The sequence below is a fragment of the Paenibacillus tepidiphilus genome (genome assembly GCF_008635795.1).
GTDB classification, from domain to species: Bacteria; Bacillota; Bacilli; order Paenibacillales; family Paenibacillaceae; genus Paenibacillus_AQ; species Paenibacillus_AQ tepidiphilus.
In genome coordinates, this window is record NZ_VWRQ01000001.1 from 1 (window position 1) to 115343 (window position 115343).

The 115343-nt window shown below is 55.5% G+C and carries 96 protein-coding genes, 13 tRNA genes, 1 rRNA gene and 1 other annotated feature; of the genes, 74 read left to right on the forward strand and 36 right to left on the reverse strand.

The window, feature by feature from the left end:
- Positions 1-8 precede the first annotated feature (8 nt).
- The 16 genes from rrf (at position 9) to F1379_RS00080 (ending at position 5818) form a co-directional block, all read left to right on the forward strand.
- Positions 9-125 (forward strand): 5S ribosomal RNA (rrf, locus tag F1379_RS00005).
- Between the two features lie 63 nt (positions 126-188).
- Positions 189-265: transfer RNA gene (locus tag F1379_RS00010), tRNA-Ile, on the forward strand.
- 3 nt (positions 266-268) lie between these two features.
- Positions 269-344 (forward strand) — tRNA-Asn (locus F1379_RS00015).
- 3 nt (positions 345-347) lie between these two features.
- A tRNA-Ser gene (locus F1379_RS00020) sits at positions 348-437 on the forward strand.
- A 141-nt stretch (positions 438-578) separates the two neighbouring features.
- Positions 579-650, forward strand: a tRNA-Glu gene (locus tag F1379_RS00025).
- A gap of 5 nt (positions 651-655) precedes the next feature.
- Positions 656-731, forward strand: a tRNA-Val gene (locus F1379_RS00030).
- A gap of 89 nt (positions 732-820) precedes the next feature.
- Positions 821-894: transfer RNA gene (locus F1379_RS00035), tRNA-Met, on the forward strand.
- Between the two features lie 36 nt (positions 895-930).
- Positions 931-1007, forward strand: a tRNA-Asp gene (locus F1379_RS00040).
- A 179-nt stretch (positions 1008-1186) separates the two neighbouring features.
- Positions 1187-1261 (forward strand) — tRNA-Gln (locus F1379_RS00045).
- A gap of 27 nt (positions 1262-1288) precedes the next feature.
- Positions 1289-1364: transfer RNA gene (locus F1379_RS00050), tRNA-Lys, on the forward strand.
- An 80-nt stretch (positions 1365-1444) separates the two neighbouring features.
- A tRNA-Gly gene (locus F1379_RS00055) sits at positions 1445-1519 on the forward strand.
- A 10-nt stretch (positions 1520-1529) separates the two neighbouring features.
- Positions 1530-1606 (forward strand) — tRNA-Arg (locus F1379_RS00060).
- A gap of 140 nt (positions 1607-1746) precedes the next feature.
- Positions 1747-1820, forward strand: a tRNA-Pro gene (locus F1379_RS00065).
- Between the two features lie 10 nt (positions 1821-1830).
- Positions 1831-1901: transfer RNA gene (locus F1379_RS00070), tRNA-Gly, on the forward strand.
- 176 nt (positions 1902-2077) lie between these two features.
- Positions 2078-4663, forward strand: coding sequence for a glycosyl hydrolase (locus F1379_RS00075; RefSeq protein WP_150265035.1), 2586 nt, complete (start codon positions 2078-2080; stop codon positions 4661-4663).
- Between the two features lie 192 nt (positions 4664-4855).
- Positions 4856-5818 (forward strand): helix-turn-helix transcriptional regulator, encoded by a 963-nt coding sequence (locus F1379_RS00080; protein ID WP_150265037.1) that lies wholly within the window; start codon positions 4856-4858, stop codon positions 5816-5818.
- Positions 5819-5897: 79 nt separating this feature from the next.
- Here the strand turns inward: F1379_RS00080 and katA are convergent, their stop codons facing one another.
- Together katA and glgP are read right to left on the reverse strand one after the other, a co-directional pair.
- The gene (katA, locus tag F1379_RS00085) at positions 5898-7352 is read right to left on the reverse strand and encodes a catalase KatA (protein ID WP_150265039.1); all 1455 of its coding nucleotides are present in this window, start codon (positions 7350-7352) and stop codon (positions 5898-5900) included.
- Between the two features lie 184 nt (positions 7353-7536).
- A complete protein-coding gene (gene glgP / locus F1379_RS00090; RefSeq protein WP_150265042.1) occupies positions 7537-9153 on the reverse strand; it encodes an alpha-glucan family phosphorylase in 1617 nt (538 codons plus the stop codon).
- 366 nt (positions 9154-9519) lie between these two features.
- On the opposite strand from glgP, the gene rbsK reads away from it, so the two are divergent.
- From rbsK to F1379_RS00120, 6 genes are all read left to right on the forward strand, one after another.
- Complete coding sequence (rbsK, locus tag F1379_RS00095) at positions 9520-10458, forward strand: ribokinase (RefSeq protein ID WP_338046052.1); 939 nt, start codon at positions 9520-9522, stop codon at positions 10456-10458.
- Between the two features lie 29 nt (positions 10459-10487).
- Positions 10488-11252: a type I 3-dehydroquinate dehydratase gene (aroD, locus tag F1379_RS00100; protein ID WP_150265046.1), complete on the forward strand. Its 765-nt coding sequence runs from the start codon at positions 10488-10490 to the stop codon at positions 11250-11252.
- 227 nt (positions 11253-11479) lie between these two features.
- On the forward strand, positions 11480-12172 hold the full coding sequence (locus F1379_RS00105) for a response regulator transcription factor (RefSeq protein ID WP_150265048.1): 693 nt from the start codon (positions 11480-11482) through the stop codon (positions 12170-12172).
- The gene (locus F1379_RS00110; protein ID WP_150265050.1) at positions 12169-13533 is read left to right on the forward strand and encodes a sensor histidine kinase; all 1365 of its coding nucleotides are present in this window, start codon (positions 12169-12171) and stop codon (positions 13531-13533) included. The genes F1379_RS00105 and F1379_RS00110 overlap by 4 nt, the downstream gene beginning before the upstream one ends.
- Positions 13530-14123 carry a PepSY domain-containing protein gene (locus F1379_RS00115; RefSeq protein ID WP_150265052.1) on the forward strand — a complete coding sequence of 198 codons (594 nt, stop codon included), beginning with the start codon at positions 13530-13532 and terminating at the stop codon, positions 14121-14123. The genes F1379_RS00110 and F1379_RS00115 overlap by 4 nt, the downstream gene beginning before the upstream one ends.
- A gap of 106 nt (positions 14124-14229) precedes the next feature.
- Positions 14230-14793 (forward strand): PepSY domain-containing protein, encoded by a 564-nt coding sequence (locus tag F1379_RS00120; RefSeq protein WP_162551034.1) that lies wholly within the window; start codon positions 14230-14232, stop codon positions 14791-14793.
- Positions 14794-14954: 161 nt separating this feature from the next.
- On the opposite strand, the gene F1379_RS00125 is transcribed toward F1379_RS00120, so the two are convergent.
- Entirely contained in the window at positions 14955-15719 is a 765-nt protein-coding gene (locus F1379_RS00125; protein WP_150265056.1) for a MerR family transcriptional regulator, read from the reverse strand.
- Positions 15720-16376: 657 nt separating this feature from the next.
- The gene (locus tag F1379_RS00130; protein ID WP_150265058.1) at positions 16377-17129 is read right to left on the reverse strand and encodes a 3'-5' exonuclease; all 753 of its coding nucleotides are present in this window, start codon (positions 17127-17129) and stop codon (positions 16377-16379) included.
- 201 nt (positions 17130-17330) lie between these two features.
- Between F1379_RS00130 and F1379_RS00135 the strand changes: the two genes are divergently transcribed.
- Positions 17331-17954 (forward strand): hypothetical protein, encoded by a 624-nt coding sequence (locus F1379_RS00135; protein ID WP_150265060.1) that lies wholly within the window; start codon positions 17331-17333, stop codon positions 17952-17954.
- Between the two features lie 19 nt (positions 17955-17973).
- Positions 17974-18348 (forward strand): nuclear transport factor 2 family protein, encoded by a 375-nt coding sequence (locus F1379_RS00140; protein ID WP_150265062.1) that lies wholly within the window; start codon positions 17974-17976, stop codon positions 18346-18348.
- Here the strand turns inward: F1379_RS00140 and F1379_RS00145 are convergent.
- From F1379_RS00145 to F1379_RS00170, 6 genes are all read right to left on the reverse strand, one after another.
- Positions 18345-19037, reverse strand: a complete 693-nt coding sequence (locus F1379_RS00145; protein ID WP_239004494.1) for a spermidine synthase — start codon at positions 19035-19037, stop codon at positions 18345-18347. The genes F1379_RS00140 and F1379_RS00145 overlap by 4 nt on opposite strands.
- A gap of 46 nt (positions 19038-19083) precedes the next feature.
- Positions 19084-20598 (reverse strand): response regulator, encoded by a 1515-nt coding sequence (locus tag F1379_RS00150; RefSeq protein ID WP_162551035.1) that lies wholly within the window; start codon positions 20596-20598, stop codon positions 19084-19086.
- Between the two features lie 22 nt (positions 20599-20620).
- Positions 20621-22474, reverse strand: a complete 1854-nt coding sequence (locus F1379_RS00155; RefSeq protein WP_150265066.1) for a cache domain-containing sensor histidine kinase — start codon at positions 22472-22474, stop codon at positions 20621-20623.
- Positions 22475-22500: 26 nt separating this feature from the next.
- Complete coding sequence (locus F1379_RS00160; protein WP_150265068.1) at positions 22501-23334, reverse strand: carbohydrate ABC transporter permease; 834 nt, start codon at positions 23332-23334, stop codon at positions 22501-22503.
- A 1-nt stretch (position 23335) separates the two neighbouring features.
- Positions 23336-24229 (reverse strand): carbohydrate ABC transporter permease, encoded by an 894-nt coding sequence (locus F1379_RS00165; RefSeq protein ID WP_150265833.1) that lies wholly within the window; start codon positions 24227-24229, stop codon positions 23336-23338.
- A gap of 144 nt (positions 24230-24373) precedes the next feature.
- Positions 24374-25726 carry an ABC transporter substrate-binding protein gene (locus tag F1379_RS00170; RefSeq protein ID WP_150265070.1) on the reverse strand — a complete coding sequence of 451 codons (1353 nt, stop codon included), beginning with the start codon at positions 25724-25726 and terminating at the stop codon, positions 24374-24376.
- 230 nt (positions 25727-25956) lie between these two features.
- Here F1379_RS00170 and F1379_RS00175 point away from each other — a divergent pair, with 230 nt between their 5' ends.
- The 19 genes from F1379_RS00175 to F1379_RS00265 all read left to right on the forward strand — a co-directional run bounded on the left by F1379_RS00175 (position 25957) and on the right by F1379_RS00265 (position 50456).
- Entirely contained in the window at positions 25957-28503 is a 2547-nt protein-coding gene (locus F1379_RS00175) for a beta-mannosidase (protein WP_150265072.1), read from the forward strand.
- A 634-nt stretch (positions 28504-29137) separates the two neighbouring features.
- Positions 29138-31294: an alpha-galactosidase gene (locus F1379_RS00180; RefSeq protein WP_150265074.1), complete on the forward strand. Its 2157-nt coding sequence runs from the start codon at positions 29138-29140 to the stop codon at positions 31292-31294.
- 91 nt (positions 31295-31385) lie between these two features.
- Complete coding sequence (locus F1379_RS30490; protein WP_275262003.1) at positions 31386-31508, forward strand: hypothetical protein; 123 nt, start codon at positions 31386-31388, stop codon at positions 31506-31508.
- Positions 31509-31633: 125 nt separating this feature from the next.
- On the forward strand, positions 31634-31978 hold the full coding sequence (locus tag F1379_RS00185) for a DUF2294 domain-containing protein (protein ID WP_150265076.1): 345 nt from the start codon (positions 31634-31636) through the stop codon (positions 31976-31978).
- Positions 31979-32295: 317 nt separating this feature from the next.
- Positions 32296-33366: an ABC transporter substrate-binding protein gene (locus F1379_RS00190; protein WP_150265078.1), complete on the forward strand. Its 1071-nt coding sequence runs from the start codon at positions 32296-32298 to the stop codon at positions 33364-33366.
- A 2-nt stretch (positions 33367-33368) separates the two neighbouring features.
- The gene (locus tag F1379_RS00195; RefSeq protein WP_150265080.1) at positions 33369-34331 is read left to right on the forward strand and encodes a nucleoside hydrolase; all 963 of its coding nucleotides are present in this window, start codon (positions 33369-33371) and stop codon (positions 34329-34331) included.
- A gap of 1 nt (position 34332) precedes the next feature.
- The gene (locus F1379_RS00200; protein ID WP_150265081.1) at positions 34333-35151 is read left to right on the forward strand and encodes an ABC transporter permease; all 819 of its coding nucleotides are present in this window, start codon (positions 34333-34335) and stop codon (positions 35149-35151) included.
- Positions 35152-35155: 4 nt separating this feature from the next.
- Positions 35156-35944 carry an ABC transporter permease gene (locus tag F1379_RS00205; RefSeq protein WP_150265082.1) on the forward strand — a complete coding sequence of 263 codons (789 nt, stop codon included), beginning with the start codon at positions 35156-35158 and terminating at the stop codon, positions 35942-35944.
- Positions 35945-35974: 30 nt separating this feature from the next.
- On the forward strand, positions 35975-37039 hold the full coding sequence (locus F1379_RS00210; RefSeq protein ID WP_150265083.1) for an ABC transporter ATP-binding protein: 1065 nt from the start codon (positions 35975-35977) through the stop codon (positions 37037-37039).
- A gap of 22 nt (positions 37040-37061) precedes the next feature.
- Positions 37062-38786 (forward strand): adenine deaminase, encoded by a 1725-nt coding sequence (locus tag F1379_RS00215; RefSeq protein WP_150265084.1) that lies wholly within the window; start codon positions 37062-37064, stop codon positions 38784-38786.
- Positions 38787-38961: 175 nt separating this feature from the next.
- A complete protein-coding gene (locus F1379_RS00220) occupies positions 38962-39456 on the forward strand; it encodes a CYTH domain-containing protein (RefSeq protein WP_150265085.1) in 495 nt (164 codons plus the stop codon).
- Positions 39457-39684: 228 nt separating this feature from the next.
- Complete coding sequence (gene thrC / locus F1379_RS00225; protein WP_150265087.1) at positions 39685-41067, forward strand: threonine synthase; 1383 nt, start codon at positions 39685-39687, stop codon at positions 41065-41067.
- A gap of 376 nt (positions 41068-41443) precedes the next feature.
- The gene (locus tag F1379_RS00230; protein ID WP_150265089.1) at positions 41444-42430 is read left to right on the forward strand and encodes a Gfo/Idh/MocA family protein; all 987 of its coding nucleotides are present in this window, start codon (positions 41444-41446) and stop codon (positions 42428-42430) included.
- Between the two features lie 23 nt (positions 42431-42453).
- Positions 42454-43329, forward strand: coding sequence for a radical SAM/SPASM domain-containing protein (locus F1379_RS00235; protein WP_150265091.1), 876 nt, complete (start codon positions 42454-42456; stop codon positions 43327-43329).
- A 489-nt stretch (positions 43330-43818) separates the two neighbouring features.
- On the forward strand, positions 43819-46377 hold the full coding sequence (locus F1379_RS30140; protein WP_239004495.1) for a methyltransferase: 2559 nt from the start codon (positions 43819-43821) through the stop codon (positions 46375-46377).
- 683 nt (positions 46378-47060) lie between these two features.
- Positions 47061-47753, forward strand: a complete 693-nt coding sequence (locus tag F1379_RS00250; protein ID WP_150265093.1) for a response regulator transcription factor — start codon at positions 47061-47063, stop codon at positions 47751-47753.
- 104 nt (positions 47754-47857) lie between these two features.
- The gene (locus F1379_RS00255) at positions 47858-48781 is read left to right on the forward strand and encodes an ABC transporter ATP-binding protein (RefSeq protein ID WP_150265095.1); all 924 of its coding nucleotides are present in this window, start codon (positions 47858-47860) and stop codon (positions 48779-48781) included.
- Positions 48774-49511: a hypothetical protein gene (locus F1379_RS00260; protein WP_150265098.1), complete on the forward strand. Its 738-nt coding sequence runs from the start codon at positions 48774-48776 to the stop codon at positions 49509-49511. The genes F1379_RS00255 and F1379_RS00260 overlap by 8 nt, the downstream gene beginning before the upstream one ends.
- 42 nt (positions 49512-49553) lie before the next feature.
- Positions 49554-50456 carry a sensor histidine kinase gene (locus F1379_RS00265; protein ID WP_150265100.1) on the forward strand — a complete coding sequence of 301 codons (903 nt, stop codon included), beginning with the start codon at positions 49554-49556 and terminating at the stop codon, positions 50454-50456.
- A gap of 855 nt (positions 50457-51311) precedes the next feature.
- On the opposite strand, the gene F1379_RS00270 is transcribed toward F1379_RS00265, so the two are convergent.
- Both F1379_RS00270 and F1379_RS00275 read right to left on the reverse strand, forming a co-directional pair.
- On the reverse strand, positions 51312-51662 hold the full coding sequence (locus tag F1379_RS00270; RefSeq protein ID WP_150265102.1) for a nuclear transport factor 2 family protein: 351 nt from the start codon (positions 51660-51662) through the stop codon (positions 51312-51314).
- Between the two features lie 104 nt (positions 51663-51766).
- Positions 51767-52687, reverse strand: a complete 921-nt coding sequence (locus F1379_RS00275; protein ID WP_150265104.1) for an AraC family transcriptional regulator — start codon at positions 52685-52687, stop codon at positions 51767-51769.
- A 129-nt stretch (positions 52688-52816) separates the two neighbouring features.
- On the opposite strand from F1379_RS00275, the gene yicI reads away from it, so the two are divergent.
- Together yicI and F1379_RS00285 are read left to right on the forward strand one after the other, a co-directional pair.
- The gene (gene yicI, locus F1379_RS00280) at positions 52817-55138 is read left to right on the forward strand and encodes an alpha-xylosidase (protein WP_150265106.1); all 2322 of its coding nucleotides are present in this window, start codon (positions 52817-52819) and stop codon (positions 55136-55138) included.
- Between the two features lie 205 nt (positions 55139-55343).
- Positions 55344-56576 (forward strand): SGNH/GDSL hydrolase family protein, encoded by a 1233-nt coding sequence (locus F1379_RS00285; RefSeq protein ID WP_239004496.1) that lies wholly within the window; start codon positions 55344-55346, stop codon positions 56574-56576.
- Positions 56577-57801: 1225 nt separating this feature from the next.
- On the opposite strand, the gene F1379_RS00290 is transcribed toward F1379_RS00285, so the two are convergent.
- Both F1379_RS00290 and F1379_RS00295 read right to left on the reverse strand, forming a co-directional pair.
- A complete protein-coding gene (locus F1379_RS00290) occupies positions 57802-59436 on the reverse strand; it encodes a helix-turn-helix domain-containing protein (RefSeq protein WP_150265108.1) in 1635 nt (544 codons plus the stop codon).
- Entirely contained in the window at positions 59433-61277 is a 1845-nt protein-coding gene (locus F1379_RS00295; protein ID WP_150265110.1) for a cache domain-containing sensor histidine kinase, read from the reverse strand. Before F1379_RS00295 ends, F1379_RS00290 begins: the two co-directional genes overlap by 4 nt.
- A 136-nt stretch (positions 61278-61413) precedes the next feature.
- On the opposite strand from F1379_RS00295, the gene F1379_RS00300 reads away from it, so the two are divergent.
- The 4 genes from F1379_RS00300 (at position 61414) to F1379_RS00320 (ending at position 67124) form a co-directional block, all read left to right on the forward strand.
- Positions 61414-62295, forward strand: coding sequence for a carbohydrate ABC transporter permease (locus F1379_RS00300; RefSeq protein ID WP_150265112.1), 882 nt, complete (start codon positions 61414-61416; stop codon positions 62293-62295).
- Positions 62295-63125 carry a carbohydrate ABC transporter permease gene (locus F1379_RS00305; RefSeq protein ID WP_150265114.1) on the forward strand — a complete coding sequence of 277 codons (831 nt, stop codon included), beginning with the start codon at positions 62295-62297 and terminating at the stop codon, positions 63123-63125. The genes F1379_RS00300 and F1379_RS00305 overlap by 1 nt, the downstream gene beginning before the upstream one ends.
- Before the next feature lie 61 nt (positions 63126-63186).
- Complete coding sequence (locus F1379_RS00310; protein ID WP_150265116.1) at positions 63187-64494, forward strand: ABC transporter substrate-binding protein; 1308 nt, start codon at positions 63187-63189, stop codon at positions 64492-64494.
- Between the two features lie 629 nt (positions 64495-65123).
- Positions 65124-67124, forward strand: a complete 2001-nt coding sequence (locus F1379_RS00320; protein ID WP_150265840.1) for a beta-galactosidase — start codon at positions 65124-65126, stop codon at positions 67122-67124.
- Positions 67125-67424: 300 nt separating this feature from the next.
- On the opposite strand, the gene F1379_RS00325 is transcribed toward F1379_RS00320, so the two are convergent.
- Together F1379_RS00325 and F1379_RS00330 are read right to left on the reverse strand one after the other, a co-directional pair.
- On the reverse strand, positions 67425-67613 hold the full coding sequence (locus F1379_RS00325; protein WP_150265120.1) for a hypothetical protein: 189 nt from the start codon (positions 67611-67613) through the stop codon (positions 67425-67427).
- Positions 67614-67769: 156 nt separating this feature from the next.
- Positions 67770-68606 (reverse strand): AraC family transcriptional regulator, encoded by an 837-nt coding sequence (locus tag F1379_RS00330; protein WP_150265122.1) that lies wholly within the window; start codon positions 68604-68606, stop codon positions 67770-67772.
- A 125-nt stretch (positions 68607-68731) separates the two neighbouring features.
- Here F1379_RS00330 and F1379_RS00335 point away from each other — a divergent pair, with 125 nt between their 5' ends.
- Positions 68732-70762, forward strand: coding sequence for a beta-galactosidase (locus tag F1379_RS00335; protein ID WP_150265124.1), 2031 nt, complete (start codon positions 68732-68734; stop codon positions 70760-70762).
- A 67-nt stretch (positions 70763-70829) separates the two neighbouring features.
- On the opposite strand, the gene F1379_RS00340 is transcribed toward F1379_RS00335, so the two are convergent.
- From F1379_RS00340 to F1379_RS00355, 4 genes are all read right to left on the reverse strand, one after another.
- The gene (locus F1379_RS00340; RefSeq protein WP_150265126.1) at positions 70830-72026 is read right to left on the reverse strand and encodes a Ger(x)C family spore germination protein; all 1197 of its coding nucleotides are present in this window, start codon (positions 72024-72026) and stop codon (positions 70830-70832) included.
- Positions 72019-73122: a GerAB/ArcD/ProY family transporter gene (locus F1379_RS00345; RefSeq protein ID WP_150265128.1), complete on the reverse strand. Its 1104-nt coding sequence runs from the start codon at positions 73120-73122 to the stop codon at positions 72019-72021. The genes F1379_RS00340 and F1379_RS00345 overlap by 8 nt, the downstream gene beginning before the upstream one ends.
- A 24-nt stretch (positions 73123-73146) precedes the next feature.
- Positions 73147-74823 (reverse strand): spore germination protein, encoded by a 1677-nt coding sequence (locus F1379_RS00350; RefSeq protein WP_150265131.1) that lies wholly within the window; start codon positions 74821-74823, stop codon positions 73147-73149.
- An 827-nt stretch (positions 74824-75650) separates the two neighbouring features.
- The gene (locus F1379_RS00355) at positions 75651-76454 is read right to left on the reverse strand and encodes a hypothetical protein (protein WP_150265133.1); all 804 of its coding nucleotides are present in this window, start codon (positions 76452-76454) and stop codon (positions 75651-75653) included.
- Between the two features lie 190 nt (positions 76455-76644).
- Between F1379_RS00355 and F1379_RS00360 the strand changes: the two genes are divergently transcribed.
- Positions 76645-77202: an SLOG family protein gene (locus tag F1379_RS00360; protein ID WP_150265135.1), complete on the forward strand. Its 558-nt coding sequence runs from the start codon at positions 76645-76647 to the stop codon at positions 77200-77202.
- Between the two features lie 22 nt (positions 77203-77224).
- Positions 77225-77542, forward strand: a complete 318-nt coding sequence (locus F1379_RS00365) for a YciI family protein (protein ID WP_203457000.1) — start codon at positions 77225-77227, stop codon at positions 77540-77542.
- Positions 77543-77561: 19 nt separating this feature from the next.
- On the opposite strand, the gene F1379_RS00370 is transcribed toward F1379_RS00365, so the two are convergent.
- Positions 77562-79019, reverse strand: a complete 1458-nt coding sequence (locus tag F1379_RS00370) for an amidase family protein (protein ID WP_150265137.1) — start codon at positions 79017-79019, stop codon at positions 77562-77564.
- A 224-nt stretch (positions 79020-79243) separates the two neighbouring features.
- Between F1379_RS00370 and F1379_RS00375 the strand changes: the two genes are divergently transcribed.
- Positions 79244-80191 (forward strand): DUF6612 family protein, encoded by a 948-nt coding sequence (locus tag F1379_RS00375; RefSeq protein WP_150265139.1) that lies wholly within the window; start codon positions 79244-79246, stop codon positions 80189-80191.
- Between the two features lie 156 nt (positions 80192-80347).
- Here F1379_RS00375 and F1379_RS00380 read toward each other — a convergent pair whose 3' ends face one another.
- The 3 genes from F1379_RS00380 to F1379_RS00390 all read right to left on the reverse strand — a co-directional run bounded on the left by F1379_RS00380 (position 80348) and on the right by F1379_RS00390 (position 83117).
- Positions 80348-80833 carry a hypothetical protein gene (locus F1379_RS00380; RefSeq protein WP_150265141.1) on the reverse strand — a complete coding sequence of 162 codons (486 nt, stop codon included), beginning with the start codon at positions 80831-80833 and terminating at the stop codon, positions 80348-80350.
- Positions 80834-81015: 182 nt separating this feature from the next.
- Complete coding sequence (locus F1379_RS00385) at positions 81016-82449, reverse strand: sensor histidine kinase (RefSeq protein WP_150265143.1); 1434 nt, start codon at positions 82447-82449, stop codon at positions 81016-81018.
- Positions 82437-83117 (reverse strand): response regulator transcription factor, encoded by a 681-nt coding sequence (locus tag F1379_RS00390; protein WP_150265145.1) that lies wholly within the window; start codon positions 83115-83117, stop codon positions 82437-82439. Before F1379_RS00390 ends, F1379_RS00385 begins: the two co-directional genes overlap by 13 nt.
- A gap of 201 nt (positions 83118-83318) precedes the next feature.
- Between F1379_RS00390 and F1379_RS00395 the strand changes: the two genes are divergently transcribed.
- On the forward strand, positions 83319-84047 hold the full coding sequence (locus F1379_RS00395; RefSeq protein ID WP_150265147.1) for a YceI family protein: 729 nt from the start codon (positions 83319-83321) through the stop codon (positions 84045-84047).
- Between the two features lie 75 nt (positions 84048-84122).
- On the opposite strand, the gene fosX is transcribed toward F1379_RS00395, so the two are convergent.
- Entirely contained in the window at positions 84123-84545 is a 423-nt protein-coding gene (fosX, locus tag F1379_RS00400; protein WP_150265149.1) for a FosX/FosE/FosI family fosfomycin resistance hydrolase, read from the reverse strand.
- A gap of 149 nt (positions 84546-84694) precedes the next feature.
- Here fosX and mutT point away from each other — a divergent pair, with 149 nt between their 5' ends.
- From mutT to F1379_RS00450, 11 genes are all read left to right on the forward strand, one after another.
- Positions 84695-85081, forward strand: coding sequence for an 8-oxo-dGTP diphosphatase MutT (gene mutT, locus F1379_RS00405; protein WP_150265152.1), 387 nt, complete (start codon positions 84695-84697; stop codon positions 85079-85081).
- Positions 85082-85115: 34 nt separating this feature from the next.
- Positions 85116-85439 carry a nucleoside triphosphate pyrophosphohydrolase gene (locus F1379_RS00410; protein WP_150265844.1) on the forward strand — a complete coding sequence of 108 codons (324 nt, stop codon included), beginning with the start codon at positions 85116-85118 and terminating at the stop codon, positions 85437-85439.
- Positions 85440-85518: 79 nt separating this feature from the next.
- Complete coding sequence (locus tag F1379_RS00415; protein ID WP_150265154.1) at positions 85519-86520, forward strand: Gfo/Idh/MocA family protein; 1002 nt, start codon at positions 85519-85521, stop codon at positions 86518-86520.
- A gap of 210 nt (positions 86521-86730) precedes the next feature.
- Entirely contained in the window at positions 86731-87657 is a 927-nt protein-coding gene (locus F1379_RS00420) for an ADP-ribosylglycohydrolase family protein (protein ID WP_150265156.1), read from the forward strand.
- Between the two features lie 328 nt (positions 87658-87985).
- Positions 87986-89194, forward strand: coding sequence for an ABC transporter transmembrane domain-containing protein (locus F1379_RS00425; RefSeq protein WP_239004497.1), 1209 nt, complete (start codon positions 87986-87988; stop codon positions 89192-89194).
- The gene (locus F1379_RS30145; protein ID WP_239004498.1) at positions 89097-89753 is read left to right on the forward strand and encodes an ATP-binding cassette domain-containing protein; all 657 of its coding nucleotides are present in this window, start codon (positions 89097-89099) and stop codon (positions 89751-89753) included. The genes F1379_RS00425 and F1379_RS30145 overlap by 98 nt, the downstream gene beginning before the upstream one ends.
- A gap of 51 nt (positions 89754-89804) precedes the next feature.
- Positions 89805-90722, forward strand: a complete 918-nt coding sequence (hprK, locus tag F1379_RS00430) for an HPr(Ser) kinase/phosphatase (RefSeq protein WP_150265158.1) — start codon at positions 89805-89807, stop codon at positions 90720-90722.
- Positions 90723-91077: 355 nt separating this feature from the next.
- Positions 91078-92376 carry a putative bifunctional diguanylate cyclase/phosphodiesterase gene (locus tag F1379_RS00435; protein ID WP_162551036.1) on the forward strand — a complete coding sequence of 433 codons (1299 nt, stop codon included), beginning with the start codon at positions 91078-91080 and terminating at the stop codon, positions 92374-92376.
- Positions 92377-92487: 111 nt separating this feature from the next.
- Positions 92488-95415: a glycoside hydrolase family 3 protein gene (locus tag F1379_RS00440; RefSeq protein ID WP_150265164.1), complete on the forward strand. Its 2928-nt coding sequence runs from the start codon at positions 92488-92490 to the stop codon at positions 95413-95415.
- 498 nt (positions 95416-95913) lie between these two features.
- The gene (locus F1379_RS00445) at positions 95914-96336 is read left to right on the forward strand and encodes a MarR family winged helix-turn-helix transcriptional regulator (protein ID WP_150265166.1); all 423 of its coding nucleotides are present in this window, start codon (positions 95914-95916) and stop codon (positions 96334-96336) included.
- 59 nt (positions 96337-96395) lie between these two features.
- Positions 96396-97289 carry an alpha/beta fold hydrolase gene (locus F1379_RS00450; RefSeq protein WP_150265169.1) on the forward strand — a complete coding sequence of 298 codons (894 nt, stop codon included), beginning with the start codon at positions 96396-96398 and terminating at the stop codon, positions 97287-97289.
- Here the strand turns inward: F1379_RS00450 and F1379_RS00455 are convergent.
- Positions 97286-98173 (reverse strand): GNAT family N-acetyltransferase, encoded by an 888-nt coding sequence (locus F1379_RS00455; RefSeq protein ID WP_150265171.1) that lies wholly within the window; start codon positions 98171-98173, stop codon positions 97286-97288. The two genes, F1379_RS00450 and F1379_RS00455, sit on opposite strands and share 4 nt — an antisense overlap.
- A 171-nt stretch (positions 98174-98344) precedes the next feature.
- Positions 98345-98584: a binding site (T-box leader), on the forward strand.
- A 61-nt stretch (positions 98585-98645) separates the two neighbouring features.
- Between F1379_RS00455 and F1379_RS00460 the strand changes: the two genes are divergently transcribed.
- On the forward strand, positions 98646-99470 hold the full coding sequence (locus F1379_RS00460) for a GNAT family N-acetyltransferase (RefSeq protein WP_150265173.1): 825 nt from the start codon (positions 98646-98648) through the stop codon (positions 99468-99470).
- An 85-nt stretch (positions 99471-99555) separates the two neighbouring features.
- Here F1379_RS00460 and F1379_RS00465 read toward each other — a convergent pair whose 3' ends face one another.
- On the reverse strand, positions 99556-99804 hold the full coding sequence (locus tag F1379_RS00465) for a hypothetical protein (protein ID WP_150265176.1): 249 nt from the start codon (positions 99802-99804) through the stop codon (positions 99556-99558).
- A gap of 307 nt (positions 99805-100111) precedes the next feature.
- Between F1379_RS00465 and F1379_RS00470 the strand changes: the two genes are divergently transcribed.
- The 5 genes from F1379_RS00470 (at position 100112) to F1379_RS00490 (ending at position 107126) form a co-directional block, all read left to right on the forward strand.
- Positions 100112-101854 carry a sensor histidine kinase gene (locus F1379_RS00470; protein WP_150265178.1) on the forward strand — a complete coding sequence of 581 codons (1743 nt, stop codon included), beginning with the start codon at positions 100112-100114 and terminating at the stop codon, positions 101852-101854.
- 2 nt (positions 101855-101856) lie between these two features.
- The gene (locus F1379_RS00475) at positions 101857-103437 is read left to right on the forward strand and encodes a response regulator (RefSeq protein ID WP_150265181.1); all 1581 of its coding nucleotides are present in this window, start codon (positions 101857-101859) and stop codon (positions 103435-103437) included.
- 191 nt (positions 103438-103628) lie between these two features.
- A complete protein-coding gene (locus tag F1379_RS00480; RefSeq protein WP_150265183.1) occupies positions 103629-104549 on the forward strand; it encodes an ABC transporter permease in 921 nt (306 codons plus the stop codon).
- 21 nt (positions 104550-104570) lie between these two features.
- The gene (locus F1379_RS00485) at positions 104571-105452 is read left to right on the forward strand and encodes a carbohydrate ABC transporter permease (RefSeq protein ID WP_150265185.1); all 882 of its coding nucleotides are present in this window, start codon (positions 104571-104573) and stop codon (positions 105450-105452) included.
- 78 nt (positions 105453-105530) lie between these two features.
- A complete protein-coding gene (locus F1379_RS00490; protein ID WP_150265187.1) occupies positions 105531-107126 on the forward strand; it encodes an ABC transporter substrate-binding protein in 1596 nt (531 codons plus the stop codon).
- A 461-nt stretch (positions 107127-107587) separates the two neighbouring features.
- On the opposite strand, the gene F1379_RS29645 is transcribed toward F1379_RS00490, so the two are convergent.
- The 3 genes from F1379_RS29645 to F1379_RS00500 all read right to left on the reverse strand — a co-directional run bounded on the left by F1379_RS29645 (position 107588) and on the right by F1379_RS00500 (position 109571).
- On the reverse strand, positions 107588-107737 hold the full coding sequence (locus F1379_RS29645) for a hypothetical protein (RefSeq protein ID WP_162551037.1): 150 nt from the start codon (positions 107735-107737) through the stop codon (positions 107588-107590).
- Between the two features lie 245 nt (positions 107738-107982).
- Positions 107983-109023 carry a DUF4367 domain-containing protein gene (locus tag F1379_RS00495; RefSeq protein ID WP_150265189.1) on the reverse strand — a complete coding sequence of 347 codons (1041 nt, stop codon included), beginning with the start codon at positions 109021-109023 and terminating at the stop codon, positions 107983-107985.
- On the reverse strand, positions 108984-109571 hold the full coding sequence (locus F1379_RS00500; protein WP_150265191.1) for an RNA polymerase sigma factor: 588 nt from the start codon (positions 109569-109571) through the stop codon (positions 108984-108986). The genes F1379_RS00495 and F1379_RS00500 overlap by 40 nt, the downstream gene beginning before the upstream one ends.
- A 242-nt stretch (positions 109572-109813) precedes the next feature.
- Between F1379_RS00500 and F1379_RS00505 the strand changes: the two genes are divergently transcribed.
- The 3 genes from F1379_RS00505 to F1379_RS00515 all read left to right on the forward strand — a co-directional run bounded on the left by F1379_RS00505 (position 109814) and on the right by F1379_RS00515 (position 111314).
- Positions 109814-110452 (forward strand): hypothetical protein, encoded by a 639-nt coding sequence (locus tag F1379_RS00505; protein ID WP_150265194.1) that lies wholly within the window; start codon positions 109814-109816, stop codon positions 110450-110452.
- A 226-nt stretch (positions 110453-110678) separates the two neighbouring features.
- Positions 110679-110981 carry a type II toxin-antitoxin system Phd/YefM family antitoxin gene (locus F1379_RS00510; protein ID WP_162551038.1) on the forward strand — a complete coding sequence of 101 codons (303 nt, stop codon included), beginning with the start codon at positions 110679-110681 and terminating at the stop codon, positions 110979-110981.
- Positions 110982-111314, forward strand: a complete 333-nt coding sequence (locus tag F1379_RS00515; RefSeq protein WP_150265198.1) for a hypothetical protein — start codon at positions 110982-110984, stop codon at positions 111312-111314.
- 82 nt (positions 111315-111396) lie between these two features.
- Here F1379_RS00515 and F1379_RS00520 read toward each other — a convergent pair whose 3' ends face one another.
- The 6 genes from F1379_RS00520 to F1379_RS00545 form a co-directional block, all read right to left on the reverse strand.
- Entirely contained in the window at positions 111397-111972 is a 576-nt protein-coding gene (locus tag F1379_RS00520; RefSeq protein ID WP_150265200.1) for a hypothetical protein, read from the reverse strand.
- A 134-nt stretch (positions 111973-112106) separates the two neighbouring features.
- A complete protein-coding gene (infC, locus tag F1379_RS00525; RefSeq protein ID WP_150265202.1) occupies positions 112107-112601 on the reverse strand; it encodes a translation initiation factor IF-3 in 495 nt (164 codons plus the stop codon).
- An 80-nt stretch (positions 112602-112681) separates the two neighbouring features.
- Entirely contained in the window at positions 112682-113398 is a 717-nt protein-coding gene (locus tag F1379_RS00530; protein ID WP_150265204.1) for a glycosyltransferase family 2 protein, read from the reverse strand.
- On the reverse strand, positions 113395-114135 hold the full coding sequence (locus tag F1379_RS00535) for a glycosyltransferase family 2 protein (RefSeq protein WP_150265206.1): 741 nt from the start codon (positions 114133-114135) through the stop codon (positions 113395-113397). Before F1379_RS00535 ends, F1379_RS00530 begins: the two co-directional genes overlap by 4 nt.
- Positions 114136-114164: 29 nt before the next feature.
- Positions 114165-114398 (reverse strand): response regulator, encoded by a 234-nt coding sequence (locus tag F1379_RS00540; protein WP_203457001.1) that lies wholly within the window; start codon positions 114396-114398, stop codon positions 114165-114167.
- A gap of 155 nt (positions 114399-114553) precedes the next feature.
- Positions 114554-115276, reverse strand: a complete 723-nt coding sequence (locus F1379_RS00545) for a class I SAM-dependent methyltransferase (RefSeq protein WP_150265846.1) — start codon at positions 115274-115276, stop codon at positions 114554-114556.
- Positions 115277-115343: the final 67 nt, after the last annotated feature.

The window sequence follows — 115343 nt, forward strand, 5'->3', positions numbered from 1 at the left end:
GCCTGCCGTTTGGTGGCGATGGCGGAGGGGTTCCACGCGTACCCATCCCGAACACGACCGTTAAGCCCTCCAGCGCCGATGGTACTTGGACCGAAGGGTCCTGGGAGAGTAGGACGCCGCCAAGCGGATATTCCCACACACTCTGTGGTATTTTTTTTGCCCTTATTAGTTGAATAGATGTAATGAAAGGGCCTTTAGCTCAGCTGGTTAGAGCGCACCTCTGATAAGGGTGAGGTCAGTGGTTCGAGTCCACTAAGGCCCACCATTTTCCCTGATAGCTCAGTTGGTAGAGCACTCGACTGTTAATCGAGTTGTCACAGGTTCGAGTCCTGTTCGGGGAGCCATTTGGAGAGGTGTCCGAGTTTGGCCGAAGGAGCACGATTGGAAATCGTGTAGGCGCCACAAGCGTCTCGAGGGTTCGAATCCCTCTCTCTCCGTAGCAATACCTTCCCTGAATGGGGATGAGAATCCTCAGTGGTTCGTTGGAGCATAAGCTTCGTTAGGAATTCTTCGCAATCTCGAACGAAGTGAGAGTATCCCTCTCTCTCCGTAGCAATACCTTTAGGAACTAAAAGCATGGCCCGTTGGTCAAGGGGTTAAGACACCTCCCTTTCACGGAGGTAACATGGGTTCGAATCCCATACGGGTCATATATGGAGGCTTAGCTCAGCTGGGAGAGCATCTGCCTTACAAGCAGAGGGTCGGGGGTTCGAACCCCTCAGCCTCCACCATAAATATCCCTATAAAGCAAAGCGTATGCTTTGCCGGTAATCCGATTATTTTTCGGAGAACCGGGGTATAAGAGAATATATTCTAATGACGCGGGGTGGAGCAGCCCGGTAGCTCGTCGGGCTCATAACCCGAAGGCCGCAGGTTCAAATCCTGCCCCCGCAATTATCTCCACTTGCTGGAGAGAGTATTTCTAAATGCGGAACCGTGGTGTAGAGGCCTAACATGCCTGCCTGTCACGCAGGAGACCGCGGGTTCGAATCCCGTCGGTTCCGCCATCTATTTAGCTTCGGGGATGAGAATCCAGAATTGGGTTCGTTGGAGCATAAGCTTCGTTAGGATGACATCGCAATCTCGTAACGAAGTGAAGAGTATCCCGCCCTGTTCCGCCATCTATTTAGCTTCAGGATTGAGAATCTGGATAAGATTCCGGACAATTGCCAACAATACTGATTATTGGGGATTAGCCAAGCGGTAAGGCAACGGACTTTGACTCCGTCACTCATAGGTTCGAATCCTATATCCCCAGCCATTTTACCTTGCAGGTAAAATTACTTGCGAGCCATTAGCTCAGTCGGTAGAGCACCTGACTTTTAATCAGGGTGTCGAAGGTTCGAGTCCTTCATGGCTCACCATTTTCTTTAGTAACACGAAGTGTGCGCGTGTAGCGTCAATGGCAGACGCTTTGAATTCTTGGCAAGCGCACCATGATTAAGCGGACGTGGCTCAGCGGTAGAGCATCGCCTTGCCAAGGCGAGGGTCGCGGGTTCGATTCCCGTCGTCCGCTCCATATAGATTTTGCGCCCTTAGCTCAGCTGGATAGAGCGTTTGACTACGAATCAAAAGGTCGGGAGTTCGAATCTCTCAGGGCGCGCCATCTTTACATCATTGAAATTTCAAAGTGACCTGTAAGATTCGAATGTAGGAGTTCGTTGAAGCATAAGCTTCGATAGCTGTTACTTCGCAACCGGACGCGTTAGCGGCCGCATCTCTCAGGGCGCGCCATTATCTTTTTAACGGGATGTAGCTCAGCTTGGTAGAGCACCTGGTTTGGGACCAGGGGGTCGCATGTTCAAATCGTGTCATCCCGATTGTATACTTGCGGGTGTAGTTCAATGGTAGAACTTTAGCCTTCCAAGCTAATAGCGTGGGTTCGATTCCCATCACCCGCTTCACACAAGCCCTTGTCGCCAAGACAAGGGTTTGTTTTTGTTTTGATGCTAACAAAAGATAATGTTAGTGGTTTACAAAATTTGGGTCATATGTTATGTTTGCTTTGAAAGCGCATCCATGATTTGATAGATTGAGCAATTATTTACCAAACTTTGCATGGGAGGGAAAGTTGGAAATGAAACATTTGCTCAAAAAGGTAAGCGCAATGATGCTGGCAGCGGCACTGCTGCTGGGAGGGGTGACTTTGCCCGCACATGATGTTGACGCGGCTCCGGCACTCTTTACCATTGAAGGGGAGAATGCTCAGCTCAGCTCCGATCTGCAAGTGGCAACACAAATTTACGGACAGCCTAAGCCCGGATTCACCGGCAGCGGATTTGTCTGGATGCAGAATTCCGGCACCATCACCTTTACAGTGACTGCTCCGGAAACCGGCATGTATTCGATCTCCACCCGCTATATGCAGGAGCTTAGTCCAGATGGCAGACAGCAGCATTTATCCGTTAACGGGGTTACCAAAGGCTCGTATATGCTGCCCTACACGACGACGTGGTCGGATTTTGATTTTGGCTATCATAAGCTGAATCAAGGCAGCAATACCATTCAGTTGAAGGCCGGTTGGGGTTTTGCTTATTTTGATTCCTTCACTGTGGATCATGCCGATCTGGACCCGCTGGTTGTGCAGCCTGTTCTCACCGATCCTGAAGCCACACCGGAAACGCAGCTGCTGATGAACTATCTGACGGAGGTTTACGGCAAGCATATCATTTCCGGGCAGCAGGAGATTTACGGGGGCGGAAATGACGGGAATTCCGAGCTTGAGTTTGACTGGATTTACAATTTAACCGGAAAATATCCCGCAATTCGCGGCTTCGATCTGATGAACTATAATCCGCTGTACGGCTGGGAGGACGGTACCACCGCCCGGATGATCGACTGGGTGAATAACCGGGGGGGAATTGCGACCAACAGCTGGCATATTACCGTGCCGCGAGATTTCACGGCCTATCAGCTCGGGGAGTTTGTGGATTGGAAGGAAGCCACCTACAAGCCGACCGAAACCAATTTCAAAACAGCCAATGCAGTAATTCCCGGCACCAAGGAATATCAATATGTGAAGATGGCTACTGAGGATCTGGCAGAGCAGCTGCTGATTCTGCAGGAGAATAATGTGCCGGTCATCTTCCGTCCTTACCATGAGGCCGAGGGCAATGGCGGGCTGAACGGTCAAGGCGCTTGGTTCTGGTGGGCCTCGGCAGGCGCGGAGGTGTACAAGCAGCTGTGGGATATGCTCTATACGGATCTTACGGAGACCTATGGTTTGCACAATTTGATCTGGACTTACAATAGCTATGTGTACGGCACTTCTCCGGCCTGGTATCCGGGTAATGATCAGGTGGATCTCGTTGGCTATGATAAATACAATACGATCTACAACCGCTATGACGGCCTGTCCGGCGTACCTAATGAGGATGCCATTACCTCGATTTTCTATCAGCTGGTGGATTTAACAGGCGGTACGAAGATGGTCGCCATGACGGAGAACGACACGGTACCGAGTGTAAAGAATCTTACCGAGGAAAAAGCAGGCTGGCTCTATTTCTGCCCATGGTACGGTGAGCATCTGATGAGCACCGCCTTTAACTTTCCGGCGACTCTGACAACGCTGTATCAAAGCAATTACGTAATCACACTTGATGAACTGCCCGACTTAACGGTGAACAATCCTATCCCGAACGCATCGGTCACGCCTGTAAACGTTGAATTCGACAAGTACACGCCTAATCAAAGCGACAAGACTATAACCGTAACTGCGAACGGCAATACGCTGACTGCTCTGCGTACAGGCGCCACAACGCTCGCTGCAGGTCAGGATTATACCTTGAGCGGAAGCACCTTGCTGCTGAAGAAAGCTTTCCTGGCCACTCTGCCGGTGGGTGAGCACTCCATCGTCTTTGATTTTAACCAGGGACAGGACCCGGTAGTCAAAGTCAAAGTGATAGATTCCACACCTTCAACGAACGCTGCGATTACGCCCGTAACGGCGGCATTTGATAAAGCGGCGAATCTGCAGCAGGATATTTCAGTGGCCCTTACATTAAACGGCCGCCAGCTGACCAGTATAACGAACGGCAGCTATACGCTTGTGTCAGGCCAGGATTATACGGCTTCAAGCACTAGCGTCGTTCTGCACAAAGCCTATCTGTCCACGCTGCCGCTGGGCTCGGGCGCGATAACCTTTCATTTTAACGGAGGAAATAATGCAGTTCTTACCCTAAATGTCGCGGACAGCACAGTGTCTGTACCTGCGGGGTTAACAGTCCAGGCCTTTAACGGCAATACGACTGCCTCCACCAACGGTATCTCGCCCAAATTCAAAATCATTAACAACGGTAATTCGGCGGTTCAGCTTAAGGATGTTAAACTCCGGTATTACTATACGATTGACGGGGACAACGCTCAGAGCTTCTGGTCCGACTGGGCCAGCATTGGCAGCGAGAATGTAACCGCCCAATTTATTAAACTGGCTACTCCGGTTACCGGTGCCGATTATGTTCTGGAGATTGGCTTCAAGGCTGCAGCGGGTGCACTTAATCCAGGCCAAAGCGCTGAAATTCAAGCCCGTTTCTCCAAAACAAACTGGTCAAACTATAACCAGGCCAACGATTATTCCTTCAAGGCAACCGGTACCCAGTTTGCTAACTATGAGAAGGTTACCGGTTATGTGAACGGCCAGCTGGTGTGGGGAGTGGAACCGTAAGAAGTGAAGTGCAAGGGTTGGACAGGGGATGACTCCTTGTTCCAGCCCTTTTTGCCGTATCCGCCAATCCACGCATATAAGCGGGCAATTTCTGTTCAAGGAAGGTGCACACAGCCAGTCATTCCTTATTGCTGTTATGATTATAGCCGGCAATCCGACTGCACATCATTATCAGTATTAAGGAGCAAAGGTATGACAGACAAAGTGATTCGTATTCTAAAAATGATTAACGCGATTCAATCCACTCCCGGAATTACGGCCTCAGAGCTGGCCTTCCGTTGTGAGGTGAGTGTGAGGACTGTTTACCGGGATCTGGAGCTCATGAGCCATTTTGCGCCGGTGACGAACCAGGGGAGGGGGACGGGCTACAGGTTCCTGGGGAAATTCTTTATGTACCCGCTGGATTTCACGGAACAGGAGGAGATGGCGTTCTCGCTGCTGCCCTCTATATTGAATCAGGAGAAAATCCCTCCGGGGTTTCATACCGCCTATGATAAAGTCATGGGAAAGCATCTGAATGAGAAATCCCGCCCGGGCGGGGTTCTGGAGAATATTGCGGATATTATTCAAATGGGCAAGCCGGCGTACCGGAAGGAAAGCCGGAATTTCCTGCAGCCGATCATTGCGGCAATTCTGGAGCAGCGCAGAATCCGGACCGTGTACCACTCGCAGTCCCGCAATGCCACTACCGAGCGGGAGATTGATCCGTATTACCTGATTCCGCGGGACCAGCGCTTCTACCTGATTGCGTACTGCCATCTGCAGCAGGATATCCGTACCTTTCGCATGAGCCGCTTTCAGCACATGGAGGTGATGGAAACAGTGTTCGACAAAGGGAAATTCAATATTAAGAGCTATCTGAAGAATACCTGGTCGATTGACCGCGGCTCGAAAAACACCAGGTTTAAAGTCCGTTTTCAGCCCGAGGTCGCGCGTTACATTAAAGAGGAGGAACTGTTTGTGCATCCGCGGATGACCGATGAGCCCGGCGGCAGTCTGCTCTTTGAAGTGACGGTCAATAACAGCAAGGAGTTTACCAAATGGCTGATGCAATACGGTCCGAATGCAGAGATTCTGGAGCCGGCATCGGCCAGAACGGAGCTGAAGGCCCAACTGGAGAGCTGGGTAGGCATTTACCATGAGCTGCTTAATTGAGTAGGCTTATAAAAATACATACATAACGCAAAGAAGCCCGCAGATTGGGGGCTTCTTTTGCTTAATTATATGCAGTTGCTTATATTTGCTCTGGAACCGGCAATCCAAGGCCTTCGGCAACACGGCGTCCATAATCCGGATCAGCCTTGAAGAAATGTCCGATCTGGCGGAGTTTGATCTCATCCTTCTCGACAGGCGTCATGGCAGCGACAATATTGCGGACCAGACGGGTGCGCTCCTCGTCAGACATCAGACGATAGAGGTCACCGGCTTGCGAGTAATGATCGTTGTGGTCATAAGGCACGCTTTCGGCCAGGCCGGAAACGGCGAACGGTGTTGTACGATGCTCGGGAGACTCTGTAGCGCCACCGAAGCTGTTAGGCTCGTAGTACATTGACGCGCCTCCGTTGTTGCCGTAGGCCATCGCGCCGTCGCGCTGATGGTTGTTCACTTCAGCATGCGGACGGTTGATCGGCAATTGGTTATGATTCGCGCCTACACGGTAACGGTGGGCATCGGCATAGGCGAACAGGCGACCCTGCAGCATTTTGTCGGGAGAGGCTTCAATGCCTGGAACGAAGGAGCCCGGGGAGAAGGTGGCCTGTTCCACTTCGGCGAAATAGTTCTCCGGATTGCGGTTCAGCACCATGCGGCCTACTTCCATGAGCGGATAATCCTTCTGCGACCAGACTTTAGTGACATCGAACGGATCGTAGCGGTACGAGTTCGCATCGGCTTCCGGCATGATCTGCACATACAGTGTCCAGGCCGGGAAGTCTCCCTTGTCAATGGCATTGAACAAATCCTCCGTATGGTAATCCGGGTTCTCGCCGGCCATTTGCAGCGCCAGATCGACATCAAGATTCTGAATGCCCTGCTCTGTCTTGAAGTGGTATTTCACCCAGACGGCCTGGCCTTCGGCATTCACCCATTTGAAGGTATGGCTGCCGAAGCCGTGCATATGACGATAAGTCGCCGGGATACCGCGGTCGGACATCAGGATGGTAACCTGGTGCAGCGACTCGGGCGAGAGGGACCAGAAATCCCAGACTGCATTCGGATTCTTCAGATGGGTCTGCGGATGGCGCTTCTGGGTATGGATGAAATCAGGGAATTTGATCGCGTCTCTAATGAAGAAGACCGGTGTATTGTTGCCGACCAGATCATAGTTGCCGTCTTCAGTATAGAATTTCACGGCGAAGCCGCGCGGGTCACGGACGGTATCGGATGAGCCCAATTCACCGGCTACAGTCGAGAAACGGATAAACATCGGTGTGCGTTTGCCCACTTCGGACAAGAAATCTGCTTTGGTATATTGGGAAACCTCCCGGGTGACTTCGAAATATCCATGAGCACCTGCTCCCTTGGCATGCACGACGCGCTCCGGCACACGCTCCCGGTTGAAATGCGCCAGCTTCTCCAGCAGATGAACGTCCTGCAGCAAGGTAGGTCCACGGTAACCGGCAGTCATGGAGTTCTGATTGTCGCCTACGGGTGAGCCCCAGCTCGTTGTAAGTTTATGATGTTGACTCATGAATACAATCACCTCGTGTTAGGATTTGAATTTAGAATTAGTATAAGTATTATAATAACGTATTTTATTTAAAAATCAATTCTTTTTTATAATTATTTTAGATTGAAAAATATGGACAAACTAAAAACCCCCGTCCTGCTCGGACGGGAGTTGGGATGACACAGCGCCTGAGTAAAGGCAGCTGTTAGTTTTTGATATACATTTTGTTGTAATACTCTTCCAGCATACGTTTGCTCGCGAACTCCTCACGGGTCGTTTCGATGCTCTTATGCATCATCTGCACCCATTTCTCCCGGTTCTCATAGTAAGTCGGGAGCACACGGTTCAGCAGGGTATCATACAAGGCGTCGCTGTCATGCTTGTCGAGCACGGCAAAATCCGTAGTCTCAAAGCCGTCGCCGATCTGCCAGCCGTTCTCGCCGTCGATGCAGGCTTCCGGCCACCAGCCGTCGAGGATGGAGCAGTTCAGCACACCGTTCATGGACGCCTTCATACCGGAGGTGCCGCTGGCTTCCAGCGGTCTGCGCGGGTTGTTAAGCCAGATATCCGAGCCGCGGGTCAACTTAGCGCCGATAGTCATATCGTAGTTCTCCAGGAATACGACGGCCTTCGGATATTTCTTCATCATCGCTACAAGGTTGCTGACGATTTTCTTGCCGGTGTCGTCGAGCGGATGGGCCTTGCCGGAGAAGACGATCTGGATTTTGCCGCTCTTCAGATATGGCTCGATAATTTCCGGCTGGGAGAAGATCAGGTCACTGCGCTTATAAGGTGCAGCCCGGCGGGAGAAGCCAATCAGAAGATTGTCCGGATTCAAGGCGATGCCGGAGCGTTCCTCGATGAACCCGATCAGCTCTTTCTTGATCTCCTGATGCGTCGCCCACAGGTCGCCGCCCTCTTCAAAAGCGCGGGTCATACGCTCATCCACCCAGGTAGGCGTATGGATAGCGTTGGTGATGCTGATGATTTCCGAACGTCCGGCGACTTCCTTCCACATCTTGTTGGAGGTATCCGCATGCAGCGCAGCCACGCCGTTAGAGATGCGGGAGAGGCGCAGGCCGGCAACCGTCATGTTGAACGGCTCGCCGCCGATGCGTTCCATCTGGTCGCGGGTCAGGCCATTGAAGGCGCCCATGTATTCCAGACGGTCGAGCGGGTGAGTCTCGTTGCCTTCTTTAATCGGTGTATGGGTAGTGAACACAACTTCTTCCCGGGTAGCTTTCCAGGCTTCTTCAAAAGTGCTGCCGCCGGACATCTTCTCACGGATCAGCTCTACGGCAGCGAGTGCGGCATGTCCTTCATTGAAGTGGTAGACATCAATCGGAATCTGCAGGGCGCGCATAGCCTTCACGCCGCCGATGCCGAGGACGATCTCCTGGGCGATCCGCTCTTCGCCGAACCAGCCGTACAGCTGGCCGGTAATCCAGGCGTCGCTGTTCTCAGGGATATCCGTATCCAGCAGGTACAATGGATTGTTGCCGAATTTATCGGTTTTCCAGACCTTACACACTACATCCGTCTTGCGGACCTTTACGGTAACCTTCACACCGGTGTCTTCGAGGAAATCATACACGTAGTTGTGGTAAGAATCGTAAGGATTGCCGTTCGCATCAATCTTCTGATCCGTGTACCCCTGTTTCCACTTCAGGCCGATCGGAATGATCGGAACGTCCAGGTCCTTGGCGCCTTTGATGTAGTCACCGGCCAGGATGCCCAGGCCTCCGGCATACATTTTGAAGTCGGAGTGAAGTCCGTACTCCATGCTGAAATAAGCTACTGACGGTAATTTGTTCTGGTTCACTTGATAAGCCTCCTATTAATTAAAAAATAAATGTGAAGCTGGCGGAGCTGCAGGCTCATTCTAAGGTGCAAACGTTTGCCCAAAATTGCGAAAAGGTCCTTGAAAACGATTGCACACCTATTCTAGCACATTTATCTCCAAAAAGCACAGCGAATTTCTGCGCCGGCAAAATTTTTTTGGGAGGGATGCGAAAGAAAGGGGATACATGCCTATAAATGCGGCGGCAAACGGGAATTCATATAACAGGTCTATCTGCGCGCAAACGGGGTCCAGGGTACGGAAAGGTTTGATTAAACAGCGATCAGGCCATAAGATAAAGAGGTGGACCAAGCCATTGAACGAAGAAACAATCTAAATGACGGTGGTGTGAAGCTTTTGAGCATAGTTGTAATCGGCAGCTTAAATATGGATATGGTGGTACGGACCGGCCGGTCCCCTGAAGCGGGAGAGACGATAATCGGACAGGAATTCGCGTTGTCCCCGGGCGGGAAGGGAGCCAATCAGGCGGTGGCGGCAGCGCGGCTGGGCGCCAAGGTGGCGATGATCGGAAGCGTAGGCCGGGACGGCTTCGGCGCCGAGCTTCTGGAGATTATGTGCCGGGAAGGAATTGATACCAGGCATATCGCCAAGAGTGCCGCGCGTGCAACCGGCGTTGCTTCCATTGTCGTGGACGGGGAAGGTGAGAACCGGATTATTGTCGTTCCGGGTGCCAATGCGGAGCTAAAGGCTGCGGATGTGGAGCGTCTGGAGGAGGTTATCCGCGAAGCCGAGATGATTGTGCTGCAGCTCGAGACGGATCTGGGCATGTGTGAGGCGGCGGCGGCTATTGCGCACCGCCACGGCGTACCCGTAATTCTAAATCCCGCTCCGGCACAGGAGCTCAAGAGTCAAATGTTAGGCGCTGTAACCTACCTGACCCCGAATGAAACGGAGGCGGGTATTCTCAGCGGCATTCCGGTGGACAGCATGGATTCTGCGGAAGCGGCAGGTCAGGCGCTGCTGGCCCAGGGCGTGCAGCATGTGATTATTACACTGGGTTCCAAGGGAGCGCTGATCGTCGATGCTGCCGGAAGCCGTCATGTGCCGGGATTCCCGGTCCAGGCTGTGGATACGGTCGCGGCCGGAGACTCGTTCAACGGCGCACTGGCCTGTAAACTGGCGCAGGGCAGCAGCCTGGAGGAGGCTGTACGTTTCGGCAATGCCGTAGGAGCGCTTGCGGTCGGCAAGCATGGGGCAATCCCTTCGCTGCCGCGTCTGGAAGAGGTTGAACATTTTCTGGAAGAAGCAGCAGAGAAGGGTAACTGAACGAACTTGTCACAAGGGGTGGAGGAGCAGTGAGCGGTATTATTACGGTTAAGCAGGTGGCTCTCGGGGAAGGGCTGCCGAAGATTTGTGTTTCGCTGGTCGGAACTACCCAGGACGAGCTGGAGCAGGAGGCCCGCGAGCTGGCACTGCTGGCTCCGGATCTGGTGGAGTGGCGGACGGATTTCTTCGCGGAAGTGGAGAACCGGGAGGCGGTACTGGAGACACTCCGCCGTATCCGTGGTATTCTACCGGAACTGCCGCTGATCTTCACCTTCCGCAGCGCGCGCGAGGGCGGGGAGAAGGACATTTCGCCTGACGCCTATTTGGCGCTGAATCTGGCTGCGGTTGAGAGCGGACTGGCTGACATCATTGATGTGGAGCTGTTCAGCGGGGAAGCTCTGGTCAGAGCGGCCGTTGATGCAGCACATGCCCGCGGGGTGCTGGTCATCCTGTCCAATCATGATTTTGCGGGAACGCCGCCGCAGGAGGAGATTGTGGCCCGGCTGCGCAGAGCGCAGGAGCTTGGCGGCGACCTGCCCAAGATCGCTGTCATGCCGCAGCGGCCGGAGGATGTGCTGACGCTGCTGGCAGCGACCTGTGAGATGCGGGAGCGGTATGGCGACCGCCCGATCATCACAATGTCCATGGCCGGGGCGGGAGTCATCAGCCGGCTGGCCGGTGAAATCTTCGGCTCGGCGGTCACTTTCGGCGCCGCCCGCAAGCCCTCCGCGCCGGGCCAGGTGGCCGTAGCGGAGCTGCGTCGGACGCTGGAGCTGCTGCACCGCAGCTTATAGCGGGTTGGCCTGCTGATGATGAAGCAGGGAAGATGAAGAATAAGGGATGTTCCGGGCCTTAGGGCCGGCGGAGCATCCTTTTTTGATGATTAAGAGAATTAAGATTTCAAGGTATGAATTATTTTCCGGGCCCGGCCGGATTGAACAGGCGCCCGTTTATGCCCTACAATGGAGGCAGAATAGTCAGCACCCGTTTCTTAGGGAAGGACAGGAAAGGAGAGACGCCAATGACGGAATCCATTCTGGTTGTGGAGGACGAAGAGAAGATCGCCCGCCTGCTGCAAATCGAGCTCGAATGCGAGGGCTATTGCGTGTTTACCGCCGGAAGCGGTCATGAAGGTCTTGAGCGGTATCAGGCGGAGCAGCCGGATCTCCTTCTGCTGGATGTAATGCTTCCCGGATTCAGCGGCATTGAGCTGCTGCGGCGCATCCGGGCCAATGATGCCCATACCCCTGTGCTGATGCTGACCGCCAAAGGGTCGGTGGAGGATAAGGTCTCCGGTCTTGATCTCGGCGCTAACGACTATATTACGAAGCCCTTTCAGATAGAGGAATTGCTGGCGCGAGTCCGCGCAGCACTGCGGCTCGCCTCGGCCCGGAGCCCGAAGGAGCCGGAACACTGGCTGAGAGCGGAGGATCTGGAGCTGAATGAAGCGACAAGAGAAGTGCTCCGCTCCGGAATAGCGGTCGAGCTGACCCCGCGGGAGTTCGATCTGCTGGTATATCTGCTGAAGAACAAGCGCCAGGTGCTGAACCGGGAGCAAATTATGACGGCAGTCTGGGGATACGATTATTACGGCGATACGAATGTCGTCGATGTCTATATCCGCTATGTCCGCAAAAAAATCGCCCCTTCAGGCCAAAGCGAGTTAATCCATACGGTACGGGGCGTCGGTTATGTCCTGAAGGACGCGCCATGAGACTGCGCACCAAAATCCATCTCTATTCCAGCGTGCTGTTCGCCGTGCTTCTGATCCTGCTGAACCTGGTCATTTATTTCATGTTCAGCAGGCTGCTGACCGGCAATGAGCTGGAGCAAGCTGCAGCCGAGACGGCGAAAGTCGCCGCAGGCATGCACAGAGCCGGAGGTGAGGTCGCCGCACCGGAGCTGCTGCGGGCCTACGTTCCGGTCGAGGGCATGCTCCGGCTGCTGGCGGCAGACGGAAGCGGGCCCTCGCCGGTCACTTCGGCCTCCGAACAGGAGATCAGCCGGCTGGAGCCGGCATATCATTCGGACAAGCAGAGCAGAATTATCAAGGTGGAGGGCCGGTCCTACGCCTTCGTCTCGGTTCCGGTCATTTGGGCCGACGGGAATGTCATGAACGTCCAGATGACCAAGAGCCTGGAGAGCATTATGAGCACACTGCGGGTATTACGGTTGGTGCTGGCGGGGGTCACCGTCCTTGCGCTGATTCCGCTGCTGCTCTCCAGCCGGTTCCTGTCGGGGTTAATCATGCGTCCCATTGTGCAGATGACCGCCACGATGCGGGAGATCCGCAGCAGCGGCAGGTTCAGCAGGCTTGAGCTGCAGGATTCGTCCCGGGATGAGCTGGCGGAAATGGGACGGACGTTCAATGAGATGATCGCCCTTCTGGAGAGCAATTATCAGAAGCAGGAGAAATTCGTCTCGGACGCTTCGCATGAGCTGCGCACGCCGCTTACGGTCATTGAAAGCTACGCCAGTCTGCTAAAGCGGCGTGGGCTTACGCATCCTGAGCTGTTCAATGAATCCGTGGAGGCGATCCATTCCGAGGCGATCCGGATGAAGGAGCTGACCGAGCAGCTGCTGCTGCTAGCGAAGCATCATGAGCATTGGAACGTCTCGCTGAAGAGCGTTGACCTCACGGGGCTGGCGGGCGCTTCAGCCAAAGTGTTCCGTGATGCTTACGGGCGGGAGGTCAAGGTTAACGCCAATGGGCCGGTCAGAGGATACAGCGATGAAGCCAAGCTGCGGCAGCTGCTGTTCATCTTTCTGGATAATGCCCGCAAATATAGTGATGAGACCATCACTATCACCCTTGAGACTTCCGGCCGGGAGAGCAGTATTGTGATTACCGACCGTGGAATTGGCATTCCGGGTGCAGAGCTGCCAAAGATATTCGACCGCTTCTATAGAGTGGATGAGGCGCGGGGCCGCAGGGGCGGCGGAGCGGGTCTGGGTCTGGCCCTTGCGGCCGAAATTGCCGAGGCCATCGGCGCCAGGCTGGCAATCGAAAGCGTAGAGGGCGCCGGAACCTCGGCCATCATCCGCGTTGCCGCAGAAAGCGGGGGAGGGGAATGAGGATCAACAAAGCTGGACGTTATAAGAACAGGTACACCGCACTCCTGATTCTTGCTGCTATTCTTTTGCTGGCCTATGCCGGATACCGTGTTCTCACCGATGAATCCGCCGGGGAGCTGACCCCGGAGCAGGCGAGCGCGGCTGTGCTGCAGGAGTATCCCGGCAGCATCGAGAAGCTCGTCCTGCAATCAGGGCAATATGTAGCGGAGCTGCAGACCGCACAGGGACGTTATCAGTTGAAGCTCGACGGTTCGACCGGCGAGATTGTATCCATTGTTCTGCTGGAGGCCGCGGCCACAGCCCGGCCTACGCCGCAGCCTTCTGCGCCGTCCGGCACGGCCGGCAGCGCTGCTCCCTCTGCATCGCCGACGCCCGGACGGATTGTGGGCGAAGCCGAAGCCGTGAGGCTGGCCCAGCAGGAGGTGCCGGGAGAAGTGGATGATGTAGATACGGAAATTGGCGAATTCGGGGTCTTTTATCTGGTCGAAATCAAAACGCCCGACGACCGTGAAGCCATAGTCCAGGTAGATGCTATAACGGGCAGCATTCTGTCCGTGACCTGGGAAGACGAGGACGATGACCCTTCCTGAGCCCCGTTCTCATCAAATTCTAATGTTGCTGTCCTCCTTCTCTCATTTTAGCCGTCTATAGTATAGACATGGGAAGCACGCAGAATGATAAAAGGAGGCAACAATGATGAAGATGCAGAGAAAAGTATGGGGCAGCCTGGCGGCAGCGGTAATTGTGCTCGGAGGCGGATATGGGATCAGTGAGGTGCAGGGTGCTGCGGCAGGGTCAACCGGCTCTGTGAGCCAGAGCAAGACACTGATTGGTGTAGCCAAGGCAGAGAAGAATGCACTGAAGGAAGCCCAGGGCGTAATCGTAAGTGTGGATCTGGAGAAGAAGTTCAGCGGAACGTATTATGATGTGGAAATCCGGAAGAGCAACCAGGAGATTGACGTACGGGTGGATGCCTACAACGGTAAAATCGTAAAAGTACGCAAGGAAACCGACAATGATGACGATGATTTCGACAAAGCAAAGCAGAACGGAACCATCATCGGTGCGGGTAAAGCGGCGGCAGTAGCGGCAGCTTCTGTAAAGGGGAATTTTGACGAGCTCGACCTTGACGAGGATGACGGAATTCTCTTCTATGAAGTGAAGTTCAGAAACGGCAACACGGAGACTGAGATCGGGGTCGATGCCTATAGCGGCAAGATTGTGTACACAGACGTCGATCATGACGACGATGAGGATTGATGGAGACGACGGTACGCTGGCAAAGACGAGCGGGAGTGAAAAATAAACGCATCTGAGTCCGTGAACGGGCTGAAGAGCAATAGCTATAAACAAAGGGACAGCCGGGTGATCCGGTTGTCCCTTTGCTGCGTTCTAGCTGTACGGTTGTATGATGCGGAACGCTACGCCTTCGTACCTGTGTAAACATGTACGGCATCCCGCAGGAACTCCGCCAGACCCGGGCGGCGCTTGTCGTAATAAGCGGTAAAGCGCTCATCGTCCACATACATTTGCGCGACCCCCGCGTGAGCCTCCTTGGTGTAAGTATCCCAATAAAACGTCAGCCACTGGCGGTGCAGGTCGGCGGCCTTCTGTGCCAGCTCGCTGGCGGAATCGCCTGCCTCCATCGCCTGCTCCAGCGCGGTGAACATTTCCCCTTCAATCCGCTGAATGTCGGCATACTGCTCCTCCGTCATATTTTTCAGCTTGGCATTGGACTTCTCTGCGGCTTCGTCTCCATACTTGCTCCGGACTTCTTCACCGTATTTCTGCTCATTATCATCAATCAGCTTCTGCTTAAAGCCTGCGAATTTCTCTTCATTGCTCATCGTTATTCTCCCTTCCAGTTCAGCGAGTGTAGTCTCGACGTTCACGATCAGAAGCTCCAGTTGCTCCCTGCGCTGAAGCAGCTTGTCATGGTGGTCACGCAGCGCCCGGGCTCCGTCGAAGGACGGTGAGGTGACAATTTCCTGGATTGCCTCCAGACTGAGGCCCAGTTCCCGGTAAAATAGAATCTGCTGCAGCCGGTTGACTTCAGCCTGCCCGTAGATCCGGTATCCCGAGGAGCTCTTTCTCGCCGGCTTGAGAAGTCCAACCTCGTCGTAATATCGCAGGGTCCGCGTGCTGACTCCCGCCAAAGCCCCCAGTTTCTGCACCGTGTATTCCATGCTGCGCTGCCTCCCTATTTAACCCTGCAGATTTAGCTTCCCATAAAGCTTCCCATAAAGTGAAGTCAAGCTCTGAAGCACATCCGAATACTGTGCGGGGCCCCAGAAATATAACCCCACAAAGTGAAGCTAAGCTCCGAAGCAGATTCCTAATACTTTGCGGGGACCCCGAAATATAGTACCTTGACCAAGCCGAATCTAAAGGACTCCGAGCGTGGATGCCCCCAGACATCCCTGTCCCACAGGATAGGTGGTGCATAGGCTGCGAGTGGATGCGGTCAAGGGACTAGTTGGATTTTCACCACTTATTATTCGTGTACAGTGACTTTTTTCGACTCTAGTTGGATTTCCGCCATCTATTTTGACCAAAATTCGCTCCAGTCATCATTTTCTTTAGGATTAAGTGGCGATTATCGAACTAGACTATCGTTAACCCGCACAAATGAGCCATTTAAGTGGCGGAAATCAAACTAACGGTTGAATTCCGGTGAAAGCTTACGCTTCAGTAGTGATCGTAAGGTGACGTCTCGCCTTACAACTCCACTCTACACCTTCACGTAACGGCAATGTCAAAGGTTTAATTGCAGCAAAAAACGGCAATCTCCTCCATAGTATATCCATAGAGTAGACTGCCGCTGCGCCGCTTCCGGCGAAAGATTATTTCTTGGCGAGCTCGGCTGCGAAATAGGCCTGCAGCTCTGCGACCTTGCGCGGGTCGGCCAGAGCGTCTTCGCCCGGGAAGTAGTGCTCCGCGACCAGCTCCCAGGTGGGCTCGACCTTTTGCGTACGCATCGCTTTGATCGCGATCTTGACGGTTTTGCGCTCGCGGGCATTGGAGAAGGTGTCCTTGTAATGCTGGGCGCGTTCAAGGTCGAGCTCGCTGAACAGGGCGCGGAAAATCTCCGCGGTCATCTTCGCATCGTCCAGCGCGCGGTGCGCCGAGCCGGCGAACTCCAGCTCCAGCAGGGCCAGTGCCCCTTCGACGCTGACATCATTCTTCAGCCCGCGGGCACGCAGAAGTCCCTTCAGCAGGTCGAAATAGTTGGCGGACATCCAGTAAGTCTCATCCAGCTTGTGCATGCGCAAATCCTGGATAATCCGTTTGAAATCTTCGCCGCCCCAGGTCAGGAACAGTACGTCCTCCGGACTCTGGTCAAGCCATTGCTGGAAGGCGCGGATCACTTTGGGGAAGCGGTCCGCAACGTCAATTTCCTCCTGGGGAATGCCGGTTTTCTTTTTGATGAAAGAGTTCAGGGTGGAGAAGTAGATCGGTCTGATCAGTGAGGTGAACTCATCCTTATATTGCAAGGAAGCGTCCAGACGGACAGCTCCAATCTCAATAACTTCCATCGGATGCTCGCTGGCGAATTTGCGGCCGTTGAACTCGATGTCGAGAATAATATATTCCACAGGTAATGCCTCCGTATTTAAGTGACTGGCGCGCTTTGCACACAGGGTGCCGCGCCGACTTCTTTATTCTAACAAAAAAGCGGGGGAAAGGGTAACCGAGACCGCAGCGGCATGGCATCGGCGAACTGAAAGCAGGGATAAGCACAGGTTGAAGCAGAATTTACTATATAAGAAGTTGCGAATGTGTTGAGGAGGGGGCTTATGATTCCAAAGCCTGTCTATTGGATTGGCGGTTCGGCCTGTGCGGGCAAGAGTACGCTGGCTAAACGGCTCGCTGCAAAATACGGGCTTAGAAGGTATGCCTGCGACGAGCATGCGGACCATCACCTGCGCGCTGTTTCACCGGAAAGCCAGCCTGTTATGACCCGGATCTCCGCCATGGACATGAACGAGGTTTTCTATAAGCGGGAAGTGGAAGAACAACTGGCTTCTTACGTTGAGTATTTAAACGAAGATTTTCAGCTGGTATTGCGGGATCTGGCACAAATGGCGGACGCACCCGTTGTGGTTGAAGGTAACCAGTTGCTGCCCTCAAGCGTTGCTCCGCTGCTGCGCGAAGAAGACCGGGCAATCTGGCTCATTCCGGGGGAAGCGTTCCAGCGGGAGCAGTACAGCAGACGGGAGTGGATTCACGGCATCCTGCAGGCTACCGAAGATCCGGAGGCTGCATTCGGAAACTGGATGCGCCGGGATGCATGGTTTGCGCGAAGAGTGAAGCAAGAGGCGGAGGACCGGAAATTGTCTGTCCTTGAAGTGGACGGCAGGTTGTCGCTGGAGCAGAATCTGGCGCTGCTGGAGCGGCATTTCGGATTATCGCCGGAATAGAATAGAAAGGGTGACAGACATGGAGAAACAAATCTGGCTCACAGAACATATCCGCTGCTTGGAAGAGCAGCTGCTGTCTGCGGAAGTAAGGGCGTCCGTTGACAGGCTGGAGGAGCTGCTGGACGAGCAGTTTTTTGAATATGGAAGCTCCGGGCGGGTATGGGTCCGGGAGGATCTGCTGGGTGAGGAGGGGGCCGGTACGGTCAGTATGACGATCAGCGGCTTCGAGCTGCATCCGCTGGCCGAAACCGCAGTGCTGGCGACTTACCGGACGTATAACCAAGAGACCGGGCGCAGAGTCCTGCGGAGCTCGGTCTGGAAGCTTAGCGGCGGGCGCTGGCGGATGTTCTTCCACCAGGGGACACCGGAGCCCATCAGCCCAGCCGGCGGTTAGTCCCTGAGCACATACCCTTGTGCGGGCGTAATCGGCAGGAATCCGGCCAGCTGGCGGGATTGGTAGGTGATGGGGCTTGTGCTGCCCATCATAAGGACATTGCGCATGTCGCCCGGTCCGTCTGCCGGAAGGGCGAAGGCCGCAACATAGGGGAAGACCTCGGACAGCGTCGTATGAATGGCGCCGATAAGCTTGTCCTGCTCGCCCCGGCCCATCAGATTGAGCAGCATGGCGCCGCGGGGATGCAGCTTGGCGCGGCTGAGGGCGAAGAACTCCAGCGAGATCAGATGCGGCGGGGTACCTGCCGCAGTGAAGGCGTCCAGCACAATATAATCGTAGCGCCGGTCCGGCTCGCCTTCCAGGATGGCCCGGCCGTCGCCGACCGCAACATTGTCCCGGGAGTAACCGAAATGGCTGCGGCTGATGGCCAGCACTTCGCTGCTTGCCTCGGCCACCTTGACCGTCCGGTCGGCGAAATAACCGGGAATCGTGCCGATGCCGTGGCCGACAATGAAGGCAGCGGCAAAAAGCGGCGCGTTATGCTCCATCAGATGGATGATCGCCCGCGGGTATTCAAAGACTACCCGCTGCGGGCGGTTCAGATCCAGCGCTCCCTGGACCGCGTCACCGGAGAACTGCAGCACGCGGAAGCGGCCTTTCTCGCCGTACAGCTCCGTCGTTTCGTACACCTCTAAATCTCCCTCTTTACCGTATAGCCTCAATTTTCCCTACTCCTTATACAAGCGTAATCCGTTTATATTCGCTGGGTGTAACCCCAACGACCTTCTTGAACAATTTGTTGAAATAAGCCGGATCGGGATAGCCGACCTCAGCGCCGATTTCATGCACCTTCAGATCCGGGGACTGCTTCAGCAGATGCTTGGCCTCACGGATACGGATGTCGGTGATGTAATCGGTCAGGGTCAGCCCGGTTTCCTGCTTGAACAGCTTGCTTAAGTAACTAGGCGTCAGGAAGACCATTCCGGCCAGCGTATTGAGGTCATAGTGCTGGCGGTAATTGGCGGCAATCCAGCGCTTCAGTGTTGCTACGGCTGTGCCGGACATTTCCAGCCGGTGGGTGCGGATCCGCTGCAGTGCGTCTGCCAGCGGCCGCAAGAACTGCTCCTTCATCCCGGAGAAGCTCATGCTGCTCTCCAGTTCCTCTTCCAGCGGCCGGCCGGGCTCTTGGCGGTAGAAGGACGTGAATTCCGGCAGCTCCTGGGCGGCCAGCTCCTCAACCCTCCGGCAGACGCGCAGAACGGCGTCAGGACCGGCAAGCCGGACCCGCAGCTCGTTAAAGATGCGCTGCACCGTATCCAGAGCGCCTTCGGCATTCAGGATCTGCAGATCCTGACTCAGCTTCTCCCGATAGAGGGAGAAGGGATCGGGGCCGGCGCCCTCCGTAGCCGGCAGGGGCCCGCCTCGGACCGCCACATGCTGCGGATCGGACTGATGGATGCCGGAATCGCAGGCTTGCCGCGCCTCCAGGTAAGCGGTGCGCAGCATGGCCGGCTCTGCAAAGCTGCGGCTTGCGCCCAGATGCAGGCTAAGACCGGCGCAGGCTGCAGCCAGGCGTTCGCCGAACGCGCGGATTTCCTCTACGGCAGGCAGGCAGGCGGAATAGCGGATCAGGATGCGTTGGCCCCTCTGGATACCGAGGTCATCCACCTGCCAATCCTCTCCGGGACGCTCCGGTGACTGAAGGAAGTCATCCAATTGCCTGCGGACCTCCTCCGCGGGACTTCCTTTCATAGCATATACGGTATAATAAGGCTGCGGCAAGCTCAGTCCGCCCAGCAGCACCGCCGAAGGCTCCTCCAGCTGCAGCAGCGGGAGCAGCAGGCCGGTCCGCTGACAGACGGCCTGCTTCAGCCGTTCCTGGAGTTCCCGCTCCAGCGTATAGAGCACTTCAAACAGCTGCTCCTTGTTGATGGGCTTGAGCAAATAGTCTACGGCGGAATTGCGGATGGCTTCGCGGGCATATTCGAACTCGACAAATCCGCTCATCAATAAGGAGCGGATTTGGGGATATGATGCCTTCAGTTCGCGGATCAGCTCCAGACCGTCGATATGCGGCATCCGGATATCCGTAATCACCACATCGGCCTGCAGGCGCGGAAGCTCCTCCAGCAGCTGCCTGCCATCCTGATACGTACCGATGACGCAGAAGGTGCTGCTCTCCTTGCCGATCATCCGCGCCATCCCCTCGCGGATCAACACCTCATCGTCCACAATTACAATGCGCAGCAAATTCCGGCATCCCCTTTCATGGTTACATTTCATCCTCTGCCCCGGTATGGAAGCCGGAGGCATAATCAATTCTTAGGGTAACGCATGTGCCTTGGCCGTATTCACTTTGTACCTGCAGACCGCAGGCGGGCCCGTAATGCAGGCGGAGCCGTTCATTGACATTGCGCAGCCCGATGCCGAACCGTTCTCCTCCGGTGTCCGGCCGCTCGCCGTCTTCACCGCTGCGCAGGATGTCGTTCAAGGCCTGCAGGGTTGCTTCTTCCATGCCGATGCCGTCATCCGCGATGGCGAACACGGCGTATCCTTCTTCCTCGCGGGCGCTGATGCAGATGGTGCCTGGTCCTTCGCTCGGCTCAAGGCCATGGAAGACGGCGTTTTCGACAATCGGCTGCAGGACCAGCTTAATGACCGGCAGCGGGAGGAACGGCTCCGGCACGTCGACTGCCAGCCGGAATTTGTCCGGGAAGCGGATATGCAGCAGATCAAGATAATTCCGCACATGCTCCAGCTCATGCCGGATCGTAACCGTTTCTTCGCCGCGCACAATGCCGTAGCGCATCTGCACGCCGAGCAGATAGGTCAGCTGCGCTACACGGGGATCATCCCCGCCCTCTGCGAGCATGCGGATCGACTCCAGCGTGTTATAGATGAAATGGGGGTTGATCTGATTCTGCAGCGCCCGCATATCGGCCTTCTGCTTGAGCTTCTCCGTAAGCGCAACCTCGCGCAGCAGGTCCTTGACACGGATAATCATCCGGTTAAAATGGCTGCCGATCATGCCGATTTCATCATTGTATTTCGGATGCAGCCACACGTCCAGGTTGCCGTGCTGTACCTGCTTCATCAGCCGGACCAGCGATTTCAGCGGCTTCGTCAGGGCATGGGAGATCACCGTGGCCACGACAAGCCCGAGAGCGATAATGGCCAGCGTGGTGATGATCAGCCGGTTGCGGGTCTTCGCCACCGGAGACAGAATGCGTTCCAGCGGAATGGATACCAGCGTAGTCCAGCCTGTATCCGGTGACACGGTATACACCGCCAAATAATCCTCGCCGTCCATGGTAATTTCAAAATGCCCTTTGGCTCCGGATATACGCTCCGTCAGCAGGCGGGTATTCTCTGCCTGCAGGGCAGGCTCCGGAGCTTCCGCCGTCTCGCCGCTGGCATAGACCAGCCTGCCCTCTCGGTCCATTATCATCGTACGGCCCTGGGTTACGGCATCTACAGGGTCCACCATCCCCTTAAAGAGGCCGATATCAATATCGAAGACGAGGATGCCGATCGGATTCAGCGTGCTGACCGAGCTTACCGTGCGCAGCACGGTGAAGACCTCGCGCTGTTCGCCCCCGTTGACCCGGATGGTGTGCCTTCCCTGAAGCACCGGAGCTACTCCCGCATTGGTTGTGAGGCTCCGCCACTCTGCCATCCGGTCTTCCGGGTACAGCCAGTTGATGCCAGGGTCCTTGTCATAATAGACACTGCCGAACTTATCGGCCAGATAAACGGCCACAATCTCATCCTTGGTATGGTTCAGATAGCTCAGGAACATGGACATGCCGGTATTTTTGTCCCAGTCGGTACTGCGCTGCTCCAGATAAAGCTGGACATCGGTATTATACAGCGGGAGTGATGTGTACCGTTTGAGGTCAGCCACATATCTGTCGATGGTATCCGAGGCGCTGTCGGCCATTTGTCCGGCACTGTCGGCTGAACCGGCGAGCACGGACTGAAAGGTGGAGCGGGAGGACATATAGCTGACATAAGTGATCGGCAGCGAAACCAGAAATACGAAGACCACAATCAGCTTCCGCTCCATGGGAAGATTGGCCAGGAACAGCCACAGCTTGCGCGCGATCCGCCTGATGTTAGAAAGCATGGGCCCATTCCTTTCCGCAGGATTCCCTATTTCACCGCGCCGCTGGCCACCCCTTCAAAGATATAACGCTGCAAAAAGAAGTACAGCACAACCGTAGGCAGCAGAATCAGCAGGATGGCGGCGCAGATCAGGTTCCAGTCGGCGGTATTGACGCCCTGGAACCGCATGAGAACCGTCGTGACAACGCCAAGGCTCTGCTTCGGCATGTAGAGATAAGGGATATACATGTCATTATATATGCTGATCGTCTTCAGAATGACAAGCGTCGCCGTAGCCGGCGTCAGCAGCGGGAAGATGATTGAACGGTAGATTTTGAACAGGGAGGCGCCTTCGACCATGGCATTCTCGTCCAGATCCACGGGAATGTTGCGGATGAACTGCAGATACAGGATGATCTGGATGACATCCGCGCCGATATACAGCACGATGGGTGCGCCGAGTGTGTTGTACAGGCCGAGATTCTTGATAATGCCGAAGGTGGCGACCTGGGTCGTAATGCTTGGAATGACCGTGGCGACCAGGTAAGCGCCGAACACGAGCGGCTTCAGCTTGAAGGAGAAGCGCCCCAGCACGTATGCCACCATTGTGCCAAACAGAATGTTCAGGGTCAATGTAATGATGATAATGATCAGGACGTTGGCAAAGCCGCTGACGAGACCGCCGCGCTGGAACACGGTGACGAAGTTGTCGAAGTTCAGAAAGCTGTCCGGCAGTGCCAGCGAGCTGCTGCGGTTGAATTCATCGGTCGATTTGAACGCGTTCACGATCACCACATAAGGGGGGAAGAGGACAACGAACACGCCGATCAGCAGTGTGAAATATTTGATAACATCCTTGACGCCAAATTTGAAGGTGCCCATCCTAGTTGTTCCCTCCCCGGCTTAACACAAATTGCTGCAGCAGCAGCACGAAGACCACGAAGAAGAGCAGAATAATGCTCATCGCCGAAGCAAGGCCGTAGTTATTGAAGGCAAACGCCGTCTCCACCACGCGCTGCACATAGGTCTGGCTGGCTCCGGCGGGACCGCCCTTGGTCAGTACGAACGGGAGGTCGAATACCTCCAGCGCCCCGGTCACGGTCAGGAACAGGTTGAGCTGAATGACGGGCTTCATATTCGGCAGCGTGATACGCCACAGGGTCTGCAGCGGACCGGCGCCGTCAATGGTGGCCGCTTCATACATGTCGCGCGGAATGGCTTGCAGCGAGGCAATATAAATGACCATGTTATAGCCCATGAACCGCCAGAAGCCGGTGGAAGCCAGTGAGTAGTTCACCAGCCCTTCGGTGCCGAGCCAGCTGGTCTGCCCGAGACCGGTAAGTCCGATGGAGTTCAGAAACACATTCAGCGAGCCGTTGGTCGTATCGAATACATAGCCGAACATGAAGGCGACGGCGACTCCGTTCATAATGTAGGGCAGGAATAACAGCATGCGGAAGGCGTTCTTGCCGCGCAGCCGGCTGTTCAGCACGACGGCGAAATAAATGGCGACAATATTCTGCACAATCCCCATGGCGAAGTAGGCGAAGTTATGGGTGAATACTTTGAAAATATCCGGATTGCCGAACACCTCACGGTAGTTGTCAAGACCCACCCAAGGCTTCTCGGGGCTGTAGCCGTCCCAATTGGTAAAGCTGTAATACACAAGCTTGATCGCCGGGAAATACGTGAATGTGGCGAGCAGCAGCAGCGGAATCAGCAGGAAGGACACAATAATGATCGTCTTCTGCTTGCTGTATGAAAGGGTTCCGAACACGGGCATAACCTTCTTTCCTTACAATCTGCAATCTGGATTATTGACGACAAAATGGATTATCCGGAGAAAGCGATAATCCATTTTGCGCGGATGGCTAACGGGGCGGTAGCGCCGGGAGCAGGGACCGGGTCAGCGGCGGAGGAATCAGTAGCCGAGATCCTTTTTCGCTTTGGACCAGGCTTTGTTCCATTTGTCAAACACGGTCTGCGGGTCCTTGGCGAGTACAAATTCCTGGGCCATGGCCGGCAGGTCAAGCTGCGCCTTGTTGGTGATTTCCGTTACCTTGGCATCGTCTACCGTGCCTTCCTGCAGTACCACGCCTGTGGACTGGAACTCCTTGAGCTGGGACAGGTTCGATTCCTTGCCCTTCAGCGGAGAGATAAATCCGGCGAAATCCTCGTATCCGGAATCCTCGATCATCCATTTTACAAAAGCCTTGGCGGCATCGACATTCTTGCTGTTCTTGGCAACCGCATAGAAGAAGTCCGGGCTGAGCGGTGCGGTCAGAGTGCCCGAATTGTCATAAGGCAGCGGGAAGAAGCCTACATTATCCGAGGTTGTGCCCGCGCCGATCACCTGATTGATGACCCAGTTGCCGAGATAGTACATGGCGAACTTGCCGGAGGCGATGTCTTTCTTTGATTGCTCCCAGTTGGTGGAGTTGATATCCTTCTCCAGATAGCCCTTCTCGTTCAATTCACGCAGCAGGCTGAGCGATTTGCCGTAGCCGTTGTCCATGGTGAACGGTGTGTCGGTGTTCAGCTTCTCGTTCGGGAAGTCCGGATTATTCTCGATGATGCGCGGCACCGAGTAGACCCAGTCGTTCAGCGGCCATTTGTCCTTGAAGTTGGAGGCCAGCGGAATAACGCCTTTTGCCTTCAGCTTCTCGCAGGCAGCGAGGAATTCATCCCAGGTCTTGGGAACTTCGGTGATGCCGGCGTCGGCGAACGCTTGCTTGTTATAGACGATGCCTGTGGTGGAGTTGCCGGTCGTAATGCCGTACAGCTGGCCGTCGAAGGATTTGAAATCTTTGAAGGTAAGCTGATCATTCAGGCCCAGATCGTCCAGCGGGGCAAAATACTTCGGCAAATCCGAGTTCGGAATCGTCGGAACGAACATGACGTCGGGCAGCTCGCCGCTGGCCATTCTGACCTTGGCTTGCTGGTTGTAGTCTGTTTGCGAGGCTTCAAATTCGACAGTAACGTTCGGATACTTCTCATTAAAGCGCTTTAAATAATCGTCGTACTCTTTGCCGATCATGTCGGTACGGTTGGTCAGGAAGGTGATTTTGCCGCTGATGTCCGAGGCGCCGCCGGCAGCCGGCTCCGTCGCCGGACTGTTTGTCTCTGCAGAGGCGTTGGCGGATGATGTGGCAGCGGGCTCATCGGTGGCAGGGCTTGCAGTATTGCCGTTGTTATTGTCTGATCCACAGCCTGACAGCGATAAAGCAGAGGTTATCATGATAACAAAACCTAACGAATATAACTTGTTTCTCATCGTACCGTCCCCTTTTTCAGAAAATTGGTAGCGTTTACATGAATTATTATAGCCTTTTTTCACGCCTCAATAAATGTATTGGTTTATTATTTATTGTCTTTATTTGTTCTCTTTCTAGGCTTATAATGAGCTGGAGACTAACAACAAAATAACAAAATATAATGATTCATCCCGAATAATCAGGTAAGCCGGGTGAAACAACGCCGAGTGGGGCGCAACTAGGAGGATGCATGGGACAGAAGCAATGGATTCTGACGGAGTGGGAATTTAGAGCCTGCGGCGACGAACAATGGCTGCCGGCGACGGTGCCGGGAACAGTGCATACGGATTTGCTGCGCAGCGGGCTCATTGAGCAGCCGTTCTACGGCATCAATGAACACGGACTGCAATGGATCGATAAGAAGGATTGGGAATACCGCACCTGTATCCGGCTGGAGGAAGACTGGAGTGAAGTGGAGGAAATTCAGCTCCATTTTGCCGGGCTGGATACGTATGCCGATGTGTACATCAATCAGATGCATGCGCTTTCTGCGGACAATATGTTCCGGGCTTGGGATATTCCGGCCAAGGAACTGCTGCGTGCCGGCGACAACGAGATATTGGTCCGTTTCCGCTCACCGGTGAAAGAGGATCTGCCGAAACTGAAAGCGCTTGGATATTCGCTGCCGGCTCCCAACGACCAGTCCGAGCTAGGCGGGCTGGAGGAGCAGCGGATCAGCGTCTTTGCACGTAAGGCGCCTTACCATTACGGCTGGGACTGGGGCCCGCGCTTTGTGACCAGCGGGATCTGGCGGGAAGTAAGGCTCACCGGCCGGAACGGTGTGAATATTGCCGACCTTTATATCCGGCAGGATGCGGTAAGCGAAGCGCAGGCCCGGCTGACAGCGGTCGTGGAAGTGGATGCACCGGCAGCGTGGGAAGGGACGCTGAAGATTGCGGCGGACGGACAGGAGTGGCGGCAGGAAGTTAAAGTGGAGGCCGGGAAGCAGACGCTCAAGGTGGAGCTGGTCATTGACCGTCCGCGCCTGTGGTGGTGTAACGGTCTCGGCAAGCCTGAATTGACGTCGTTTCAGGCGGAGCTGCTCTCGGACGGCTCTGTGTTGTCGGCGCAGGAGGTCACCACCGGACTGCGGGAAATCAAGCTGATTACCGGGCCGGATGAGCGGGGAGCCGCGTTTTATTTTGAGCTGAACGGGGTGAATGTGTTCGCCAAGGGCGCCAATCATATTCCGAACGACAGCTTCATTCCGGAAGTGGACGAAGAGCGTTACCGTCACGAGATTATCACAGCGGTGGAATCTCATATGAATATGCTGCGGGTGTGGGGCGGCGGCTTCTACGAGGAAGAGACGTTCTACCGGCTGTGTGACGAGCATGGGCTGCTGGTATGGCAGGACTTCATGTTCGCCTGCAGTATGTATCCCGGGGACGAGGCTTTCCTTGAGAGTGTGCGGGAGGAGGCGGCTTATAATATCCGCCGGCTGCGCAATCATCCAAGCATCGCCCTGTGGTGCGGCAACAACGAGATTGACTCCGCCTGGGCACATTATCAGGAGGATAAGGGCTGGGGCTGGAAAAAGGATTACGGCGCTGATCTCCGCGCACAGCTGTGGGCGGATTATGAAGCGGTGTTCCACCGCATCCTGCCGGAGGAAGTGGCAGCCCATCATCCGGGAATGGCTTACTGGCCGTCCTCACCGCTGCGGGCTTTGACCGGGGATGACAACCAGCATTCCACGCAGGTTACCGGCGAAGGCGACATTCATTACTGGGGCGTATGGCATGGGATCGAGCCGTTCGAGAATTATAACGTCAAGGTAGGCCGGTTTATGAGTGAATATGGCTTCCAGTCGTTCCCTGAGCTGAAATCCGTCATGAGCTACGCCACGGAGCAGGATCTGGAGCTGGAATCCGAGATCATGCTGGCCCACCAGAAGAACGGGCGGGGCAACCAGCTGATCAAGGAATATATGGACATGTACCTGCCGCAGCCGAAGGATTTCAAGGCGTTCCTGTACATGAGCCAGATTCTGCAGGCCGAGGCAATCCGCATGGCTATCGAGAGTCACAGAAGAAACAAGCCGTATTGCATGGGAACTTTATATTGGCAGATGAACGACTGCTGGCCGGTTGCCTCATGGGCTAGCATGGATTATTACGGCCGCTGGAAGGCGCTGCAGTATACGGTGCGCCGCAGCTTCGGGGATTTGCTGCTCTCCGCGGACGACACGGACGGCGAGAGCCTGCATATTCACGCGGTCTCCGATCTGCGCGAAGCGCTGGAGGGAGAGCTGGTTCTGCGCCTCCATGACTTCGGCGGTGCACTGCTGAAGGAAGAGCGCCGGCCGGTGACGCTTGCGGCCGATTCGGCAGCGGTTGTCCTGACACTGCCGCTGGCCGAGCTGCTTGACGGCCGAGCTGCTGGCGAGACGGTGCTGTCCTTGTCACTGCTGGCGGATGGCCGGGAGCCGGAGACGAAGCTGCACTTCTTCGCCCCGGCGAAGGAGATTGTCCTGAAGCAGCCTGAGCTTACGGTGACCGAGGTTGGCGGAAGCGGCGGCACCAGCTTCACGGTCAGCACGGATGTGCTGGCCCGCGGCGTGCACCTGACGGTAGAAGAGGAAGGCTACTTCAGCGACAACTTCTTCGATCTGCTGCCCGGCGAGCCGAAGACCGTCGAGTTCCGGCTGCGGACCGGCGGGGCAGACCATTTCCGTCCGGCTGCGCCGACGGGGCTTGAGGTTCATTCCATGGCGGATTATATAGTGGAAGGTTAAAGCCGGATAAGCTGAACTTAGGATTAGCTTGGCTAAGGCAGGATGGGGATTTCAGTAAAGTTATGGTTGAACACGGCTAATTGCTGCAGAATCCGCTGGCAGCCGGCTACGTATAGTTAGGATGAGCGAAAGGCTGCCCCTGTTCGCAGACTGTAGTTGGAAAATCGCCACTTAATTCTACCTATATGGAGGATAATCACAGACTTAGTTGGATATCCGCCACTTAATATGAGTGAAAATTAGATATTTCATCAATTTCGACCAAATTAAGTGGCGATAATCCAATTAGATTGCTGAACTCCGTGATTCAGGCTGAAATAGTGTGCGAAAATCGAACTAATGGCAGTGAACGATTGAGTTTGGCCTGAGGGTTGGCCTGAGGGCGGCCTTGACTACTGCGAGTGTTTGGGTATCCGGCCTTGTATTTCTTATTTGATCTGCTTATCAGCAGCTTACAACGGTGACAGCCGTGCCTCCCCTGATAGCTTTCCTGCGGAAAGCTATCGGGCAGGCACCGTAACTAACTAACTGTATAAATCAAGAAATCCGCGGCCCGGCGGCGGCCGGAAGTATCTGTGCTAAGAAGCTAGTATTGCATTAACTATATTTATCAGAGAGAAGGTTGTTATCAAGCATGGCGATTTGGATTCAGGAAGACAAGGGACTATTCCATCTGCAGAGCAAGGGCATGAGCTACATTATCACACTGCTGAACAATTATCCGGTGCACGCCTATTGGGGCAAAAAGCTGCGCCAGGACAGCAATCTGGACGGACTTCCTTATATGAACGGCTATTCGGCGCTCGACCGGCTGCCGCAGGAGTATCCGCAATACGGCACAGGCGATTTCCGGGTGCCGGCCTATCAGGCGAAGCTGGAAGACGGCACACGCATTACCGAGCTGCGTTATACCGGCTACCGCATCACGCCGGGCAAGCCGCAATTGGCGGGGCTGCCATCGGTATATGTGGAGTCTCCGGAGGAAGCGGACACGCTGGAGCTGCTGCTGCGCGACGATTATGCGTCGCTGAACGTGATTCTGCGCTATACCGTGTACCGCGACAGTGATGTGATCGCCCGTTCGGTGGAGTTCGTGAACGACGGCCCGGGTGTGCTGGAGCTGCAGCGCGCGCTGAGCGCCTCGGTCGATTTCCCGGAGAACAGCCAGTTCGACCTGATCTATCTGTCCGGCGGCTGGTCGCGCGAAGCGAACCTGACCCGCAGACGGCTGGAGCAGGGCGCGACGGCACTCTCGTCCCGCCGCGGTATGAGCAGCCATCAGCATAATCCGTTCGCCGCGCTCGTGACGCCGGATACGGACGAGAACCACGGCGAGGTATACGGCTTCTCGCTGGTGTACAGCGGCGGCTTCGAAGCCGAGGCCGAAGTGGACGGCTTCGGCACGACCCGGCTGTGCATCGGCGTTAACTCCTTCGACTTCTCCTGGCGCCTTGAAGCCGGCGAGTCGTTCCAGACACCGGAAGCGGTGCTGGTCTATTCCGCCGAAGGCCTGGGCGGCATGTCGCGGACGTATCACCGCCTGTACCGCACGCGCCTCGTGCGCGGCCAGTTCCGCGATAAGGAACGGCCGATTCTCGTCAATAACTGGGAAGCGACGTATTTCAACTTCAACGCCGACAAGCTGGTGGACATCGCCGCTGAAGGCGCGAAGCTGGGCATCGAGCTGTTCGTGCTCGACGACGGCTGGTTCGGCAAGCGCGACGCCGACAATTCCTCGCTCGGCGACTGGACCGAGGACCTGCGCAAGCTGCCGGGCGGCCTGGCCGACGTGGCGAAGCGCGTCAACGACCTGGGCCTGAAGTTCGGCCTGTGGGTCGAGCCGGAGATGATCTCGCCGGACAGCGAGCTGTACCGGGCGCATCCGGACTGGTGCCTGCATGTGCCGGGCCGCCGCCGCACCGAAGCCCGCTGGCAGCTGGTGCTGGACCTGACCCGCGCCGAGGTGCGCGATTACGTGTACGGCGCGCTGAGCAAGATTTTCTCCAGTGTGCCGGTTGCTTACGTCAAATGGGATATGAACCGCGCCCTGACCGAGATCGGCTCGGCCGAGCTGCCGCCGGAGCGCCAGGGCGAGACTGCCCACCGCTATGTGCTGGGGCTCTACGATCTGGTGGACCGTCTGACCTCGGACTTCCCGCACATTCTGTTCGAGAGCTGCTCCAGCGGCGGCGGCCGCTTCGATCCGGGCCTGCTCTACTACATGCCGCAGACCTGGACCAGCGACGACACGGATGCTGCCGAGCGCCTGAAGATCCAGTACGGCACCAGCCTCGTGTATCCGGTCAGCGCGATGGGCGCGCATGTCTCGGCGGTGCCGAATCATCAGGTCGGACGCGTAACGCCGCTCTCCTTCCGCGGAGATGTGGCGATGTCCGGCAACTTCGGCTATGAGCTGGACCTGACGAAGTTCACCGAGGAAGAGAAGGAGCTGGTGAAGGAGCAGGTAGCGAATTACAAGCAGATCCGCGGCCTGGTTCAGCAGGGCAACCTGTACCGGCTGCAGAGCCCGTTCGAGGGCAACGAGACAGCCTGGATGTTCGTCTCGGACGATCAGCGCGAGGCGCTGGTGTACTACTTCCGGGTGATGGCGGTACCTTATCCGCCGCGCCGGGTGCTGACGCTGCGCGGGCTGAATCCGGAGCTGGACTACACCGTGCTGGATAGCGGCGAGGTGTACGGCGGCGACCGGCTGATGCAGGCCGGTCTGGGCCTGCCGGACATCCAGCGCGACTATGTCAGCGGATGCTTCCATTTGAAGGCCCGGGCCTAATTGAAATTTGAAGAACAAGGGAAGTCAGGGGAACCTGGCTTCTTTTGTTTGCCACAAGCGCAATACGATGTAATCAGAGGTGAAGGTACGTATGAATGGGCTGAAAGCGGGGAATATGGTGAAGGAGAAGCAGATTCCCTGCTTTCAGGTGACCAAGGGACAGCTGGCGAAGAAGCAGTTTTTCCGGATTAACTCACGATTCCACAACCTCTAATGTTCGTGTTTGACGCTGTTTTAGTAAGAATTTTAGCTTTTTTATTGCCCGGAAAACTATAATTATGTATAATAACAATTGTGATCGGTTCGATTGTACGATATTCTGTTCTCGAAGGTGGTTTCATGGCAGAACTGGAAAACAGCGAGCAGAAGAAGAAGATGTGCCAGATCTACAATGAGATCTCCAAGGAATTGTTTGGTTTCGGGACGACCTTGCTCCGCGTTACTGTCGATCAGCGGGTCATTACCTTTCACGCCAAGCACCGCAGATCTCCCCGGTCGACTGCCCTGGAAGGCGAGGCGCCGGAGCTTAAGCAGGAAGTTGATTTCCGGATGTCCATGCTGTTCAAGAAGCGGTTCAAGGAACGGCTTGAAGCAGAAATGGATTTGACGATTGAGGTTTTGCTCAGGGATTACGATGCACCGACCCAATGGGCCTTTACGAATATGATATTGGCCGGAGAATGACAGCTTCAACTCATAGCTGCGGATTTTTGCTTTTGATCTATCTTAAGCGAAGACCGTCCTTTCAATAACGGGTAGCTCTTAACTTTGTTTACACAAAGGAAAGTGTTCTTGTTCCTACAAGAATGCTTTCCTTTTTTTATGGAAAATAAAGGGAATCAAGTGTTTATTATCAAGCGGAGGGGGAATGCTGAGCCGTTTTAAGCTGCCGATGGCTGAATCATAGACTGACAGAACCTGCCGGATTTGCCGGATGAACGCCGGACTTGCAACACATATTACTACTACATTTACTATGACTTCTGGGAGGTTATTTATTTATGAAAAAGATGATGACTGCCGGCCTTGCGCTGGCCCTGACTTCCATGCTTGCGGCTTGCGGCTCGAACAACGCCTCAACGGGCAACACGGATAACAACGGCGCGGCTTCCGGAGCACCGGCGGAGCTGGTGATTTCCACCTGGGGCTTCTCGGAGGACTTCTTCAAGGAATCGGTCTATGCCCCGTTTGAGAAAGAGCATAATGTCAAGATCGTCGTCGAAATCGGCAACAACGCCGAGCGCCTGAACAAAATCCGCCAGGGCAGCTCCGATGTGGATGTCGTATACCTGTCCGACTATTATGCACAGCAGGCGATTGATGAGGGCCTGTTCGAAACGATCGACAGCAGCAAGATTCCGAATCTGGAAAATATTTATGATATCGCCAAGGCACCGCTGGGTGCAGAATATGGCCCTGCCTACACGGTCGGCCGCCTGGGCATTGCCTATAATCCGGCGCTGGTCGAAGGGGATGTAACCGCCTGGAGCGACCTGTGGAGCAAGTTCGACAAGAATCTGGCCATGCCGGCAATTACGGCTACAGCAGGCCCGATGATTGTGGATGCAGCCTCTCTTGCCGCAGGCAACGCCGATTTCAACGAAGATACGGCATTTACGAAGCTGAAAGAGCTCGACAGCAATGTAGTCAAATACTACAGCCAGACCTCTGAATATGTGAACATGTTCGGCCAGGAGGAAATCGCCGGCGGTCCGATCATGGAAATGTACTTCAAGGATCTGCAGGCGGCTGTGCCGGATGCCAAATTCGTGGCCCCGTCCGAGGGCGCCTATGCCGTTATGAATACAGTCAATGTAGTTAAAGGCAGTGACAATAAGGAGCTGGCCGAAGCGTTCATCAACTGGCAGCTGAGCGAGGAAGTGCAGGCCGCATCCGCCAAAGCGAAGGTCGATTCCCCGGTCAACGTGAACGTAACCCTGACACCTGAAGAAGCGGTAGGCGTAACCTACGGCGCGGATGTTATCGGCAAGCTGCGCAAGCTGGATATGTCGTTCGTGAACGAGCACATCACCGAGTGGACCGACCGCTTCAACCGTGAGATTGGCGGCTAAGGATGACAGGGCGCAAGAAGGTCATTCTGGATGTAGATACAGGGGTCGATGATGCGCTGGCCATTATCCTGGCCGTAACCAGCGGACAGCTCGACATTCTCGGCATTACCACCGTCAGCGGCAATGTCTCGCTGGACCAGGCGACCCTGAATACCTGCAAAATACTGGAGCTGCTCGGCGTGTCCGGGCAGATTCCGGTCTGCCGCGGGGCAGATCAGCCGCTGCTCCGGGAGAGCGTATTCGAGCATCGTGTACATGGCAAGGACGGCATCGGCGGCGCACTGGCCGATATGGTGGTGACCCAGCAGGCGGAAGCGGAGCGTGCGGAGGACTTCATCATCCGCCAGGTGCTGGCGCAGCCCGGCGAGGTCACGCTGATTATGACCGCGCCGCTGACCAATCTGGCACGCGCGCTGCACAAATGCCCGGAGCTTACGCGGCATGCCGCCGAGGTTATCGTGATGGGCGGCGTGGTGCAGGGCTTCGGCAACATTACGCCGACGGCGGAATACAACATGTACGCCGATCCGGAGGCGGCCAAGCTGGTGCTGGCGGCCGGGTTCCCCCGGCTGACGCTGGTCGGGCTGGATGTGACCCGTAAGGCGCTGCTAAGCGCGGAGGATATAGCCAAGCTGCAGGTTCCCGCCATCCGCGAGTATGTGGAGAAGAGTACGGCGGATTACCGTACGCGCTATTACGAACGCAACGGAGTGCAGGCCTGTGCGCTGCATGATCCGCTGGCGGTCGGTGTGGCACTGAACCGTTCGTTCGTTACCGTGCACGATTTCTATGTGGATGTAGAGACCAGAAGTGATCTGTGTGACGGCCAGACCGTCTGCGATTTCCAGAACCGGCTGGGCAAGCCGGCCAATGCCGGGGTCTGCCTGGAGGTGGACGCGCCCGCTTTTCTGAAAGGCTTCATTAACAGCTTGAACCAAGGCAGAACGAAGGACGGGAGTCATTAGAATGAACAAAAGAGCAATGTATCTGCTGCTGCCGGGACTCCTGTTCCTGGCGGCCTTCATGCTGGTCCCGATCACGCTGACCATTGCCTCCACGTTTGTGCAGGACGGGAAGCTGACGCTGGAGGGGTACCTGCATTTTTTCCGGGACGGGTACTTTAACCGCATCCTGCTGACTACGCTCCGGGTGAGTGTGGTGACCACGCTGATCTGCATGCTGCTAGGGTATCCGGCGGCTTATTATATCTCACGGGCAAGTGCCCGCAAGAAGGGCATTCTGCTGGCACTGTCGATCTTCCCGCTGCTGACAAGTCCCGTGGTGCGCTCCTTCAGTTGGATGATTATTCTCGGCAAAAAAGGGCTGATTAACTCCTTCCTGGTCAATACCGGAATGGTCGCCAAGCCCCTCGACATTCTGTACACGCCGACGGCGATGATGATCGGGCTGGTGCATCTGTTCCTGCCGCTGATCATCATCACCCTGCTCGGAGTCATGGAGAACCTGGATCACGAGCTGGTACGGGCGGCGCGCAGTCTGGGTGCTTCCCCGTTTGCCGCGTTCCGTAAAATCACCTTCCCGCTGACGGTGCCTGGCCTGATTATCGGGGGGATTCTGGTCTTCGTCGGCAGCCTTACGGCTTACACGACACCGGCGCTGCTCGGCGGCAAGGAACGGGTAGTCTCGACCTTCCTGTACCAGAACGCCATGACGCTGAATGACTGGCAGGCGGCCTCGGTCATCGCGGTCATTATGATTGTCATTACATTTGTGGTGGTGGGGCTGATGAATGCCTGGGCCAACCGCTTAAATCCGAAGGGGTGAGAACATGAAGGAAGGCAACCGCGCGCTGTCCTTGTACACGCTGCTGGTCTTTATATTTTTGCTGGGTCCGCTCGTCATTATCTCCATTACTTCCTTTGAGCCGGGCACAGTCCTGAAATTCCCCCCTGAGGGCTTCTCGCTGAAATGGTACCGGAATATCTTTGAGGTCAGCGCCTTTATGGAGACCTTTAAGACTTCGATCCTCATTTCCCTGCTCGGCAATCTGCTGGCGCTTCTGCTGGGTGTGCCTGCGGCTTACGCTCTGAGTCGTTACCGGTTCCGCGGGCGGGATACGCTGAATGCGATCTTCCTGTCGCCGGTGCTGATTCCGGGGATTGTGCTGGGCTTCACGCTGCTGCGCTATCTGATTGTCGTCTACGGGCTGCCGATTGTCGCCGGACTGCTGATTGGCCATACCGTGATTATGCTGCCGTTTATTATCCGGGTCATTGCGTCCAGTCTGGAGAATTTCGATTTCGCGGTGGAAGAAGCGGCGCAGAGTCTGGGAGCTTCGCGGCTGTACACGTTCTTCAAAGTGGTGCTGCCCAATATCCGTTCGGGAATTCTCGCAGCGATTCTGATTGCTTTCCTGGAATCGTTCAACAATGTGGATATCTCCGTGTTCATGACCGGCCCTGGGATCAGTACCCTGCCGATTCAAATGCTGACCTATGTGCAGAATTACTTCGACCCTACGATTGCCGCGATTTCCGTCATTCTGATGGTGCTGACGGCAGCGCTGATGTTCGTCATCGAACGGCTGATGGGATTTGCTTATTTCACCAAAAGATAGTCTATTAAACGGAAGCGGAGGCATAACGCAATGTCACTTTTAAGTCTTGAGCAGGTATCGGTTGCGTATGACAACCGTCTGATTCTGGAGGATTTCAATCTGTCGCTGGCAAAGGGCCAGCTTCTCTCCCTGCTTGGCCCCAGCGGCTGCGGCAAAACCACGACCCTGCGCCTGATCGCCGGATTCCTGAATGCGGAAGCGGGAGCCTTCATGTTCGGCGGGAAGGATTACACCAAGGTTCCGGTCGAGAAGCGCAACTTCGGCTTTGTGTTCCAGAGCTATGCGCTGTTCCCGCATCTGTCGGTGTTTGACAATGTGGCGTTCGGCCTGCGGCTGCGCAAGCTGAAGGAAGCGGAAGTGAAGAAGCGGGTGAACCGGATGCTGGAAATCGTCAGTCTGGGCGGCTTTGAGAAGAGACTTCCCGCCGCCTTGTCCGGCGGACAGCGCCAGCGGGTAGCCATTGCGCGGGCCCTCGTCATTGAGCCGGATCTGCTGCTGTTCGACGAGCCGCTGAGCAACCTCGACGCCAACCTGCGGGTGAACATGCGCGTGGAAATCCGCCGGATTCAGCAGGAGCTGGGGATTACCACGGTCTATGTCTCCCACGACCAGGAGGAGTGCTTCTCGATCTCCGATCAGGTGGCTGTCATGAACAATGGTAAGATCGAGCAGCTCGACAAGCCGTCGGCGATCTTCAAATACCCGGCCAGTGAGTTTGTCGCCCGGTTTATTGGATTCGGGAACTTCATCGCTTTTGACGGACGGAAGGATGAAGGTACGGATATTGAACTCAGCCGCGGAGAGCTGAAATTCTTTGCAGCCAAACGGCCGGAGGGCCTCGGCAACACCGGATTGCTCGGAGCGATCCGCCCTGATGATTTACAGCTGTTTGCAGCTAGCCCGGAGCCTGGCACGGCCAGCAACATTTTGCCGGGAACCGTGCAGATCAGCACGTATCTCGGCCGCAGCTACCAGTATCAGGTGGAGACGGAGCTGGGTGTGTTCACGGTAAATCAGGAGATGGAGCAGCCATTCGTGCAGGGACAGCAGGTCACGGTTTATTTTCCAAAAGAGAAGCTGGTGCTGGTGCAGTAGCGCCTCATAAGGAGCAGACATGATGATTACAGATCAACTAATACTGAACGCTAAAGTGTACAACAGTTACTATAAACGGTTCGAGACGGCGAATGTTGCGGTAAAAGACGGGCGTTTTCTCTATGTCGGCCAGCTTGGTGCGGAAACGTTCGCAGCTAGAGAGATAATCGAGGCTGAGGGGCAGTATCTGGTGCCCGGGCTGATCGATATCCACCTGCATATTGAGAGCACGATGATTACGCCGGAGACGTTCTCCTACGGTATTCTGCAGCATGGGGTGACGACGATTGTTCCCGAGCCGCATGAGATGGCCAATGTGTTCGGCGTTGAAGGTGTGCATGAGATGATCCGGGCCAGCCAGGACTGCCAGGTGGACATGTTCTACGCGATTCCGAGCTCGGTGCCGGCGACTCCGCTGGAGACCACGGGGGGTTCGATTGAAATTGCCGATATCGACGAGCTGATGGCCACGGAGCAGATGATCTGTCTCGGAGAGGTGATGAATTTCGTCGATGTCATCCGTGATCCCGATTGTAAAAGCAACCAGATCCTCCGGCATGTCCGCAGCAAGTATCCCGGCCTTGTTATCGAGGGCCATACGCCGAAGCTGCTGGACCTGGACCTGCACCGGCTGATCTTTGCCGGGATTGATTCCGATCATACCCATCAGAGCATTGAGGGGATGACCGCGCGGATTGCCGCCGGCATGTTCATCGAAATTCAGGAGAAGTCGATGACCCCGGAGGTTGTCGACTATCTGATCCAGCACCCCGTCAGCGAGCATTTCTGCTTCGTGACCGATGACGTAATGACCGACTCGCTGGCGGCGACCGGGCATCTGGACCATCTGGTCCGCAAGGCCATCGCCATGGGCATGGCCCCGGAGGCCGCAATCTATGCGGCCACGTTCACGCCGGCCCGGCGGATGAAGCTGGGCGACCGCGGCGTGATTGCGCCGAACAAAACCGCCGATTATCTGCTGCTCTCGGACCTCAGCAGCTTCACGATTGAGGCGGTTTACAAGCGGGGTGCGCAGGTGTGGGACCGCAGCCTGCCGCAGGAACAAGCTGCGCCGCAGCCGCGCTTCCCGGCGCACTTCTACAAGAGCGTGCAGCTGGCACCGCTTAGCGCCTCGGACTTCGCAGCCGTGCCGTCGGAGCTGCCTGACGGCCGCTACGGCGCCCGCGTGATGACGGTCAACAACGTGTCCACGTTTACCGGGGAGAAGCATGTGGAGGCTGATGTGAAGGGCGGCCTGCTGCAGTGGCAGGACACCGGCTGCGGCCTGATCGCCACCTTTGAGCGCTACGGCAAGAACGGGAACCGCGCCTATGGGCTGATCGGCGGCGACACGATCAAGCGCGGCGCGGTGGCGACGACGTATTCGCACGACAACCACAATCTGCTTGTAGTCGGCCACAATCCCGAGGACATGGCGCTCGCCGCCAATACGGTCATTGCCGAGCAGGGCGGCTTCTGCGTCGTCTGTGACGGCGAGGTGCTGGCCCTGCTGGCGCTGCCGGTCGGCGGCATTCTGACCGAGGCGCCGCTGGCCGAGACGGCGGAGCGTGTGCTCGCGCTGCGCAAGGCGATGGAGTCGCTGGGCTACAATCACTACAACCCGATTATGTCGATCAGCACGCATTCGCTGCCGGTCAGCCCGGCGCTGAAGATCACGGACCACGGCCTGATCGATGTCAGCGCAGGCAAGGTAGTGCCGCTGCTGTTCCCGCTTGGGGAAGCATAGATATTTTGGTGTAACTGAAATGGTAAGAGAAAGGGCGCCCTGGCGGGCGCCTTTTCTAATTGAATGCGGAATGTGGGATGAGCTTCGGCTTTTGCGATTGACTTGCGAATGACCCGCCCCTATGATGATTAATAATATGTAACACAAGCGGTAGCATACAGAGGAGAGATGCAGCATGGGCATGGAGATTGAACTGAAATTTTTGTTGCCGGAGTATCCAGAGGCGCTGATAGAAGCTGGCGAGCTGAAGGTGATCACCCGGCACAGCATTGACCAGACGTATCTGGCAATTGAGGACGGGCAGGAGCTGCGGGTGCGCAAAGTCAGCGATCTGGATACCGGCGAAGTGACGTATACACATACCTTCAAGGACGGCAAAGGGATCAGCCGCCAGGAGATCGAATATGGTATCTCGGAAGGGATTTACAATCAGGTGATCGGGATGGCCAAGGCTATCCCCCTCGTCAAAACCCGGATTACCGGTGTCTGGAACGGCATCACGGTGGAGATTGATCTGTACACTCAGTTGGAGCTTTCCGTGCTTGAGGTAGAGTTCGATTCGCTGGAGGAAGCGCAGAGCTTCCAGGCGCCGGAATGGTTCGGGCAGGACATCAGCGAGGAGCGCAAGTACAGCAACAAGACCGTATGGCGGGAGCTGCAGAACAAGTAAAGAGAGCCATAAAGCAGGCGGTATAAGAAACCCTATAAGCAGCAGTAACAGGTTAGTGCTACAGTAACCCGCTGCGGGCCAATGCGGACGGCGATGCAAGTTTATCGACAGTAAGAGCAGCCGTGCCGGCAATTTTTCTGCAAAACTTGACACGGAAGTATCGTACTTTAGCGCTTAAACGTGTTACTATATAGGTTATATATGAGGGGCCAGGAGGATGAGAAAGATATGGAGTATATAAGCACCAGAGGCAATGTGGAAGCGCGGGGATTTATCGATACGGTACTGATGGGGCTGGCCGACGACGGCGGGCTGATGGTGCCGGTGCAGATTCCGCAGATTTCGGCGGAGACGCTGGCGGAGTGGAGAGGGCTCAGCTTCCAGGAGCTGTTCCTGGAGATTTTCTCCTATTATACGAACGATGAAATTCCCTACGACGATCTGAAAAAAATGGTCAACACCAGCTACGCCAATTTCCGCGCGCCGGAAGTGGCGCCTCTTCATAAAGTCAATGATTCCCTGTATGTACTGGAGCTGTTCCACGGACCGACCTTTGCCTTCAAGGATGTGGCTCTGCAGTTTATGGGCGAGCTGTATTCCTACATTGCCAAGGTGCGCGGCGAAATCATCCATATTCTCGGGGCCACCTCGGGGGATACCGGTGCTGCGGCGATTGCCGGGGTACGCGGCAAGGAGGGCATCAAGATCTGTATCCTGCATCCGCATAACAAGGTCAGCAAGGTGCAGGAGCTGCAGATGACGACGGTGGACGACGCCAACGTGCTCAATCTGTCCGTCAATGGAACCTTCGACGATTGCCAGCAGGCGATCAAGGAGCTGTTCGCAGATCTGGACTTCAAGGGCCGCTATCACCTGCGGGCGATCAACTCCATTAACTTCGTGCGCATTCTGGCGCAGACGGTCTATTATTTCCATGCGTATCTGCAGCTCCCGGCGGACATCGGGAAGATCAACATCAGTGTGCCGTCGGGGAATTTCGGCAATATTTTCTCCGGCTATCTCGCGCAGCGGATGGGGCTGCCCATCGGCAAGCTGATCATCGCCACCAACGAGAACAATATCCTCGAGCGCTTCGTGCTCACGGGCGAGTACAAGCCGGGTAATTTCGTAGGCACCCATAGCCCTTCAATGGATATTCAGGTCGCCAGCAACTTCGAGCGTTATCTGTACTATTTGCTCGGCGAAGATGCGGTGAAGCTGTCGGCGTATATGTCGCTCTTGAAGACGGACGGCAAGATTACGGTGGAGGGCGAATTGCTGGATCAGGTGCAGAAGGATTTCGGAGCACTTGGCGTGAAGAATCAGCAGTGCCTCGACATCATCGGTAAATATGAGCAGGAATACGGCTATTTGCTTGACCCGCATACCGCTTGCGGAATTGCGGCTTATGAAGCCTGCAGTACTCCGGAGGACATTACGGTAACGTTCGCTACCGCACATCCGGCCAAATTCGATGAGTCGATTGCCTTGACCGGCATCCAGCAGGAATTCCCTGAGCCGATCTCCCGCCTGTTCTCCCTGCCGCAGCATATGACTGTGGTGGAGAATGACCTGGAGCAGATTGTCGGCGAGCTTAAGGCGTTCTTTTAACAGCAGCTAACAAGAATTTGGGTCTACCGCAAAAGCGCCCTGCTTTCTTCTAAAGAGAAGGAAGCGGGGCGCTTTTGTGTGACAGGGAAAGGCAGTGAAGGCAAGGGAAGGCAAGCATTGGCAGGTAGGAAGGGCAGGGAAGTAACGACAGGAAGGTAACGCCTGGGTAAGATGTGCGGGCACTGTGGCAGGAGAGCGGTGGTAAGTGGGTAATGGCATAGGTACGGGTCCGGAGTGAATGCTTTGCACTTTTTTTCACAAAATGAAATTGCGGAATTTGTCGGCAAATTCCTGTCGAAAAGTAGACATAGCTGCCATGGAGTGAGAAAATAGCTTTTAGATATTAGCCAGAGACGAGAAAAGGACGGGATTTCACATGACCATTCGATTCGGGGTTGTAGGCACCAACTGGATTACGGACCGCTTTATTCAAGCCGGCCTGGAGAACGAGGAGTTTATCCTGACTGCGGTGTATTCGCGCACGGAGGAGAAGGGCAGGGCTTTTGCCGCTAAATATGCAGGCGCAGCCATTTATACCGATCTGGAGACGATGGCTTCAAGCGCAGATGTGGATGCAGTCTATATCGCCAGCCCGAACTCCATGCATGCCGAGCAGGCGATAGTCTGTATGAACTACGGCAAGCATGTTCTGGTGGAGAAGCCGGCGGCTTCCAACAGCCGGGAGCTGAAGAAGATGATTGAGGCGGCTGAGCGCAATGGGGTGCTGCTGATGGAGGCGATGAAGTCGACGTTTGCGCCGAATTTTGACGTGATTCGCGATAATCTGTACAAGCTGGGGCAGGTACGGCGGTATTTTGCAGGCTATTGCCAGTACTCTTCGCGCTACGATGCTTACCGGCAGGGGACGGTGCTGAACGCTTTTAACCCGGAATACTCCAATGGCTCACTGATGGACCTCGGCATATATTGTCTGTATCCGATGGTGGTGCTGTTCGGCAAGCCCGAAATGGTGAAGGCTACGGGTGTGATGCTGGCGTCCGGTGTGGACGGCGAAGGCAGTATAGTCATGAAGTATCCGGAGATGGATGCGGTGGTCATGTATTCCAAGATTACGGACTCCTATCTGCCGGCGGAAATTCAGGGCGAGAATGCCACGATGGTGATCGACAAGATCAACCAGCCGTATCAGGTGAAGATCCATTACCGCGACGGTGCGGTTGAAGAGCTGACGCTGCCGCAGGTGTACGAATCCATGTATTATGAAACGAAGGAATTCATCACCCTGCTGAAGAACGGGGAACGGGAGAGCAGGGTCAACAGCCATGCCAATTCGCTGGCGGTGGCCGAAGTGATGGAGGATGCACGGTTCCAGATCGGGCTGCGTTATCCGGCGGATCTGTAAGGAGAAGGGGGAGGAAGCGGAACTTGCGCACTTTTAAAAAGGTCTACATCGAGATAACAAGCGTCTGCAACCTCGCCTGCAGCTTTTGTCCGCCGACGGAGCGTACCAAGAACTTTATGAAGCCGGAGACCTTCAGCGGCATTCTGGATCAGGTCAAGCCGCATACGGATCACATCTATCTGCATGTAAAAGGTGAGCCGCTGCTGCACCCGCGGGTCTCCGAGCTGCTGGATATCGCCCACGACAAGGGCCTCAAGGTGAACATTACCACGAACGGAACACTGATCCATAAAGCCGGACCGAAGCTTCTCGGCAAGCCCGCGCTGCGGCAGATGAATTTCTCGCTGCACAGCTTCGACGGGCATGAGGGCTCGGAGAACCGCGAGGGATATCTGCGGGAGATTATCGCTTTTGCGCAGGAGGCTTCGGCGCAGGGTGTGCTGATCTCCTTCCGGCTGTGGAATCTGACGCAGGACAACATGACCAATCTGGAGCGGCAGCGCAACCGCGAGACGCTGGCGGTGCTGGAGGAAGCCTTCGGGCTCGATTACCGGATCGAGGAGAAGGTGGTTCCAGGCAGCGGGGTGCGCATCGCGCCGAAGATATACATTAACCAGGACCATGAGTTCAGATGGCCCGCGCTGAGCGAGCCGGAGGATGACGGCAAGGGCTTCTGCCACGCGCTGCGCAGCCAGGCTGCGGTGCTGGTGGACGGCACGGTTGTGCCGTGCTGCCTGGACGGCGAGGGGGTCATCGGCCTCGGCAATCTGCATGAGACGCCGTTCTCGCAGATCGTAGAGGGCGAGCGGGCGAACGCTTTGGTGTACGGCTTCTCCCGGAGGGAAGCCGTGGAAGAGCTGTGCCGCAAATGCGGGTACCGCCAGCGGTTCGGCGCGTGAAGACAGGGTGCGCTGGTGCGGAGCGGGAAGGGACGGTGCTGGTTCAGCGCGGGCAGGGAAGATATTTGTTGTTTGAACGTTGCCAGGCCGCTACTGGACTTTTGCAGGAGCGCTGCTGGAACACTGTAAAGAGCGCCGCAGGATCACTGTAAAGGCCATTGTAAGATCCTGTAAGACCACTGTAAGACCCTGTAAGACCACCGTCAGGGCCAATGTAAAGACCAATGTAAAGACCACTGCAAGATCGCTGTAGGACCGCTGTAAGACCGCTGTAAGACCGCTTTAAGACTACTGTAAAGACCAATGTAAGACCATTGCAAGACCACTGCAAGACCATTGCAGGGCCACCACAGACCACCGCAGGACCGTCATTAAGATAGCGCCGGTATTTCCGGACTTTGTATGATAGCAAGCATCCTTCCGGAGCTTGCTATTTGTTTCATATATAGGTGGATTATAGAGCAGATATTGTACCCGGGAGGCAGGTAAATGCTGAAATCGTTGCAGGTAATAGAAGCGTACCGGCGGAGAGAAGCGCGGGGAGAAACGCCTGGAGTGGCTGTACCTTGGCTGGCTTATATCGCGTCGGCTGAGCAGCCGGTCGTCAATCTGGAGCGGGTAGAGTCGCTGCGGGAGCTGGATACCCATAATCCGGTGCTCGATTATGTCGAGCGAAGTCTGCGGCTGCTGGATAGTCTGCCGCTGTCGTACTGGATTAAGGAGCTGGCCGAAGAGACGCTCGTCTGGTCAGAGACGGCCAAAGGCGGCAGTGCACGGCAGCGCCGAAGCTGGCAGCGGGAGGGCATCAACACCTTCGCCCACAATATCGGCTCGGCCGAGTTATATCGGCGGCATGTGCTGGGAGGACCGGCGCACGGGTCTGATGGCAGCGCAGGCGCGCCACATGGAGACCGTTCCGTCCGGCAGGAGCCAGTGGTAGAGCGGGACACGGGCCTTGGCGGTGCGCCACATGGAGACCGTTCTGTTAGGCAGGAGCCGGTGGTAAAGCGGGACACGGACCTTGGCGGTGCGCCAGCGGAGCCGCTTCGCGAACCGGCCGCCGAACTGGCCGGACGGGAGCGGATCATCCACCGGCTGATCGGAACGCACGGCCTGATCGGCCAGCAGATCCGCGGCGAGGTGCCGCCCGAGGTCAACCGCCCGCTGGCGGCGCTGGCAGAGGAGGGGCTGCTCACGCCGGAGGAGCTGGAGCGCCTGCTCATGGCGCTCAATCAGTGCATCATCGCCGCCGTCGCGCCGGAGCTGTGGCGGCAGGTTCAGCCGGAAGTGCAGCGGCTGATCGCGGCGGTAGCCGGCGGCGGCATCCAGCCGGTGCCGCTGCAGGAGCGGCTGCGCCGGATGCGCACCGGTCCGGCCGCGCGGGGCGAGGACTTCTCCGCCGAGTGGGTCCGGCTGGCAGTGGAGGGCTTCCGGCCCGATTGGCTTGAGCCGCTGTCGTCCGCAACCTTCTGGTATGCGGAGTCGGCGCTGCAGACCTTCTCGCTGGAGCAGTTCCTGAAGGTGATGCTGCTGATTGCCGGGGATTCAGAACATACCCCCGGCGAGGGGCCTAAGCATATCAGCTTCGCGGAAGTGATGAACTCCATCTATTATGACTATCGCGGCGTCAAGAAGATCAATGTCTATAAGAAGCGGATCATCGAAAAGTATTTGTCGGAGCTGAGCTGGGAGGAGCTGGGCCGGAGCAGACGGGACTCGCAAGGATCGTTGGCTGAGCCGGAATTGCCAGGAGCGGGGGAAGTGCAGGAATTGCAGGCCGCACAGCATAGGCAAGGCGCACTTGACGTGCAGGAAGTGCAGGGAGTGCAGGGTGTACAGGATGGGCAGATAGTGCAGGAAATGCACGTCCAAGCAGCACAGCATAGGCAAGGCGCACATAACGTGCATGAAGTGCAGGCTGCACAGCGCGGACAAGGTGCATATGAAGTACAGGAAATGCAGGCCGCACAGCACAGGCACACCATGCAGGCCGCACCGAACCCGCATCTGACGCACCGGCTGCAGCGGCAGCCGGAGCTGCCGGATACGCTCTTCTTCGATTTCGTGTTCTCGCCGGCGGCCGAGAAGCTGATTGAATTCTGCATCGAAGCCGAGAAGTCGCCACTGTACGAGCGGGCGGTACTGATGCTGTTCGATCTGTTCGGTCTGCGCCGCGATGCGTTCGACCGCTTCCACAACGAGGAGACTTACTTGAGCCAGATGAACGGGACAGCCGATTACAAAGCGGTTATTCTGGAGCATATCGCCGGAACGAAGGTGCTGGATATCGGTCCGGGCGGCGGAGTGCTGCTCGATCTGATCGAAGAGCGGCTGCCTGGTGTTCAGGCGGTGGGCATCGACATCTCCAGCAATGTCATTGAAGCGCTGCAGCAGCGGAAGGCCCGGGAGAAGCGGGGCTGGGAGGTGCTGCAGGGGGATGCGCTGAACCTGAAGGAGCTGGTAACGCCGGGTTCGGTGGATACAGTGGTATTCTCCTCCATTCTGCATGAGCTATATTCCTACGTGCCATTTAACGGCAGGAAATTCAATCATGAGACCGTGGCGGCGGCACTGGTGAGCGCTTATGAAGTGCTTGCGGACAGCGGTGTGATCATCATCCGCGACGGCATTATGACCGAGCCGGAGCATGAGCGGCGGCGTGTGCGGTTTCTGGAGGAAGACGGGCTCGCTTCACTGGCGCGGTACGCGGAGGATTTTGCCGGACGGCGGATACAGTATGAAGTGATCGGTGAGCAGGAAGTGCTGATGCCTGTCAACGACGCCATGGAGTTCCTCTATACCTACACTTGGGGAGAAGAAGCGTACGTGCATGAGGTGCAGGAGCAGTTTGGTTACTTCACGCCGGGCAGGTATAAGAAGTTCATCCAAAGCACGCTCGGTGAAACGGCACAAATCGAGGTATTCCGGCATTATTTGCAGGATGGCTATACCGAAGCGCTCAGGGAGCGGATCGTAATTATGGATGATCACGGTGCTGAGGTATCTTTGCCGGACAGCACCTGCTTCATTGTGATCCGCAAAGGCTAGGGTGGCAGGTGTGAGTCACGTCAGTGGGGTAACTCCGGCAAAACTATTGATTTGTCCAAAAAACTGATGACTATATACGTGTAACTCGATAATGACATCAGGTTGATCGGCTAATACTACGTCGCGCTTGATCTTTAATTGCACTTTGTACAGCTAAAACGCCTGAATTTCTGCAAGCAGCTGGTTTAAGTGTAGTTCGTACAATTATAAGGGCGCCTAAAGCCTGTTTTAGCCGATTCCGGCAGAAATAGATGTACAAAGTACAACTATAGGGTACAAACATGACTTTTCGCTGTTTTTAGTTGTACAGAATACAACTATCCTGTCCGGCGGGATCAAAGCGGCTTATTACTGGACTATCTAACAGCCTGAAGCTCCCTGCCTGAAGCTCCCTGCCTGAAGCTCCTGCCTGAAGCTTCCCGCCTTTGAGGCCGGGATGGCTTCAGGCTTGTTGTGTACCGATGCCCAAGCTGTGAAAGTGCATACCGTCTACCCGTTCAGCTCATCGTCTACCGCAGTGGTTACGCTGCATAACTCCGCCGGTAATGACACAGCAGCTATAATGGGCCGCTCTACCCGATCCTTTGATATTACGTTAAGATGAATAGAGCGTAGAAGCCAATGCAAAGGCCGTTCCGGCGGATAAGGGAATTGGCGATTATGGGAGCTGGAGGCAAACTGACGTGAAGGAGACACATTACAAAGTACTCGTAGTAGAAGATGATGGCGAGATTAACCGGCTGCTGTGCCGTATGCTTACGGCCGAAGGGTTAACGGCTGTTCCGGCCTTTTCGGGCAGTGAGGCTGAGCTGAGGCTGTCGCTTGAAGCCTATCAGCTGGTGCTGCTGGATCTGATGCTGCCGGGCATCGCCGGAGAGGCGCTGATAACACGAATCCGTGAGCAGTCCACCGTTCCAATCATTGTGATCTCTGCAAAAAGCACGCTCCAGGATAAAGTAAGCCTGCTGCGTCTGGGTGCGGATGACTATATCACGAAGCCTTTTGACCAGGAGGAGGTCATGGCCAGAGTGCAGGCACAGCTCCGCCGTCTTGAGTATGCGCCAGTGCCTGAACCTGATGAGGGGACCGTACGACTGCGCAATCTGGTGATGGACAAGAACCGGAGGGAAGTAACGCTGAATCAAGAGCAGCTGGCTTTGACGAAATATGAGTTTGAGATTCTGGCGCTGCTCCTGTCGAGGCCTGACCATATCTTTTCCAAAAGCGAGCTGTACCGGAAGATCTGGCAGGGAACCTACCTCGGCGACGATAACACCATTAATGTACATATCAGCAATCTGCGGGCCAAATTCGCTGCGGTAACGGAAGAGGAGTATATCCGCACCGTCTGGGGAATCGGGTTCAAGCTTGTATAAGTATATCCGCAAGCTTCTTTAAGGTTTCTTAAGGTTTCGCTTAAAGCTTATTAATAGCAGACTTTATACAATGGGATTATCACACGGCAAGGGAGTCTTAAGCGATGATGCATTGTATACTGGAGATTGAGGCACTTGGCAAAACCTACAAGAATGTCCATGCGCTTCAGGATATTCAGCTGAGTATTGCAGCAGGCGATATTGCTGCGGTCATCGGCAAGAATGGCGCGGGCAAAACCACCCTGTTCAAATGTGTAACCGAGCAGGTCTTCCCGACTTCGGGTACCATTAGGCTTTACGGAAAAAGCGATGCCGCCGGAATAAGAAGGCAGCGCAGTAAAATCGGGGCGATGATTGAAGAGCCGGCTTTCTTTCCGGATTTCACAGCCAGGCAGAACCTGGAGTATTTCCGCCAGCAGCGGGGGATTGCCGGTAAAGAGGCGGTGGACCGGGCCCTTAAGGATGTTAACCTGCTGGATACAGGAAGCAAGAAATTCAAAGACTTCTCGCTGGGGATGAAGCAGCGTCTGGGACTGGCGCTGGCCCTGATGTCGCATCCGGCCCTGCTGATTCTGGATGAGCCGACCAATGGACTTGATCCGGAAGGGAAAGCGGAGATCCGGGAGCTTCTGAAGACCTTGAACGTAGAGAAGAAGGTGACAATCCTGATCTCCAGCCATGTGCTGTCGGAGCTGCAGAGTGTGGCTACCCGTTATATTTTTATGGACCGGGGGCGGATCGTGGAGCAGCTGACGGCAGAGGAGCTGCTGAACAAGACCCGGAAAGCCGTTGAACTCGTTGTGGATGACAGCGGCAGAGCGGCGACGGTTCTCGAGCAGCATTTCCCGGATATCCCTTACCGGATTCTCCCGGGCAACCGTATCCGGCTGTCCGGCGGTACCGACAGGACGGAAGCATTGAACCGGACGCTATACAGCTGCGGAGTCGGCGTGCGTTCCATTGCTGTCACGGGAGAGGACCTGGAAGAGTACTATCTGGGTCTGCTGGGAGGTGAGCGGCATGCTTAATCTGATGAAGAGTGAGCAGTACCGTTTTGTCCGGACACGGAATTATTATTTCACCGCGCTGCTCTACACGCTGCTGATGGCCGGGGCGGCAGTTGTTCTGTATATCTTCCAGCAGTCGGAGCCCGGGTTCCGTTACGGCAATGAGCGTTTCTTTTATAACAATGTTCTGGCCATGATGCCGGTGGTATTTGTTCTGCTCTTTACCTTCCCGGTGATTCTGATGGGCGACCATAAGCAGGTGTTTAAAAATATAGCAGCATACGGCTACAGCAGACAGCGTATTTATACAGCCAAGCTGCTGGTTACACTGGCCGGGTTTCTGTTATTCGCGCTTGCCTTGACTGGGGTGTCGGTGCTGCTTGGAACGGGCTTGCTGATCCGCAGCCATGAGCACGCACTTGCGGATTACAGCAGGAGCCTGCTTGGCGTGCTGCCCGTAATGATTGCCGGAATCACAACCTACTATAGTCTGGCGGCGGTCATGAAGAAGAATACACAGATCATCACAGCCTATGTACTGATCTATTTCCTGCCCCATTACGTTCTGAATGCCCTGCAAGGCAGATTTGCCTGGGCAAAGTGGCTCTACAGCCATAATCCCGTCTATTATTTGTTCAATCTGTATAACGAACCGTCTTATCCTGCCTGGGAGCCTTGGGCGTCCGGTGCAGTGTACACGCTGTTCTTTTGCGGAATCGGACTTTATTTGTTCAACAAAGAAGAATTCTGATTACAGCTGCTGCAAAGCGGGTCTTTAGGAGGGAGGAGACGAATGCATCCGGCTATTTCAATTCTTACGATTCTGGCAGCCGTCTTCCTGCTGATTGCCTATCTGCTGCAGCGGCACAGCATCAATCAAGTAAGAAGGCAACTCGCGGATGCGGACGCTCTTCCTGTACAGCATCGCCATATCAAGCTGCCTTTGCCGGGGCGTGAAGTAGAGCAACTGGTGGTGGCCGTTAACAGGCAGCTTGAGCAGCGCAGGCAGGAGCAGGTGCTTCATGATGCGAGAGAGCTTGCCATCAAAGAGGAGATCGCGAACCTTTCACATGATCTGCGCACTCCGCTTACCTCGCTGCAGGGCTATGCCAATCTGCTGAAGAATCCGGCGGTTCCGGCAGCCGAGCGGGAGGAGTATCTGGACATTATTTTGCATAAGCTGGCCGTTATGAACAATATCGTGGAATCCTTTTACGAGCTGTCCAGTATGGATTCCGGGGATTACCCGCTGAACAGGCAGCCGCTTTATTTGTACAGTCTGCTGAGCGAGGTAATTCTCGCGTTCCATACGGATCTGGTGCAGAAGAACATTGAAGTCCGGCTCCATCTGGATGAGAGCGTGAAGATCACCCCGCTGGATGAAAAAGCGATGATCCGCATCTTCTCCAATGTGCTGCAGAATGTGCTCCGTTACGGTAAAAGCAGGCTGACCATCTCCTTGTTTACAGAAGCAGATAGGGTGAAGATCGTGTTCGCGAACGATACGGAGCAGATCCGCGCGCAGGATGTGCCCAGGCTGTTCGAGCGGACCTACACAAGCGATCCTTCGAGGTCAAGCGGCCAGCTGGGGCTGGGCCTCTCCATTGTGAAGCAGCTGGTGGAGAAGCAGGGAGGCAGCCTTGGCGCCGCATTTGTTGACGGGGAGTTTCAGATGGTCTTTACGTTCGGGGAATAGGGGGAGTTTGCAATTGTAGGAGTTATAGCGTCCCCCTTAAAGCTATCCGGTGGAAAGCTCGCATCGGAAGCATAAGCTGTGACCGGATGTTAACTGTTCAGGACTTCTCAGGACTTCGCCGTAACCAAGGCTAATCCTCATTTTAAACCTAAACGCTCATAACAAATAGTTCGATTATCGCACACTAATTTTGCCTTTTTCACGGGTTTCAGTAATCTTATTCGATTATCGCCACTTATTTTGGGCGATCTTGATGTATTTACTTGTTTTCACTCATAATAAGTGGCGGAAATCCAACTAGACTCGTGATCAACCCCGTTATAGGTAGAATTAAGTGGCGATTTTCCAATTAGTGCATTGACCAAATCAAATCTAAGGATGATATGCTCAGACATCTCCAGTCCTTATTCGCAAGTTAGATGGTGCATAGCTACAATTTTATGCGGTCAACGTACTAAGCTGCGAGCAGGGGCTGCTGTTTGCTCATCATAACTATAGGGCTGGCTGCCAGCGGATAACTCTTAAGTTCAACTTATATAGATTTGCATAAACAATAAGCCGGGGCAGCGATTCTCTCTTTATTGGAGGATCGCTGCCCCGGCATTTTTGGGTTCATTGCAGCTTACATGATAAAGTTGCGGGTAAGGGAAAGCCACTGGACCTCCAGAGTAACACCGAAACGGACGGAACGACCGCGAAAAAGGGGCAGCGTTCGCCTTTGTATCCGGATTTTCACCGCTAAGAGGAATGGAGAAATCTGGACTGGGGAGCAATTGGAGCAACAGTCCGTTTGCGGAGCGTCCACCTAATTGATAACCTTGATCCTAGCAAAAAACCAAGTCGGTGAGCATCTGTCTACTTGGGCGTGATAACAAGTGAACTGATTTTGCCGCCGTGCACCTTGAATTCGTGTCTGAACAGCTGCGGCGCAGGAACACGGTTCCGGTTAAATTCACCCTCCATCTCTGCGGTGACGGCAATCTGCCCTCCGGCTTCTTCAATTTCCATTATCGTATAACGGACCTTGGCGGAGAAGATTTCCGCTTCCCCCCAGGCCTGGATAGCATCTCTGCCCTGGATTGCCTTGCCGTTATCCTTCACACTGGCGCCGGGAGCGAACATTTCTGCAAAAGCCTCGGGCTGATACCGGTTAATGGCATTGAAATACTCCTGTACTTCACTCGGCATGGTGACATGTTGATTCATGGCTATCTGCCTCCTGTAAGTAGATTTTCCGGACAGGCGGACCCGTCCTTACAGGTAACTTAAACGCATCCGGGCAGCGGTAAGCAGAGATGGGAGGGTACGCCTCACGGATACAGCTGTGACTGCCCGGCGCCGGGGGCCTCACCCTTGCGGAATTCCGACGGGGAGCACTTCATGCCCTTGCGGAACACCTTGATGAAATAGCTGACGTTGTCGAAGCCGACCTCGAGGGCGATGTCGGAGATTTTGCGGTCGGTCTGCTGGAGCAGGTCGGCCGCCTGGCGGATGCGGTAGGAGTTGATGTAATCCACCGGCGTCTTGCGCGTCATGGCCTTGAAGAAGCGGGAGAACTGCCCTTCGCTCATCGGAATCAGCTCCGACAGGTCGCTTAAGCGGATCGGCTCGCGGTAGTTCTCCTGGATGTAGAGAATGACCGTCTTGAGCCGGTTGATCTTGGTGGTGTCGGCGCTGTCCGATTGGCTGTGGTTAACGGCCCGTCCGGGGGCGGCAACGATCTGTGACAGCATAATGAGCAAAGTTCCTTTCATAAAGGCTTCGAATCCGGGCATTTTAATAGCATATGCCTCCAGCATGCGTTCAAGTTGGGCAATCAGCTCCGCCTGCCACGGAATCTCCGGGGTCATATGGCGCGGAAAGCTTTGGCGCTTCTCCTGGAGCGGCAGAATCACCGATTGCTGGATGGCATCGTATTGGGCGCTGGCCAGAAGAGACTGGTGAAAGACCAATGCGCAGAAGCGGCAGGGCCCTTCCTTCAGCACATGGGCGGCGTGAATATCGCCGGACTCGATGAACACCGCTTCACCGGGCTTCAGCGGGAAATAGTCGGTGTCCACCTGGAATGTAATCTCGCCTTCCTGCAGCAGAAAGAACTCCGCTTCCTCATGCCAGTGGGTGTCCAGAATATGCGTTCCGGCCGGAAGCTCGATCCAGTAAGCGGCCAGCGGGAACATGACATCCCCGTGGACACGGTCTTCCTTAAGCAGCCTTTGGGACGTGCGGTCCATGATGAGCCTCCTTTTTGGCGATAAACATCAGAATAGTGTTATAAAAGAGCTATATTATAGTAGTTTTGTGCTTTTGTTGACGGTATAATGCAACTATAAACACCAAATTGAAGGGTGGCAAGCATTCACATGAAATTTACAGACGGCCTCTGGCTGGTTCGCGACGGAATCAACATCAACGGCGCTGTGCAGAACTATGTGGTAGAGAAAACTTCCGAAGGATTGACTGCGGTTACCCAAACAACCCCGATTACGGGACGTGCGGCAACGCTGAACTCAACCCTCCTTACCGTTAAATTCCATTCCCCGCTTCCGGGTGTGGTCGGCGTCAATATTGTTCATCACGACGGCGCCCAGGAACGCGGTCCAGTGTTTGAACTGGCCAAGGGTAACAGCGATCATGTGCAGATCGAAGAGAACGAAGCTCAGACCGTAATGATCACCGGCGGACTGCGCGTCGTCATCAACAAAGGCACCCACTGGTCCGTAGACTTCTACCGCGGCGAAGAGCGCATTACCGGCAGCGGTTACAAATCGATGGCCTGGATTACCGACCAGGACGGCAACACCTACATGCGCGAAGAGCTGGACCTCGGCGTTGGCGAGTATGTATACGGTCTGGGCGAACGCTTCACCGCTTTTGTCAAGAACGGACAGGTTGTCGACATCTGGAACAAGGACGGCGGTACCAGCTCCGAGCAGGCCTACAAGAACATTCCTTTCTATGTAACAAGCAAGGGCTACGGCGTGTTTGTTAACCATCCGGAACTGGTTTCGTACGAAATCGCTTCGGAAAAGGTGAAAAAAGCGCAGTTCAGCGTAACCGGCGAACGCCTGGAATACTACGTAATCGACGGACCTACCGTTAAGGATGTTATGAGCAACTACACGGCTCTGACCGGCAAACCGGCCCTTCCTCCGGCTTGGACCTTCGGCCTGTGGCTGACGACTTCATTCACCACCGACTACGATGAAGCAACTGTGAACTCCTTCGTAGAAGGCATGGCTGAGCGCGATCTGCCGCTGCATGTATTCCACTTCGACTGCTTCTGGATGCGCGAGTACCAATGGACCGACTTCCAGTGGGATGAGCGCGTCTTCCCGGACCCTAAGGGCATGCTGAAACGCCTGAAGGACAAAGGCCTGAAGATTTGCGTCTGGATCAACTCCTATATCGGACAGCGCTCGCGTCTGTTTGAAGAAGGCAAGAAGAACGGCTATCTGATCAAAAAAGCTAACGGCGACGTATACCAAACCGACCTGTGGCAGGCGGGCATGGGCCTGGTGGACTTCACCAACCCTGCGGCTTGCGAATGGTATGCCGGTTACCTGCGTGACCTGGTGGACATGGGCGTCGACAGCTTCAAGACCGACTTCGGCGAGCGTATTCCTACGGATGTCGTCTACTTCGACGGCTCCGACCCGATGAAGATGCATAACTACTACACTCAGCTCTATAATAAAGTGGTATTTGATGTCCTCGAAGAAAAGCTCGGCAAGAACGAAGCGGCCGTATTCGCCCGTTCGGCAACCGCCGGCGGCCAGCAGTTCCCGGTTCACTGGGGCGGCGACTGCTACGCGGACTACGAGTCGATGGCAGAAAGCCTGCGCGGCGGCCTGTCGCTCGGCCTCTCCGGCTTCGGCTTCTGGAGCCATGACATCGGCGGCTTCGAGAACACCGCTCCGGCGCATGTGTTCAAGCGCTGGCTGGCCTTTGGCCTGCTGTCCAGCCACAGCCGTCTGCACGGCAGCACCTCGTACCGTGTGCCTTGGGCTTACGACGACGAAGCGGTTGATGTTACACGCTTCTTCACCAAGCTCAAATGCAGCCTGATGCCTTACCTCTACGATGTAGCGGGACAGGCGCATGAGCATGGCTGGGCTTCGATGCGCGCCATGGTGATGGAATTCCCGGAAGATCCGACCTGCGAATTGCTGGACCGTCAATACATGCTGGGTGACACCCTGCTGGTTGCACCAATCCTGCAAGAGAACGGCGAAGTGAAATACTATCTGCCGGCCGGACGCTGGACACATCTGCTTAATGGCGAGACTGTTGTCGGCGGATCGTGGCGCAAGGAAACGTATGACTTCTTCAGCCTTCCGCTGTTCGTACGTCCGAACTCGCTCCTGGCAACAGGCAGCGTGGATAACCGTCCGGACTATGATTTTGCAGACGGCGTGAAATTCGGCCTGTACAGCCTGGAAGACGGCAAGACGGCAACAGCGACTGTGCGCGACATCAACGGTGCACCTGAGCTGAGCGTGAAGGCTGTGCGCAGCGGCAGCAGCGTGACTGTAACTGCCGAGGGCAGCGGCAAAGCATTCTCCCTGGCCCTGAACGACCTCGGAGCCATCGCTTCCGTAAACGGTGCAGAGCAAGCGGACGAAACCACAGTAACAGTGGCTGCAGGAGCGAAATCCGTCTCCTTCACTATCGAACTGAAATAGTGTATCACTGACACAAGCTCCCTGATGGGAGGGGACGCCTGGCGTTCCGGACCATCGGGGAGCTTTTTGAAGTGCGGAGAGTTTCGTGATATTGGCGGGCTCGTCCAATGGCGGACAGTGTCCGAAGATAGGGTGCAGAAAGCCATGCATATGCTTGGGTTTAGCAGGTAGAAAGCGGATAGAATGAGTGACGGGGGAGATTGCAGTGAGTTTTAGTGAGAACATCGAGAACATCGAGAAGAGTGTGAACATCGAGAACATAAAGAACAGTATAAACGGTGGCGGTGTATACAGCGAAACCGAATTTTCTTCGGTTACCGTGGTTTCGACGGCGGCCAATTTTATAATGAATGCGGCAGAGCCGTTTACCCATACCTACCGCACCTACTTCCGGGTGAGAGAAGGCGGCAGCCTGACGCTGAAGCTGTGGCACAGCAATGCCGTGGATTCGACCTGGGATCAGGGCCAAGAATCAAGAGCCAGCCGGCCCGGAGGGGAATGGAGCATTGCAGCGGCGTATGTCGCCGATGGCGGACTGCATCCGGATGGCAGCGTGGCGGCGGGAACGCAGGTACCGGTTATGTTTGGCGGCATTGCTTCGAAGGCGGTAGGCTCGGGTGAGACTTTCTGGAGCGATGAAGTTCGGCTTGATCTGCCGGAGGGGCATTACCTGGCGTTCACCTGGACGATAAAGACTGAAGCTGCAGGACCGAGCGTGCCGTTTAACGTAGAAGGCATGCTGGTCAGCGGCTACGATGCTGCAGGGGAGCTGGCGGACAGCGAAAGCGGCAAAGGCTTCGCACTATCAGATAAGCTGCTGGTGGCGCCGAGTTATATCGGGTACAAGAAGCAGGTGCAGAAGAAGCTGATCTTCCTGGGCGATTCGATCACGCAGGGCGTCAGAACGGCCAAAGACCAATATACCTATTGGGCGGCGCGCATTGCCGAGGGTCTGGGGACGGAGTACGGGCTGTGGAATCTCGGCTCCGGCTGGGGCCGGGGTTACGATGTGGCGACAGACGGACCGTGGCTGGAGAAGGCCAAGCAGGGCGACGAGGTGCTAATCGTGCTGGGCGTCAACGATCTGGATATCGGCAAACGCACAGCCGATGAGCTGCTCACCGATCTGGCGCATATTATTGCAGAGATTAAGGCGGCAAACCCGGCGGTGAAGGTCATCCTGAGCACCGTGCCGCCGTTCAACTTCGTGGAGGAGCGTGAGGCGTACTGGCGCACGGTAAACCGCACGATTCTGGAGAACCCGCCGGCCGGAGTGGACCGGGTGTTCGACATCGCCGCCGTCCTGTCGGAGCCTGCCCCGCAGGAGCACCGCATCCGCCGCGAATTCATGAGCGACGAGTACGACCCGCACCCGAACGGCGACGCCGGGAAGGCGGTCGCGGAGGCGTTTCTGGAGTGGTATGGGAGCGGGAAGTGAGCGGTGAGCAGATTAGAGGTGGAGTGAAGTAGAGTAGAGTAGAGTAGAGTAGAGTAGGGTAGAGAGTCAGGGCCGTATGACAAGAGGCTGATCGTAATAGGCAAGGAAGCGGCTAATGGCTGATGGTAACTCACTGCTCGCAACTGGCTGATTAATCTGGCTGGTCGTATCTGACCGCTCTTAACTGGCTGGTCGTATCTGACTAATCACAACAGGCTGATCGTAACCGAATGGCCGTAACTAGCTGATACAAATGATGATCGTAACCGACTAATTGTAATAGACTAATTGCAGCAGACTGATCGTAACTGACTAATTGTAGTTAATGAAACCCGCTGAGAGTATTTTAATTATGCCAACCGCGTCTTAAACTAACTGGCTATGATAAATTGCTGCCCGCGCTGTCGTAACTTCTATGAACAGTGGAATGTCAGTGCTCATTTGGACAAATTATATAGATTGAACTAAAGATTTTTATGTTGGGATTAGCCGTGACGCAAGGAGACATTTGGACTTCCGGTCGCTTCCCGCCCGTAGATTTCTTGATTTATACCGCTTGTTGCGGTTCCGGCCTCCGCCTGATGGCTTTCCGCAGTAAAGCTGATAGGCGAAGCACGGACTGTCATCGTTTTAAGCTGCTGAAATGTAGATCGTGATTATCCTCCACACAGGTCAAATCATGAGGAAGGCCAAGAGCACCCATGACTAAAGGCGACAGCAGCTATTGCTCTTCATGACCTCACTACCCGCTGCAAAGCTGTTAATTGCAGTTTGTACAACTATATCCATCTAAATAGGCCGTTTCCCGGCTATAGTTGCATTTCGTACATCTATCTTCTTGCTTTAGGGCAGTTTGATCCCAATATGCTGATTTTAGTTGTACAAAATACATCTATCCTTCAAAAATGGGTGCATACCTAACAAATAGTTGTACGAAATACATTTATCCTTGTTGAATAGGGGTTGCTTTTCGTTCTAGCGGTATTCATCTGGAGAACGGGAATGGGCAGCGTACGGAAGTCCATAACTTTAATTCACTTTCCGGCCTTATTCAGGCTAATCATAAGTTCAACTTATATAGATTACTTGCAAAACGCCCGGCTGATATCCAGCCAGGCGTTTTGCATACTACGCCCGAGCCCGTCGCGCAGCCGTGCCATCCGAGCCCGGCACCCAGCCGGCCGTCCGAGCCCAGGCCCAGCGCCTAGCCGCCCTGCCCAGGCCCCTAAAGCCCCACCCGCCCCCGGTACTCCTTCGGCGTGACCCCGGTCTGCTTCTTGAACACCTTGCTGAAGTACTTGACGTCGTGGACGCCGACCATTTCGGCGATTTGGGCCAGCTTCAGGTTGGGATTCTGCAGCAGCAGCTTGGCCTTCTCGATCCGTACCTGGACGATGTAGTCGGAGAAGTTGATGCCCAGCTCCTGCTTGAATTTGCGCGAGACATATTCGCGGCTGACGAAGAACTTGCCGGCGACCTCCTGCAGGGAGAGCTCGGACTGGTAGTTCTGCTCGATATATTTCACGATCTCGTTCATCGGATTGCGTTCCTTCACGCTGCGCTCAGCCAGCACCTGGGATAGACGCTGCAGCAGACCCAGCGACCAGTCGCGCCAGGCGAACAGGGAGAAGGAGTACCCGCCAGGATACGGGGCGGGATGCTCCAGGTCGCCCTGCTCCAGCTCGGAGAGTGCGCTGTCCGCCTGGGCGCCGAGGATCTCCCGCACCAGCCGGGAGCGGAAGGTCAGGATGTCGGTCTTCCAGCTCCCGAGCATCTCGGGGGTGATGACCCCGCCGCTTTCCAGCTCATGGGTCCAGTGCTCGGCGGCGGCGGTGAGCGCCTCCCGGCTGCCGCTGATGACCGCGACCTTCCATTGCTCCTGCACATTGGCGAAGATGGCCGGAGTGCCCTGCCCATGAATCGCAGCCTCTGCGGCTACAGCGGGGAAATGGGTGTACTCCTCATGGCAGAGCAGATTTCTCCGCAGAAGCGCTTCAGCCGCTTCCTGGCGCTGCCTGTGCAGCCCGGAAGGCAGGCTGCCAACCGTGCTGACGCCAAAATGCATGCGCAGCTGCAGCGTCTGGAACAGGCCCTGATTGATGCGTGCGATCAGCTCGGTCACGGATTCCTGCATCTCCCACAGCAGAATGGCGATTTCCGGAGTGCCGCCCCAATACCGGAAGGCAATGCCCTTGTTCTGCGGCTGCAGAAACTCGTTGCAGATATTGACGATGGCATAATACAGCAGCTCGCTGTCGCCGCCAAACCGCTTCAGGAGCTGGTTGTTCCCGCTGTCCGTCTGAATCAGGATCAGCCGCGAGGACCGGGCGGGCGCCGGGATGACACCCTCGCCGACAAGCCGGCGCAGGGAGGCTTCAGCCACAACGGGGTCATGGATCAGGGCCGAGAGCAGCTTCTCGCCGTAGATCGGTGTGATCTCATTCAGCCGGATGTTCTGCTTCTGGTGCAGGCGGCGCTCTTCCTCTTCCGCCCGCCAGGCGTCCACCGCCTTGGACACGGCCAGATTGATGGCCTCTTGCTCAATCGGCTTCAGAATATAGTCGATGCCGCCATGGCGGACTGCATGGCGGACAAAGTCAAAATCATTATGGCCGCTCACCACAATGAACTTCGTATTCCCGGCGAATTCATCGACCCAGGTCATCAGCTCAATGCCGTTGCCGGAATCCATCATCATATCCATAATGACCAGTGCAGGCTTGGCCTGGCGGATGATTTCAATCGCCTCGTTGCCGCTGCCCGCCTCCAGAATCTCTTCAATCTGATGCGTCTCCCAGTCGACGAGCAGCCGCACCGCCTTTCTTACTCTTGCTTCATCATCCACGATCAGCGCCTTCATATCCGTTCACTCTCCATCAATATTTCAAATTCCAGCCGGACGGCTACGCCGCCCGTGTCTATATTATCGACCTGCAGCAGGGCATCGTCCCCGCACACCAGCCGCAGCCGGGTAAGCACATTGGACAAGCCGATGCCGGCGCCGGGAGCGGCGAGCCTGATTGCGTCCTCGGGGGCCGGAGCAGGGTCCTTCAGCGCGTCAATATCCAGCGGCCCGGCCTGCTCCAGCTCCACCCGCAGCGCTTTCAGCCTTTCTGACGGAATGGACTGCCCGTTGTTGCGGATCAGGATCTCCATCCGTCCCGACTCCAGCCGGGCGGCCGTAATCTCAATCCAGCCATCGCTGCGGGCGAGATTAAAGCCGTGCTTGAAATAATTCTCGACAATCGGCTGCAGAATCATCTTGGGCATCAGCGCCGCCCGCAGCGGCTCTTCCATATCGTAGCGGAAAGCGAACTTATTTTCAAAACGTTCCTTCTGCAGCTCGATATAGGCCTTCACATGATCCAGTTCTTGCTGGATCGTTACGATCTTCTCATCGTTGTGCATGCTGTAGCGCATCATTTTGGCCAGGGCAGAGAGCAGGGCATAGATTTGCGAGACCTTCAGCTCCAGCGCCAGCGTACCGATAATCTGCAGCGTATTGTTCAGAAAATGCGGGTTGATCTGGGCTTGCAGCGCCCGCAGCTCGTTGGTTTTATTGGAGAGTTCCAGCCGGTACTCACGCAAAATGAGATTATTGATCGTGTCCATCATTCGCCGGAAATGCTCGGTAAGTACACCGATTTCATCATTGCCAGCCGGGCCGATTTTGACCTCCAGATTTCCGGTCTGCACCTGATTCATGTAGCGGGTAAGCTGCTTGATCGGCGCCGTGAAGCGGAAGGAAATAATAATGGTCAGGGCGGTAATCATGATCATGAGCAGCGCCAGCAGCAGGATATTGATGGTCGCCGCCTCCTTTGCCTCACGGAACAGGTATGAGCCGGGAATCTGCTTTACCAGCGTCCAGGTCTGGCCGGGCACTTCGAGCTTCTGATAAATGAACACCGAGCTGTTTTCTTCAAAATAACCCTGCTGCTGGCTGCCTTCACCACCGATCTGCTTGTCGTACCAGGCCGCATTCAGCGGCTGGCCGAGCTCGTCCGCATTATGGCCGTAGACGAGCGCCCCGCTGTCATCCACAAGGTAGACATTTTCCTGATTCTGTTCGTACATCTCATCAATAATATCCGTGAGCGCCTTTAGTTTGACATCGATCGACAGATAGCCCAGCTCATTTGTAGAAGGAACCTGCTCGATCCGGCGGTGCAGGGTGAATACCGGCTCCTCCGGCAGCTGCGGAATCAGAAAGTTAAGCCCGTAGCTGTGGCTGAGATGGGTGGTCTGAATAGACACCGGATGCTCCGCCGTTACCTTGGAATCAGGGTAGGCCGGAATACCCTGCCAGCGCTTGGGCGTAGAGTCGCGGGCCAGCAGGGTGGCCTTGCTGTCTTTGACGCTATACAGATACACCCGGGAGATATCGGGGTTCGAGGAGGAAATATAGTTGAGCGACGAATAAATGCGGGCATTGGCCGATGAATCGTCGGTCCCGACTTCAAGCAGACGGTACAAATCGGAATCGGAATAAACGATCAAGGACAGGCGGTCGATCTCCTCGATCAGGCTGCCGATATTTTTCGCGCCCTGAAACAGCAAGTTTTTGTTCTCATCGACCGCCCGCGTACGAAGAGATGCCGTCGTATAAGAATAGTTGATTATCATCGTAGCCATAATACAAATCAGGGTCGGGAGGAGTAAAAAAAGGATCAGCTTGGTGCGAATATTGTTCCATTTCATCGTATTTTGTCACATCCGATCAATATTTTACACCTTATCGATCACTTGCGTAGGTGTAAGCGGTCCGCAAAAAAAGTGATAATATCCTTAGATGATAAACAAGTAAGTGAGTAAAAGAAAGGGGGGGACGGGTAAAATGCGCGGCTCGAAGGCATCCCAATTCGGTCAGCAGCTTTTTTTCGTTGGCCCGGCAGTATTGTTTTTCACTGTGGTCATGATTATTCCGTTTGTGATGGGGATGTACTATTCCTTCACCGACTGGAACGGCGTATCCGGTAACGTATCCTGGGTAGGCATTGAGAATTTTAAAAGTATTTTCACCAATGATCCGGATTTCTGGTCATCCTTCTGGTTTACAGTGCGTTTCACTGTGCTCGGGGTTGTACTGACCAACGTGGTAGGCTTTTTCCTGGCCTATTTTTTAACCAAAGCATTAAAAACACGCAATATGCTCCGCACCATCTTCTTTATGCCTAACGTTATCGGGGGCTTGTTGCTTGGTTTTATATGGCAGTTTATCTTCATTAAAGGCTTCGCCACAATGGGCGATCTCACGGGCTGGTCCTTCTTTAATCTTCCGTGGCTCGGCGATGCGACAACCGGCTTCTGGGCAATCGTCATGGTCTTTGTCTGGCAGTCCTCCGGTTACCTGATGGTTATCTACATTGCTTCACTGAATAACGTTTCCAAAGAAGTGCTGGAAGCGGCGGAAATCGACGGTGCCTCCCGCGGGCAGGTGCTCCGCAGCATTATTGTTCCGCTGATTATGCCGGCGGTTACCGTAGGCTTGTTCCTCGCCATCTCCTGGTCCTTCAAGATGTTCGACCTGAACCTTTCCCTGACGAAAGGCGGACCGTTCAAATCGACCGAGTCTGTAGCGATGAACATCTATAATGAAGCGTTCCTGAATAACCGGTATGGTCTCGGTACGGCCAAGGCGCTGCTGTTCTTCGTCATCGTCGCCGTAATCACCGTGATTCAAGTTCGGGTTACCAAGAGCAAGGAGGTCGAAGCGTAATGAAGGAAGAAGGCAAAAGATGGAATTTCGGCCTAGAAATCATTATGATTCTCCTTGCCCTGCTGTTCCTGTCGCCATTCTATTTCCTGCTCGTCAACTCGGTGAAATCGTTTGGCGAAATTCTCAGCAATGCGGCGGCCTGGCCGACTGAATTCGTCTGGTCCAACTACACGCAGGCCTGGAAGCTGGCCCGTTTCTCGGAAGCTTTCCGGAACTCGTTTGTTATTACAGTGATTTGTGTCATCCTGATTGCCCTGTTCGCGGCAATGGCGGCATACCGCATGGTCCGTGCGGATTCGAAGTTCAACCGTATCCTGCTGCTGTTGTTCGTAGCGGCCATGGTTGTGCCGTTCCAGACGATCATGATTCCGATTCTGCAAGTGGTTAACTTCCTGGGAGTTAACAACTCTATTGCCGGGCTGATCATGGCCCAGCTGGGTCTGAGCATTCCGATGGCGATCTTCCTGTTCCACGGGTTCATCAAATCGGTGCCGCTGGAGATTGAGGAAGCGGCAACCGTTGACGGCTGTAATCCGCTGACTGTATTCTTCCGGATTGTGCTTCCGCTCTTGAAGCCAATGCTCATGACGATTATCGTCCTGAACGCACTGGGCATCTGGAATGACTACCTGCTTCCGTCGCTGATTCTGCAGGCACCGGAGCTGCGGACCATTCCGCTGGCAACCTTCTCGTTCTTCGGCCAATATACGAAGCAATGGGATATGGCGCTCCCGGCGCTGACGCTCGGGGTTGCTCCAATCGTTATTTTCTACTTGTTCATGCAACGTTACATTGTTGAGGGTATTGCGGCCGGCTCGGTGAAAGGTTAACACCGGGCCCCCGTTCCACCATATAAGTAAGACAAGCAAACCAATTAAGGGGGAAACACAAATGATGAAGAAACGCTCTGCAGTTATGCTATCCAGCGTTATGCTGATGTCGGTCGTGCTCGCGGCATGCGGCGGCAACAATACCAATAATGCTTCAAACAACGCACAAAATGGAAGCGCTGGCAACACCGGCGGCGAAACGAAGACGGTTAAGATTTTCCAGTTCAAGACCGAAATCGTGGAAGGCCTCAATGAACTGAAGGTTGAATTTGAAAAAGAATATCCAAACATCAAGCTCGACATCCAGACTGTCGGCGGCGGTGCCGACTACGCGGCAGCCCTGAAGACGAAATTCGCTTCCGGCGATGCTCCTGATATCTTCTCCAACGGCGGTTATGCCGAAATGGACCTGTGGGGCGACAAACTGGAAGACCTCTCCGATCAGCCTTGGGTGAAGGACCTGATTCCTTTGGCTGCTGAACCGATGACCAAGGACGGCAAAACCTACGGTATGCCAATGAACCTTGAAGGTATCGGCTACGTTTACAACAAAGACCTGTTCGAAAAAGCGGGCATTACGGAAACTCCGAAGACCCTGTCTGAACTGGAAGAAGCTGCGAAGAAGCTGCAGGCTATCGACGTTATTCCTTTCGGTAACGCGTATCAGGAATGGTGGCTGCTGGGCAACCAGGGCATCAGCGTGGCTTTTGCACAACAGGATAATGTAGATGAATTCATCGCCGGATTGAATGGCGGAACAGCTTCCATCGTGGGCAACCCGGTCTTCAAAGACTGGAGCAACCTGCTGAAGCTGACTGTGGACTATGGCCAAAAGAACCCGCTGACCACTGACGCCAACACTCACCTGGCCATGTTTGCCAACGGTGAAGTGGCGATGATGCAGGAAGGCAACTGGGCACAGACTCTGGTTGACAACATCACTCCGGACATGAACATCGGTATGTTCCCGATGCCGATCAACGAAGATGCCGAGAAGAACGACAAAATGACCGTGGGTATCCCGGCTAACCTGGTAGTCAACAAAGACTCTGCTTCCAAAGAAGAAGCCAAGACATTCCTGAACTGGCTCGTAACCTCCGACATGGGTAAAGAATACATCACGAAGAAGTGGAAGTTCATCCCTGCCCTGTCGACCATCGAAGCTAACCCTGAGGATATCGGCGATCTGGGTTCCGACGTGTGGAACTATGTACAGGAAGGCAAAGTATACGGACTGCAGTCCTCCAAGTTCCCTGATGGCGTAACCCAGGAATTCGCCAGCGTAATTCAGCAGCTGATCGCGGACAAAGTGGACGAAGCCGGCTGGGAAACAGCAATGCAAGCCGCTTGGGACAAGCTGAAGAAATAAGCGGATTGTTAAGAATAACAAGAGGCTTGAACTAAACGGTCATGCGGAGCATGGCAATATAGAGATAGTATAGAGAGATAATATAGTAAGCTGTAGTTTGGAAAAAGTGGATTTGCGGAGCGCCTTTTGGTTCATCTCTTGATTAGAGGTGAGCCGGAGGGCGCTTTTAGTTGTGGAGCGGTGGTCTGAGGTATACTGGGCGTAGTGAGTAGTGAGTAGTGAGTAGTGAGTAGTGAGTAGTGAGTAGTGAGTAGTGAGTAGTAAATAGAGGGTTACAGCGGTTGCAAGACAGAACACGACGATATCCAGATTTACGGTGATCGTCAACGTGCGGCGCTGTTTAAGAAAGCCGTAAGTAATGAGTAGTAATTATTGAATAGCTAGTAGTGAGTAGTGAGTTGTGAAAAGACCGGTGAGTGGAGATGAAAGAGAGTAAAGAACAAGGAGAGGAATAGTAAGTAATGAGCATAGAAAAGTAAGAAGTAAGCAGAAAGCAGTAAGCAGAGAGATTGGACAGGCAAAAATGGCAGCGGCGGTGTAGTCTGGGGGTTAGGGCGATTTTTTATGGCAAGAAGGAAGTTAATAGTGTGTGAATAGGACTTGAGCTTGGGAGGGGAAGGGTTGTGGGAATGAATATGAAGAGTTATGACAAGGTGCAGATGGGTGTGGATTACTATCCTGAGCACTGGGAGGAAGCGATGTGGGAACCGGATGTCCGGCTGATGCAGGAGACGGGTGTCAAGGTTGTGCGTGTTGGCGAATTCGCCTGGAGCCGGCTGGAGCCGCGTGACGGAGAGTTCAATTTCGCCTGGCTGGACCGTGCGGTGGACTTGTTCCACCGCTACGGCATCCAGGTGGTCATCGGGACGCCGACCGCCACGCCTCCGCGCTGGCTGACCACGGCCTGCCCGGATGTGCTGCCGGTCTTTGCAGACGGGCAGACCTTCCATCCGGGCGTGCGCGGACACCGCTGCTATAACAGCGCGTCCTTGCGGGAGTACGGCAGCCGCATCATTGACCGGCTGGCCCGGCACTACAGCGGACATCCTGCGGTCATCGGCTGGCAGACCGACAACGAGTTCAGCGTCATCGACTGCTGCTGCGGCTCCTGCACCGCTGCCTTCCGCCGCTGGGTGAAGGAGAAGTACGGCTCGCTTGAAGCGGTGAACGCAGCTTGGGGAACGGTGGTCTGGAGCGGAGAGTACAGCTCATGGGAAGAGCTGACCCTGCCGCTGGGCGGCTCGCCGTTCCAGAACCCGTCGTATCTGCTCGATGTCCAGCGGTTCCAGTGGGACAGCGTGACGGATTACCAGCGGACGCAGGTTGCGATTTTGCGGGAGCACTGCCCGGAGCATTTCATCACGCATAACTTTCACAGCTATCCGCAGCGGCTCGACCTGTACGCGGTCGGGGCGGATCTGGACGTGGCGGCGTTCGACTACTATCCGAACACCTCCCCGGCGAAGCAGGCGACAACGCCTTACAGCGGGGCGTTGTCGCTGGACCTGACGCGCGGCATCAAGCGCCGGGGGTTCTGGATCATGGAACAGCTGAGCGGGCCGCCGGGCTGCTGGATGCCGATGTGGCGCACACCGTACCCCGGGCTCCTGCGGGCCTATGCCTGGCAGGCGATTGCCCGCGGCGCGGATACGGTGGTGCATTTCCGCTGGCGCAGCGCGGCCATCGGGGCGGAGCAGTACTGGCACGGCCTGATCGACCACAGCAATGTGCCGGGCCGGCGGTTTGCCGAGTTCAGCCGGCTGTGCGCCGAGGTGAACGCGCTGGGAGAGCAGCTTGCGGGAACCAAGCTGCGCCATAAGGTGGCCATTCTGCATTCCTTCGAGCAGAAGGCTGCGCTGGATCTGCAGAAGCAGTCGGAGGGCTTCGACTACTACGAGAACATCAAGCTGATCCACCGCGCGCTGACGAAGCTGGGCATCGGCTGCGATGTCATCCGCCAGCGCGAACCGCTGGATGGATACAGTATCGTTATCGCGCCGAGCCTGTATGTGCTGGACGACGCGGCCGCCGCGCAGCTCGAAGCGTATGCGGAAGCAGGAGGCGCGCTGGTGCTGACCACCCGCAGCGGCGTGAAGGACATGAACAACGTCTGCGTCATGCAGCCGCTACCGGGACTGCTGAGCCGCTGCACCGGGGTGCGGGTGGAAGAGTACGACCCGATTGGCAGCGAAGCGCACACCATTGTAGATGCGCAGGGGACAAGCTTCGCCTGCACGCAGTGGTGCGACCTGCTGACGCCGGTCACGGCTGAGCCGCTGGCCTGGTACGGCGACGATTTCTACGCCGGTATTCCGGCGGTGACCGTGAACCGCTGTGGCCGCGGCGAGGTCTATTACCTCGGCACCCAGGCCGAGGAGAGCTACTGGGCGCAGCTGCTGGCCGGGCTCGCCGACAAATACGGCGTGTCCCACATCGCCGGCCTGCCGGAGGGCGTGCAGGCGACGGTGCGCAGCGGCGAAGCCGGCAGCTTCCTGTTCCTGCTGAACCTGAGCCGCACGCCGCAGACCGTTCCGCTGCCAGGCAGCTACCGCAGCGCACTCTACGATGGCGCGCTGCGCTCCGGGGAGGTCGCGCTGGAGGCGTACGGCGTGGAGATCCTGAAGGTGTAGGGGAGCACGGACCGGAAGCTTATCCCGGCGGGTACAGTATCGCCGGGAACCCATGCGGCCGGAAGCGTGCCGGTACGGACTACTGCGGGCGAAGATGAGATAGCCATAAGTGTATTTGGTGCAACTATTTCCGTGGAAACCGCTGGTTTTCTCGGTATAGTTGCACTTTTTACAACTAAAAAGCCGGGATGCGTCGGAAATGAAGAGGATCGCCAATTATAGTTGTACGAAGTGCAACTATCGCGGTTCTTTTCGGATTTTTTGCGGAAATAAGTGTACAAAATACAATTAGCGCAAAAATCACAGCGCCGCCGGACGGCGCCGTGCTGCATCCGCCGCGCGGGCAGCGCCAAGCACACCCGCCAGACTGCGGCGTGCTGCATCCGCCGCACTGGCAGCGCCAAGCGCAGCTGCCAGACTGCGGCGTGATGCGCCCCGCCCGCTGCGCGAGCAGCGCCTAGCGTGGCCGCCGGACGCGGCCAGCTGCACCCGCCGCGCGAGCAGCGCCTTAGCGAGCCGCCGATGGAGGCGCAGACTGCACCCGCCGCGGGAGCAGGCGCCTTGCGCAGCCCCCGGACGGCGGCCAGCTGCACCTGCCGCGCGGGCAAGCGCCAAGCGCAGCTGCCGGACGGCGGCGTGCAGCGCCTAGTGCAGCCGCCGGAACTGCTCCGGCGTGATGTTCGACAGCTTGCGGAAGGTGGCCACGAAGTGGCTGACGTCCCGGAAGCCGACGAGGCCGGAGATGGCCTTGACCGTCAAGTCGCGGCGGCTGATCAGGAGCTCCTTGCTCTTGCGGATGCGCAGGCGGACAAGATAGGCGTAAGGAGACAGGCCGAAGGTCTGCATGAACAGGCTGCCGAGATAGCGGCCGGATACGCCGAGCTGGTCAGACAGATCGTGCAGGCCGATATCGGGATATTCGAAATGGCTGTCCATCCATTTTAAGAGCGGCTGCAGCTTGTCGGCATTGCGGGAAAGGCTGGCGCTGTTCCGCGTCTGTCCGAACGTGCTTAAGGTCAGCAGAAAGCGGTAAGCGCTCGTGGAGGCGGTGAGGCTGAAGATATCTCCGGCGGCGTCATGGCTATCGAGCATTTCCCGGATCATCCGCGATAAGGGAGCTTCCTGCTCCCAGCGATACAGGCCGCTGGACTGCATGCCGAGCGTCTCCGCGATGCTCTCCGCCGCGCCGCCGCCGAAGGTGAGATAGTAGGTGCCCCATTTGCGCGCGGAGACGGCCTTATAGCGATGCGGCGTGCCGGGAAGCAGCAGCACTCCTGTGCCTTCGGGAAGGGCCAGCACGGCATTGCCGAGCTCCAGCAGGCCTTCGCCGTCAGCCGTCTGCAGCCAATGGTAAATATGATAACCGTCCGGGCGGGATACGGTTTCCTGGTCGGGGTTATAGCCCATGCTTTCCAGGGTCAGCGGCAGGGGCTGGCCGCCCTCCCGGGCAAAAATAATGCGGCGGTGATCCGGAGCGAGCATAATAATTTATTCCTCCTGGAGTTCCATATTCTTATATGATTATGGACATTATTTTATATATAAAGGGAAAATGGTTGTGTATACAATAAGAATATAATTATACAACAATAAAGGATGTGCAACAGGTGATCAACGAACAATTGCCGAAGATCTGGTACGGCGGAGATTACAATCCCGAGCAGTGGGAAGCCCCGGTATGGGCCGAGGACGAGCGGATGTTCAAGCTGGCGGGTATCGATGTCGCAACAATTAATGTATTTAACTGGGCGCTGATTCAGCCTTCGGAAGAGGTCTATGACTTCTCCCACTTGGATGCGCTAATTGACCGTTTATATAAAAATGGGACCTATGTCATTCTTGCGACCAGCACCGGCGCCCATCCGGCCTGGATGGCCCGCCGCTATCCGGAAGTGACGCGCGTGGATGAGAAGGGACGCAAACGCAAATTCGGCGGCCGCCACAACTCCAACCCGAACAGCCCGGTTTACCGCGATTTCGCCGCCAAGCTGGCGGGCAAGCTGGCCGAGCGCTACAAGGATCATCCGGCGCTGCTCTGCTGGCATATCTCCAATGAATACGGCGGACATGATTATTCGGAAGAATCCGCAGCGGCGTTCCGCGTATGGCTGAAGGAGCGTTACGGCTCGCTGGACGCACTCAACAAAGCCTGGAATACCCGGTTCTGGAGCCATACCTTCTACGACTGGGATGAGATTGTGCTGCCGAATGAGCTGAGCGAGGAGTGGGACGGCAACCGCACCAATTTCCAGGGTATCTCGCTCGATTACCGCCGCTTCATGTCCGACAGCCTGCTGGAATGCTACCTGATTGAGTATGCTGCGATCAAGGAGCACAGCACGAACATTCCAATTACTACGAATCTGATGGGCTTCTATCCGGGGCTGGATTACTTCAAATGGGCCAAGCACATGGATGTGATCTCCTGGGACAACTATCCTGCTCTGGACACGCCGGTCAGCTTTACGGCAATGACACATGACCTGATGCGCGGGCTGAAGCACGGCCAGCCGTTCATGCTGATGGAGCAGACGCCGAGCCAGCAGAACTGGATGCCGTACAACTCCGTGAAGCGGCCGGGCGTCATGCGGCTGTGGAGCTACCAGGCCGTTGCCCGCGGCGCGGACACGGTACTCTTCTTCCAGCTCCGCCGTTCCATCGGGGCCTGCGAGAAGTACCACGGCGCAGTGATTGAACATGTCGGCCATGAGCATACCCGTGTCTTCCGTGAATGCGCGGAGCTGGGCCGCGAGCTGGAGCAGCTTGGCGACACGCTGCTGGATGCGCGCAGCGCCGCCGAAATCGGCGTCCTCTACGATTGGGACAACCGCTGGGCGCTGGAGCTGTCGAGCGGACCGACGGTCGCGCTGGATTATATGAAGGAAGTGCACAAGTATTACGATGCGCTGTACCAGCAGAATATCGAAGCCGATCTCATCGGCGTCGAAGAAGACCTGACTAAATACAAAATCGTCATCGCACCGGTGCTGTATATGATCAAGCCGGGCTTTGCCGAGAAGGTGGAGGCTTTTGTACAGGCGGGCGGTACGTTTGTCACGACATTCTTCAGCGGTATTGTCAATGAGAACGATCTGGTGACCGTAGGCGGTTATCCGGGAGAGCTGCGCAAGGTGCTGGGCATCTGGGCCGAGGAGATCGATGCGCTGCTGCCGGAGATGAGCAACGAGATCGTCATGAACAAGCAGTGGGGCGAGCTGGGCGGAGCTTACAAATGCAATCTGCTCTGCGACCTGATTCACTCCGAAGGCGCCGAGGTGCTGGCCCAATACGGCTCCGACTTCTATAAAGGCATGCCGGTGCTGACAGTGAACAGCTTCGGCGAAGGCAAAGCGTATTACGTAGCGAGCAGTCCGGAGCAGGCCTTCCTGCAGGGCTTCCTGGCCAACCTGAGCGAAGAGAACGGCATCAAGCCGCTGGTGCGCGCACCGCATGGCATCGAATCCGTACAGCGCGTGAAGGACGGCATGTCCTTCCTGTTCCTGCTCAACCATCACGAAGGCGAGCTTACCGCCGAGATCGGCGCGGACGAGCGGACCGATCTGCTGACGGGTGAGACACATAGCGGTTCCGTTACAATTCCGGGACGCGGCGTAATGATTCTGTCCGGTAAGAACTAGCCGGGCCATAAACAATAAGAAGGCGGGTATTCGTGTATACGAAGCCCGCTTTTTTTGAACACAGGACTCATTCCGTAATGGAGCCAAAATCAGTAATTTTCAGATCATACGTAATCTCGATCTTTGCTTTACTGAAGGTCTCATCCCAGTGGTCTTTCACTTTCTTCCAGACAGCGGGCTGCTGAATGGCCAGTTTTTCCCCGAACCCGGCGGCATCGCACTGATATTCGGTCTGTAGCTTATCGATCAAGGCCTGCATCATATTCGCCAGCTTCGCCTTAAAGATCTGTCCCGCCTTCTCCGCAAACTCCTCTGAAGTGGAGTTATCCCCGTCGTTCCACGTTTCAATAAACCGGCCTTCAGTAGAAAGCTTCACTGAGAAGGTAATGTTGTCGCCGTCCGCCTTGGCTTTAATTTTACTCTCCATTGCCTTGATCTCATAGGTCATCGGTTCGCCGCTGCTGTCATAGGCTTTGATCGCCCCCGCTTTGCCCTGATTGTTCAGCCAGGCCAAGCATTCCGTATCTTCCTGATTGAGAAACCCGATCCAGTGTCCGGTGTCTCCTTTGACGATACCCGCCCCCGAAAATTCAATCTCGCCGTCTCCTTTAATGAGATTCTGCAGCACAAAGCTTCTTTTGGAATAGGTGAGCGCATCCAGCTTTGACAGCGAAACCGGGCTCAGCACCTTGCTCGTTCTGCTCTGGTTGCGGATCATTCCCATGATATGAAATGAAGGGATTTCATTCGGCTGGTTGGAGGTCAGGGTATCTCTGGCGGTACCTCTGCTGATATACACCATGGTACTTGGACGGATATCGTTGTCGCGCATCACAAAATCCATCAGCTGCGAGATGGTCTGGCGCTTCAGCAGCTCGGCGGAGATAATGATGACCTTGAGATGATGTCCAATGATCGGGCGGTCGCGGCGGATGGAGAATTGCCGGAAGATTTCCAGAATGGAATCACCGGCCCCTGATACATTGCTGAAAGGCTTCTGCTGGCCACCGCCGCCGCCCTTTTGACCCATGGAGCCGCTGGCCGATTTGATAGGGACGACTTGAACCGTGGCCACCACCTTATTTTGTTTGGAATAGGTTCCTCCTTTCTCCTCGAATTCTTTCTCCACCGGGGCAGGCTCCCCGACATCCAGTGCCAGGCCGGTATAGAGCGCCAGATCCTCAATTTCCTTGCTGCTCCAGCAGCCGGACATCATGAGAGCCAACAGCAGACCGAGGGCTACTATAGCGGATCGCCTAACCACTTGGCTTCACTCCTTTTTTGCGCAGCAGCCATATGCCGGAATGAAGCAACGGAATCAGGATGAACAGGGCGATCCCCATGTTTCCAATGGCATCGCCCAGGGCGAAGACATCCCCCACGCTCTTCGGGACCATAGAGGCAATGAAAATCAGCGGCACCAGAACAAAGATGACCGGTTTCAGCTTCAGATGGAGAATTTGCGAGAACCCAAGCGAAGCCTGAAAAAAGAAGCTGCAAAAATTGCAGAACATCTGCATCAGCCAGATCACCATCAGCGGGAACTCCAGCCGTTCAACGAAAAATCCTGTAATCTCAAAGCTGCGGATCAGGTCGATGGTCGGCCAGGTGCTGGTAATGGCGGAATTGATGGAAAGTCCCCCGATGACCACCACAACCGTCAGTAGATAGAGGCATAGCGGTAGCCCGATTCCGGCGAGCATGGCTTTGGCGGCCTGGCGGGGGTGCTGCATGAAAGCAACAAGAGTCATGGTTACTTCGCAGCCCGTATAGACGAGTACTGTCGGCTTGAGCCCTCTTAATACAGGAACAATGCCTTCACTTAACACCGGGCGGAGATTATCAATGTTGAACAGCCGCAGGCTGACGCCATAGGAGATAAGCAGTACTACAATGCTGATGGGAAGAATGATCTGGAAGACGCGGGCGATCGAATTGATGCCGCCGCAGACCAGATAAGTGCCTGCCCAGATGAACGGCACGATGACAGCCCAGATCGGCGTGCCTTCCAGCAGGAAGAACAAGGTGACCTCGGCTAACGAGCGGATTTCAAAGCCAGCGAGGACAACGAAGTAAATAGCGAGCAGCAGGCAGAGCAGGCCTCCGATGAACTTGCCGGAGATTCGTCCGGCGTACTGGAAGACCGTCTCTCCGGGGAACTGCTGGCTGAGCTTCACCATCAGCAGAATGACCAGCATCACGATGACCCCGCTTAGCAGGATGGAGATCCAGGAATCCGGAGTTTTTACCGCTTCGCTGACCCCCCGGGGCAGCGTCAATATGCCTGCACCCAGTACGCTGTTGTTCAGGAAGACGGCAGCCTGCGACGCCGTGATTTTATCGTCGGTTCTAGTAAACAAATTCGGGCCTCCTTCTGCAAAATATCAGACTTTTGACTTCCGCCGGTCGTTCTGCGTCTTCAGCATGGCCGGTCTCCGCTTCATCAGCGAGAGAGGCGCCCGGAAGAAGAGATCCTTCCAATCGCGTAGCCTAAAAGGTGAAACGGGCGTCAGATAAGGCACGCCGAAGCTCTTGAGCTTGGTCAAATGGCTGCACAGCAGCAGGAAGAACAGGATGGTCCCGAACATCCCGAGAACAGCAGCGAACAGCATTCCGGCAAAACGCAGGAGCCGGAGGGTAATCCCGGCGCTGTACATTGGAATGGAGAAGGAGGAAATCGCCGTGACAGCGACTACGATGACCAGAAACGGGCTGACGATGCCTGCGTTAACGGCGGCGTCGCCGATAATCAGCCCGCCGACGATGCCCATGGCCGGTCCGACGGGCTTGGGCAGCCGGATGCCGGCTTCGCGCAGAATCTCGATGGATACCTCCAGGATCAGTACTTCAATGATGGAGGGAAAAGGAACGCCCTGCCTTGCCTCGATGATCGAAATGGCCAACTCGGTCGGTATCAGTCCGGGATGAAAGGAGATGAACGAGATGTACAGCGCCGGGGCCATCAGGGCCAGGAATGCAGCGGCGAAGCGCAGCATCCGCAGCAGCGAGCCCGGCAGCCAGCGTTCATAATAGTCCTCCGGAGATTGCAGCAGCATGCTGAAGGTAACCGGAGCAATCAATGCAAAGGGCGTTCCGTCCAGCAAAATGGCGACCCGGCCTTCCAGCAATGCGCTCATTACCCGGTCAGGCCTCTCCGTATTCTGGAGCTGCTGGAACGGGCTCAGCCAGTTGTCCTCAATTAACTGCTCTATATACCCCGACTCGGTCAGAAAATCGGAATCGATGGTGGAGACACGCTTTTCCACTTCGCGCAGAAGATCGGGATTCACGATGTCCTTGATGTAGGCGATCACCACATCTTTCTGCATCGTATTGCCGAGCCGGATGCTCCGCAATTCGAGCTGGTCAGTGAAGCCCTGCCGCCGGAGCATGGAGGTGTTCTCGCTCAGCACCTCCGTGAAGCCGAGGCGCGGCCCGCGCAGCAGCGCCTCGGAGACAGGCTCGGCAACGGCACGGTTTCCGCCATCGGGATATTGGATCAGCAGCCGTCCCGGCAATCCGTCAATCAGCAGGCCAGTATGCCCGAACAGGACCGATTTGTTGAAGCCGGGCAAATCTGCGGCCTCGGTTAAATCGCTGAATGGCATCGCCGGCAGGGCGTTTAGAGGCGAAGTCAGTAACTCCGAAGTGGCCTCATACATCAGATACTCCATGATGCGCATATTCAGCAGCCGGTCATTCTGCATCCCATCTACATAGATCAGCGTTCCCTTCGTGTGCAGCTTCGTCAGCGGGAACTCTCTGAAATGAACATCGCTGTTGCCGCCGATGGCGCTTCGGATGGCCTGCAGGTCCGCTTCATAATTGCCGCTGAAGGGTGTGCCGGAAGCCGACGGGGAAGGTGACTGGGATACAGGAAGCGCCGTCTTGCCTTTACGTGCTGCATTGCGGCCGGCGGCAGCTGCCGGGAAGCGTCCGGTATTGCCCCAGGCGTTCAATTTGTTATAGAGCATATTGGCTCCGACCGGGAGCAAGAAGGCGATGCCTGCCTGAAAGAAGACGAGCCAGTCCGGAATATAAGCAATAATGGATGACAACATATGGACAGTACCTCCCCCGGGCAAAAGTTACCGGCAAGTGCAATCTCAATTTTCCACGGTGTGCTTATCTTTTGCCGAAAATGACAAATTTATCAACAAGCAGCCCTGCAAACTCAACGGAGCGTTTATTGTTAAATCCGGATAGACAATACCTTTTGACTGGCAAGACGGCTGTGGCAGGGCGCAACATGAAGGGAAAGTGAGAAGTGGAGTTTGGAACTGGGGGAGCAGCAGCGTCTGACGGGGATAGCTTTCCGTAGGGAAGCTGATACAGAAGCAGAAACACGAGAACATTAAGGTACCAACCTGCTCTTCGATGGATTGTGGTCGGTTTTTCGCCTACGATGGGCGCGTTTACCCTAACGGAAGTTCATTATGGTCAGTTTTTCGCCTACGATGGGCGCGTTTACCCTAGCGGAAGTCCATTATGGTCAGTTTTTCGCCTACAATGGGCTTGTTTGCCTTCGCGGCAGCCCAATGTGGTCGGTTTTTCGACCACAATTAGGAATGGCCGGCTGATACAGTGTTGATTGCTGCCCGGCTACGAGCAAATGGTTAAATCCATTGCTATAGCTGGCAGAACGAGCTGTTTTTCAAGCGGATCAAGCAGCACCTGGCGACCTTGAAAATCTACAATGTCTACGTGCAATGTGGCACAATGCTTGAATTTAGTCACGTCTTCCATCGCGTCAAGTTGCAATTAGAGATGCGGTCTGAAATTGCTGTAACAGGCAATAGGTTTGAAAAAACGTCTGCCCCGAGAAAGGTGGCAGACGTCTTCGTGATTCCGGTAAACGAAACGATATCCCTTAATGTGATTTGATCGATTATATACTGCCGCTATCTGCCGACTCCCCGGCTCCGTTATCGCTGCCTTGGCCTCCCCCTGGCGCTCCGTTACCGCTGCCTTGCCCAGTCCCCGGCGCACCGCCGCCAAAGCCTTGCCCGCCGCCGAAGCCACCGGTGCTGAGCGTAATGCTCTCCGCTTCGGTGGTGCCTTCTTTCAGCGTGTACTGGATGATATCATCCGCTTTGAGATCGGAGAGGCTGATCTCCGTCTCCTTGCGTTCACCATTCTCGAAGGTGACGGACAGCACCTTCGTCCCATCGGGAACGGTAATGTCGGTGGTCTCCTCCGAGAAGCTCTGCATCATGCCGCCGCGCATGCCGCCTTGGCCGCGCCCGCCCCCGGTGCCGGCCGATTGGCCGCCCTCCGGCGGCGTGCCCTGACCGTCGGCCGGCGGCGCGCCCTCCGGCGCCGTGCCCTGGCCATCTCCCGGCTGGGCGCCCTCCGGCGGCGCTCCTTGGCCGTCTCCCGGCGGTTGGCCGCCTTCACCGTTGCCCGGCGCCTGGCCTTCGCCGCCGTTCTGCCCCCGCTGCGGCATCTCGGCGGTATACACTGTGATGGTGGTGCCGCTTATGCTTTTGATTTTGCCGATATTCATGGCTTGCCGGTTCATTCCATTCTGCCCCTGTGCTCCGGAACCGCCTTGCTGGGCTGCTCCGTTCCCGGTCTGGCCGGCTTGGGCGGTGCCCTGCGAAGACGCTGTACCACTGTTTGAACTGCAGCCCGCCAGCATCAGCGCAGCGATAAGGCTCCCCGCCATCATTACAGGCATATATTTCTTCATTGGTGCGCTATCCTCCTCTGGATTCTAATGGCTTGTCACAGCCAGATACAGGAAATATACCAAGCGCTCCTGAAAGCAACCTGAAAGAAATCGGTGGTGCAGGTAAGAAATCGCAGTCACGGAGCAGGATGTTATATAATGCTGATAGAGTGAAACAACACAGGATTCTCAACAGAAAAGAGGCAGGCGCATGAAAACCTTACTGGTAACAGGCTACCGCGCCCATGAGCTCGGGATATTCGACAGCAAGCATCAGGCTATTCCCTATATCCGGAAGGCGCTGGCAGCGAGGCTTATCCCGCTGGTGGAGGACGGGCTGGAATGGGTGATTACGCCCGGCCAATACGGCGTGGATTTATGGGCTTGCGAGGTGGTGCAGGAGCTGAAACGGGAGTACCCGGGTCTGAAGCTGGGCATCATTACCGCCCATACCGGGCAAGAGGACAAGTGGAAGGAGGAGAAGCAGAACGAGTACCGGCGGATCATCGCCGGCGCGGACTACTTCGGGGCGGTCAGCAATATGCCGTACGACGGACCCTGGCAGTTCCGGGCACGGGACGAGCTGCTCTTCCGCAAGAGCGACGGCATCCTGCTGTTCTATGACGAGGAGGCCGCAGAGGGCAGTCCGAAATATATCAGGGAGCGGGCGCTGAAGCTGCACGCGGAGAGCGATTACGGATTCTATCAGATTCATGCGGAGGAGATCCAGAATATCGCCGATGAAGAGAACCGTTATGACTATACTTGAGGACAATAGGAGGAGAACTTGAGTGAGTACTGCATTTGAAGAGGATATTTGTTATGTGATCCTGCTGAGCCCGACAGAACACGACCGCAGGGATATGGACATCATCCGGGCCCATGTTGCCCACCTGCAGGAGCTGGAACGCAGCGGACAACTGGTGCTGTGCGGACCGTTCGCCGATGCTCCCGGCGGAATGGTGATTGTGCGGGCGGAGTCCCGTGCGGAAGCGGAGGAGATCGCCCGGCGTGATCCTTACGTCGTCACGGGCATCCGCAGCTATGAGCTGCGCACCTGGGGCCTGTCGCATGCAGGCAACCGGCACATGGGCATAGCTGCGGAATAACACAGGGACGGCCCGGGACTCAGAGGAAGCTGCGCAGCGAAGGCGGGCGGCGGACCTTATGGTGCTGCTCGAAGGCGTAAGCCAGGCGGATCAGCACCGGCTCTTCATAGGCTCTGGCGGCAAAAGCGATGCCGAAGGGTACGCCCTGTGAGGTATAGCCGGCTGGAACGACGATCGAAGGGTAGCCTGCCCGGGACGTAATACGGGCGCCGAAATCGGCCGGGAACAGCAGGGCATCCAGTCCATGCTCCTGCATCGTGGCGTCGATGCCCTCCTCCTTGCAGAGCCGCAGGTCGGTGAGCCGATCGCGCAAATATTGCGGCTCTGTCAGCGTTCCGGAGGTGGTGAACTGGGCGTCGATCAACGTCGTTTGCCCGTAGCGCAGCGTCTCTGTCGGATGGGCATGGTTAAAATCGATGATATCCCTCAGGCTGCGCATCTTTGCGCCGGGGCCGAGACCCGCCAGATAAGCGCCGAGCGAGGTCTTGAATTCATTGAGCACGACGGAAGAATATTTGATCTCCCGCGCCGTCCTGATATCGGCCGGGTCGATGATCGTTGCCCCCAGACGGCGCATAATCTCCAGCGTATGGTTGAACAGCGCAAGCTGCTCGTCCGTCAGCTCCTCGAAATAATAATCCCGCGGAATGCCGATGCGTGCGCCCTGCAAGCCGCCTGCATCCAGAAATTCCGTATAATCCTGATGCCGCTTCCCGGTGCCTGAACGGGTGGCGGCATCTTCGCTGTCTTCGCCTGCCATGACGTTCATCAGCAGCACAGCATCCTGCACCGTCCGGGCCATCGGGCCGGCGGTATCCTGGGTGTTCGACAGCGGGAGAATGCCGGAGCGGCTGATAAGACCCACCGTCGGCTTGAATCCGACGATCCCGCCGAGATTGCCGGGATTGAGAATTGATCCGGAGGTCTCCGTGCCTACGGACACGGTGCAGAAATTGCAGGCCACCGCGACCGCCGAGCCTGCGCTGGAACCGCCGGTGGGCGTGGAGATATTGTAGGGATTGAGCACCTGGCCGCCGCGTGAGCTGTAGCCGGAAGGCATGCCGGTGGTCATGAAGTTGGCGAATTCCGTCATGTTGGCCTTGCCCATAATGACCGCGCCCGCTTCGCGCAGCCTGGCGACCAGGAAGGCATCGTCCAGGGCATAGGAGTCGGCCAGGGCGAGCGAGCCGGCGCTGGTGTGCATTTTGTCCCCTGTGTTGATATTGTCCTTGAGCAGCACCGGAATGCCGTGCAGGGGACCGCGGGGGCCCAGCAGCGCACGCTCCGCATCCAGCGCCTCCGCAATGAACAGCGCATCGGGATTGAGCTCCAGCACGGAGTTAATCGTCAGGCCGTTTTTGTCATGCTCGGCAATGCGTTCATAGTACATGAGGATTAACTGCCTGGCCGTCAATTCGCCGGATTCCATCGCCGCCTGGATTTGTGCAATGGTGGCTTCCGTAAGTTCAAAGCCCATGAGCTTCACGCTTCTTTCCCTGTAGGTTTGGGGATTACTGGACACGCTTTCATCTAAACATAAACGGGCGGTTATGGATAGCGTACATTTTTTGAAACATGATTAGGTACGTCCGATAACAGCAGAATTGTGATTAAAAGTCTCCCTTGGCTGGTTAATAGTTCCACATACATTTCTTTACGGGCAATTTAAGAAATGTGAACATCACGAATCGGGAGGAATTTATGTTGAAGAAGAGAGGGTTAACAGTAGCACTGGGGATGACACTTGCAATGGCTTTGACGGCTTGCGGGAACAATGAGGCGGCCAATGAAAGCGCGGCAGCTACGGCGGAAAGTACGGCGGCTGCAACATCAGGCACGGAGAATACAGCCGCTGCTACAGCGGGGGCGAACAATTCAGCTGCAGCCGGACAGTCCCAGGAAGGACCGATTTCGGTAGATGAGCTCATTACAAAAGCAGCCGAAGCGAGTCAGCAGCTGCAGAGCTTTGCCATGGACATGCAGATGAATCAGGATATAACCGCAAGCACTGGTGATGACTCGCAGATGCAGGGAATTGAGATGACGGCGCAATCCGAATATACGAAGCAGCCGCTGCAGATGCATCAGGTCGCCAAGATCGACATGATGGGGCAGGGGGCTCAAGATATCGAGCAATACGTTACGGAGAGCGGTGTATACACTAAATCCGAGGGACAATGGTTCAAGATGCCGGACTCGATGATCCAGCAAATGACGGCTTCGCTGGAGCAGTCGGCCAGCCCGGAGAAGCAGCTCGAACAATTCAAGGCCATCACGGATTATACCAAGGTAACGGAGGAAGGAAATGAATATCTCCTTACCGCCGATGTCTCCGGAGCGGATGTGAAGGAGCTGGCTCGAAGCTACATGAATCAGGCTGGCGGCACAGACAATCAGATGTCGGCCATGATGGACCAAATGGATATCAAGAGCATGAATATTGTGTACGGTGTCGACAAGGAGACCTTCTTTCCGACCCGGACTGATGTCAACATAGTGATGGAGGCGGCGGCAGACGGACAAAACATCAGCATCGACATGACCATGACTGGCGTGCTTGACCGTCATAATGAGATCCAAGAGATTAAGGTACCGGATGAAGCGCTGAACGCTCAGGAAGTCGAGCTGCCGCAGACCACAACACAGTAACTGTTCTGATCGCCAAATATGCCCCAGGAGTGGAGCCTTCGCATAGATACTGAATCAGGTGCTTTGCGGGGACCCCTTTATTGGCAAGAAAAGGCCTGACCGGCCGCAATGATGCGGACCCGTCAGGCCTTCGCTATTTGTCATATAGACTGCACTCTAATCCTCGGCGTGGACAAAGCCTTCCTCGGCCAGGTACTCCTCCGCTTCCTGCAGCGTTTCAAAGGCCATATCCAGATTCAAACCGGCGTAGAGATACCACATGTCCTCTTCGCGTTTCAGCTCCAGACGATTTCCTTCCGCATCGGTCCAGAGGGTAGCCTGCGCTTTGCGTTTCTTCCGGCTTGGTGCGGGGGCGGCAGGCTCGTAGGCAGCCAGTGCAGCGATGGTCGCGTCCAGCAGCGTGCGCAGCTCGGCTTCCGGGAAGTCGCGGATATTCACAAGCCCCTTGTCGTCGACGGGATAGCCATCCAGCAGCCCTGCAAATACAAAGCCGTTGCCGTTCGGATGCAGATGGTAGGCGACGGTCTTTTTGTCGTGGCGGCTCTCTTCAAAGTGATAATTCACCCGGCCCAGTGAAACATTCTTCCGCTCCAGCTCAGGGTAGGAATCCAGTACAGCCAGTTTCTGTTCAAAAGTCAGCATATCGCGCCTCCGGTTCACGGTTGTTCGTTCAAGCACCCATTATACCACGTAGTGGAAGCATGGCACCATCTGCGGCTCAGAACGCTGACACAGCCTAGACTCCTACGGGGGCAGCAGCAGGAAGTTCTACCGCGCTCAGAGGCTTCCTTCCTCCAGCCCGTATCGTGGCCAATTCCCGCGCCTCAGACAGCCAGAGGCAGCTTCAAAATAAAGGTGCAGCCCGGCCCCGCGCTGTCGCCGGCCTCCGGGCTGCCGCCAAGCTCCAGGCTGCCGCCCATCGCCTCGGCCAGCAGGCGGCTGAATGTCAGCCCGAGCCCAAGCCCGCGCAGCGCGGTCTGCTTGTCGCTGCCGCGGAAGAAGGCTTCGAAGATCTGCTCCCGGCTGGCCGGATCAATGCCCATGCCGTTATCGGTGACGGAGATCTCGGCACTGCCGTCACCGGTATCACGGAGCCGGAGCGACAGCTGCAGCGGATGGCCCGGCGCCTTCGCCTGCAGGCTGTTGCCCAGCAGATTGACAATAATCTGCTGGATACGCAGAGGATCGCCCCGCAGCAGCAGCGGCTTCGCCGGGAAGAGCAGCTCCGGCTCGGCGATGTCGCCCTTCTGGGTCAGCTTCCACTGGTAGACAACTTCTGTGAGCAGCGGCGCAGCCTCCAGCCGGTCATGGCGGATCGCCACAATACCGGCGGTCAGCGCGTTGTAATCGAGCAGATCGGCGACCATGCGCTGCAGCCGTTCTGCTTCCAGCAGGGCGATGTCGAGGAACTCCGTCGCCTCTTCTTCTTCGACCACACCCTCGCGGACGGCGTGCACGAGTCCTTTAATCGAAGTGACCGGCGTCTTCAGCTCATGCGACACGCCGGCGAGCATCACCGCGCGGGACTGCTCGAACTGGCGCAGCTTGAAGGCCATTTCGCGGAAGGAGAGCTGCAGCTCATAGATTTCGCGCTCCTGGGCATCGGGCTTAAGCTTGATGTCATACTCCCCGTCGCTGATCTGCGCCGCTGCGGCGGCAACTTCCTGGACGGGACGGGCCAGCTTGATGGACAGCAGATAGATGGTCAGCCAGCTCAGAATAATCAGGAACACCAGCAGCGTGGAGAAGAAAATGATCTCCTCCTGCGGGATATGCTGCAATGAACGCTTCGACTGCAGCACGGCGACCTGGCCCAGCGTGTCACCGCTGTCTCCCGTAACCCTGGCCACTGCCGCCTTGAACTGCGGGCTGCGCGCATCGGTCAGGCTGTCGTTCAGCTTGTGCCGCATCTCTTCCTCGGTCAGCTGCGGCTCCGAGAACAGCAGCTCTCCGTTCTGGCCGGTAATAATGACACACATCTCCATGGATACCTTGAAGAATCGTTTGCGGTCCTCGACCAGGTTCGCAAGGCCCGGACTGATCTTCATCGTACCGTCCGCACCGATGCTGCGGTCGGCAATCTCCTGCGCCAGCAGGGCAGTGGTCTGCATGCGGTTGTTCATCGCCTCCCGCTGAATCCACCAGAAGGTGACCAAGGCAATCAGCAGCAGCCCGCTGCTGATAATAAGCAGATAGCGGATCGTCCAGTAGGAGAGAATGGAGGTTCTTTTCTTAGTTGCTTTTGTTAGTTTACCCATAGCTGATACCCCGTTCCCCGCAAGGTGCGGATTTCCCCTTCCGTGGCCGGCCAGTGCGACAAGGCCTGGCGCAGCCGCTTGATGGACAAATCGACCGCCCGGTCGCTGCCCTCATAGTCCATTTCCCATACATATTCCAGCAGCTGCTCGCGTGTACAGATCTGGTTCGGGCGCTCGGCGAGGAACAGCAGCACCGACAGATCGCGCGGGCTAAGGCTGACCTCTGCGCCATTGAGAAAGACACTGTGCGCCTCCCAGTCTACGAACAGGCTGCCGAAATGGCGCCTGCGGCCGCCGTCCGTCCACTGGGAAGGACGGCGCAGCACGGCATTGACGCGGGCCAGCACCTCCTCGGGTACAAACGGCTTGGCGATGTAATCATCGGCGCCCCCGTTCAGACCAGCCAGCCGGTCCTTGATACCGTCCCGTGCGGTTAGCATAATGACGGGGCAGCTGCTTTTGCTGCGGATCGTCTCCAGCAGCTCAAAGCCGTCCAGCCCCGGCAGCATCACATCGAGCAGCACCAGCGAGGGCGGCGAGGCATCGAAGCTCTCCAGCGCTCCCGGACCGTCGGCGGCGCGGGTGACGGCGAAGCCGGCTTTTCGCAAATATGCGCCCAGCACCCGGGCAATGGCTTCTTCATCTTCTACGATCAGAATGGTCTTCACAACTTTATAGTAAGCCTCCCCTTAGATAAGTCCGGCGGCCGTGAGGCCCTCAGGAATGCGGCAGCACAATTAATTAAAATTATGACAATTTTACCACATTGCGTTGGGCGTTGCTTTGACTTATTCCCGACATATTACGCTGCTACAATGGGAAGCAAGCCAGATACGGCACAAAACCAATAAGCTATGGAGGGATTAAGGATGAAGAAGAAAACATGGGCCTTAGCGGGCGCGGGAGTGGTGGTCGTAGGCGCCGTTGCAGCCTTTCTGCTGCTTAACAACAGCTTGGGGAACAACGTCGAGATCGAGTCCGTGATTCCGGCCCAGAGCCAAAACGCAGGCAACAACGCAGGCAACACAGAAGCAGCGGCAGCAAATGGTGCCGAAGCTGCAGGAGCGGCCGTTACCGCCGAGCAGCTGAACGGAGCCTGGAATATTGCGGAAGCATCGAAAGTATACTGGTCGGTAACGACCTCGCAGGAAACCGTCAACTTCGTCAATGAAGAAGTGTCGGGAAGCTGGAACGTGAACCTGGATGATCCTGCAGCGATGACAGGCGAAGGCGTCGTTGAAATGAGCGCACTGGACTCCGGCAATGCGCAGCGGGATGAGCATGTCAAGGATGCGGATTACCTGTCGGTGGCCGAATTCCCGCAATCCACCTTTACGGCAACCTCGTTCTCCGAACTGCCGGCGGAGTGGACAGAGGGTACAGTGGTACCGGTGCAGCTTCAGGGAATCCTTACTGTAAGAGGAGTCGAGAAGGAAGTGACCTTTGATTCCCAGGTGGTCTACAGCGGGGGACAGCTGCTGCTGTCGGGCACAACGACCGTTACGTTTGACGATTTCGGCTTGACGAATCCGCATAACGTGGTGATGGACACGGAGAATGAATTTGAAGTACGCCTGGAGCTCGCGCTGGATAAATAAGCGGGCCAGGTTATGAACGATAGAGAAGGGACCTCCATGATGGAGGTCCCTTTTTGGATGGAGGTTTCTTGCGGATTAGCCGGCAGTTCCTCCGTCCGCTGCCTTGTAGGAAGCCAGCCGCTCCTCTAGCGTTCCGGTGTGCAGCTCGAAGAGATTGTTGTCATAGTCATAAAAATACAGCGATAACCCCTCACCGCCGATCCGCGGCCGCGGCGGCTTCAGCTCCAGTCCCAGCGCATTGATGCGTTCCAGGTAAGACGGTACGTCCTCCTCTTGGATTTTGAAGGCGACATGATGGTAAGAACGGTTAAGAATTTCCGGGCTCTCCATGACCGCAATCCATTGCCCGCCGATGATAAAGAATGATTCTTTGGACAAGGAATGAAGCTGATCCCCGCTGTGGTAGACTTCCTCCGCACCGAACAGCTCCTTATAGAGCTGCGATGTACGCTCCAAATCCCGCACGACAAAGGTCAGATGGCTCACGCTCTCGATCATCTGCTCGTCCCCCCTTTGATTGTCTTGTTCATGTGATTATCAAAAGTTCAACTTATATAGCTTAGCGCTTCCTTGCTTATGTATCCAGCGATCATCGTGCATTATAATAGCAAAGAATAGTGAATGCTGGAATTCAGGGGGGCACAGGCATGATTGAAGTGGCGGCGGCAATTATCCATAATGAGGAGGGGCGGATTCTGATCGCCCGCCGGCGGCAGGGCAAGGCCCATGCCGGAGCGTGGGAGTTTCCGGGCGGCAAGCTGGAACCCGGGGAGGATGCTGCGCAGTGTCTGCGCCGGGAGCTCCGGGAAGAGATGAATATTGCCATTACGCCTGTGCGTTATTTCGGAGTAAACGAACATGATTACGGGAATGTGCAGATCCGGCTGATCGCTTGGGAGGCGGCATATACCGGAGGAGAGATCGTGCTGACTGATCACGATGAGTACCGCTGGACACTCCCGGCAGAGCTGGGGGAGTATGGGTTCACGCCGGCGGATGTACCTTTTGTGGAACGAATCAGGAACGGCGCTTAAGGGCGCGATTATACTAATGAAGGGATTGAGAGAATTGCCAACATACCCGAAGCTGGTGCGCGATGAAATTCCGGCGCTGATTGCCGCGCAAGGCCGCACCTGCACTACAAGCATTCTGGAGACGGAAGAGTACATAACGGCGCTGCGCACCAAATTATGCGAGGAAGCGGAAGAGTATCTGGCAGCGGATACCTCTGCGGAGGCACTGGAGGAATTGGCCGATCTGCTGGAGGTCATCCATGCACTTGCGGCACTTCACGGCGGTGACCCGGACAAGCTGGAGTTGATCCGTGCCCATAAGGCCGAGGAGCGCGGCGGATTCATGAAGCGGATTATGCTGCTGGGGGTAGAAGAGTAGGCTAAGGCTTGGACACTTCAAGCGCAGTTTGATAGAATCAAAAGCACGAATACAGCAATGCGGGAAAGGATGTTTGCAAATGACTCAGGATAACGCTTACAAGGTAAAATGGGGAATACTCAGCACAGGATGGATCGCCCACATGTTCGCAACGGATCTGGCCCATGCGAGCAATGGAATTGCTTACGCAGTAGGCTCGCGCAGTCAGGAAAGTGCTGATGAATTTGCCAAAAATCACGGCATTCCGGTCGCTTATGCCACTTACGAGGAACTGGTGAATGACCCGGAGGTAGATGCCATTTATATCGGAACACCGCATCCGTTCCACAAGGAGAATGCGCTGCTGGCACTGCGTGCCGGAAAGGCCGTACTGTGTGAAAAGCCGTTCACCGTCAACAGCGGTGAACTGGAAGAAGTGGTCTCTTACGCCCGCGAGCACAAGCTGTTCCTGATGGAAGCCATGTGGAGCCGTTACATTCCGGCCATCGTGAAGGTGCGGGAGTGGCTTGCCTCCGGACGAATCGGCGAGGTGCGGCTGGTGCAGGCCGATCTCGGCTTCAAGGCGGACTGGAACCCGCAAGGCCGTCTGCTTAATCCGGCACTGGGCGGAGGTAGCCTGCTCGATGTCGGCATTTATCCGATATCCTTTGCATCCATGGTGCTTGGGCCGAATCCCGAAGGTGTAGCCAGCACTGTCCATATCGGAGAGACCGGGGTGGACGAGCATTTCTCGCTGCTGCTCTCTTACGGCGGCGGCAAAGCGGCATCCCTCAGCGGCGGTGTGCGGCTGAACCTGCTGGAGGAAGCGCATGTGTTCGGCACCGAGGGCCATATCATTGTCAAAGGCACGCTCGTCAATCCGAAGTCGGCCGAGCTGTATGTCAATGGCGAGCTTGCTGAAGTGTTCGAGGACAGCCGGGAATCCGTCGGGTATTCCTTCGAAGCCGAGGAAGTGGGCCGCTGCCTGGAGGCCGGGCTGACGGAAAGCCCGGTCATGCCGCTCGATGAATCGCTGGCGATTATGCGGCTGCTGGACCAGATCCGCGGACAATGGGGACTGAAGTATCCGGGAGAAGAATAAGTCAGCTGCCCTTATTTTCATTTATAGCCCGGTTTGTCCTGCGTAACGGACACCAGCGCGCCTATTTGAGTGTACACGCTCATAAACTCGGCTAACCAGCGGAAATAGGTGCGTCTGTGTCCGTTAACCCGGCCAAACCGGGCTTTTTGTCGAAAAAAGTATATTCTGCATAGGGAACGCGGCAGTTGATTTACAGGAGGAGGAGTGGAGATGGGACTGGACAAGGAACGGTACGCAGGGTGTTTGCTGGGCCTGGCGGCGGGCGATGCGCTGGGAACTACGGCTGAATTCAAGGCGCCCGGCACGTTTGCGCCGCTTGAGGATATGACCGGCGGCGGCGTCTTCGGCCTGCAGGCCGGGCAGTGGACGGATGACACCTCGATGGCACTGTGTCTGGCGGAGAGCCTGCTGGAGCGGCAGGGCTTTGACCCGGCCGACCAAATGGCACGTTATCTCAGATGGTTCCGCCATGGTCACTTAAGCAGCACCGGTGAATGCTTCGATATCGGCAATGCCACCCGCGCGGCGCTGCTGCGCTTTGCGGCGGACGGCGAGCCCTACAGCGGCTCAGCCGATCCGCTGGCAGCCGGAAACGGCTCGATCATGCGGCTGGCACCGGTCGTCATGTATTACGCGGCCGATCCGCCGGCTGCCGTGGAATACGCCGCCCGCAGCTCCAGGACGACCCATGCGGCCGGCGAATGCCTGGCCGCCTGCCGGCTGCTGGCGGCGTACATTCTCGCCGGGCTGCACGGGTGGGGCAAGGAAGAGCTGCTTGCCCCGGACGCTTTCCGCGAATGGCTTCCGGAGGATAAGCTGACGCCGCATATCCTCAACATTCGCGATGGTTCTTACAAGGTTAAGGAGCCGCCTGAGATTCAGGGCACCGGATATGTGGTGGAATCGCTGGAAGCGGCGCTGTGGGCATTTCATCGCTCGGCAAGCTTCGCCGAAGGTGCGCTGCTGGCCGTCAATCTCGGCAACGACGCCGATACCACCGGCGCCGTGTACGGCCAGATCGCCGGCGCCTACTACGGCCGCTCCGCCATTCCCGCGCCGTGGCGGGAGAAGCTTGCCTTGGGCGGACTGATTGAGGAATACGCCGGCAGGCTGTTCACTGAACGGGCGCAGCGGTAAGCGGCGACCGGCCAGGAATGAATCGGCGGATGGGCAAGCAATTGCCACCATCAGCCTGCCTATGCTACAATTTTGTTAAATCTTGCAAATGAGGTGAACGGATGAGATACCGCATGGTTCCGAGGAATTAGGGATCGGGCTGGGGAAGACGCGTACCAGCCGCCAAGGGGGCAGTCTGCCCTTTGGACCAGATCCTTAAGACACTCGGAACGGTGCCGGATTGTCATCCTGACGAAGCCGGGACACCGGTCTGTTCAAGCCCTAAGGCTTGCGCAGGCGGATAGTGCCCGGCTTTTCTATACCCATTTGGAGATTGGAGCAGAAGTGTATGATCAAACAATGTATGGTTCAGTTCAGAGGCTGGATCTTGCTGCATATTGCGCTGGGATTTATCATCCAGGCTTTGGGCGCCCTGGAGATTGTAAAGCTACAGGAAATACTGGATACGGCCGTGGCCGGAAGCCCGCTGAAGACATTGACGGCCCTGATTGTAGTGTACGGTTTACTGCGCGGCGCTGCGGCGCTGCTGAATTATGTGGATGAGTATCCGAGCGCCCTGCTGGCGAACGGGATTCCGGAGCGGCTGAAGGTGCTGGCGCTGGCGAAGATTTCGCGTATGGACTATCAGGCCTATCAGAATATTGGCACGGGCCAGATGATCAAGGTCATCGAGAACGGGGCGGCGGCGGGCGGAGGGATGCTGAATTCTTTTGTGCTGCAGACGCTGCATGAGCTGCTGCCGACCATTCTGTTCAGCCTTATCTTCCTCGGTTTCTACGACATGCGGATTATGCTGGTGATTGCCGCCGGTTACGCCGTGGTCTTCGTGATCGCGGGCAGGCTGCTGAAGGTGCTCTACCGGATGAAGTCGTCCATTCTGGCAGAGCAGGAGGCGGTGTCCCGGTATTCGGTGCGCGGGTTTATGGAGCTGGTGGTGTTCCGGCTGAACAAGCGGTATAACCGGGAGATCGCTGCAATTGGCGCTTCGGCGCAGCATCTTGTCCGGCAAAGCGCCCGGCTGCAGATGATTCATGAGTCTTTTTTTGCCATATTCGAGGTGTTTATAACAGTGATCAAGGTGGGCGTTCTCCTCTATGGCGTGCGGAGTGTTGTGGCCGGCGGCACATCTCCCGGGGTACTGGTCGCCCTGATCATGTTCATTGATAAAGTCTATACCCCGATCGCCATCTTCAATGTGCTCTTCGTGAACTATAAGCTGAACCGGGTGGCGTATGAGCGCTTTGCGGAATTCATCCATGCGCCGGAGGACCGGAATCTGCATACCGGATTGGCGGTACAGGAGCTGCGGGGCGATATCGAGCTGAAGGATGTATCCTTCGCTTATGGCAATAACAGCATTCTGCGGGAGCTGACAGTCTCCATTGCGGGTGGGACGACGGTTTGCGCTGGTAGGCCCCAGCGGGAGCGGGAAGTCGACGGTGGCGAAGCTGCTGGCGGGTCTGCTCAAAAAAAGCGGCGGCTCCATCCTGCTGGACGGCCGCGAGCTGGACGAACTGAGCCTGGACAGCTACTATGACCATCTCTCTTATCTGTCCCAGGACAGTCCGGTCTTCGATACGACGATCCGGGGAAACATCGATTTTGATCAGCGGCTTACGGATGAGGAGCTGTATAACGTCCTGGACAAGGTATCCCTCATGAGCAAAGTTCTGGAGCTGCCGGATCGGCTAGATACTGAGGTCGGAGAGCGTGGACTGAAATTGTCCGGCGGTGAGCGGCAGCGGCTGGCCATTGCCCGCGCCATCGTGCAGCAGCGCAGCCTGATCATTCTGGATGAGCCGGTCTCGGCGCTCGACAACATTACGGAGAAGCGGATCATGGAGACCGTTCTGCATGAATTCAGGGAGAAGACCGTGCTCATTGTCGCGCACCGGCTGAATTTCATTCAGGAGGCCGATCAGATCCTGATGCTGGAGCACGGCGCTCTTGCGGGACAGGGGGACTTCGCTTCCCTGCTGCGGGGGTCCGCGCCCTTCCGAAAGCTATGGAATGACGGCAGGACTGCGGCGGCTGCTCCAGCCGAATCCGAAGGATACAACCGGACGCCGGAAAATGATACAATGATCTCCAGCTAATCACTCATGCAATGAATGCAGCCCGGCGCCAAGCCGCAGGAGGAGAATGACATGAAATCGATCACCGTGCAAAAGCTAACGGATACGTTTCATCTGGAGGTGCTTGCGGGAGCCGCCCGCATGGACCGCGAAATTACCCGCCCACGGACACACCGGCCGGGACTGGAATTTGTCGGGTACTTTGACTTTTTTCCGATGGAAAGGGTTCAGGTGCTCGGCCGCAAGGAAATTACTTACTTATTGACGCTCAGCGTAGAAGAACGCAGGCTGCATATCGGAAATATCGTGAAATACCATCCGCCTTGCTTCATTGTGACCTCGGGGCAGCAGGAGATTCCTTATCTGAAGCTGTTTTGCGATCAGGAGGGCATTCCGCTGCTGCGTACGACGGACACGACCACCGAGTTCATCGCGAAGCTCGACAGCTATCTGGTGAAGGCGCTGGCCCCCGAGCTGTCGATCCATGGGGTGTGCGTCAATGTCTCGGGCATCGGCATCCTGCTCAGAGGCAAATCCGGCATCGGCAAAAGCGAAACCGCCCACACCCTCATCCGCAGGGGCCACCGCTTCGTGGCGGACGATATTGTGGTGCTGAAGAAGCTGGGGCCGGCGACGCTGCTCGGATCGCACAATGAAACAACCCGTGAATTCCTGGCGCTGCGCAGTGTCGGGCTGATTAATGTGGTGCGCCAGTACGGGCGCCGGGCTTTTCAGGATGAGACGCGGATTGTGCTCGACATTGAGCTCGCACCATGGCGGGAGAACGCGCTGAACAATGAGCTGGAGGTCGTGCCGCAGTTCACGGAATATCTCGGCGTGCAGATTCCGCATCTGGAGATCCAGCTGCAGCCGGGACGCGATGTCGCCGGACTGATTGAAGCAGCGGCCAACAACTGGTATCTGAAGCAGCTTGGCTACAGTGCCGTGGAAGAGTTCATGCAGCGGATCGAGAACGGGATGCAGAGCTAAAGGCGCGGTCCTCATATGACGAAAGAAGCGGCGCTGGCCGCTTCTTTGTTCTTTTTAAGAGAATGAGAGGGCAGATATTTAGCAGCTTAAGGAATAGATCGCTTAAATCGCGGTTATATACTTATTACAAGTAACTATACTTCCCCCACGGATATCCATTTCGGTAATATGCCGGACGGCACTCTTCCCGATTTCATTCTAAATAAGAGACCCTAACCTGAACGATACTCTGTATGACGCTTTGCAGCCCGCATCGGCGTCTGCTTGCATGTCTGTAAACAAGCCTTGCTACTATCCTGCCTCGAAGCCCGTTCGCCGGTTTCAGCAGTGCCGCAAACGCTATGGAGGTGTTACCGTGATTGAACCCGAAGAGCATGCCCTTCAGGAACGTTCCGCTGCTCCTGAAGCTTCTGAAGAGGCATCTTCCTGTCCGGTGAGCTGGACGGATCTGCCGGAAATTAATGAAGGTCAAACCCTATTCTCTGTCTTGTGCTTTACCTTGGATGCGTTCCCGGAGAATTCTCGCGCCGGAGGGGAACAAACAAAGGATGTGTTAATGCATATGGCGGCCGGCCGGGTCGATGCAATGCTGAACAACACGGGGTGTTTCTATAAAGCCGAAGGCGGACGGATTATTGTCTTGAGCCGGGAGACGGCTCCCCGGGTAATTCACAGCATCGCGAGTGTGATATGCGCTGCGCTTGCCCGGGAATATGTTTACGCGAGTGCGATATATAACCTGAAGGTCCGCGCGGGAGCGGCCGTTGCCGCAGCGCCGGGAACCCCGTGGAGAACGGTTCTGGTCCAGGCGGAGCAGGCAATGAACGAGATTCCCCACGGGAGCAAAGAGTGTATTCGTCTTTATCGCGGGGACAGCGGCGGCCTGGAGGAGGAGCAGCCTTTGCGCAAGGCGGATTTACAGCGGGCGCTTGATCATAATGAATTCGTGCTCTATTATCAGCCGCGCATCGACCTGGGAAGCGGTGAGCTGAAGGGAATGGAAGCTTTGCTGCGCTGGGACCATCCCCGTTTAGGCCGGATTATGCCCGGCCGGTTCATTCCCCTTGCCGAAGACAGCGGGATGATCGGCCATCTGGGCCGGTGGGTGCTCGGAGAAGCCTGCCGCCAGGCCCGGGTCTGGAGCTGCAAATTGCTGAAGCCATTCCGGATGTCCGTCAATGTATCTGCCCACCAGCTGCAGCCGGAACTGGTGGAGGAGGTGTCAGCGGCGCTGCGGCAGCATAAGCTGGACGGGAGCTTCCTGGAGCTGGAGATTACAGAGAGCGCCATGGTGCGCAATATGAAGGAAGCGGTGCCGCTGCTGAATGCCGTCAAAGACTACGGAGTAAGCATCTCCATCGACGATTTCGGCAGAGGTTATACTTCGGTTCACTATTTAGAGTCCCTTCCGGCAGATTGCCTGAAGATCGACCGCAGCTTTCTGAACCGCAGCCTGAAGCAGCAGAAGAAGATTATCTCGGCGATCATTGCTCTGGGCAGAAGGTTCGGCCTGGAGATTGTGGGAGAGGGCGTTGAGACGCCGGAACAGCTGAAGGTGCTGCGGGAGCTGAACTGTGATACGGGCCAGGGATTCCTGTTCTCCAAGCCGATAGACAGTGAGGCCTTTGAGCTGGAATATTTGTCTTTCACTTAGGCTTAAGGCGATCCGCGAATTGTCTATGAAAACGCATCTAATTTTACGGGTATCCGGCGCGGACAATCTGTCATAAAATACGCCTGAGGGAAATGACGAAGGAGGTTCTACATGTCTACTATTAATTATCCGTTCCAGAATACGCAGCTTCCGCTTGAGGAAAGAGTAAGCGACCTGGTATCCCGGTTCACCCTGGAAGAGAAGGTTCAGCTCATGGTGCAATATCAAGCCGCCGTAGAACGGCTTGGCGTTAAGGCATATAAACATGGTACAGAAGCGGCGCATGGCATGGCCTGGCTGGGCGAAGCCACCGGTTATCCGCAGCCGATCGGTCTCGGATGCACCTGGGATACGGAGCTGATGCAGCGGATCGGCAGCGCGATTGGCGATGAAGCGAGGGGTTTCTTCAAGCGCAATCCGGAGATTAACGGGCTGACGCTCTGGGCGCCGACCGTCGATATGGAGCGCGATCCGCGCTGGGGCCGGACGGAAGAGGCCTACGGTGAAGATCCTGTGCTGACCGGCAAGCTGGCCTCCGCACTGGTACAGGGGATTCAGGGCGATCATCCCAAGTATTTGAAAGCGGTTGCCACGCTGAAGCATTTTATTGCCAATAATAATGAAGTCGGCCGCGGCGACACCTCGGTCAGCATTGATCCGCGCAATATGCGCGAATATTATTTGAAAGCGTTTGAAATTCCGTTCAAGGAAGGCGGCGCCCAGTCGATGATGACGGCGTACAACGCCATCAATGGCGTACCTGCTAACCTGAACCCGGATGTGAACGGCATCGTCAAGGAAGAGTGGGGCATGGACGGCTTCGTGGTCAGCGATGCGTTCGACGTCTCCGGCACGGTGCGCGACCACGGCTATCTGGAGACGCATAAGGAAGCCGTAGCCCGTTCGATCCGCGAAGGCGGTATTGACAGCCTTACGGATGACGATGCACTCATGAAGCAGTCGCTGCGCGAAGCGCTGGAGGAAGGCCTGCTTGCAGAGAGCGACCTGGACGCCGCGCTGCGCAATACCTTCCGTGTCCGCTTCCGGCTCGGCGAGTTCGATCCGGAAGAGGAGAATCCGTACGCAGCCATCGACGAATCGGCCATTCTGCATCCGGAGCATGCCAAGCTGTCGCGCGAAGCGGCCGGCAAGGCGGTCGTGCTGTTGAAGAACGAAGGCGGCATTCTGCCGCTTGCGGCCGACAAGCTGAAGAAGGTGGCCGTCATCGGACCGCTCGGCGGAACGGTGTACCGCGACTGGTACAGCGGTTCGCTGCCTTATGCCGTAACGCCGCTGCGGGGCATTCAGGAGAAGCTGGAGGCTTATGGCGGTAAGACGGCATTCGCCGGCGGCACGGACCGGGTCAAGCTGAAGGCCAAGCACAGCGGCCGCTACGTACAGGTGCAGGAAGGCGAGCAGGCGGCTCTGGCTGCAAGCGGCGAGAATGCCGGGCAGGCGGCCGTATTCGAGCTGACCGACTGGGGCTGGGACAGCCACACCGTCATTGCCGAAGACAACGGCCGTTATCTGACGACGGATGACCGGATTGTGAAGGCTTCGGCCGACCAGATCTGGGAATGGTTCACGAAGGAGGTGTTCCTGGTCCGTCCTTCGTCCGAAGGTCAGGATGGCGTAGGACAAGGCGTAACCTTCTCTACGTGGAACGATACGCCGGTAACGGTGAAGCGTGAGACCGGTGAGCTGCTGGTCGGCACCGGCAGCGCAGAAGAAACCGCCAATGAGATCAATGTGGCGGGTGCGGCTTCGGTGGCTGGCGGCGAAGACGAGCGTGTCAGCGCCGACGTGTTCGAAGTGGAGACCGTAACGGACAAATTCCAGGCCGCCAAAGAGATTGCAGGCGATGCCGACCTGGCGGTTGTCTTCGTCGGCAACCATCCGCTGATCAACGGCAAGGAGACCATCGACCGTCCGGACATTACATTGCCGGCGTCGCAGGAGCAGCTTATCAAGGAAGTGATGTCCGTCAATCCGAACACCGTGGTTGTCGTAGTGGGCAGCTACCCTTATGCGCTGAACTGGGTGAACGAGCATGTGCCGGCAGTTCTTTATACCACGCATGCCGGACAGGAGATCGGCAACGCCGTAGCCGACGTGCTGTTCGGCGACGTTAATCCGGCCGGACGCCTGAACATGACCTGGTATTCCTCGGTCGATCAGCTGCCGGAATTTATGGATTACGATGTAATCAAGCGCGGCAGAACCTATCAGTATTTCACCGGAGAGCCGCTGTATCCGTTCGGACACGGCCTGTCCTACAGCACGTTCCGCTATGACGGACTGGTGCTTGACCGGGAGCAGGCGGTTGCGGGACATGACGGAGAAGTCAGCATTACAGCCACCGTTACGAATACCGGTGACCGCGCGGGCGAAGAAGTCGTGCAGCTGTACGGCCATGCGGAGCACTCACGTGTGAAGCGTCCGCTGAAGCAATTGCTCGCTTTCCGGCGGATACTGCTCCAGCCGGGGGAAACGGCGGAGGTCAGCTTCACGCTGCCGTTGTCCGAGCTGGCGATCTGGGATGTGACCCGCGAGCGCTTCTGCATCGAGACGGGCAGCTACAGCTTCCTGGCCGGTGCTTCCTCCGCAAGTCTGCCGGTGAGCGCAACGCTTGCGGTTCAGGGTGAGGTCATCCCGCCGCGCGATCTGCGGCAGCCGGTGAAGGCGGTCAACTACGACGATTACGAGGGCATCCTGATCGGCGAATGCCGGGAAGGCGGCAGTGCGGCGGAAGTGGCCGGTGCCGGTGCCGGGGCTTCCGGCTGGATCGCGTTTGCAGACGCCGAGTTCGGCGAAGGCGTGAGCAGCGTCAAGCTGCGCGCAGCGGCTCCGGAGGCGGCTGTCGCTGAGATCCGGCTGCAGAGTCCGGAAGGACCGCTGGCCGGCACGGTGTCGCTGGCGGGCGAAGGCGCGCAGGAATGGCGCGACTATACCGCCGGTCTGAGCGGCGTAAGCGGCCGCCAGGACGTGTACATTGTGCTGAACGGCAAGGCCGCGCTGAGCACGGTTCAGTTTATGTAAGTGGAAGAGGTGCAGCCCGTTCTATGGGCTGGCGGATCATGGGGCCGACCCGGAGTCATCGAGACTCCGGGTCGGCTTCTTTTTACGGATGAGCGATGGTTAATCCGCATCTAGGAGCGAGAGGTAATGGACGGCACTAGAGCAGCCATTATTCAGAGATAATTGCATTTTGTACATCTAGATTTGTGGAAAACAGCCGTCTGAACGGGATAGTTGCACTTTGTACACTTATAATTCCCGATAACCGCCGAAATTGAGGTAACCTCTGGTTTTAGTTGTACGAAGTGCAGTTATATTGGTTATATTGGTCTACTAGGACGGAATAAGTGTACGAAATACAATTATTCTAGCTTTGATCCATTCAATGATCCATTCAATAATCTGGGCCACGAATCAACAGCCAGGAGCTGCGAACACCTGATCATTGCTTTTTAGTGGGTGCCATTTGTCTCTGCCTGCCCCTTTGACTTTAATTTGATATCAAACTATAATGGCCGTATGGAGACGAGAGATGTTATATCACTAATTTCAAAAATAAGAGAAAAGGTCAACCGGTTCATCGTCGCCGAGCTGGCGGAGAATGGGCTGGAGGGGATCGGCACCTCGCACGGGGACATTATCTATGCGCTGCTGCGGACGCCGCGTCTGACCATGGCTGAAATTTCCCAGCGTATCCACAAGGATAAGTCTACCGTCACCGCGCTTGTCGACAAATTGGTCCGGCTGGGCTATGTGGTCAAGGAGAGGGATCAGGTGGATGCCCGGGTGGTTTATGTAGCGTTGACCGGCAAAGGGCGCGAATTGGAGTCCTTATTTGAAGCTGTCTCGCAGGACATGCTGAATGTGTTCTACCGCAATGTTTCGGAGCAGGAGCAGCAGGAGTTGCTGCGTATTTTAGAAAAGATTCACAGGAATTTCTAATTTTTTTGCCTATTAGTTTGATATCAAACTAAATACACGGCAAACAGGAGGATACAAAGATGATTGATTATACGAAAGCATTGCCGGCACATAAAGAGAAGTATCTGGGTGACTATGATTTGTTTCTGGAAGTTTATGAGGGGAAGCGGGAGGGGGACCAGAGCCAGGGCCGGACTCAGAGCCAGGGCCAGAGTCAGAGTCAGACCTATCCGGTTACAGCAAGCCCGCCGGGCAGACCCCCGCTGTTATTCATCCACGGTGCCTATACGGGAAGCTGGATGTGGAGCAAGTTCATTCCGCATTTCTGCCAAGCCGGCTGGACCTGTTATGTGATGAACCTGCGCAGCCATTACAAGAGCAGACAGCTGGACCTGACCCGGGTTACCTTCGGGGATTACCTGGAGGATATCCGCGAGGTATTGGCGGAATGCGGTACTCCGCCGGTGCTGATCGGGTTCAGCATGGGCGGAATCCTCAGCCAGAAGCTGGCCGAGACCGAGGAGCTTGCCGGCATGGTCCTGATCGATTCCAGCATCAGCAGGGAAGTGCATGAAGCGGTACCCTACCGGCAACTGGAGCGGTTCGTACCCGGCATCATTATGCCTGCTCCGGCCCGTGCGGAGCTTTCCAGCATCGACGAATCTCCTGATGATATTGCCTTTCAGCGCAAATATCTGGGCATGGAGTCGGCATTGACCTATAGCGCTTTTTCATTCGCGGCGTATTCGGAGGGGGTATCGATCGACAGTGCAGCCATCACCTGTCCGGGCCTGGTGATTCAGGCGGTCCAGTCCGATGAGGACGACCGGCGTGGGCGGGTGATGGCGCAGCAGCTCCATGCCGATTACACAGCATTATGGAATACTACACATACCGGAGTGCTGGTGGGTCAGCGCTATAAGGAGACCGTGGATACCGTCTTGGAATGGTTAGGCCGCTTCCATGCCGGCTAAGCCGTCCATGTCTTCGACCACAGCTCCCGCTGGCAGACGGTCTTAAAGCCGAGCTTGGGATAGAAGTCCACTACGCCGCCGGTGCAGTAGGTCGCCCCTTCACGGGCAGTCCGCTTCATCAGCTCGGCGATGGCGATGGTTGCCAGACCCAGACCGCGGTGCTGCGGATCTGTGCACAAAGGCTCCAGGTAGGCATAATCGTTGACGCCGTCCATCCACATTCCGGCGTAACAGGCATACTCTCCATCCGGGGCTTTAATCACAACCGTAAGATCTTTGCGGAAATGCGGTCCGCTCTGCATCAGCCGTCTGGAGTCCAGATCATCGTCCGGCTCGTCGCCGTGATTGAAGCCCCGCCAGAGGACAGTGTTGATTTTGTGGATATCGTTCTCCTCTTCCAGCGTATGCAGGCTGTAACCTTCAGGCAGAGTGCGGTCCGGGAACCCGGCGTCGTAGTCATATGCACGGATCGGCTCGCTGTAGACTTGTTGATATCCCCTTTGGAGCAGTTGTTCTCTGAGCCCGTCTTCATAGTCATGGACCCGGACTTCAAGGCTGCGCTGACTGGCATCCTGCTTGCAGAGTTCCTGCTCGGCGTAGTCCAGCATTTCCGGCTTCAGAAAACCATAGCCCATTTTGGTGATAAAGTAGCATTCGCCCACATTCATTTCAAAGCAGGCAACGCCGACGATCTCACCGTCCTCTTCCCAGATTCCGTTCCTGTGCGCAAGCGGGTAACTGAACCAGGGATGGGTATGCGCGTACTCCCAGAAGGGCTGCGGGATATTGCCGCTGAGCTGATATTTAGTGAAATTATGGCGGAGCAGCTGGTTGACGGGTTCAAAATCGGCCAGCAGCCGGTACCGCCGGCAAGTGATGGTCATTGTTCATTCCTCCAGTCATTATGGAACGAATCGATCCTGCAGAACATGCTACCAGCAATTTTGCCCGCAGGATAGGCAGAGAACGGGTTAACGAAATTGGGGCATGGGAGTGATGCGGATATCATTGACAAAAAATGCAAGACGGCATATAGTGTTGTTAATTTATTTCAGTCAAATGCGCTGAAGAGGATCAGTAGATACGGGATTATACCAATCAGAGAACTGCCGGCCGGTGCGAGGCAGCGGGTATCCGTATTGAAGTGTCGCCTCCGAGCAGACCTGCCGAAATTGCAGTAGGGAGGTCCGGGATTCCGCCGTTACAAGGAAGCATCGTTGCTGGACGATGGCAGAGCGGGCATGCGAACAAGCATGCCAATCAGGGTGGTAACGCGGAGCAGCTCCGTCCCTTTAGGGATGGGGCTTTTTTGCGTGCTGCCAACTACATAACAACACTTTTAGAGGAGGAATTGACATGTTTCAGCCGTTTAACGAATCAGACCCGATCCTGTGCGCAGAAAGCTTTCTGAAAGACGAGGTGGCGAACAATCTGATCCATCAAATCAGTCGGGGAGCGGAATCCGTATGCCTGAAAAGCACCGCCGACGACATGATTTACGCCCAGTCGCCGGGCCACAGGGCATGGTTATGGTGTTCGAGGGAAGTTTCTGCAACCCGCAGAGAGGAACTGCTGAAGGAGCTCGTGCTTGAACTGAGCGGGAACGCACTGCCGGGTGTGGTCGGGGAGCCGGAGGTAACGGCAGCATTCGCCGAAATCTACGTTAGGGCTCAAGACGTGCAGGTTATCCAAGGGATGGCGATGACCGCCTATCATTGTCCGGTGCTGGAGCAGCCGCGAGCGGTCGTAGGAATGCTGCGGCAAGCCGTCCCGGAAGACGCTGCTGTAGTGGCGGAATATCTCGCCGGGTTTATGGCGGATGCCTTCGGCAGCCCAGTCGAACCGGCCAGTCAGCTCGCATCGGCCGAAGCCCGCATAGGCAGAGGGGACTTGTATCTGTGGATCAGTGAGGGGCAGCCGGTATGCATGGCCAGCGTTTCCATCCGCACCCCGCGCCACGCCCGGATCGGCATGGTCTATACCCCGCAGCCGCTGCGTAAGAACGGATATGCCAGCGCGCTGGTGGCGGGAGTATGCTCACTTCTGCTGGCCGAAGGGCGGGTGCCGGTTCTGTACGCCGATGTCGTGAACCCGGACTCCAACAAGGTATACCGGAGCCTCGGCTTTAAGGAATGCGGAACCGTTATTGAGTTTGACTTTGGCACGGTACTGCCCGGGTAAGCGTCAGTACAAGCAACCTCCGCTCCCGGCAGCTGGCAGTGTCTGCGGGCTATTGGCCCGCATGGACACAGCTGTATGCCCGGAATCAGCCTTGAGCTGCGGCAAGCAGCTCTTCCCGCGCGCCAAGCATCCAGGGATGAAGCAGCTTTAAGGAGGTACGCTGCTCCCGGATCGTGTCGAGATAAATCAGCACGCCCTGGTCCAGCTGTCCCTCGTTCACCTGCCGCCTGATATCGGCCGAACGGGGATTATACGCAAGATCGAAGGAGAGCTTGTCGCGATGAAGAGGATTTTGGCGGTAAGCGAGGCCTTGGGCTTCAGAGTGGTGTGGCATTCAATGGCGTCCAGAATGAGCTCCTCTGAAATGCCGAATATCTGCTCTGCCATTGCCCGCGACAGCTTCTGATGCACAATGCGCGAATATTGGTATTCGTCTGTGAGAATGTGTAGGCCAAGCGCTTGACTCGCCACTGATTTTACAATGATTCTTTGAATTGGAATGTAATCTTTCTTTATGGCAGACTCCGGTAAAGTAAATGGTTAAAATTTTCATCAACTAATGATAGTAACCGCTTACATTACGTTGTAGAATAGATGCACAGCGGTCCTATCCGCGACTTTCCTAGCAAGGGAGCAGGCCCATGAAGAGGTCTTTTTTCGGCAAAAAATATATTCCGTTCACCTACAAGACCATGATCCCGTATCTCGTGCTGGTGCTGCTGACGGATATGATTATCGGCTACATTGCCTACACGATGCTGATCCAGTCGAGAACGGAAATGGCGGAGACGAATATCCGTACGGCACTTAAGCAGACCCGGAGCAATATCGAATATCAGACGGATGAAATTACACGGATGGCCAATTCGCTGTTTCTGAACCTCACCTTTCAGAGTGCGCTGCAGTTCCGGGGCGAACCGCTGCAGAACATGCTGAAGATGCGGGATGACATCGTTCCCTATATGAAGGCACCGCTTCAGCTGTACGGTAACAGCCTGCGGCTGGCGCTCTATACCGTCAATGATTCCATGTATGACATTACAGGCGACGAAATGTGGACGCCTATCGGCCGGAGCGATTATTATGTGCTGTCTTACCGGGATATTGAGCATGCGGACTGGTTCCAGGCAATGATCGCGGAAGGACAAGACAGCTTCTGGCTGCAGGCCGACACCGATGCCGGTCTGGGCAATATCTCGTACGTGCGCAAGCTGGTCGCCTCGAACGCAGCCCCGGCCATTATCGGCTATGTCCGGGTTACCGCACGGATTGACGAGTTGTTCGGCAATTTCGATGCGTTCCCCATCGGGCAGGGAATGAATCTGCGGCTGATTGATACGGCAGCTGGTACGAGTATCTATGGGAAAGGGCAGGTCAATCCGGCCGCCGGGAAGAATGATTATCTGGTCATCAGCGAAGAGCTGTCCTTGCCGGGCTACGCCATTGAAGCACGGGTGCCCCACGCTTATCTGTACAAGGATGCGAGCCGGATGCAGCGGGCAATTACTGCCGTATGCTCCATCAGCTTCCTGATCATGGCGCTGATTGGCTTTCTGGTGGCCCGGCTCTCCGGCAAAAAAATCAAGCGGATCGTCACCCTGGTCCGTTCGTTTCAGGAAGGGAATTTCTACAAGCGGATCGGGTTCGGGGGCAACGATGAGTTTGGTTATATTGCTGGTGCGTTCAACCAGATGGCGACAAGCATTCAGGAGCTGATCCGCAACGTCTATGTGCAGGGCATCCAGAAGAAGCAGGCGGAGCTGGATGTGCTGCAGGCCCAGATCAGCCCGCATTTTCTGTACAATACATTATCGACCATCGTCAGCCTGGCCAATCTGGGCGAGGTGGAGAAGGTGACGAGGATGGTGCAGGGCTTGTCGAAGTTCTACCGGCTTACCCTGAATGAAGGAAGGGTGTATATCACGCTGGAGCAGGAGCTGGAGCAGGTCAGGATGTATCTGGAAATCCAGCGGGTCAAGTATGCGGACACCTTTGAGGTCTATCTGGATGTCGATCCGGATATCCTGCAGGTTCCCATGCTGAAGCTGATCCTGCAGCCGTTTGTCGAGAATATATTCAAGCATGCCTGGTTCGGCGAGACGATTGCCATCCGCATTACCGGCAGGCGTGCCGGGGACAGGATCGAGCTGAAGGTGATCGACAACGGGATCGGGATGCGGCCGGAGAACCTGGAGCAGATGCGGTCAAATCCCGCCCACTCGGGCAGCTACGGGCTGAAGAATGTGGAGGAGCGCATCAAGCTGCGTTACGGCAATGAATTCGGCATCGACATCGGCAGCATATACGGGGCGGGTACGACGGTCCGGATTATTCTGCCGGTGGACAATGAAGAGATCCGCGAAAGCTTAGGAGAGCAGGTGTAACCATGGCACTAGAAATTAACGTCCTGCTGGTGGACGATGAAGCGGTCGAGCTGGAATGGCTGAGACGCCGCGTGGCGGGCAGCGGACAGCTGCCGCTGCACAGCGTCCTGACGGCCGCAAGCGGCTTCGCGGCACTGAAGCTGATGGAGCAGCACCGGATCGACATTATTCTGTCCGATATCCGCATGCCGATTATGTCCGGAGTGGAATTTGCCCGCAAAGCGAAGGAGCTGAATCCGGAGGTCCATATTGTGTTCATCAGCGGCCATCAGGATTTCCAGTATGCCAAGGCAGCCATTCAATTGAATGCCTGCGGCTACCTGCTGAAGCCCGTGGATGACGGGGAGCTTTACACTACGCTGGAAGAGCTGTGCGCCCGGATTGAAGAGGACCGGCGGCGGAATATTTCGCTGTCGGAGACGCTGTCGCTGGTGCATCAGGAGCTGCTGCTGCGCTGGTTCAGTGAGGCGGCTCCGGGTGAGGCCGAAGCCCATATCCGCAGCTTTCTTGCGCCTTATCTGCAGGAAGGGACCGCGGCGGCGATTCTCGAAATCGACGATATGGCCCGCAACATCCAGGGCTGGAGCGAAGACCGGCGGCGCGAGTGGACTGCCGAGGCCGGACGGTATATCCGACAGTTCGCCGAGGAGCATAATCTGGGCCTGGTCATTCCCACCTACGATCATCATTATGTCCTGTTGGCGGCGCGGCCGGAGCCTTATTTCATTGCTTTGCTGGAGGAGCTGATCCGCTCATTCCATCAGAGCCTGGGCTGCACCGTTACCATTGGCAGGGGGATGTATACGACCGGACTGAACGGGCTGCATGACTCCTACCGGCAGGCCCAGGCGGCGCTCAGCATCAAATGGATTGTCGGCAAGAATCGGCTGATCGACGATGCCTCGCAGTGGCAGCCGAAGGAGATCATCGCTCCCGATCTGGAGCAGGTTGTGGATGAGATGCTGAAGGCCATGCTCGATTATGATCTGACGGCCATCGACGACAGTCTGCGGAAGCTCTTTGCCGGAGACGGTCCGCTGACCGGCAAGGATGATATATACGGCCTGATTATCCGCCTCACCTCCAAGCTGCATACCGACCTGCGGCAAATGAACGAGCCTCTGCACGAAATCTGGAACTGGGACTCCTATCATCCGATGGTGCTGCTGCAGTTCGAGACGGTACAGGATATCCTGTCCTGGCTGCGGCGGCGATTCTTCGAGCTGTCGGAGCTGCTCTATCTGAAGCGGCAGCGGCAGAAGCGGAAGCTGATCGACGATATTGCGGCGTATGTGCAGGAACGGCTGGACCAGAAAATTACCCTGAACGAGGTGGCTGCCCACTTCCAGTTCACCCCCAACTATCTGGGGCATCTGTTCAAATCGGAGACGAACCAGCTGTTCAGCGATTTCCTGGGCGAGCAGCGGATGAAGCGGGTCTGTGAGCTGCTGGAAGACCCGACGCGCAAAATCTATGAAATCGCCGAGCAGGCCGGCTACAAGAATATTATCTATTTCAACCGGCAGTTCAAGCAGCATATGGGGATGTCGCCGGGCGAATACCGGAAGCGCAATAGAATCTAAGCGTCGGCTGGAAAAATGCTCCTGTTCCACATGGAACGGGAGCTTTATTTTTTATAGGGCATCGTAAAATGCTAAATCAGCAGCAGGCATAAATCGTTGAATTAGTATAAAGTTTCGTTGTTCCGCTGAATTATGTAACCGCATACAACCTTCTATAATGAGGGCTATAGAGCAGAGAGAGGGGAGTATACATGAAGCGGCATACCTTTTGGAACGATTTGAGGAATTACCGGGTTCTCCTGCTGATGCTGGCGCCGGCGGTATTGTTCTACATTCTGTTCGCCTATGTGCCCATGGCCGGCATCGTCATTGCCTTCAAGCGTTACGACTACGCGGGCGGTATCTTCGGCAGTGCGTGGAACGGGCTGGACAACTTTCGTTTCTTCTTCGAATCCGGCGATGCCTGGCGGGTGACGCGCAATACGGCGCTGTATAACATTGCTTTTATCGTGGTGAACAATGCGCTGCAGATCTTCGCGGCGATTATGCTGTTCGAGGTCGGAGGCAAATGGTTCCGCAAAATCACACAGTCGGCGCTGTTCCTGCCTTATTTTATCTCCTGGGTTGTCGTTGGCGCCATCGCCTATAACCTGCTCAACTATGATATCGGTACGGTAAATGCGGTGCTTAGAGGCCTCGGGCTTGAAGCGATAGATATTTACAACACGCCTGCTTACTGGCCGTACATCCTCGTGCTTGTCTCCGCCTGGAAGGGGCTTGGCTACGGAACGGTGATGTATCTGGCGGCGATTACGAGCATCGATACCGAAATGTATGAGGCGGCGGAGATCGACGGGGCGAATATATTCCAGCGGATCCGCAAGGTGACGATCCCGAATCTGTATCCGACGATCATCATTCTGGTGCTGCTGGCGGTGGGGAATATTTTCCGCGGGGACTTCGGGATGTTCTACAACATGATCGGCAACAACGGGCTGCTGTTCTCGGCAACGGATGTCATCGACACCTTCGTATTCCGGTCACTGATCACTTCGAACGATATCGGCATGTCGGCGGCGGCGGGGGTCTTCCAGTCCGTACTCGGGTTCGCCACCATTATGACCGTCAATTATGCCGTCCGCAAATACGACAAAGACCGCGCCTTGTTCTAAAGGCAGAAGGGGGTAATGTGAATGAAGCATCTGGACCGGAAAATATTTAATATCATCGGCTATGTATGCCTGATCGTGCTTGCCATCCTGTGCCTGCTGCCGTTTATCCTGGTCGTCTCGTCATCGCTCACTGATGAGAACAAAATCATCACAGACGGCTACCAGTTTATCCCTACGGTCTTCTCGGCAGAGGCTTACAGCATTCTGTTCAAGTATCCGCAGCAGATGATTCAGGCCTATATCGTAACGATAGGTGTGACAACTGCAGGCACCGCCCTCGGGCTGTTCCTGACCTCAATGACCGCCTATGCGCTTTCCCGCAAGGATTTCAAGTGGCGCAACCAGTTCTCGTTCTTCTTCTTCTTCACCACCCTGTTTAGCGGCGGCCTGGTGCCGTGGTACCTGCTGATGGTCAACTACCTGCACATGAAGGATACCGTGCTGGCGCTGATTATCCCACTGGTGCTGAATGTGTTCTACATCATCGTGATGAAGTCGTTTATGAGCGGTATCCCGGAGGCGATTGTAGAATCGGCGAAGATCGACGGGGCAGGAGACTTCCGTATTTATGCCCGGCTGGTTCTGCCGCTGTCCAAGCCCGCGCTGGCCACTATCGGCCTGTTCCTGGCCCTGGCCTACTGGAATGACTGGTACAATGCCCTCTTGTTCATCTCTAATGAAGATCTGATGCCGCTGCAGTACTATCTCTACAAAATGCTCGGCAACATGGACGGCATGCGCAAGGCGATGATGGGCGCGGGCGCGGTTGTTACGACGTCCATCCCGACCGAGAGCCTCAAGATGGCGATGACAGTAGTCGCTACCGGCCCGATTCTGCTGGCTTATCCGTTCGTGCAGCGGTATTTTGTCCAAGGCTTGACGATTGGTGCCGTGAAGGGATGAATAGGGTGCGGTAATGGATGAACCCGGGGTTACCCGGTTTATCAATATATGAATTACAAATAAGGGGGAAGGCATGATATGCGGAAAAATAACCGATGGATGATGCTGGCGCTTATTCTGACCTTAGCAATGATTTTGGGCGCCTGCGGCAGCAACAATACAGGCAATACAAGCGCCAATGCACCTGCACAAGCTACAGATCCGGCCGGGGATGCGGGAAGCGGCAATGCGGATACCGGCGATGCTACGGCTGCTCCCGGCGGAGTCGATACATCGAAAGAAGTGAAGCTGAAAATGATTTTTGTCGGGCCTAAGCCGGTTGACTATGACCTGGTGTTCGCCGAAATCAACAAGAAGCTGAAGGAGAAGATCAACGCGACCCTGGAAGGCGAGTTCCTGGACTGGTCGGACTGGGCGCAGAAATATCCGCTGAAGCTGGCGGCGGACGAAGATTTTGACCTGATCTACTCGGCTAACTGGGCCGGTTACAACGATCAGGCGCTCAAGGGCGGATTCCTGGAGCTGACCGACGAGCTGCTGTCCGCCTATGCGCCGGAGACCATGAAGGCGATGTCCGATGTGAGCTGGGATCAGGCGAAGGTGAACGGCAAGCTGTACATGGTACCGCAGAACCGCGGCGAATCCGTCGAGAAGCTGATCCTGTACCGCGAGGACCTGCGCAAGAAGTACAATCTGCCGGAAATCAACAGTCCGGAAGCATATGCCAACTACCTGAAGACCATTGCCGAGAATGAGAAGGGCATTGCCCCGTTCACACCGGAGACAGGCGACTGGAAATATCACAACCTGGACCGTGTCCTGCTGAAGCAGCAGAACGAATGGAACATGTTCGATCTGGACCTGCCGTTCGCTTTTAAATTGACCGACGAGAAGGGTCAGGTATTCAATGTCTATGAAACGCAGGAATTCAAGGATCTGTTAGTGTACTATAAGGATCTGGCCGACAACAATGCCTGGTCGAAGAACGTGCTGAACAGCAAGAATGACCATCAGGCGGACTTCAAGGCAGGCAAGACGGCATCCATTACGCACAACAACGGCACGCTCGGTGCACTGATGGCGCTGATGCGCCAGGAGAACTCTCCTTATGAGGTCGCACTGGCCGATATTAATCAGGGCAAAAAGAAATCGGTAGCCATCTCCACCCAGAACGGCACATCCATTCATGCTACCTCCAAGAATATCGAACGCTCCCTGATGCTGATCGACCTGATGCAGAACGACAAGGAGCTGCATGACCTCATGATGTACGGCGTGAGCGGCGTACACTATGAGCCGGTCGGCGACGACAAATACAAGGCGCTCGACAAGAACCCGAACTATACTGGCTTCTCGAACTGGAACTTCAACTCGCCGCTCAATCGCGACAACGAAGCCTTCCCGCAGGAAGCCTCCGATCTGGCGAAGGGCTGGGAAGCGAATGTGTACCACTACAAGCTGGAGACCTTTGTCTTCGACAACAGCAAGGTGAAGACCGAGATTGCCAATGTCGGCAACGTGATGCTCCGCTATGCGATTCCGCTGGAGTACGGCGTCATCGACGACATCGACAAAGGCCTCGCCGACCTGAACAAGCAGTTGGGCGCTGCCGGCTTGGATAAGATCCAGGCCGAGCTCCAGTCGCAGATCGACGCGTTCCTGGCGAACCAGTAACAGTACAGCCCCGGTCCGATGGCGGACCGGGGCTTTGCTGTGGTCGGTTTTTCGCCTACAATGCGTCTGTTTGGCTTCGCGGCAGCGGAATGTGGTCGGTTTTTCGCCTACAATGCGCCTGTTTGGCTTCATGGCAGCGGAATGTGGTCGGTTTTTCGCCTACAATGCACCTGTTTGGCTTCGCGGCAGCGGAATGTGGTCGGTTTTTCGCCTACAATAGGTTCGCACCCTATAAAATATCGTATAAATAAAGAATTACCTTGCTTCCTGCTGCACGGCTGCCCTAGGCTGGAAATAGAGCAACGTGATAGTTGACCGACCGGCGGAATACCGCTTTCTTGCGTTTACTCAAGAAGCTGGGTTTTGCATTTGAATGTAGGCTGGAGGGATTAGAAGGTGACTTCGCTGAGTGTAACGGTGAGTTGCTGCATGTGCTGCCCGGGGATTAGCTGATGAAGTGACTACTCTTTTATTTCAAGCTTTCCCTTTTTGCTGTTGCCAATCTTGGAGAATCCCTTTTTTTTGGGAGCAATTTGGATTCCCGCTTTACCCAACTGTTGCGCTATACGCATTATAGAATTTGAATTTAACTTCTTTAATTTTTTTGACATTCAGGGCCTCCCGAGGGGGATTCTTTTCCACAAATCCAAGGACAGCAACATAACAAAGCCTATGATATAAAAGACTACACTGGTCTTATTTTTATTCATCCTTCACACCTCTTTGAATGCAGCCAATGAGTATTGTCTATGCCGCTTAGCCCATTAAGAGTGAAAGAGAAACAGGTTCCAATATTTTACTATCATTTTCTTTTATTTGTAAATAAAAAAGCTCCGCTAATGCGGAGCTGTAAACATTATTGTGCGGAAATAATTTCTGCAGCAATGCTGGTCAAGTCTTCGCGGGTCAGCGGGCTGCCTGGATTGTCGTAAATCTGGTAGAACAGATGGGTGCTGTCATCCATCCAGCCGACCTGGTTGCTTTTGCCGGAAGGACTGGTTTCACCGGATTTGATATAGTAGGCTTCGGTGCTGCTAAGATTCAGCTTCTCCGCTGTATCCTGCTCATTCTGCATAATGCTGGTCAGTGTGGTATCCGGGCTGTATTCACGCACAGTAATGGTAAAGCTGTCGTCCCCGTTCGCATATTGCGCCAAGGTGAAATCGGAATGACTCCAGTCCACCTTCTTAGTGAACAGCAGCTGGCCGCTTGGAGCCGCCTCGGCTTGCTGAATAAGCTCATCTGCCAAAGCGCTGTACTCTGCATTCTTAAGATAGTCCGGGTAGGACTTGTCAGGGTACACATATCCGTAATCAAACTGGTACCCGTCCGGCAGAATCGAAGGTACCGTCAATGCCGGAGCGTCGGTGCGCCGGATTTCCGCCTGCAGGCTGCTAAGGTCGCGGAATTTGGCTTCATGATAGGCGAACTTGACCGGGTTCTCCTGGTCATACTGATTAATGATGTCATCCTTGACATAATAGGCGGCATATTCGCCCGGCTGCAGCGAAGCTTTCACTTCCTGATTGTATTGATTCCACAATTGCGTGTAAGTCTGGAAGGATTCCGAGGCTACGGGAGCCTGTGCCGTGTTCATTACGACCGCACCCTTGCTGTCCCGGAACTCCAAATACTGCGAAGCGGCATAGCCCGTTACGGAGAGGCCCAGGACACAGGCCAGGGCCATGGCGGGAACAGCAAAGCCTTTGCGCATCCGCATGCGCGTACCCTTGCCCGTGGTTGCCGTTCTTCTGTTTCCGGCACGCCCGCTCTTACGGTTAACTTGCTCCATCACCTTGCCGGTAATATCAAAGGACTGCAGCTTGGCCGCTTCTTCCGGCAGCAGGTCCATCGCTCTCAGGCCTTGCTCTTGATCCATCCGTTGTACGTTACGCATGATTCTTCCTCCTTGGGGGATTGCATAGTGTGCTTAAGCTTGCTTAAAGTACGGCTGTATTTCTTCTTCACGGCCTCGGGGCTCTTGCCTGTAATCTCGGCAATCTCGCCGAACGGCTTCTCTTCAAAGGTGCGCAGCACAAGCAGATTCCGCTCTTCCGCCGACAGTCCGAGCAGCGCCTGGCTCAGCGGTTCGCTGAACAGGCTGCGTTCCGCCACCTGTGCGGCGCTGTCGGCACTGAGGGACTGCCCGGACAGCTTGCGGTGCAGCGAGCGCTGCAGTTTGTTCCGGCGGATGGCATTGATGCAGTGGTGATATGCCATCTTGTACAGCCATGAGGAGAAGCTTACGGTGGGCTTATACAGCTGGATTTTCTCAAAAGCCTTCACCAGAATGTCCTGTACGGCATCCTCCGCTTCCTGTTCGTTCCCCAGCATCCGCCAACAGTACACCAGAATCTGATGCTGGTATTGCTGAACGATATGGGTGTAGTCCTGGACTTCTCCGGCCTGAACGCGGCGGATCCAGTATTCTGTGTCTTCACTCAAGGTTGCAGGTTCCTCCTTTGCTCAGTATCGATTTACGTCTATATAACAATCCGGCGGATGGAAAAGGGACAGCTTCGGCCGTTTTTTTTTGCAAAGTAGAGGAGGGTGTAAGAGGAAACAGATAAATATCAAGTGTAGTGGAGTATGAACTGTAAGTCTAATACAAGATTAGCCCCAGTATATGTATTTTAAGTAGGGGGATTTGAGGGTGAGATGAATCCGTTATATTGAGGAGTGATAAATTGAGGCAACCCAAATTAATGTTATTCGTGCTGGCAATAACGTGCTTAGTGTCAGCATGCAGCAGTAGCGGTACAGATAAGAGCATGAGACCCGAAACTCCTGTGGAGGCCCCCGACAAAGATCAAGTGAAAGAATCTCTCAACAATGATGTACACTCGTATTCTAGTGAGGGATATATTGAAAAGTTCTCTTACATAAAACAGTTGTCTTTAGAGAAGCAGGAGGCTTTTAACCGATTTAAATCCGAGAGGAACTTGCAGGAGCTTTATGATTTCACGCCTGAAGACATGGTACTGATCTATCTGTACTGTATATCCGTAGGCGACCCGGAGTTGATATATGAGATTACTTTTAATGGCGGGCAGCTGCCGGACCGGGATAAATTCCGAAACGATTATTTCGAATATGCATTGAAATATGATTCTGAAACAGCAATACATTACCGATATTATGATTCTATAAAAGTGGATGAGAGTACGGCCGAGGAGAATAAGATAACTGTACTGATTACGGTTAGTATTGAAACAATGACACATTCCTTGGCTTTAGGATTACAAAAAGAAGATCAAGTATGGAAATTGGATATTTACCAATCGATTAAAAATTATATGGATAAAGCAAGCAACAACAAAGCCTGATAGGCTATTTTTCAGCGGATTCTGCAAATATGGAGGGGTGTAACACGTACTTATAATGCTGGCGATTAAGCCGGTAGAGACGGTGTTTTCGCAAGGAGGATAATAGTTTATACCTGAAATAGTACGTAATTTAATACGTATTATTTGCTGTAACACATAGGGTGAATGTATGGTATAATTTTGTCACCAACAGGAATAATATAACATTATCAATGAGGGAATGGGGATGGTAGTAGCGATGTCAAAACCAACATTTGATGTTGACCAATTAGTGACCTCTTCCGATGCATCGAAAAAGTTTGGAGAGTTACGTAAAAAAGCCAAAAATCTTCCACTGTATATTACGGATAATGGTACTGTTGATACAGTTCTGATTGGATACGATTTATTTGAGCAGATCTATGATCGGTTGACACAACTCGAGGAAGAGAATGAACAGCGTATCCTTATGCAACGGATTGAGCGAATTGAACGGAATCCAGAATCCGCAAGATCTTGGAAAAGCGTACGCCGTAACCAAGAGGCCTAAATGCCCGAAGAACGATTTGATGTTCGTCTCGATGTTGATGCTGAAAAGGAGTATAACCGGCTGGACGGTTCTGTTCTAGGAATGGTCAACACTGCAATAGATGAACTTATTTTTCGAGCGGATGAAGTAGGAAAAACCCTTAGTAATTATTCAGAAACTAAGTTGGCTGGGTGTAAGGAAATAAAGCTTCGCGATGCTGGAATACGTATTGTTTTTAGGGTCACCAATGAGATAGTCGATATACTGCAAATTGTTTATGTTCTGACGATTGAGCGACGTACACGTGATATGGCTTTTAAAACCGCACACGGGAGATTAAAGGTTTATCGATAACTAACAAAGGATCAAGTGCGGCTTCTTCATGAAAAGCAAAAAAAGTGGCCCATCAAAAAAAAGCCTGACGGGAAATTATAGTTTAACGAGGCAGGGAGCATACGCTACAGTGGAGCTCCCTGTTTTGTTGTAATGACGGCAGGAAAAATCCCCCCCAAAAATGCTGTTTTATCGTATCGGCAGATTTTAAATCTGTGGAAGGTGCAACGACTTGGATCGTCTTATAGACGGTGTCCTGAAAAGGCACATCGTACAGGTGGAGAACAATTTCTGAGTATTCGCTATCGTGGAACATTACACCCAACCGGGGCTGCATTTCTGTTCGGTCCATAACATTGTACGTTATGAAAGACAAATAATAGCTGTCCTGCTCTTGCTGGGGAATGGTTTTTATACTATTGCCTACGGTGTACGTTATACCCGCGACTTCAACCACACCTTCGAAATACTTGTTTTTGGCCAGAGGTGATTTCAAGGTGCCGTTAATTCTGAGGGTTGTGCCCGGTTCGATCAGTTCTCCTGTGTCATTCAAAATCACGGCAGACGTCTTTACGTCGATTCTCTCCGGAAAGTCATAGAAGTAACGAAGATATACAGCGGCTGCAATCATTAATACAAATAAGCCGAGTATGAGCCTGAACCACCTATGTTGTAGCATATATCCTCCTTGGAGGGACGAATAACTGCCTTGATCTTCAAGGCAGTTATGGGGCCGGATATTTACTGATCCATAATCATGGGCCGAGCATATTATGACGGCAAACTGATGATTTTAGCCGTTTCACTAATGGTTCAGCGCGGATTCACCTTCACCTGCGAGCCCTTGCCACTGGACTGGATACCGGTCTCCTTCACGCCGGCTTCCTTGAGATCGGCAAGCAGCCGCTCCAGCACCGCTTTGGCGGCGGCGCCTTCCTTGGCGCCCGTGGCCTTCACGACCAGCTGCACCGGACTGCCGGAGCGCAGATGCTTGTCCGCCTGACGGAGCTTCGTCTCATAGTCATGCGCCTCGATATGGGCAGTGAAGCGCAGCTCCTTGACCTTTTCTTTGCCATTCTTGTCCTTGCGGGCGGCGGATGCCTTCTGCAACGTAGATTTGCCCTGGCCCTTCGGAACCAGTGAGCATGGCGGCGGGCTGCTCATCAGCGAGGTGCAGACGAGATCGGCTCCGGCTTTGCGGGCCATCTTCAGCGCTTTATCTCTGTCGACAACGCCATACTCTTCGCCGTTCAGGCCGGTGAGTACGACTTCGGGTGATTTTATATTCTCGTTAATCATAACTGGCATTGGAATGAAAGCCTCCTGTATACATGGATAAAGTTATCATATACGGAAGTGGGCCGGGCATCAAATGGTTTGTCCGCGGCTTACCCCTGAATATACTTCAACACATCCCGCACCTTCAGTACCTTCGCATTTCGTGCCATTAGTGCCTTGTCGCTGATCTTCCACGTATGGTCTCCGGCCTTGCCGCTGCGAATGGCCAAGAAGTTCCAGGGACTGCCGGCGTAAATCCGATAGCCCTTGGCCTGCGCCCGGGAGCAGAACTTCACGCATTCCCCCCGGTTCAGCTCCGGAAACTTCACTTGCTCCAGAACCTCACGTTTCACCAGCAAGGTGGCTCCCTGCACCTGGTCCACATATCGCCCGGCCCGCTTCGGATAACGGAGCAGCAGCTGCTTGCGGCCGGCCAGAACCATAAAGTGGGCGCGTTTGCCGACGATGGCCGCCCGGCTCTCCAGCATAAGGCGGCGGCTGTCGGTCAGGTAGCCGGGGGCGTAATAATCGTCATCGTCGAACTTGGCGATCAGCCCATAGCGGGCGTAGCCCACGCCCGCATTCAGGCAGGCGCCGAGCGGAACATGCGCGGGGAGGCAGTAGACCCGTACATGGGGATAAGCCTGTGCCGCCCGCATGTAGTCATGTAGCCGGAGGCTCGGGTGATTCAGAATGATGATCAGCTCTTTGTTCCGGTAATTCTGTCTTCCGTAGTTGCGGAGCAGGGCGTCCATTTGTCCGGGACGCTTGGTACACGTAATGACCGAAATTCCGTCGTGGCTGTAATTGAGCAGGGGTTCCGTCATGGTCGGCGCCCCTTAGGTTTCCGCTGGACAAACTTCCGGTAATCCTTCACCGCCGGAATGGTCTTATGATGGGCCAGCAGCTCCTTGTCGCTGATGATCCAGGTGTGGCCTGCGGAGTTTCTGCGGCGGATCGCTACAAAGTTGAACCGTCCGGCGGAGTATACCTTGTAGCCCAGCTTGCGGCTGCGGATGCAGAACAGATCGTCCTCGCCGACATTGCGGTCCGGGAACGGCACCTTGTGCAGCACGCTGCGCCTGAAGAATAGGGTGGCGCCCGGAAGCTTGCTCACCTGCCGGTGCTCATCCTGGGCGAAACGCAAAATCAGCTTGCCGGAGCCCTGCAGGTACATGTAATGTGCACGTTTGCCTATGACATCCGCCTTGGCTGTGCGCAGCGCTTGCAAGCTATCCGCCAGATAATGGGGGGCGTAATAATCGTCGTCGTCAAATTTGGCGACATAGCTGTATTTGGCCTTCCCCACGGCAAAATTAAGGCAAGCGCCCAACGTGGCGGAGCCCGGCATGCGGTAAATGTGAACATGGCGAAGCCGCTTCGCCTGTTCCAGATAAGGCGCCAGCGGAATGCGGTCATTGTTCACGACGACGATCAATTCCTTAGTTTTATACCGCTGTCTGGTGAAATTGTGGAACAGATTGCGCAGATATCCCCGGCGGTTCGTGCAGGTGATGATGGTAACGCCCTGCTTGGATGAAGCCTCTACGGCACCGGCTCCCATTTCATCGCTCCCCTTATGGTCATCTTTCTTTACGATATGTGCGGGGGCAACGGGAGTAACGGCGGATGGGGCACATTTTGCCGGGCGCCCATGTTGATGGACATAATGATATCCATGTTTTGTGTGCGCGACGACAGAAAGACTATAGGGACCTTCGAGACGGCCTGGATCTGCTGGCACCAATAGAAGCCGTCGTACAGCGGCAGATTAACGTCGAGCAGCACCAGATGTGGCTGGGCGGCAGTGAATTTATCCAATACCACGTCTTAGCGTAGGGATTCCACAACTTCTATTGCCATTTGCGCAGCGTGTCCGCCACAATCGTGCGGATCTCCGGGTCGTCTTCAATGACCATGATTTAGTAATTTTGTACACAGCGATTCCTCCACCTGCAGCATAGGGTGATCTATACCAGCGATTATATCACGGGAGAGGGACTGGCTTCTTTCCGGAACAGCGCGGTCCACAGAAAAGCTTCGCCGAAGAGCGGTCCGGGCTGTGTCATTTGGCGCATTCTCCGGAAATCCAGCACCTCGAAGCTGTGGAAAATGGCTTTCAGCTTTTCCTCGGTATATCCCAGCCCGCCTCTCATATTGCGCTGCCGGTACACCTCCCAGTCGCTCAGCTCAGCGCCCATGTCTCCCAGGGAGAAGCAGACCAGGCCGAAGACTCCGCCCGGCTTCAGCGCATGCTTCACGAACTCCAGATAGCTGATTCTGCGGTGGGGATACAGGTGGTGAAAGCAGCCTGAATCATAAATGAAGTCATAGCTCTCCGCTTCCGCCGGATAATCGAAGAGGCTGGTGCAGTGAAAGTTCACCGCCGCACGGCTCTCCCTGGTGCGTTCGATTCCCCAGGCGACCGCCTCTTGCGAGATGTCTATGGCATCGACCCGGCAGCCGCGCCCGGCCATGTAAAGGGCATTCCGGCCGGCCCCGCAGCCCAGCTCAAGCACATGGCCCGGCTGGACGATGGCCTGCTCGAAATACTCCACCAGGTTCTCATCCGGGGCGTTGAGGAAAAAGGGGATGTTCCTGCTGCGGTCAGCGTAGAACCTGTCCCACCAATCGCCCTCGTCGCGGAAGAGGGAGTCCAGCATATGCAGCACATCGTCCATGCTATGAATGTGCTCCAGCTGCATGCTATCTTTCTGCATGTTATCCGTCTGAAAGTTATCCGTCCGTATGCCTTCCTTTGTCATGCCTATT

Bases quoted from the DNA above. Each gene is read 5' to 3' on its own strand.
- F1379_RS00125 (WP_150265056.1), bottom strand. From the start codon at position 15,719: ATGGAATACACGGTGCAGAAACTGGGGGCTTTGGCGGGAGTCAGCACG.
- F1379_RS00320 (WP_150265840.1), top strand. From the start codon at position 65,124: ATGAATATGAAGAGTTATGACAAGGTGCAGATGGGTGTGGATTACTAT.
- F1379_RS00455 (WP_150265171.1), bottom strand. From the start codon at position 98,173: ATGACCATCACTTGCCGGCGGTACCGGCTGCTGGCCGATTTTGAACCC.
- F1379_RS00530 (WP_150265204.1), bottom strand. From the start codon at position 113,398: ATGACGGAACCCCTGCTCAATTACAGCCACGACGGAATTTCGGTCATT.
- F1379_RS00295 (WP_150265110.1), bottom strand. From the start codon at position 61,277: ATGAAATGGAACAATATTCGCACCAAGCTGATCCTTTTTTTACTCCTC.
- F1379_RS00445 (WP_150265166.1), top strand. From the start codon at position 95,914: ATGGAGACGAGAGATGTTATATCACTAATTTCAAAAATAAGAGAAAAG.
- F1379_RS00220 (WP_150265085.1), top strand. From the start codon at position 38,962: ATGGGCATGGAGATTGAACTGAAATTTTTGTTGCCGGAGTATCCAGAG.
- infC (WP_150265202.1), bottom strand. From the start codon at position 112,601: ATGCCAGTTATGATTAACGAGAATATAAAATCACCCGAAGTCGTACTC.
- F1379_RS00195 (WP_150265080.1), top strand. From the start codon at position 33,369: ATGACAGGGCGCAAGAAGGTCATTCTGGATGTAGATACAGGGGTCGAT.
- F1379_RS00290 (WP_150265108.1), bottom strand. From the start codon at position 59,436: ATGAAGGCGCTGATCGTGGATGATGAAGCAAGAGTAAGAAAGGCGGTG.
- F1379_RS00375 (WP_150265139.1), top strand. From the start codon at position 79,244: ATGTTGAAGAAGAGAGGGTTAACAGTAGCACTGGGGATGACACTTGCA.
- F1379_RS00480 (WP_150265183.1), top strand. From the start codon at position 103,629: ATGAAGCGGCATACCTTTTGGAACGATTTGAGGAATTACCGGGTTCTC.
- mutT (WP_150265152.1), top strand. From the start codon at position 84,695: ATGATTGAAGTGGCGGCGGCAATTATCCATAATGAGGAGGGGCGGATT.
- F1379_RS00515 (WP_150265198.1), top strand. From the start codon at position 110,982: ATGCCCGAAGAACGATTTGATGTTCGTCTCGATGTTGATGCTGAAAAG.
- F1379_RS00180 (WP_150265074.1), top strand. From the start codon at position 29,138: ATGGCGATTTGGATTCAGGAAGACAAGGGACTATTCCATCTGCAGAGC.
- F1379_RS00395 (WP_150265147.1), top strand. From the start codon at position 83,319: ATGAAGAAGAAAACATGGGCCTTAGCGGGCGCGGGAGTGGTGGTCGTA.
- F1379_RS00255 (WP_150265095.1), top strand. From the start codon at position 47,858: ATGATGCATTGTATACTGGAGATTGAGGCACTTGGCAAAACCTACAAG.
- F1379_RS00355 (WP_150265133.1), bottom strand. From the start codon at position 76,454: ATGAAGAAATATATGCCTGTAATGATGGCGGGGAGCCTTATCGCTGCG.
- F1379_RS00105 (WP_150265048.1), top strand. From the start codon at position 11,480: ATGACGGAATCCATTCTGGTTGTGGAGGACGAAGAGAAGATCGCCCGC.
- F1379_RS00440 (WP_150265164.1), top strand. From the start codon at position 92,488: ATGTCTACTATTAATTATCCGTTCCAGAATACGCAGCTTCCGCTTGAG.
- F1379_RS00305 (WP_150265114.1), top strand. From the start codon at position 62,295: ATGAAGGAAGAAGGCAAAAGATGGAATTTCGGCCTAGAAATCATTATG.
- F1379_RS00190 (WP_150265078.1), top strand. From the start codon at position 32,296: ATGAAAAAGATGATGACTGCCGGCCTTGCGCTGGCCCTGACTTCCATG.
- F1379_RS00110 (WP_150265050.1), top strand. From the start codon at position 12,169: ATGAGACTGCGCACCAAAATCCATCTCTATTCCAGCGTGCTGTTCGCC.
- F1379_RS00360 (WP_150265135.1), top strand. From the start codon at position 76,645: ATGAAAACCTTACTGGTAACAGGCTACCGCGCCCATGAGCTCGGGATA.
- F1379_RS00200 (WP_150265081.1), top strand. From the start codon at position 34,333: ATGAACAAAAGAGCAATGTATCTGCTGCTGCCGGGACTCCTGTTCCTG.
- F1379_RS00470 (WP_150265178.1), top strand. From the start codon at position 100,112: ATGAAGAGGTCTTTTTTCGGCAAAAAATATATTCCGTTCACCTACAAG.
- F1379_RS00170 (WP_150265070.1), bottom strand. From the start codon at position 25,726: ATGAGAAACAAGTTATATTCGTTAGGTTTTGTTATCATGATAACCTCT.
- F1379_RS00310 (WP_150265116.1), top strand. From the start codon at position 63,187: ATGATGAAGAAACGCTCTGCAGTTATGCTATCCAGCGTTATGCTGATG.
- F1379_RS00465 (WP_150265176.1), bottom strand. From the start codon at position 99,804: ATGCCACACCACTCTGAAGCCCAAGGCCTCGCTTACCGCCAAAATCCT.
- F1379_RS00205 (WP_150265082.1), top strand. From the start codon at position 35,156: ATGAAGGAAGGCAACCGCGCGCTGTCCTTGTACACGCTGCTGGTCTTT.
- F1379_RS00260 (WP_150265098.1), top strand. From the start codon at position 48,774: ATGCTTAATCTGATGAAGAGTGAGCAGTACCGTTTTGTCCGGACACGG.
- F1379_RS00415 (WP_150265154.1), top strand. From the start codon at position 85,519: ATGACTCAGGATAACGCTTACAAGGTAAAATGGGGAATACTCAGCACA.
- F1379_RS00545 (WP_150265846.1), bottom strand. From the start codon at position 115,276: ATGCAGCTGGAGCACATTCATAGCATGGACGATGTGCTGCATATGCTG.
- F1379_RS30490 (WP_275262003.1), top strand. From the start codon at position 31,386: ATGAATGGGCTGAAAGCGGGGAATATGGTGAAGGAGAAGCAGATTCCC.
- F1379_RS00460 (WP_150265173.1), top strand. From the start codon at position 98,646: ATGTTTCAGCCGTTTAACGAATCAGACCCGATCCTGTGCGCAGAAAGC.
- F1379_RS00140 (WP_150265062.1), top strand. From the start codon at position 17,974: ATGGAGAAACAAATCTGGCTCACAGAACATATCCGCTGCTTGGAAGAG.
- F1379_RS00485 (WP_150265185.1), top strand. From the start codon at position 104,571: ATGAAGCATCTGGACCGGAAAATATTTAATATCATCGGCTATGTATGC.
- F1379_RS00160 (WP_150265068.1), bottom strand. From the start codon at position 23,334: ATGGGCACCTTCAAATTTGGCGTCAAGGATGTTATCAAATATTTCACA.
- F1379_RS29645 (WP_162551037.1), bottom strand. From the start codon at position 107,737: ATGTCAAAAAAATTAAAGAAGTTAAATTCAAATTCTATAATGCGTATA.
- F1379_RS00420 (WP_150265156.1), top strand. From the start codon at position 86,731: ATGGGACTGGACAAGGAACGGTACGCAGGGTGTTTGCTGGGCCTGGCG.
- katA (WP_150265039.1), bottom strand. From the start codon at position 7,352: ATGAGTCAACATCATAAACTTACAACGAGCTGGGGCTCACCCGTAGGC.
- F1379_RS00385 (WP_150265143.1), bottom strand. From the start codon at position 82,449: ATGGGTAAACTAACAAAAGCAACTAAGAAAAGAACCTCCATTCTCTCC.
- F1379_RS00535 (WP_150265206.1), bottom strand. From the start codon at position 114,135: ATGGGAGCCGGTGCCGTAGAGGCTTCATCCAAGCAGGGCGTTACCATC.
- F1379_RS00275 (WP_150265104.1), bottom strand. From the start codon at position 52,687: ATGGACCGCACGTCCCAAAGGCTGCTTAAGGAAGACCGTGTCCACGGG.
- F1379_RS00520 (WP_150265200.1), bottom strand. From the start codon at position 111,972: ATGCTACAACATAGGTGGTTCAGGCTCATACTCGGCTTATTTGTATTA.
- F1379_RS00450 (WP_150265169.1), top strand. From the start codon at position 96,396: ATGATTGATTATACGAAAGCATTGCCGGCACATAAAGAGAAGTATCTG.
- F1379_RS00475 (WP_150265181.1), top strand. From the start codon at position 101,857: ATGGCACTAGAAATTAACGTCCTGCTGGTGGACGATGAAGCGGTCGAG.
- F1379_RS00265 (WP_150265100.1), top strand. From the start codon at position 49,554: ATGCATCCGGCTATTTCAATTCTTACGATTCTGGCAGCCGTCTTCCTG.
- F1379_RS00185 (WP_150265076.1), top strand. From the start codon at position 31,634: ATGGCAGAACTGGAAAACAGCGAGCAGAAGAAGAAGATGTGCCAGATC.
- F1379_RS00350 (WP_150265131.1), bottom strand. From the start codon at position 74,823: ATGTTGTCATCCATTATTGCTTATATTCCGGACTGGCTCGTCTTCTTT.
- F1379_RS00175 (WP_150265072.1), top strand. From the start codon at position 25,957: ATGGGACAGAAGCAATGGATTCTGACGGAGTGGGAATTTAGAGCCTGC.
- F1379_RS00080 (WP_150265037.1), top strand. From the start codon at position 4,856: ATGACAGACAAAGTGATTCGTATTCTAAAAATGATTAACGCGATTCAA.
- F1379_RS00270 (WP_150265102.1), bottom strand. From the start codon at position 51,662: ATGAATCAACATGTCACCATGCCGAGTGAAGTACAGGAGTATTTCAAT.
- F1379_RS00330 (WP_150265122.1), bottom strand. From the start codon at position 68,606: ATGCTCGCTCCGGATCACCGCCGCATTATTTTTGCCCGGGAGGGCGGC.
- F1379_RS00370 (WP_150265137.1), bottom strand. From the start codon at position 79,019: ATGGGCTTTGAACTTACGGAAGCCACCATTGCACAAATCCAGGCGGCG.
- F1379_RS00510 (WP_162551038.1), top strand. From the start codon at position 110,679: ATGGTAGTAGCGATGTCAAAACCAACATTTGATGTTGACCAATTAGTG.
- F1379_RS30140 (WP_239004495.1), top strand. From the start codon at position 43,819: ATGCTGAAATCGTTGCAGGTAATAGAAGCGTACCGGCGGAGAGAAGCG.
- thrC (WP_150265087.1), top strand. From the start codon at position 39,685: ATGGAGTATATAAGCACCAGAGGCAATGTGGAAGCGCGGGGATTTATC.
- F1379_RS00075 (WP_150265035.1), top strand. From the start codon at position 2,078: ATGAAACATTTGCTCAAAAAGGTAAGCGCAATGATGCTGGCAGCGGCA.
- F1379_RS00300 (WP_150265112.1), top strand. From the start codon at position 61,414: ATGCGCGGCTCGAAGGCATCCCAATTCGGTCAGCAGCTTTTTTTCGTT.
- F1379_RS00115 (WP_150265052.1), top strand. From the start codon at position 13,530: ATGAGGATCAACAAAGCTGGACGTTATAAGAACAGGTACACCGCACTC.
- F1379_RS00490 (WP_150265187.1), top strand. From the start codon at position 105,531: ATGCGGAAAAATAACCGATGGATGATGCTGGCGCTTATTCTGACCTTA.
- F1379_RS00120 (WP_162551034.1), top strand. From the start codon at position 14,230: ATGAAGATGCAGAGAAAAGTATGGGGCAGCCTGGCGGCAGCGGTAATT.
- yicI (WP_150265106.1), top strand. From the start codon at position 52,817: ATGAAATTTACAGACGGCCTCTGGCTGGTTCGCGACGGAATCAACATC.
- F1379_RS00425 (WP_239004497.1), top strand. From the start codon at position 87,986: ATGATCAAACAATGTATGGTTCAGTTCAGAGGCTGGATCTTGCTGCAT.
- F1379_RS00215 (WP_150265084.1), top strand. From the start codon at position 37,062: ATGATTACAGATCAACTAATACTGAACGCTAAAGTGTACAACAGTTAC.
- F1379_RS00380 (WP_150265141.1), bottom strand. From the start codon at position 80,833: ATGCTGACTTTTGAACAGAAACTGGCTGTACTGGATTCCTACCCTGAG.
- hprK (WP_150265158.1), top strand. From the start codon at position 89,805: ATGAAATCGATCACCGTGCAAAAGCTAACGGATACGTTTCATCTGGAG.
- F1379_RS00210 (WP_150265083.1), top strand. From the start codon at position 35,975: ATGTCACTTTTAAGTCTTGAGCAGGTATCGGTTGCGTATGACAACCGT.
- F1379_RS00230 (WP_150265089.1), top strand. From the start codon at position 41,444: ATGACCATTCGATTCGGGGTTGTAGGCACCAACTGGATTACGGACCGC.
- fosX (WP_150265149.1), bottom strand. From the start codon at position 84,545: ATGATCGAGAGCGTGAGCCATCTGACCTTTGTCGTGCGGGATTTGGAG.
- F1379_RS00495 (WP_150265189.1), bottom strand. From the start codon at position 109,023: ATGCGTAACGTACAACGGATGGATCAAGAGCAAGGCCTGAGAGCGATG.
- F1379_RS00135 (WP_150265060.1), top strand. From the start codon at position 17,331: ATGATTCCAAAGCCTGTCTATTGGATTGGCGGTTCGGCCTGTGCGGGC.
- F1379_RS00155 (WP_150265066.1), bottom strand. From the start codon at position 22,474: ATGCTTTCTAACATCAGGCGGATCGCGCGCAAGCTGTGGCTGTTCCTG.